The following is a 111,751-nucleotide window of genomic DNA, read 5'->3' as shown; positions in this document are numbered from 1 at the left end:
AAAACTCGGAAGTTACATCCTGACCCATGACTGGGACGGTGAATTGAAGGGCCTCAAGTCCTGGCCCAAGGAGGATCGGCCTCCGGCTGCGCTCGTATTCTGGAGCTTCCGGATCATGGTCGGCTTGGGCTTCGCGATGGTGCTGATTGGCTTCTGGAGCCTGATACACCGTCGCTGGGGCGGCGGCTTGGCCAATGCGCGGCTGCTGCTGCGGGCGAGCGTCCTAATGGGGCCGGCCGGTTTCGTGGCCATCCTCGCGGGCTGGATCACGACGGAAGTCGGGCGTCAGCCTTTCACCATTTATGGGTTGCTGCGTACGGCTGAGTCGGTTTCACCGCTGGAAGCGCCAGCGCTGCTGGGATCCTTGCTGTTGTTCTTCGTGGTTTATACGACGGTGTTCGGAGCCGGCATTTACTACGTCCTGAAAGTCATGGCCAAAGGGCCGAGCCGCGAGAGCGAAGACGAGATGCAGGTGCCGACACGGGCGGCAGGTATCATGCCAGGGGCGTGGCAGGCCTCTAAATCACACGGTCACCCGGGCCAAGGGTGAGGGAGGAAGCAAGATGGAAGTCGATCTCGCATTCATCTGGGCCGGACTGATTGCTTTTGCCGTTCTGGCCTACGTGATCCTGGATGGGTTTGATCTAGGCGTTGGTATTTTGTTTCCCTTCATCAAGGGCGAGGGCAGCCGAGACCTGATGATGAACAGTGTGGCGCCGGTGTGGGACGGGAATGAAACTTGGCTGGTACTGGGCGGCGGCGGGTTGCTGGCTGTTTTTCCCTTGGCCTACTCCGTGATTCTTCCTGCGCTCTACGCCCCGATCATTGCAATGCTGGCGGGGTTGATTTTCCGGGGCGTCGCGTTCGAGTTTCGCTGGCGTGCCTCAAAAAGCCGTTGGCTGTGGGATGCGGCCTTCTTCGGGGGCTCACTGTTGGCAACGCTCGCACAAGGCGTTGCCTTGGGCGCTCTGGTGCAGGGAATCGAGATCGAGGGCCGTGCTTATGCAGGGGGTTGGTGGGATTGGCTGACACCCTTCAGTATCTTGACTGGCATAGCGCTTGTGGTCGGTTACATCCTCTTGGGTTCAACTTGGCTGGTCATGAAAACCGAGGGCTTCGTTCGTTCTACAGCGCGGCGCTATGCCTATTGGTCGGCGTATGGAACGCTGGGCTTGATCGGGGCGGTCAGTCTTTGGACGCCATTCCTGAATCCGACTTATCTCGATCGCTGGTTCAGCGGACCCACGACGGCCTTCACGGTTATCGTGCCGTCTTTGGTCCTGGCTTCCGCATTCTTCCTTTTCCGTGGGCTACGCGAGGGCCAGGACGCCTTACCGTTCCTCTCGGCGCTTGCCTTTTTCATTCTATGCTTTGCGGGCATAGGGATTAGCTTCTATCCCTACATGGTGCCGCCAAGCCTGACGATCTGGCAGGCTGCGGCGCCTGACGACAGCCTGAGTTTCCTGCTGGTGGGATCGGTCGTGCTCTTGCCATTGATTCTGCTCTACAGCGGCTACAGTTACTGGGTCTTCCGCGGCAAAGTCGATCCGTCGGAAGGTTACCATTGAGGGGCACCAAATCCAGCTTGGTGAAGAAGCTGCTGTGGTTTGCCGCCTACTGGATTATCGGGGTGCTTGCGGTTGGTGCACTCGCCTATGGACTGCGCGCCGTCATCAACGCCTGAAATAATATCCTGACATCGTAAACAGTTAGGGTTTTTGCGCCATGAGGGCGCTATAGGCACCATAAGTCGTGACCAGGAAGGGCACGCAAAAGGTCAGGCAAAGCTTGATCCAGTCGATGGGCTGTGTGGTGAACAGACTGTCGCCCTGGTTGATAACATTCAGAAGCGATCCGACAATGAATGTGACGATCAGGGAGCGTCGCAGGATGGCGCCTGTGAGAACCTGTCCGAGAATTGATTTTGGTCTGTTCGGCATAGCGTTTTCTTGCCTAGCTTTCCTAGATCATGCCAAAACAAACGAAAGATCGGCAAGAATCAAGCGCCACAAAAGACGCTTGCATGCTGGGGGGCATAACAGTGGTGCAATCCGAATCAAGCAAGGTCGTGGCTAATAGCCAGCCCATTTGCGGGTGGAGCGAATATCTCATCGGTCACCACAGAGACGGCCTGTTGGTCGTCATTCTGCTCTGTCTGATCGCCTATGGCTTCGTCATGTTCAACATGACCCTGGCGGGAGATGACTGGTCCGCCGTCTGGAAAGAAGGCAACCAGTACGATGTCGTCGTGTCGCTCGGACGATGGCTGCAACGCTACATCTGGATGGTGTTCGCCGACAAACTCTTCGCGCCGGCCTTCACGTTGAGTTTTATGGTCGCATTGTGGCTGGTGGGCGGGTTGTTGGCGCTGCGTTTTCTGGTGGTGGATGATCGCTTCGCGGGGTTTGCTTTCCTGGGTTTGTTCGTCTTGACGCCTTTTTGGGCCGAGATGGTCAATTTCAAGAACAATCATCCCAACGCGGGCCTTGCAACCTTGCTGGCATTGGCGAGCGGTCTGCTCGCCTGGCGGATGGTGCAAGGTCAACCCCTAGGCCTGCTGAAAGCCCTGTCCCTGGGCCTAGCGTCAAGTTTATGCCTGGCGCTTTCGGCCTCCGGGTACCAGGCGATGGCGCCAATGGCGCCAATGATTTTTCTCCTTGGCTGGATGCGTGCGTTGCTGCGCAACGGTTTCGACGAGGTCGCACCAACTATCTTCGTCAAACGTTTGGCCCTTATGGTCGTGATCTTCGGGTGCGGGATATTCCTCTACGGTCTGTCCGTCTACGTGACGCAGACGGCCTACGGTCTCGGACAAATGGCCAAGGGCTATGCACTATCCGGGTCTTTGGTGAGTTCGACGGGCGAATTGCAAATGACCCTGGCGCGCTTCCTGGCCTATTTCGAGCAGTTTTTGTTCTTGCCACAACACTTAGTCCCCCAGTTCGCCAAGTGGCTCTTTCTCGGCCTGCTGGCGGTCTATCCCTTGGCGCTCATCCATCGCGGTTCGAAACAGAAACCGTTGAATGCGGTCTGGTACATCGGGGTCGGATTATTATTGGCCTGCGGATTTTTGGTTCTGCCTTGGCTGCTGGGGATCATGCGTACGCCCAACAGCTACCGCTACAACGGGATCGTGTCCTTAGCGCTGGCTTATGCGGGCTTCGCCTTGCTTGCGCTGGAAGGTGCGCCACGGCTGCTGACCGGGGGGCTGATTGGGGGGTTGATGAAGGGCCTTGCTCTGACGCTCATACTGATCTTCGTGTTTCAGCACAATGCGGCGAGTTTCGTCACCTACAACCTGAACCGCCGGGACTGGTCGATCGCCACGCGCATGATAGAGCGGATCGAAGCCATGAGCGACTTGGAGGCGGTTACGGAAAACGGTGCCAAACCCCTGATTGTTTACCCTGTCGGGCGCCTTCCGACTGCGAGTGAACGACCCTATGCAATGCCCGCCCACGCGGGACCCATGGACAGTAGCATCGTTGAATGCGGTGTTTTGAATTGCCACCCCACTCGCCTGTACAATCTGCTGCAACTCAGTGCATCCAACACGATCCGCTTTGACCGGCCTACCGGTCGGCTGCGAGACAAGGAAGTGCGCCGACTGTTCCGAGACCCTCTCTCGGCCATGCAACCCTGGCCACACCCGACCAGCATCAAGCTGTTACCGGAAGGAATACTGATCGTCCTGCTGGGGGACGATGGCCCTTAAAGCGCTGCGGCCTCACGGTCCGTCAATCGCAGGCAGCTTGTGACCCAGTCACGATCCAGGTAACAACCTTCCAGGTTACGGCGGCCGGCATTCGCGTCGTAGGCTTCCCGACCGTGCAGGACGCGGACATTGTCGAAGATCACCATCTCGCCGGGTGCCAGCCTCGGGCGCAGTTGATAGCGGCGATCCCGGATCAGGCTCCAGAGCTTTGCATAGGCACGGTACCAGGCCGCCATGCTCTCCACCGGTGCACAAGTTTGATTGCGCAGCCAGTTGTTGAAGCGTAAGCGCCGTATTCTTCCCTGGCGGTCCAGTTCGACGACCGGCGCTAGATGGCGCAGATCACAGGTTTCATCCTGGAAGCGAAACTCGACAGGAACTTCGGAGAGCAATGTGAAGGCTTCCGGGTCCTGGAGCCTCAGGGCCTCGGTTACGGTCATGGCGTTGACGAAAATGGAACGACCGCCGCCCGTGCTATTCTCGATGCAGAAAAGCGCCTGAAAATCCGGCGGGCAGGCCCAGTTAACCAGATCCGCGTGCGGTTCCAGGCCCAAGGACGTGTAAGCGCTTGAATTGGGCTTTGGCTTCGAAAACACCTCGAACAGCGTGCCGAAGTTGGTCTCCTTGGGGTTTTGAACACGGTTGACGATTTCGAATAGTCGTCCCGATTCCGCCGGGGCTTCCGTAACGATGGCTATGCCGGTCTCCAGCAAACCCTTTAGCCAACGGGCAAGCCCTTCCGAACCCATCATCACCTCGGCGAAAGGAAACCTTGGTATCTCCATGTCGGCAGCCCACTCGACCGGTGGCTGGTCGCGTTCGGCCAAGGCCCAGGCATCGTAAGCCTTGGCCCGGAGCCAGCCAGCATCGAAGCTTGAGGTGTGTCCGTCGGCAAAGGTCGCTTCGAGGTGCCCGCCGGGCAGGATCGTCGCGGCCCTCAAGCTTGGCTGTTCAGCGTCCAGAAGCAAAAAGGTCCGCTCCTGGGTCGCGGGGTGGCGGCAGGTAGCGCAGGCGCAGTTATCGCGCAGCCAGACAGCGTGGAACTGGCTTTCCCGGTGGTCATCCCACAGCGCTTTGACGGCATCGTCGGTGGCCTCAAGGCCAACTAGCCTCGAAACCAATGGATAGGGCGCGGGGTCGGCCATGTCCGGGCGCGGAGCGTTGCGCGCTTGGAGGCTCGAACCGGCTTGGCTTGCTGGGGCGATCATCGTTTCCGAGGTCCTTGTGGGTTGGGGCGCAAAGCTAGCCATGAAGATGCGGTGCTTGGCCTGGCGCAAGCAAATGACTAATCTTTGGCCTAAGAATAAGTTAAACTAAGGCTAGGCTTTGTCATGAGTATTACCTTACCCCCCTTGATCTGGTTACGGGCCTTCGACGCGGCCGCGCGCAATGGCAGCTTTGTCGGTGCGGCGCAGGAGCTGGGCGTGACACCTTCTGCAGTCAGTCAACAGGTGCGCTTGCTTGAGGAGCGCTTGGGACGGCCGCTTTTCAAGCGGCTGCCGCGCGGTATCAATCTGACCGAGGCGGGCGAGGCCTATAGGCCGGTCGTCCAGCAGGCCTTCGAGAGCTTGCTACGCGGTACGGACGCGCTCTTCGGTCGGCGGGAAAAAGAGGGCGTGCAGTTGCGCGCTACGGCGTCTTTTCAAGCCCACTGGTTGCTGCCAAGGATTACGAGTTTCTTGGATCGGCATCCGGCCGTGCCGCTCCGCATTCTGACCACCTTATGGGCCTCTGACTTTGATCAGGCCGCTATCGATCTTGAGATTCGCTATGGCGACGGCCGATGGCCCGGTAACGAGGTGTTTCGCCTCACCGAGGACTATCTTGAGCCTTTTGCGAACCCGGCTTTGGCAATGGCGGCCAAAGAACGGGACAAAGGCGAATGGCTATCCCAGCAACGGCTCATTGAAGTTATCGGATACCGGGAGGGTTGGCAGGAGTGGTCGGCAGCCCAATCCAAGATTGAGCTCTCTTCGGCGAATGCGGCGCCGGCTGTATTGGAAGTCGATACCGTGGCTACCGCTTTCGCATTGTGCGAGGCGGGGCAGGGTGTTGCTCTGCTACGGCGCTGGATGGCCGCGGCGGCCGTCCAGTCCGGCCGCCTGGAAGCTTTGGGCATTGGAAAGGCAATCCTGGCCAGCGATTCCTTTTATCTGCTTGTTCCTCAAGGTCGGCGACTCTCGGCTTCGGCGCGGATACTGCGCGATTGGATCCTGGAGGAGACCGCCGGGCATGCGTAGTCGCATCAGTATGGTGAAAATTCTTGCATCGACAGAAATTTTCATGAAAAAATCTAAAAAAATTTCATGTGGCAGGGAGCCGCGCTTTGGACAAAGCGACCTTCGAGGCGGAAAAGGGTGGCGTCGGCGCGGATTTGCGCGCCTTGCGGCGGGCCCGCGGCCTCACGCTCCAGGATATTGCCTCAAAGCTAGGGCGCTCGGTTGGCTGGGTTAGCCAGGTCGAACGGGGCTTGTCGGAACCTTCGATCGCCGACCTCCGGCACATTGCGGCCCTTTTTGGACTACCGCTCGGTTTCTTTTTCCAGAACGACGCGGCGCCGCAGGAAGAACGCGGTTACATCGTGCGCGCCCAGTCGCGCCGTGTTCTGGGCGACCGCAAGGATGGGTTGCTAGAGGAATTGCTGTCGCCTGACCTGGGGGGCAGCTTCGAGATTTTCCGGAGCGTGTTCGAACCTGGATCCGCATTGCCGGAACCGGCGCTGCGTCCCACCGAGGAAGCCGGCTATTTGGTTGCTGGCCGGCTCGATTTGTGGATCGGCGAACGCTCATTCCACCTCAATCCCGGCGACAGTTTCCGATTCAAGGGGGAAACGCATCGCTGGGCAAATCCCCATGATGAACCGGCGGTGGTGATCTGGGTGATCGCTCCGCCGGTGTACTGATCAAAGAAGAGGAAAAAGCGACCATGGCCCAACTTCCATCCCATGCCCGTGTCGTGATCATCGGTGGCGGTGTCGTTGGCTGCTCCAGCCTATACCACATAGCCAAGATGGGTTGGAGTGACTGCGTGCTGCTGGAGAAGAACGAGTTGACCTCCGGTTCGACCTGGCACGCTGCCGGCAACTGTCCAAGCTTCTCCGGTTCCTGGTCTATCATGAAGATGCAGCGCTATTCGACCGCGCTCTACACCCGTCTCGCCGACGAGGTGGACTATCCGATGAACTACCACAATACAGGTTCGATCCGGCTGGCCCACAGCAAGGACCGCATGGAGGAGTTTCAACACGTGGTCGGCATGGCGCGCCACCAGGGCATCGACTTCGATATGATGACGACCGAAGAGATGCGCGCCGCCCACCCTTTTCTTGAAACCCACGATATTCTCGGTGGCGTCTGGGATCCCACCGATGGCGATATCGACCCGGCCCAGCTTACCCAGGCCTTTGCTAAGGGCGCGCGCGATCTGGGTGCCAAGATTATCCGCTTTGCGCCGGTTACGGATGTGCGCCGCCTCGCTTCGGGCGAGTGGGAAGTGATCACGGCGCAGGGCAGCATTCGCTGCGAGAAGGTTGTGAACGCAGCAGGTTACAGGGCCGCAGAGGTCGGTCGTTTCTTTGGGCGCGACGTTCCCAGCGTCGCGATGGCGCATCAGTATCTTGTCACAGAGTCGGTGCCGGAACTGGCTGCGCTCAATGGGAAAGTGCCATTGCTGCGCGATCCCGATATTTCCTATTACCTGCGTCAGGAACGCGACGGCTTGATCCTGGGTCCCTACGAGTGGCAAGCGACGCCGCATTGGGTCAACGAGAACGATCCGATGCCCGAGGATTTTTCCTTCCAGCTTTATCCGGACGACTTGGAGCGATTGGAATTCTATATCGAGGATGCCTGCCGCCGCGTGCCGATCCTGGGCAAGGCAGGCATACAGAAAGTCATCAACGGCCCGATACCTTACACACCGGACGGCAATCCGCTGGTCGGACCCATGCCCGGCGTGCCCAACGCCTTCGAAGCTTGCGTCTTCTCCTTTGGCATCACTCAGGGCGGTGGCGCGGGCAAGGTCCTGGCGGAGTGGGTCGTCGAGGGCGAGACCGAATGGGATATGTGGTCGATCGACCCAAGACGGTTCACCGGCTACGTTACCAAAGAATATACCCGCGCCAAGGCCGTAGAGCTTTATCAACGTGAATATGCCATCGGTTATCCCAACGAGGAACGGCCCGCGGGACGCCCCGCCAAGACCTCACCCCTCTATGAAACGCTCCGGGCCAAGGGTGCCGTCTTCGGTGCGCGGGCCGGATGGGAACGCGCCTGCTGGTTCCCGAGAGCCGGTAAGGACGAAGCCGAAAACCAACTCTCCTTTCACCGGACTAATTGGTTCGATGCCGTCGGCGAGGAATGCAAGGCCGTGCAGGAGGCGGTTGGCATTCTCGATCTCCCTGGCTTTGCACGCTTCGAGGTTTCCGGCGACGGTGCCGCCGCTTGGCTGGAAGATCTGATCACCGGCGCGTTGCCCAAACCCGGGCGGATCGGGCTGGTCTACTTTGCAACCAAATCCGGTCGCATCCTGACCGAAATGACGGTAACGCGTTTTGCCGAGGATCACTTCTGGCTGATGACGGCGTCAGGGGCTGAATGGCATGACCGGGACTGGCTGCTGGCGCACTTGCCGGCTGATTCCGGTATCAAGATCGATAACGTGACGGCGGCTTGGGGCACTCTGGTTTTGACGGGTCCCAAGAGCCGCGCCGTGCTGACCCAGGTTTGCGAGAACGACCTTTCCAGCGAGAACTTCCCTTGGTTAAGCCACCAGCCGATCGTGATCGGGATGGCTCGTGGGCGCGCGATCCGGGTCAGTTACGCCGGCGAGTTGGGCTGGGAAATTCACCTGCCGAACGAGTACATGGTCGGCGTTTACCAAGCGCTCTGGACGGCAGGTGAGGCCGAAGGCATCCGTGACTTTGGCATCTATGCTCTGAACGCAATGCGATTGGAGAAGTGTTACCGATCCTGGAAGGAAGACCTTTCCACGGACTTCTCTCCGCTGGCGGGTGCGCTGGACCGTTTCGTCAAGCTCGACAAGGCAGCGTTCGTCGGGCGCGACGCCCTGCTCCAGGAAAAGCAGAAGGGGCCAAGCGAGCGTTTCGTGCCGCTGATCGTCGATGCTGGGACTGCGGATGCGCCCTATCTGGCGACGATCTGGAAGGATGGCGAGCGGGTCGGGCTCGTTACTTCGGGCGGCTACGGGCACCGTATCGGCAAGTCGATTGCGCTTTCCTATGTGCGCCGTGATTTGGCGGTCGAAGGCACCGCCCTGGAAGTCGATATTTTTGGCGAGCGTTTTTCAGCCGTGGTCGGGAGCGAACCGCTCTACGACCCGAGCAATAGTCGATTGAAGAGTTAGGAGAGATTTCGAATGAACGATTTTCCCGGGTCAGCGCGAGCGGTCATTATCGGTGGCGGCGTGATTGGCTGTTCCGTTGCCTATCACCTGGCCAAGCTCGGTTGGCGGGACGTCATACTGTTGGAACGCAAACAACTCACCAGTGGGACCACCTGGCACGCGGCGGGGCTGATCGGGCAGCTTCGCGCATCCTACAACATGACCCAGCTAGCCAAGTATACCGCCGAATTGTATGCCACCTTGGAAGAGGAAACAGAGGTTGCGACCGGGCTTCGCCAGCGCGGCTCGCTAGCCCTGGCTTTGAGCGATGATCGTTTCGAGGAGCTAAAGCGCGGCGCATCAATGGCGGCGACCTTTGGTTTGCGGGCGGACGTCCTGTCACCGGAGCAATGTCTTGAAAAGCACCCATACATAAATCTCGATGGGGTGAAGGGCGGTGTCTTCCTGCCGACCGACGGGCAGGGCGATCCGGCCAACATCGCGCTGGCACTGGCCAAGGGTGCGCGCAACCGGGGGGTCAGGATTTTCGAGAATACCAAAGTGACCGCCATCCACCAGGAGGCCGGGCGCGTTACCGGCGTTTCGACCGACAAGGGCGAGGTCCGTGCTGAGTATGTCGTGAACTGCGCCGGCATGTGGGGCCGCGAAGTTGGCCGCATGGCGGGGGTGAATGTGCCGTTGCAGGCGTGCGAGCACTTCTACATCGTCACCGAACCGGTGCCCGGCCTGCCATCGACATTGCCGGTTCTGCGGGTCCCGGACGAATGCGCCTATTACAAAGAAGACGCGGGCAAGATTTTGCTGGGTGCGTTCGAGCCTGTCTCAAAGCCTTGGGCGCTGGACGGCATCCCCGAAGATTTCTGCTTCGATCAGCTGCCCGAGGATTTCGAACACTTCGAGCCGATTCTCGAAAAGGCGGTGAACCGCTTTCCGGTTCTGGAATCGACCGGTATCCATACGTTCTTCAATGGCCCGGAAAGTTTCACGCCGGATGACCGCTATCTGTTGGGCGAAGCGCCGGAGTTGAATAATTTCTTCGTGGCGGCGGGGTTCAATTCCATCGGGATTCAATCGGCGGGCGGCGCGGGAAAAGCACTGGCCGAGTGGATGAATGCAGGCGAACCTCCCTTTGACCTCTGGGATGTCGATATCCGCCGAATGCAGCCCTTCCAGGGCAACAGGCGGTATCTCAAGGAGCGGGTCACGGAGACGCTGGGGTTGCTTTATGCCGATCACTATCCTTACCGCCAGTATGCCTCTGCGCGGGGCGTGCGCACCTCGCCCTTGCATGAGCGTTTAGCTGCGCGCGGCGCCTGTTTCGGCGAAGCAAGCGGCTGGGAGCGGGCCAACTGGTTCCTGCCGCCCGACGAGATCGAGAAGGGCCGCAAAGCCGAATACACTTACAGCTGGAAACGGCAAAACTGGTTTGCTTATGCCGCAGAGGAGCACAAGGCCGTCCGCAGCGCAGTTGGGCTGTTCGATATGTCTTCCTTTGGCAAGATACGGGTCGAAGGCCGCGACGCAGAGGCGGTTTTGCAGCGTCTTTCCGGCAACGACGTAGCGGTTGAGCCCGGCGGCATCGTTTATACGCAGTGGCTCAACCGGCATGGCGGTATTGAGGCGGACGTGACCATTACGCGCCTGGATGAAACCAGCTTCCTAGTGGTCACGCCGGGCGCGACATTGCAGCGCGATATGGCTTGGTTGAAGCGCAATATCCCGGACGAGGCGCATTGCGTGGCGGTCGATGTTACGGCGGGGGAGGCGGTAATCTGCGTTATGGGTCCCAAGGCCAGGGACTTGTTGCAACCCCTGACACCGCAATCCCTTTCCAACGAAGATTTCCCATTTGGGACCATGCAGCAGATCGAGATCGGGCTCGGGATCGCACGCGCTCACCGAATTTCCTATGTCGGTGAGTTGGGGTGGGAGCTTTACGTCTCCAGTGAGATGGCCGGTCATGTGTTCGACAGCATAGCTCAGGCAGGGCCGTCGCAAGGACTTCGGCTCTGCGGTCTCCATGTGCTGGACTCCTGCCGTATCGAAAAGGCTTTCCGTCACTTCGGCCACGACATAACCGACGAGGATCATGTGCTGGAAGCGGGCCTGGGATTCGCGGTCAAAACAGACAAGCCGACGTCCTGCTTCGGCGACTTCCTAGGGCGTGAGGCGGTGCTTGCGAAAAAGCAGACAGGGGTTGGCCGCCGGATGCTGCAGTTCAAGCTAACCGACCCCGAGCCCTTGCTATTCCATAACGAGCCGATCCTGCGTGACGGCAAGATCGTAGGCCGCTTGACCTCCGGCAACTATGGGCACTGGCTGGGTGGGGCCATCGGGCTGGGCTATGTGCCTTGTGTGGAGGGCGAAAGTGCAGCCGATCAACTGGCCTCGCACTACGAGATCGAGGTCGCCGGCGTTCGGTACCCGGCTGAAGCCTCGCTCAAACCACTCTACGATCCCAAGGCGGATCGTACCCGACTATGAACAGGAAGCATTGAAAACCTCAGCAAGAAGGAAATCGGGCCATGACGGAAGAAACAGCAGTCCGCGAAGGCCGAAGGAAAGGTGGTCGAGAGGCCCGGAGGGCGGCACGCGCTGCACCTCTTCCCGACGATTTGAAGCCGATCCGAGCCGGGCTCGAAGGCGGTGTGTATCGCCCGCTGTCCGATGACCAGGTACGGCGCGTCCATGAGGCGGCCCTGGATGCGTTGGAGCAGATCGGTCTAGCCGATGCAATTCCCTCTTGTATCGAGTACTGCACCGCCGCGGGTGCGATTCTGGGTGACGACGGGCGGTTGAGATTTCCCAGAGCCATGGTTGAGGACATGGTTGCGAAGGCATGGCGCAATAGACCGCTGTACGGTCGCGACCCGCTGTACGACCTCCATCCGCAGGGCAAGAAAGTGCATTTCGGAACCGCAGGTGCGGCGACGATGATGGTGGATGTCGAGCAGCGTATCTACCGCAACGCCACGGTTCAGGACCTTTATGATGCCGCGCGGTTGGTCCAGCAGCTGGACAACATCCACTTCTTTCAGCGCCCGCTCACGCCCTGCGACGTGAATACCCTGGAAGAGCTGGACATCAACACGCTTTATGCCTCCATCGCCGGAACCACCAAGCACGTCGGTTGCAGCTTCACGCTGGGCGAGAACATGCCCAAGGTGTTCGACCTTCTGCATGCGGTTGCCGGCGGCGAAGCGGCTTGGAGAGACCGGCCTTTCGTATCCAACTCGAACTGCTTTGTCGTTCCGCCGATGAAGTTTGCCGAGGATGCTTGCCGCGTTCTCGAAGCTTGTGTTCACGGCGGCATGCCCGTTCTGTTGCTGTCGGCAGGCCAAGCGGGTGCGACGGCGCCGCCTGCCCTGGCCGGCGCGGTAATGCAGGCCACCGCGGAAGTCCTGGCTGGCATTTGCTACGTCAATGCGATTCAGCCCGGGGCTCCGGCGATTTTCGGAACCTGGCCTTTCGTATCCGACTTGCGAACTGGCGCGATGTCCGGTGGCTCGGGCGAGCAGGCATTATTGTCAGCCGCCTGTGCGCAGATGGCGCAGTTCTATGATTTGCCGGGCGGGGCGGCGGCGGGCATGGCCGATTCGAAGCTTCCCGACCTTCAGGCGGGCTATGAAAAGGCGATCTCGAACGTGATGGCCGGGCTGGCCGGGCTCAATATGGTTTATGAGTCGGCGGGCATGCACGCATCGCTTCTCGGTTTCTGCCTGGAGAGTTTGTTGTTGGATAATGACATGCTGGGACAGTGCCTGCGTTGCGTGCGTGGAATCGAGGTGACCGAGGATTCCCTGTCGCTTGAAGTGATGCGGCAGGTCTGCACCGAAGGGCCGGGTCATTACCTGGGGCATTCCTCGACGCTGGAGTTGATGCAGCGAGATTACGTCTATCCGGAGCTCGGCGATCGCACCAGCCCCAAGGAATGGGTGGAGAAAGGTCGTCCCGACGTGGTCGAGACCGCGACTGCAGTCAAGAAGGAGCGCCTTGCCAGCTTTTTCCCGCGGCATGTCTCCAGCGAACTGGATAAAGAGTTACGCCAGCGCTTGCCAATCCTATTGGCTCGGCAGGGGATGGGTTTGGACTAGCGGAGTGTTTTCTTCATGTGAACGCAGACGCCCCCCGTGATGGTGTCCTCGCGTCTGACCTATTTTTGCCTTGCCAGCGAGGATCACCATCGTGCTGTTTTGCTATCCCAGTGCCGCCGACTTTGGCACTGAGATACCTCAGTGATCGGAGATCGGCGCGTCGCTGAACAGGCGCTCTTTCATCTCGCTGTCGAAGGTCTCGTTGTTCCGCCGAATCCATTCCAGCACCATCATCGCGTGCTCGATTTCTTCGTTAGCATTGTGGATCAGGATGGCCTTGAGCTCCGGATCATCGCAGGCATCGGCACGTTGCTGATACCAATCGACCGCCTCCAACTCCTCCATCAGGGAGACGATGGCACGGTGCATGTTGATGGTTTTCTTGCTGAGCTTCTCAATCGGCTCGTGAAGGCCTTCACTGGACATTTAGTAATCCTCTCCAAATCTTCCTCAAAGGGTGTCACAACAAAAGCTATCAAATAGATTTGCTGGTTCAAGGGGTATGGTGATTACCGAGAATGGAAGGCCGGCAAATTTCTGGGGCCTATAGTTTCGTAAGGACAGTGCGATAGGGTTGAGGGCATGACATCTTCCAACAGCAAAGCGCGGCTTTGGATCAAGATTACGCTGCCGGGCGGTGGTCAGCTTGGCCCCGGCAAGATTGCGCTATTGAAGGCGCTCGATGAGCATTTCTCGATTGCCGCGGCAGCCCGCGCGCTGAATATGTCTTATAGCCGTGCCTGGCGGCTGGTCGACGAGTTGAACAGTTGCTTCGCGTTTTTGGTCGTGGAAACGCATGTGGGCGGAAAGCAGCGCGGCGGCGCGCGCCTGACGACGGAAGGGCATGACCTCGTTCGTCGGTTCGAAAGTCTTGTGGCTGCCGCCCAGGCGGCGACGGCAGAAGAGCTAAACGCCTTTGGCTCCGCCTCGACGCTGGCTGGAAAGAAGGAATAAAAGAAGTGGAAAAGGCCCTTCATTGGACCGAAAGGTTATTCCATGCCGCCGTTGGTGAGGAGGATGCGCGGCTCTGCAAGGATATTAGCGAGGCGGCCTGCCACGACCAGCCGCGTAGTTTCGTTATCCAGACGGCGGCCATGGGCCTCAGCAAAATCGGCGACGGCCTTGCCGATTCCAAGGTGGTGTTACCCTGGTTGCTCGGCGCGCTGGGTGCTCCGGCCTTTTTCGTAGGGCTTCTGGTGCCGATCCGCGAGTCTCTGTCTCTCTTGCCGCAGTTGCTGGTCGGCGGGTTGATTCGCAGCTTTCCACGGCGCAAGCACTTTTGGGCCTTTGCCAGTGCCGTGGAAGGTCTCTGCATCCTCGCCATGGCAATGGCCGGCATGGCGGGGCTTGAGGGTTTTTCCGCCGGTGTCGCAGTCATTGCTTTGCTTGCGGTCTTCAGCCTGGCGCGTGGCGTCGCGTCCGTTGCAGCCAAGGACGTGCTCGGCAAGACGGTGGCTAAGGCGAAACGAGGCCGCTTGTCGGGCTATGCAGAGTCCATCGCCGGTGCGGTCACGGGACTGGTGGGCATCTATTTGACGCTCGTGCCTGAGGTTCAACGCAGCGATGGCCTGCTGTTCGCTATTATTGCCGCCGCCGGGGTTTCTTGGCTGTTGGGGGCGGTCACCTTCTTGACGCTGGACGAAGAGGAGGGCGCTACCGAAGGTGGGCGCGACTTGAAGTCGGTGTTGACGGGACAGATCGATCTGTTGTTTGCGGATGCCGAGTTGCGGCGCTTCCTGTGGGCGCGCTCGCTCCTTTTGAGTACTGCGTTTGCAGGCCCAATATATGTCGCTTTCGCGCAGCAGGGTACTGACGGATCGCTCGCCACTCTTGGATTGCTAGTCGTTGCGACCGGCCTTGCGGGAACTCTCAGTTCGGCGGTTTGGGGCGGCTTATCCGATCGATCAAGCCGCCGAACCATGACCTATGCAGCCGTCGGTGCCGGGCTTCTTGGCGCGGTCGTTCTAGCCATCCACGCTGCCTTGCCGCAGGTTCTGGGCAGCCTCTGGCTTCATGGCGCGGTACTGTTTGTGCTCGGCGTGTCGCATTCCGGTGTCAGGATCGGTCGCAAGACACAGTTGATCGATATGACGACCGCCGAAACCCGGGCCCAGTATGTTGCTCTCAGCAACAGCCTTATCGGCGTGGTCCTGCTTGGCAGCGGCGTTGTGATCGGGCTGGTAATGTCTTGGAGTCTCTTGATGGCGCTCGCGATTTTAACCCTGGGAGCCTTTGCGGCAGCATTCGCCTGCTGGAGGCTTGAAGAAGCTCAGCAGGACTGAATGCACCGCATTTGTTGCTGTTTACCACGTGCCGGTGTTGGGCATTGAAGTCCAGGGTTCGCGCAGTTCCAGCGCTTCACCGGCCTGCAACAGTTCAATGGAGATGCCATCAGGTGAGCGAATGAAAGCCATGCGACCGTCGCGGGGCGGGCGATTGATGGTAACGCCGCTATCCATCAGTTTCTGGCAGGTGGCATAGATATCATCGATCTCGTAGGCCAAGTGGCCGAAGTTGCGGCCGCCGTCGTAAGCCTCGGGGTCCCAGTTGTAGGTCAGTTCCACGACCGGGGCGGAATGGGCTTTTGCATTTTCCTTATCGTGGGAAGCGGCAAGGAACACCAGCGTGAAACGTCCCTTGTCGTTGTCGTAGCGCCGAACTTCGGTCATGCCGAGTTTAGTGCAATAAAAGTCGAGCGACTTTTCGAGGTCGGTCACGCGGACCATGGTGTGCAGATACCTCATCGTTTGGATAATTCCTTCTCGTCGATGCCGGAATGGCGGTTGCTTCAAGCTAAAGTGGCGAGTGCTATTGAGTTTGGCAACCGGGTATCCGGCAATTGGGTGGAAGGGGGCTGGCATCCGGCGCCGGGAGGCGATAGCCTCCCGATATCATGAAACAAAAACCTGACCCCAACGGATTCTACCAGCTTTGGCCTACCTTGCTTTTGCGTCGGGAAATTCCCCAAGCGGAGATGGCGAATAAGGTGCTCGCTGCGGAAATCGAGAGTCTGGAAAGCGCACGCAAGGATCTGACGACGGATTACTTGGCGGAGAACTTCCTCGATCGCGACCACCCGGCGATTGGCTGGCTGCGCGAGTGCATAAACAAGAGCGCCATCGACTATCTGCGCCAAGCGGGAATCGACTACCGAGTGGACTGGGCGATGCAGGGTTGGGCAAACGTGAACCGCTTCGGGGATTATCACGATCTCCACAATCACCCGCATGCATGGTTGAGCGGCACCTACTATGTTGCGATCCCAGAGAAGTACGAAGATCTGCCGGGGCGCAAGGACCGCCGGCCCGGTGCCATTTCATTCTATGATCCGAGACCGCAAGCGAACATGACGGCAATCCGAAACGATCCGCAGATCGAGGCCGAATTCACGGTCCAGCCAAAAGCCGGAACGATCATGATTTGGCCCGCTTTCCTGCATCATTTCGTACACCCGAACCTGTCTCGTGAGCAGCGAATTTCTGTGTCGTTCAACCTCGTGTTGAAATGGTCGGACAGCTATTTGCCCACACAAAATTGACCGGCGCGACAGCTTTGGTTGCTTAGAGGGGTCGCTACGTCTTATTCTGTCTGCAATTGCATATTGTGGATTGAGTGGAGCATTCTATGAGGCCACTGAGAAAATTTTGGATCGGCGTTGCCTTGGCGCTGCCGCTTCTCGCGGCTCATCTTGCCTCGGCGCAAGGTCATCCTTGTGATCGGCGTGATGAGGGCTTGACGCTGATCGGATGGGTCGCTGGCAACAGCTATGACAGCTACCTTTGGCCGCAGGTAAGGCAGTATGCCGGTGTAACCGGGCACGATTACTTGAGCCTTGCTTCAGCGGGTTGCAGCGGTGGCGATCAGGAAGCCGAGGCGAAAGCAAGCTACAGACTTTATCAGAAAGCTTTTGCAAGCGGTCGGGCAGATCCATTCGATCAGGCGGAATCGCTCAGCCGTTTGCGCCAAGCGCAGGATATAACCCAGGAGTTGCGGCAGATGAACCGGTAATCACCGGATCCTTGCCGGCATCCCAATCGGGGGCCGATTGCCACGACTTCTCATCGGCTTCAACATGCGTAAGAACAGGGAGAAAGCGACATGCGTTTATTCTTTGCGGTTCTGGGCCTGGCTGCCCTGTTGCCTTTAGGGGCCGCGGATGCGCAGGTGGGACAAGTCCTCCAGTGCAACGAGGAAACCACCGGCGGTATCGAGTTCAAGGACGGCTCCAGTTCAGTTCTGCCGTTTCAGGGCGATGGCTTTGCGATGGAGTTTATTTCCGAGGTGGAGATGGTCATGACCCATCCCAAGCGCCCCGGCTCTCAAACGCTTGGCAAGCAGGAAAGCTTTGTTTGCGCCAAACCCTACAAGGATCTGCAGCCAATGCTTTATGTCTGCACCTTGGGCGCTGAAATGGTCGCATACGATAGTATGAAAAAGACCTTCACCTGGGGTTACCTCTTTTCAGAGAACATTTCGACATACGGCGCGCCAAACAGCTTTGTCGCCGTCGGCCGTTGCAGCGCTTCCTAAGTTACTCGGCGTTTCAACGAGAGGGCGTGGTCAGCAACAGGCAGTCCTGACCACGCTCGCGGAGTGCCAGACAGAGCGTTTGTGCACGATCACGACTGTCGAAAGCGCCGACCTTCACACGATAGAGGGTTGGAGCGGCGGTACGACGAACCACCTCGATAAAGACAGGGGCCTCCTGGAACAGATCGCTGTAGCGCCAGATGAGTTGCTCTTTGCGCAACTCCGCATCGTTGCGATCTCCGGTCGCCAGGAGTTGCAGCCTATATTGGCCGGATCGCCGCCCGGGTAACGGAAGCGATACTGTCTGGAAGGTCGCTGTGGAGGTCTGGGGCGCCGCGGGTTTTGCAAGCGGTAGAGATACCGACGACCCCGGCCCTGGTCCTGGTACGGCGGAGGTCTGGGGTGATGGGTCGCCCGAATCGCTTTTGGGGTCGGCGAGGCGCAGTGAGCTTCTCTCTGATAAATGGGGATCGGGGTTCGGGCTGAAGGCTTCCTCCGGCGCGGCATCGTCGGGGGATTGCCGGGTCAAGGGAACGGCATCCGGCAGAAAGTCTGAACTGATCCGTGAAGGCGCCGTACTACTGCCCGTCGGTTCGGAGCCAGCCAACCCCGGCGACGTACTTTCCGATTCAACATTTTCGCCAGCGCCCGGAAGCGCTTGCTGTGTGGTTGGTGTCGATTGCTGAGGTTCCGGGACTTGGTCTTGTGGGGCTTCCAAAGCGGCGGTCTCCGGAACGTCGATGGGAGCGGAGTCGGTTGTGCCATCGCTGTTCGTTGACGACGAAACCGCTGGGATTGGCGCGGTCGGGGCCGCAGGCGGAACGATCCGCTCGATAATCTGGCGAGAAGCAGGGTCGAAAGGTATCACTAGCGTTTCGGCCGAAAAACGGGAGTTTTTCGTACCTGCAAATCCTTTTTTGCTCGTCGTGTTTTCCGGGATTTCAACGGTCGGGGACGGTTCCGCTGTCTCTGTTTCCGGAGTTTCTGTCACCGCCGGATGCTGGGGGGACGGCGCTGTGATAAATGGCGTAGTCGCGGTCAGGTTATCGTCGCTCTGAGCGTCCTCGCCTGGGAGGCTGGTAGGCAGTTCAGTGGAGGTCTCAGCAACGGGCTCCACGGGAGAGAGATTTTCCGGTGCCAGAATGGCAATTTGCGGACCGTCGCGGTTGAGATTCAGGAGAAACAGGAAAATCAGAACAACCGAAATCGCTGTTACCACTGCGGAAAGGACTAAAAGCCGCAAAGTGCGCCGACTGGTTATCGACTCGCGTCCATCAGGCTGCGTACGCAAATCAAGAAGGGCATCGGGCAGGGTGTCATCGAAGCGCTTGTTCTTCAGGACCATGCCGTCTGCGGGAAGCGGCCGGCCGTCTGCGCCACCGGGTCTGAATCTGCCGGAACCAATGGTTCCCGCGGCCGTTGGTCTGGGGCTAAAGCGTGCGGTCGGCGCATCGATCGGCGGCAAGCGGTCGCGTTCGTCCAGATCGTCCCGGCGCCGGTCATCAGGTTCGCTCGACGCCAGTTCAGGCGGCCCGTCAAGCGTATCCGTGTGACCGCGTAGCGCTATATCCCATGCGTCCAAATCCGAATCTTCGTCGTCCCAAACTTCGGAATCCGGATCGTCGGAATCCTGGCTGCTTAACATGTCAGAACGCGGGCCATCGGGGTGGCGGCTGTCGGGACGAAAATCCTCATCAACGTTGAAAATGGTGTTATGCCGGGCAGAGGCCGATTCATCGGCGTGGGCCTGCGGCTCCGGCGCAAAAATATCGCCGGTTTCCGTGATGTCAAAATCGTGTTCGGCCGGTGATGCCTGCCCGGCGGGCGGCTCATTCCAGGATTCCGGCACCCAGTTTGCCGAAGTCCACTGCTCTTCGGCCGGATCGTCGCGGACCCAATCGACCAAGTCCGGTTCATCCAATGAAGAACCGGGTTCCGTCTTGGATGAAATGCTTTGGGATGGTTCAAGCTGCGTGTCCGAGGCGTCCGGTAAGGGGGTGCCTTGCGGGATCGGTGCGCTCAAAAATCTACGGCCAAGGGGGGTCAGCTTACAGATACCCAAAGCCGCAACACCGGGCGTCCAGGGCTCTACCAATCCATACTCAAGAGAAACCTGAATCAACGCCTTGGGAATGCGCTCCCCGTTTGCGTCGTACAGCGGCAGCTTTCCGCCAGGCTGCTTCTCGCCCGCCTGCAACCAATCCAGCAATCGTGCTGAAAGATCATCATGTTGCGCTGGTTCATCGGTCATCAATTAGCCGCCCGGCCTTCCTGGTTCGGAGGTATGTGTAAATTATTCTGCATTTTAATACAAAAGCTGCGAGTCGTTCTGCCTGTGGATGATGGGAATTGGGGGGATAAACGGAAAATAGATCTCCAGATCACGTATTTCACAAGATCGTGTGGCGCGGTGGACGGGTCCGTGGTTACAGTGGTTATCTAACTAGAGCTACAAAAGCGGAGAGGATCAAAAACACTTGTTTGGGGCAGATGGGGCTGCACTGCAAAACGCAGGTGGCGACGCAATTCTTTCGGTCAGCGGCCTGCAGAAAGCCTTTGGTGGCGTGCAAGCGCTTTCCGGTATGGATTTAGAGGTGCGACGCGGCACAGTGACGGGTTTGATCGGCCCCAATGGGGCTGGCAAGTCAACGCTGTTCAACTGCATGTCGGGCGTAATCCCGCCGGATTCCGGCGAGGTCCATGCGTTCGGGCGGAACATCACCGGATGGCCATCGCATCGTTTAGCGCCCTTGGGAGTCGTTCGCACCTTCCAGCTGAGCCGGGAACTCGGCCGTTTAACCTGCCTGGAAAATCTAATGCTGGCGCCCCTCGCGCAGCTCGGCGAGCGTTTGCTCCCCATTTTTCTGCAACCGGGTGCAGTGGCGCGGGAGGAAAGGGCGCTTTATGCAAAGGCGTGTGAGGTTCTTGAGTTTGCGCGCCTTGCGGACCTCCGCGACGAGTATGCGGAGAACCTCTCGGGTGGTCAGAAGAAGCTCTTGGAACTTGCGCGGGCCTTGATGCTGGATTGCGAGCTGATCCTGCTGGACGAACCCGGAGCGGGAGTAAACCCGGCACTGATGAAAACCCTGGAGGAGATCATCATCACCCTTAACCGGGACCAGGGCCGGACTTTCCTGATCGTCGAACATGACATGGATATCATCGCCCGCCTATGCGACCCGGTCATCGTCATGACCGAAGGGCGCAAGCTGACCGAGGGCCCCTTTGACCTGGTGCGCCGAGATCCAACGGTGATCGAAGCTTATCTTGGGGGAGTGGCATGACCGGGCCTCTGTTGGCGGTAGAGGGGCTCTGCGCCGGCTATGGAAAAGGCGACATCATCAAGGATGTCACTTTCGAGCTATCGGCCGGGAGCATCACAACAATTATCGGGCCGAATGGCGCGGGGAAATCGACGCTGATTAAGACGCTGGCAGGTGTTGTACGTCCTCGCATCGGAAGTGTACGCGTCGATGGTGATGATCTGACGGGGATGGTTGCGAACAGAATGGCCGCGCACGGCGTCGCTTATGTGCCGCAGGAGGCTAACGTCTTTCGTACCCTCACAGTGCAAGAAAACCTGGAGATGGGTGCATGGACTGCGACGGATACGCGTCACGAACGAATGGAGCACGTCTTTGAGCTATTCCCGGTGTTGCAGGAGCGATCTGCCGTACGTGCGGGCAATCTCTCCGGCGGACAGCGGCAAATGGCGGCCTTCGGCATGGCTATGATGGTCGCGCCAAGACTCTTGCTTCTGGATGAGCCTTCCGCGGGGCTCAGTCCGAAGATGGTTGGCCAGATGTTTGAAACGGTCCGGCGTGTCAACGAGACCGGCGTAGGTGTGCTGATGGTCGAACAAAATGCAATCCAGGGTCTTGGTATTGCCGATCGCGGCATCGTCATGGCCGCCGGCGAAATCAAGCTGAACCTTCCGGCAAGCGAGTTGCTGGACAATGCCGAGGTGGGAGAACTCTACCTCGGCACCCGGCAATAGAGGGGGCGGGCCGATGGGGCAGGTTTTGATCAACGCGTTGGTGAATGCCGCATTGATAGGTCCGCCGGCGGTGGCCTTCAGCATGCTTTTTGGCATCTTGCGGTTTCCAAACTTCGCGATCGGCGGATATATCACCGTCGGCGCGTTCGCGGTTTTCGCCTTCAATGTGACACTGGGCTTACCGCTCGTGCTGGCGACTTTGCTGGGTATGGCGGTGACCGGAGCATTGGTGTGGTTGAGCGATGAGATCGTGTTCAAGCCGATGCGCGAGCATTCGCCGATTACCCTGTTGATCGTCTCCATTGCGCTGACATTAATTCTGGAACAGGGCGTGCGGTTATTCTGGGGTGCGGATGTGCGCGGATTCGACCTGCCGCTTACGCGTCCGATGAAATTCGCGGGGATGCGCATCACCGTCGAACAGGTTTGGATCATCGGTCTGGCTTTGGCTGTAGCTAGTCTGACCCACGCAATCCTTCGCTACACGCGTATAGGCAAAGCCATGCGGGCGACATCCGATAACTTCATGCTCGCGCAGGTGCGCGGCATCAACACCGGCCGCGTCATCGCTTTCACCTGGCTGTATTGCGGCGCGCTTTTCGGGTTGACCGGCACTCTGGGGGGACTCGATCTGGTGATCGAGCCTCTATTGGGCTGGAACCTTACAATTCCGATCTTTGCGGCAGCGATCCTCGGCGGCATCGGCTCTGCCTACGGCGCGATGCTGGGAGCGTTGTTGGTAGGAATTGCCGAAGAACTGACCGTTCTGGTTCTGCCCAGTACCTACAAGGTCGGTGTCGGTTTTATCATCATTGCATTGCTCTTGCTGTTGCGGCCTCAGGGGCTGTTCGGCGAGGCGCAGATCAAGAAATGAGGGAGAGGCAGCCGTCATGACCTTCTACTTCGTTTCCATCGCCACCTATGTCGGTTTCTTTATGATCATGGCCCTTGCTCTGAACCTGCAGTGGGGCATGACCGGCATGGTGAATTTCGGTGTCGCCGGATTCTACGCCATCGGCGCTTACACCAGCGGGCTTCTTAGCGTGAAGGCAGGGTGGCCGGTTGAATGGGCCATGCTTGCAGCGCCCGTCATGGGCTTGATCTGGGGCGCGGCCGTCGCGCTGTTGTCGATCCGACTGCGCGAGGATTTCCTGGCGATTGTAACGCTGGGGTTTGGCGAGATCGTCCGCTTGTTCGTTCTCAACGAGGATTGGCTGACGGAGGGACCGCGCGGCCTGCGTATCGATGCCCGCCCGTTGGGCGGAATGCTTGATCGTGACCAATACGCTTATTTCTACCTCGCTCTGGTTGCCGTCACCGTACTGATCATATTCCTGATTAGCGAACGCATCCGCCGCAGCCCTTATGGACGGGTCCTGCGCGCCATTCGCGAGGATGATGTGGTTGCCGGGGTCTTGGGAAAGGTAGTGCTGCGATACCGGATCCAGGTATTCGCCCTGGGTGGCGCCTTTATGGGGCTGGGCGGGGCGCTTTATGCCCACTACGTCCAGAACATCAGCCCGGATGTATTCATGCCCATGGTCGCTATTTTCATATGGATGTCGGTGATCGTTGGTGGGGCCGGTAACAACAAGGGGCTGCTGATCGGCGCGGGCGTGGTCATGGCCCTGCTTGAGGGCACGCGATTTCTCGGCGATTTCATGATCTGGTTGGACGCGGAGAAGCTATCAGCGCTGCGAATCATTCTGATCGGCGTTCTGTTGATTGTCGTACTCCGCTTGCGCCCCCGCGGTCTCATGCCAGAGGAGAAATTTCGATATAACCCTTGAAAAAACTGTAATTAACAAAAAAATAAACATGACATAGTGTGAAAATCCTAGCGACACGAGAACGAGGAAACCGGTGGGCTACCCGCCAGGAAATGGGGACAGAGGAGAACGAAAATGAACAAGCTGATCACGCGCCGCAGGGCGCTTCAAGGAACGGCGGCGGCCTTTGCCGCAACGGCAATTGCGCCAAAGTTGGTCCTTGGCGCGGACCCAATAAATGTCGGAAGCCTGACACCCAATACCGGTGGCGGCGGCCCCTTCGGCCCTAATATCGCGGCGGCGCACCGCCGGGTGGTTGAAGAGGTGAATGCAGCGGGCGGGGTCTTGGGGCGCGAGGTGCAGCTGACCCAGGAGAATTCGGAGACGAACCCTGAAACCGCGGTCCGGGCGGCCGACAAGCTGATCAACGTCAACCAGGTTATCGGAATTCTGGGAACGTGGTCGTCTTCGGTGACACTGGGCATCATGCCGAAGTGCCAGGAAGCTGGTGTAATTCAGATGTGCACGTCGTCCTCGGCAGACATTCCGGCCAAGGACGAGAAGGGTCTGGTGTTCAATTTCCAGGCGCTTTCGCCGGTCTGGGGCGATGCCATTGCCGACCTGGCGCTGCGGCGCGGCTTCAAGACCTTTTCCCTAATGGCGCTGAACAACGACTTCACCGGGTCGATGATCGATGCCTTCGCCGCCAAGGTAAAGGCGAAGGGCGCCCAGGTAATCAACGAGCCTTTCTTCTACAACGGTGGGCAATCGTCTTACCGTACGGAGGTGGAGCAATTGATCGCCGGCGATCCGGAAGCCGTCTTCATCCCTGCCTACGTCACCGACTTTACGGCGGTCTATAAGGAAATCTTCCGTTCCGGGTACGAGGGTCAGGTGATCTCCGTGTCGATTGCGACGGGCGACAAGTTCAAGGAGGCCGTGGGCGAGGCCGCCAACGGCCTGTTGCATGGTGTGCCGGTTCCCCCTATCGGCAGCAAGGCCTATGCGATGTACCTTCAGGAAGCGGGCCTGGAAGATACCGGCGAAGTGCAACACCCATTCGGCACCGCCGGGCGCGACCAGATGTCATCGTTGCTGTTGGCCGTCGAAAAGGCCGGTTCCACGGATACGGCAAAGGTCGCCAAGGCAATCTGGGAGGTAACGACCGGGCCCGGCAAGAAGGAAGTCTTCAGCGTTCTGGAAGGCTTGGAGGCCATTCGCGCCGGTGAAGAGATTAACTATTCCGGTGCCAGCTCGTCGGTCGAGTTCGACAACGAGGGCATGGTGCTGGGTAGGGACTTCCAGCTTACCGAGGTTCAGGACGGCAAGGATGTCGTCGTGGAGCGTTTGGAGTTTAAAGGCTGAGATATCGGCGATCGGGTTGGGGGCGGTGACTTGTTCGCCGCCGCCGCCGTCGCCATAGTAATATGAAGGTTTGCATCAAGGAGAGTTGAGATCATGGCGAGGGTACGCGATATTGAAATTCATGAGGTTCCCGAGGACGTTCGCGGAATCTACAAGCGCTTCTCGGAGGAGTATGGCCCCTTCCTCAATCAAGTGAAGGTGTTTGCGCACCGGGCTCCGGTCCTCAAGCACATTCAGGGTCTGCTGCTCGACCTTAAGGATGAGCAGATCCTCGACAAGCGATACCTGGAGATTGCGCTGGTGGTGGTCTCCAAAATCAACGAGTGCACCTACTGCGTGGCCCACCATGCCCCCCGGCTTGTCGAGCAGGGTCTGGGCGCTGAGACGGTCGCGAACATCTTGGAGCCGGACTGCCCCGGGTTGAATGACGTCGATCGTCTGGTACGTGACTTTGCGGTTCAGGTGACCGAAAAGCCCCAGTACATGCGCGATGTGATCTTCGATGAGATGAAGAAGCATTTCACCGAAGAGCAGATCGTCGAATTGACGGTGAGGACCGCGCTCTGCGGCTTCTTTAACCGGGTGAACGACGCGCTGCAGATCGGCATGGAAGAAGGTGTAATCGAGGATTACCTGTCGCATGGTTCCTCGACGGAAGCCCTGCCGCAGCACGACGCGGCGGAGTAAGCGCCGGAAAGCCCGGCCAGGAGGCAGCAATGTACGGTTGGCGTGGACGGATCGGCTTGATGGTGCCGACCGGTAACACGGTCATGGAGCCAGAGTTCGCGAGACTGGCGCCGGAGGGCGTCTCGGTTCATGCCAACCGCGTTTACCTCAAGGAAGTTTCACCCGAGGCGCTTTTGGGAATGGAGACCGACGCCGCCCGTTCGGCGGAGCAACTTACCCAGTGCCGACTGGACGTGATGTGCTTTGGCTGCACCTCCGGCAGTTTCGTCGGCGGCGTGGGTTATGACGCCCGCCTGATAGACATCATCGAAAACGCCAGTGGTCTACCATCGACGACCACCTCGACCGCAGTGCTCAGGGCGCTGCGTCTTTTGGGGATTAGCAGGGTTGCCTTGGCTACGCCCTATACGGACGAAGTGACCGAGATCGAGAAACGCTGGCTCGAGGATAACGGGATCGAAGTCACGGCTTGGCAGGGGGGTGGCTTGGTCCAGACGGCCGACATTCAGGAATGCGCACCGGAAGTTTCCTATCGCCGTGCCAGGGCGGTCGACAATGATCGCGCTGAGGCGGTTTTCATCTCCTGTACCGGATTTCGCACGATCGAGAACCTTGCGAAACTGGAGGCGGATCTGGGGAAGCCGGTCATCTCCTCCAATCAGGCGAGTTTCGCCGAATGCCTGCGCCTGATGGGCGTGGGCCAGGTGCAGCCCGGGTTTGGCAGCTTGTTCGAGCGGGTATTCGCCGAAAGGAGTGACCGCGGCGGCGAAACCCCGTCAAAACAGGGAATCGCCGCCCAGTAACTTCCGCTTCCCTTAGCTGGCGAATTTCCGCTTCGCTTCGATCCGGCGACGATGAAGCACCGGCTCGGTGTAGCCGTTTGGCTGCGCCGTTCCCTTGAAGACGAGATCACAGGCTGCCTGAAAGGCGACGCTGCCGGCGAAGTCCTTGGCCATCGGCCGGTAGCTCGGGTCGCCCGCGTTCTGACTGTCGACGACGGCAGCCATGCGCCGTAGGGTTTCCATCACCTGATCCTCGCTGCAGATTCCGTGGTGCAGCCAGTTGGCGATGTGCTGGCTGGAAATTCGTAGCGTCGCACGGTCCTCCATCAGGCCCACATTGTTGATGTCGGGAACCTTCGAACAGCCAACGCCGGCATCGACCCAACGCACCACGTACCCCAGGATTCCCTGGGCGTTGTTGTCCAACTCCTGTTGTATCTCTTCGCTCGACCAGTTTGGGCGGTCGGCCAGGGGGATGGTGAGGATGTCGGCCAGTTTGGCCCGTTGACGTGATTTCAGCTTCTCCTGGCGTTCGGCAACGGAAACCTCGTGGTAATGGAGCGCATGGAGCGTGGCCGCCGTGGGCGACGGGACCCAGGCGGTGTTGGCGCCGGCTTTCGGGTGGCCGATCTTCTGAACCAGCATGTCAGCCATACGATCCGGCATGGCCCACATGCCCTTGCCGATCTGTGCGCGGCCCTGCAGGCCGCAGGCCAGACCGATATCCACATTCCAGTCCTCATAGGCCGAAATCCAGGCCGCTGATTTCATGTCGCCCTTTCGGATGACGGGACCGGCTTCCATCGACGTGTGGATTTCGTCGCCCGTCCGGTCGAGGAACCCGGTATTGATGAAGACGACGCGGGTTTTCGCGGCGCGGATGCACTCCTTGAGGTTGACGGTTGTGCGCCGTTCCTCGTCCATGATGCCCATCTTTAATGTCGACGGCGCCATGCCGAGCGCCTGTTCGACGCGTCCGAACAGTTCGTTGGCGAAGGCGACTTCCTCGGGGCCGTGCATCTTCGGCTTTACGATGTAAACCGAACCGGCGCGGCTGTTGGCGCGACGCTCTCTGATATCATGCAAGGCGATTAGAGACGTCATCATGCTGTCCAGGATGCCTTCCGGGATCTCATTGCCGTCCTTGTCAAATATAGCGCCGATGGTCATCAGATGCCCCACGTTGCGAACCAGCATCAGGCTTCGGCCAGGCAGCCGCAGTTCGCCGCCGCTAGCGGACTTGTACAGCCGGTCTTCGTTCAGGCGCCGCTCGATGGTCTTGCCGTTCTTCTCCAGGGTTTCCGTCAGGTCGCCCTTCATCAGCCCTAGCCAGTTGCGGTAAACCGCCACCTTGTCCGCCGCATCGACGGCTGCGATCGAATCCTCGCAGTCCATGATCGTGGTGAGGGCCGATTCCATGATCAGGTCCGCAACGCCCGCCGGGTCGGTCTTGCCGATAAAATGCGAGCGGTCGATAACCATTTCCACGTGCAGACCGTGATTAACCAGCAAGATAGCGGTCGGTGCGTCGGCCTCGCCGCGGAATCCGGCGAACTGGTTCGGGTCCTTGAGGCCGCTGCTGGCGCCTCCGGCAAGACTGACTGTCAGCTTGCCGTCAGTGATGCGGTAAGCAGTGGCGTCTTTGTGCGATCCGTTGGCCAGCGGCATGCGATGGTCCAAGAAATCACGCGCGAATGCAATAACCTTTTGGCCGCGCTTCGGATTGAACGCGCTGCCGCGCACCGCGCCATCAGTGTCGGGGATAGCGTCCGTGCCGTATAGCGCATCGTAGAGACTGCCCCAGCGGGCGTTGGCCGCATTGAGTGCGTAGCGGGCGTTCATCACCGGTACGACGAGCTGCGGCCCGGCAATCTTGGCAATCTCATCATCCACGTTGTCGGTCTCTACCGAGAAGTTATCGCCTTCAGGCAGCAGGTAGCCGATTTCCGAGAGAAAAGCCTTGTAGGCCTCGGCATCGTGGGGCTGGCCTTTGCGCTCCCGGTGCCATTGGTCGATGGCGGCTTGCAAGCTGTCACGCTTGTTCAAAAGTTCACGATTGCGAGGCGCGAGATCATGGACAATCCCATCCAGCGCGCTCCAGAAGGCGGCTTGTTCCACGCCTGTGCCCGGAAGAGCTTCCTGGTTGATGAAGTGGTAGAGTTCGTTGTCGACCTGTAAATCGCCGACGGGGAGGCGTTCGACCATAGAAGGGTCACTCCTGCTAACTAGAGAAAAACATCGGGTGTTCGTTTTTGTTTGCGGCAGAATTTAGTGTTTTATGCGCGAATTGAAAGCGGGAATGCTGTTGCTCGTCTCACCAAACCCATTAGGCGTTTGCCTTGAAAGCGCTTCTTTGGCACAAGAATAGAAGGGTTGGGAGCGTCAAGTCGAGCAGTGCAGCAGGTACGGCGCTGACCGGAATAAGGCGGCGAGGGAAGGAAGCTTCGTGCGAGGAACTGCGCTGATTACCGGGATCACGGGCCAGGATGGAGCCTATCTGGCCGCACACCTTCTGGGCTGTGGGTACAAGGTTTTCGGCACGCACCGGCGCACCAGTTCCACGAATTTCTGGCGTTTGAAGGAACTTGGGATCGACTGCCATCCGAATCTCAGCCTTGTCGAGCACGATGTTACCGACCCCGGGTCCAGCATCCGTTTGATCGAGCGCAGCGAACCCGATGAGGTCTATAACCTTGCCGCCCAGAGCTTTGTGGCGGTTTCCTTCGACCAACCCATTACGACGGCGCAGATCAACGCCTTGGGCGCACTTCATTTGCTGGAGGCGATTCGCAGCGTCAATCCGGGTATCCGCTTTTATCAGGCTTCATCCTCGGAACTGTTTGGCAAGGTGCAGGAAGTTCCTCAAAGTGAAACGACGCCATTCCATCCCCGCAGCCCTTATGCGGTATCTAAGCTTTTTGCCCATTGGGCCACGGTCAACTATCGCGAGTCCTACGGCTTGTTTGCGGCAAGCGGTATCCTTTTCAACCACGAGTCGCCATTGCGCGGCGAAGAGTTCGTCACGCGCAAAATCACGCAAGGCTTGGCACGTATTCGGCTGGGCCAGCAGGAATGCCTGGAGTTGGGCAACCTTGATGCGAAACGCGATTGGGGCTTTGCGGGAGAGTTTGTCGAGGGGATGCGCCTGATGCTCACTGCCGCCGAGCCGGACAGCTTTGTGTTGGCGACCGGGCGTTCGGAGACGGTCCGCAATTTCGTACGTCTGGCGAGCGAGGCGTTAGGAATGTCCCTGGAGTTTCGCGGTAGCGGATTGCAGGAAGTCGGTATCGACACCGCCACGGGCAATCGTGTCGTGCGCGTGGCCGAGAAGTTTTACCGCCCGGCGGAGGTCGATCTCTTGATCGGCGATCCTTCAAAGGCCAAGCGGGTTCTTGGGTGGGAGGCCAAAACGCCGTTAGAGGAATTGGCCCGAATGATGGTGACTCGCGATCTGGAGCGCTGCCAGGGGCGCACACAGTAATGTCACCGATCTTTCCGGTCATTCTGAGCGGCGGTGCGGGTACGCGCTTGTGGCCGCAGTCGCGTCAGGCCTACCCAAAGCAGTTCCTTTCGCTGACGTCCGGGCAAACCCTGTTGCAGCAAACCGCGGAGCGTTTGTTTGCGGTCGCGTCTACACCACCGCTTGTGATTTGCAATGAGGTGCATCGCTTCATCGTTGCCGAGCAGCTTCGGACGCTGCCGGCGGGGTCTGCAGAGATAATTCTGGAACCGGTTGGTCGAAACACTGCGCCGGCGATCACCCTGGCTGCCTTGGCGGCTACAAAGGATGGCGCCGACCCGATTGTGGTCATTTCACCGGCCGATCATGTGGTGATGAATTCGCAGGCCTTTGAAGTGGTAACCGGCCAGGCGGTTAGCCTGGCGGAAGACGGCTTTGTTGTTACTTTCGGGGTAACTCCTGATCGCCCTGAAACCGGCTATGGTTACATCAAGCCCGGTGAGCAGATTAATGGGAGCCCAGGTCATCGCATCGCCCATTTTGTGGAAAAGCCGAACGCGGACCGGGCTGCCGTCATGCTGTCCCAAGGCGGGTTTCTGTGGAACAGCGGTCTGTTCGTTTTCAAGGCTTCGGTCTTACTTTCAGAACTCGAGCACCTGGCGCCCGAGATACTGGCCGCCTGCCGACTTGCTTTGGACGGCGCCGAGCGCGACCTCGATTTTTTGCGGCTGGCCTCCGAGCCTTTCACGGCCTGTCCTGCCGGCTCCTTCGATGTCCTAGTGATGGAACAAACAGGCAAGGGAGCGGTGGTCGAACTTGATGCGGGCTGGACCGACATAGGTTCGTGGGATGCACTCTGGCAATTGCTGGACAAGGATGCGGACGGGAATGCCGGGCGGGGCGACGTGATTGCGTTGGAAAGCAAAAATTCCCTGGTTTGGTCGGAGAAAAGCCTGCTGGCAGTCTTCGGCGTCGAGAACCTGATAGTCGTCGAATCAGATGATTCAATTCTGGTCGCCGACCGTGGGCGGGCGCAGGAAATTCGCAAGGTCGTGGCCAGACTGGATGCCGAGGGCAGCACGCGGCATCAGGTTCATCGGCGGGTCTATCGCCCTTGGGGTAGTTTTGATGCTCTGGATTCCGGAGAGCGATTTCAGGTTAAGAGCATTGTCATCAAGCCAGGGCAGGGAACCTCGATGCAGTTGCACCATCACAGGGCCGAGCACTGGATCGTTGTGCGGGGCTGCGCCAAGGTGACCTGCGAGGATCGAGAGATTATCCTGGAGGAGAACCAATCGACCTATATTCCACGCGGTGCGAAACACCGGCTGGAGAATCCGGGAAAGGGCGACCTGGAGTTGATCGAAGTTCAAAGTGGCAGCTATCTGGGTGAAGACGACATCGTTCGATTCGATGATGTCTATGGGCGCGAGTAGGTTCCGGTTCCTCGCCAGATGGTACAATGATTGCTTGCACTTTGATCAGGCGGGCAGAACGCGTCAGTGTTCTCCGCCCATCCAGTCTTCGTCCTTGATGACAGCCGTGACACGCAGGCTACCATAAGCAACAAGTCCGATCAGGATGGCGACGGGCGTGCCGATTAAGGCATACCAATACCCTTTTAGGAGTAGCAGCAGAATGGTCCCCGCCGTCAAACAAGCTGCCAACAGGCAGGCATAGGGGTGGGACCCGGCAAAGGATTCTTTCTTCTGTAATGCCTGCGGCATTCGCTTGATGCTCCGTATGTTCGCTGTTGCCGCCTTGGTGCGACCTGTTGATCTTTGCCGACTAAAGTAAAAAAAACTTTAATTCTAGGCGATTACCGCAGATCGGATCGTACTGCGTCATAATTTTACGTGCACCGGCGGGAGAATCCGGTAGAAACCTGCTATAGACTACGACAGGAGGTGCTTTGTCATGCTGCAAAAATTGTTGGAGAACAATAAGATTTGGGCCGCTCGCAAAATCGAGCGCGATCCGGATTTCTTTCGCCGCCTGTCCCGACAACAAACCCCCAGGTTCCTATGGATCGGATGCAGTGACAGCCGCGTACCTGCCAACGAGATTGTGGGCATGGACCCAGGTGAGATTTTTGTTCACCGCAATGTCGCCAACCAAGTGCACCCGGTTGACCTCAATTGCAGCTCCGTCTTGCAGTTCGCCATTCACGGCTTGAAAACCAGCGAGATTATTCTTTGTGGCCACTACGGCTGCTCCGGGGTGCGCGCGGCCCTGGAGGGGAATGCGACCGGTTTGTCGGAACATTGGTTGGCGCCGATCCAATCAATCATCGACAGCAACAAAAGCGACCTGGATTCCTGTCAGGGAGAGGAAGAGCGGCGCGACCGGCTTTGTGAATTGAATGTCGCCCAGCAAGTGCTCAATCTAGCCGAATCGCCGGTTATCAGGGCAGCCTGGCGCGCTGGGCAGAAGGTGAACATTCATGGTTGGATCTATGGTCTGAAGGACGGGTTGATTCGCGACCTGGATATCAGCCTCTTCGGACCGAACCGCTAGGCGGCTTGCGATCTTCGCCGCGCAGGACAGAAGGCGCGTTATCAAATCTTGTGCGAAAGGCGCGGGAGAATGCGGAGCGATCCTCGAATCCGCAGGCTGCGGCGACATCCGTCATGGGTAGGTCGGTTTGCAAAAGCAGGCGGCGAGCGGCGTTGAGTCTGATCCACTGGTAGAAGCGGGCAGGCGAGGTCCCCATGACCCGATGAAAATCGCGCTGCAATGTCCGTTCGCTGACGCCGATGCGGGATGCCAGCTTCATCAACGACAATGGTTGTTCCAGATTTTGCTCCATCAGGTCGATGGCGGCTGCCAAATGCGGCTCGGCCCATTTCAGACGGCCCAGCGATAGCATGCGTTGCGCGTCGCGCGGCGACGACTCCTGCTCGTAGATGAAGGTGCTTGCGACTTCCAATGCCAGGGCAAAGCCCTGTTGTTGGCGAAGCAGATGGATTGCGAAATCCAAGGTAGGAATAGCGCCGCTTGTGGAGGCTCTGTTGCGGTCGACCACATAACGGTCACCGACTGTCGCGACCCGTGGAAACTCGGTTGCGAAATGGTCCAGATCCTCCCAGTGAGCCGTTGCGCGGTACCCGTCTAGCAGACCGGCGCGCGCCAGAACGAAGACACCTGATTCCATGCCGCCGATAGGCAGGCCGCTGGCCGCGACGCGACGAAGGTCACGCAGGACCGCTGGCTTGCAGAACTTATCCACCTCATAGCTTGAAACCACGAACAATTGATCCAGTTCCAGGCGCTCGCCAAGGCTCGCGTCGACGGCGATTTCAAAGCCACTTGTGCTCCTTACCGGCTTGCCATCCGTGGAGATCAGACAGGTCTCGTATAGCGCCCGGCCTGCCTGCCTGTTGGCTGCGCGCAATGGATCCATGATTCCCGCCAGTGTCATGTGCGAGAATGACGGCACCAGCAATAGGCCCACACGCTGGCGCTGGTCGGCGGCAAGCGGTCGGAAGAAATGCGTATGTGGCGGTTTTAGCATTAATCTTGTCCGAATCTGCAACACAAGCTTCTTCATCTCAGGTTTTGATTGCGGCCACAAGCGCCTCGTCCAGCAAGCCTGCAGGAAAATGGCAAGGCAGACCTACGAAGGGAGAAAGTGATGAACCGGGAAGTTTTCATAACCTGCGCGGTCACCGGCGCCGGAGATACGGTCGGCAAGAGTGACAAGGTGCCTGTGACACCCAAGGAAATCGCCGACAGTGCAATCGAGGCAGCCAAGGCGGGCGCCGCCATAGTGCACATTCATGTGCGCGATCCGGAGACCGGGCGTGGGTCTCGTGATCCGAAGCTCTTCAAGGAAGTCGTGGATCGCATCCGCTCCAGCGACGTCGATGTTGTGTTGAATCTGACGGCAGGCATGGGCGGCGACTTGGTTTTCGGCGAGGGCGAGCAACCTCTGCCGCTGGATGAAAGCGGCACCGATATCGCTGGACCGTTGGAGCGCTTGGCTCATGTGGAGCAGCTATTGCCGGAGATCTGTACGCTGGATTGCGGATCCATGAATTTTGCCGCGGGTGGCAATTACATCATGTGCAATCCGCCCGCCGCCTTGAATGCCATGGCGCGCCGGGTCCAAGAGCTGGGCGTGCGGCCGGAACTCGAGGTTTTTGATTTCGGCCACTTGGTCATGGTCCATGACATGATCAAGGACGGCGTGCTCGACGACCCCATCATGGTTCAACTCTGCATGGGTATTCCTTACGGCGCGCCGGACGATCCAGGGACGTTGATGGCACTGGTTAATCGCCTGCCGAGGGATGCGGTTTTCTCGGCCTTTTCCATCGGCCGCAATCAACTTCCTTACGTTGCCATGGCGATGTTGGCCGGTGGCAATGTTCGGGTTGGATTGGAGGACAACATTTATCTCGATCGAGGCGTGTTGGCGACCAACGCACAGCTTGTCGAGCGTGCGGTTCATATCCTTGACGGCATGAACGTCAAGCTTCTCGGGCCGGACGCCGTGCGCGAGAAACTCAAGCTCAAGAAACGCGGGTAAGGGAAGGAACCGAGATCATGTCAGTGATTGGCAAGGCAGCCCTCCTTGGCGGCGGCGTTATCGGCGGCGGCTGGGCGGCGCGTCTGCTGTTGAACGGGATCGATGTTGTTCTCTTCGATCCGGACCCACAGGCCGCACGCAAAATGGGCGAAGTCATGACGAACGCACGACGCGCCTTCGCCGACCTGATTCCGGAAGGGCGGCCCAGCGAGGGTCGTCTGACGATCACCGCCGATCTCGCCGAGGCGGTCAGCGGTGCCACCTTCATTCAGGAGTCCGCACCGGAGCGCCTTGAATTGAAGCAGAACCTCTTTGCCGAGGTGGATGCTCTCGCGCCGGAGGATGCGTTGATCTGTTCATCCACCTCCGGCCTCTTGCCGACGGAACTGCAGGCAAAGATGAAGCGCCCTGAGCGACTGCTGGTCGCGCATCCGTTCAATCCGGTTTACCTCTTGCCGTTGGTTGAGCTTGTCGGCGGTGAAAAGACCGCACCGGAAGCGATCGAGCGCGCCAAGACCCTCTATGTGTCTCTGGGGATGAAACCGCTGCATGTACGGCGTGAGATCGAGGCCTTTATCGCTGACCGCTTGATGGAGGCGCTGTGGCGTGAGGCCCTGTGGTTGGTCAAGGACGGCATAGCCTCTGCCGAGGAGATCGATGACGCCATCCGGTATGGATGCGGCCTGCGCTGGGCGCAGATGGGTACCTTCCAAGTCTTCAATATCGCGGGCGGCGAGGCTGGCATGCGCCATTTCATGGCGCAGTTCGGACCGGCCCTGAAATGGCCCTGGACAAAGTTGATGGACGTGCCTGAGATGACGGAGGAGCTTATCGAACGCATCGCCGAGCAAACCGACGCGCAAGCCGGCGGTCGATCCTTTCGAGAACTCGAGCGCATCCGCGACGAAAATTTGGTGGCGATCATGCAGGCACTGGAGCCCAAGGACTGGGGCGCGGGCGCGGTTCTAAAGCAGTACCGGGCGCAGCTTCGTGGCGACAAGACATAACGATCCGGGGGTTAAGACGATGCGCAAGGTCATCATCACGGCAGGCGCCGGTGGCATCGGGAAGGTTTTGGCTGAAAGCTTCCTGGGCGAGGGTGATTCGGTGGCGGTCTGCGACGCTTCGCCGGAGACCTTGACGCGCTTCAAAGCCGATCATCCGGACGTCCCTGCTTATCGGGCGGACGTTACGGATGAACCTCAGGTCACGGCCTTCATGGCCCAGGCGCAGGAGACGCTGGGCGGGGTCGACATTCTGGTCAACACCGCCGGTATCGCCGGACCGACCGGTCCTCTTGAAGAGCTATCGCTAGTGGATTGGCGTGCCTGTCTTGCGGTGACTTTGGACGGCAGTTTCCTTTGCAGTCGCGCGGTCATTCCGGCGATGAAGGCGCAGGGCAGCGGTTTGATCGTAAACTTCTCCTCGACGGCCGGGCTCTTTGGTTTTGCGCGGCGCAGCCCCTACGCCACGGCTAAATGGGGCGTGATCGGCCTGACCAAGACCATGGCCAGCGAACTGGGCCCGCATGGAATTCGGGTTAATGCCATCTGCCCCGGTTCGGTTGAAGGAGAACGTATGGTCCGCGTGATCGCCGCCGAGGCAAAGGCGACTGGCGACAGCGAAGAGACGGTGCGCGCCCGCTACACCAAGGACTCGTCGCTGCGGCGGTTCATTCGCCCGGAGGAGGTGGCTGGTATGGTGTTGTATCTGGCATCGCCCCTGGGTAGCGCTGTGTCGGGGCAAGCCCTGGCGGTGGACGGTAACACGGAATCCAAGTAGTCCCCATCGGGGCGGGAAGGAGCCAAGCGATGCATTTCGGTTTGACCCAGGAACAGGAGATGGTGGTCGACACCGTTCGCAGCTTCGTCGAGAAAGAGCTTTATCCTCTGGAAGCGGAGGTGGAGCGCAGCGGCATCTGCGCACCGGAGATCGGCCGTGAGATCCAGCGCAAGGTGATGGAGATGGGGTTCTATGCGCCCAACATCCCGGAGGCCTACGGCGGCGGCGGGTTGGATCATCTGACTTTTGCCTTGCTTGAGCGTGAGTTGGGCCGCGCCTCCATGGCGCTTTCGGTTTGGTGGGGCCGCCCGTCGAACATCCTGTGCGCCTGCAACGACGAACAACGCGAGCGCTATTTATTACCCAGCGTGCGCGGCGAAAGGATCGACGCGCTGGCGATGACCGAGCCGGACGCGGGGTCCGATGTACGCGGCATGAAATGCTTTGCGCGGGCCGACGGCGATGACTTCGTAATCAACGGAACCAAACATTTTATCAGCCACGCGGATATCGCTGATTTCGTGATCGTTTTCGTGGCGACCGGCGAGGAGGAAACCGCACGCGGCCCGAAAAAGAAAATCACCTGCTTCCTGGTCGACCGAGGTACGCCGGGCTTCGAAATCCGCAAGGGATACAACTCGGTCTCGCATCGGGGCTATCACAACAGCATTCTCTCGTTCGATGATTGCCGGCTTCCTTCCAGTCAAATTCTTGGTGAACTGGACGGCGGCTTTGCCGTCATGAACTCGTGGCTCTATGCGACGCGGATCACTGTTGCCGCGATGTCGGTCGGGCGGGCGCGGCGATGTTTCGATATGGCGGTCGATTGGGCTGCCGAGCGCAAGCAGTTCGGCCAGCCAATCGGCAAGTTCCAGGGCGTGTCCTTCAAGTTGGCCGACATGGTTACGTCGATCGATGCGGCGGACTGGTTGACACTGGCTGCCGCCTGGCGGCTGGACCAGGGGCTGGATGCCAATCGCGAGATTGCTCAGGCCAAGGTCTTTGCATCGGAAACCTTGGCGAAAGTGACCGATGAGACGCTACAGATTTTCGGCGGCATGGGCTTGATGGATGAACTGCCCATCGAGCGCTTCTGGCGGGACGCCAGGGTCGAGCGTATCTGGGACGGCACCAGCGAGATTCAACGCCATATCATTAGCCGGGAATTGCTGCGGCCCAAGGGGGCTTGAGGAGTCGCCATGGACGAACGGCCCGCTGGTACTAAGTTGAGCGGTTTTCAACGCCTTTTGCACCCTCGCTCCATTGCCGTGATTGGCGGACGTGAAGCCGCCGAAGTCATACGTCAGTGCCGCCGCATGGGCTATAGCGGACTGATTTATCCGGTGCATCCACGCCACGAGAAAGTCGAGGGTGTGCCTTGCTTCAGAACTTTGGCCGATCTGCCTGAAGTTCCCGATGCTGCCTTCGTGGCGGTCAGGCGGGAGCTTTCCATCGAGGTGGTGCGTGAACTGGCCGCCATGGGCGCAGGGGGAGCCATCTGCTACGCCTCCGGATTTCGCGAAACCGGCGGGGCGGGCGAAGACCTTCAGGCCGCACTGATCGAGGCGTCCGGCGACATGCCGATCCTGGGCCCCAACTGCTATGGCCTGATTAACTACCTGGAGGGGGCTTTACTCTGGCCTGATCAGCATGGCGGCCAGCGCCGGGAGCGGGGCGTGGCCATTCTGACTCAAAGCGGCAACATGGCCATCAACTTGACCATGAACCAGCGCGGCCTGCCGATAGCCTTCCTCGTCGCCATGGGCAATCAGGCAAAGGTTGGTTTGGCGGCGATGGCTGATGCCCTGCTGGAGGACCCCCGCGTCAGCGCCATCGGCCTGCATATAGAAGGACTGGGTGATGCCGCCGCTTTCGTGACGCTTGCCGCAAAAGCACGTGCCAGGGGAGTGCCCCTGGTTGCGCTGAAAGTAGGGCGCTCGGAGGCGGCCGCGGCGCTGACCTTCAGCCATACGGCTTCGCTGGCGGGGGCTGATGCCGTCGCTGACGCCTTTCTTCGCCGTTTGGGTATCGGCCGTGTCCACAACGTGCCGGCGTTCCTGGAAACCTTGAAGCTGTTGCATCAAGGCGGTCCCTTGACGGGCCGCGATCTCGCTTCGATGAGTTGTTCGGGAGGCGAGGCTTCGCTCATTGCCGATGCCATTGATAGCCGCAAATTGCGGTTTCGAAGCTTAGACCCGGCGCAGCGCCAACGGGTCAAAGATACCTTGAGCGATCTGGTGCACGTCTCCAATCCGCTGGATTACCACACCTTCATCTGGGCCGATGAGACGCGCATGACCGAAACCTTTGCAGCCATGCTGGGCTGCGGTTTCGATCTCAGTTTCTTGATCCTGGACTTTCCGCGGGCCGATCGTTGCGAGACCCACGATTGGGATATCACGCTAAGAGCATTGGAGGCTGCATCGCGACGGACGGGCGGGCGTTGCGCTGTTGTCGCCTCCCTTCCCGAAAATTTGCCGGAAGCCAGGGCCGAGGATATCTTGGCTCGCGGGATGATCCCCTTCGGGGGTATCGAGGAGGCCCTGACCGCCGCCGAGGTCGCCGCTGCCATCGGCGATGCTTGGCGTCGGGATTGGCCTGAACCTGTTACCATCCCGCCTCTGACGAAAGGTGAGGCCGTGTCCATGAGCGAATGGGCGGCCAAGCAGCGCCTGCGAGCAGCCGGGCTCCCTCTACCGCGAGGCGGTCTTGCGGCGAACGCCGCCGAAGCCATGGTGATTGCTGAGGCGCTGGGTTTTCCGGTGGTGTTGAAGGCGGTGGGCGAGGGGTTGGCGCACAAGAGCGAACTAGGGGCGGTGCGTTTGGGCCTGGCGGATGCCGATAGCGTGGCCCACGCGGCCGAGGAGTTGCTGCCCATGGGCAGTGGACTGTTGGTAGAGGAAATGATCGGCGACGGCTTGGCCGAAGTCATTGTTGGCTGCCAGCGCGATCCTGTGATTGGTCCTTATTTGCTGTTGGGGTCCGGCGGTGTTCTGGTGGAGTTGATCGCGGATTCGGTGCTGCTGCCCCTGCCTGCCAGCCGGGCCGAGATTGAGGAGGGCCTGTCTCGCTTGAAGGTGGCGCAGCTATTGGCGGGTTATCGCGGCAAGCCTCCGGGGGACCGGGCGGCGCTGATCGCTGCTGTTGAGGCGATCCAGCGGTTTGCCTTGTCCGAGGCGGGACGCTTGATCGAACTGGACGTCAATCCCGTCATCGTCCGGCCGCACGGCAAGGGCGTGGTCGCGGTGGATGCATTCATGCGGATTGTGAAGGGAGAAAAGAATGGGTAAGGAAGCCATCAAGGTGGAACGCCGGGGCGCGGTGTTCGAGGTTACTTTGGACCGGCCAAAGGCCAACGCCATCGACAACGAGACCAGCCGTGCCATGGGGGATATCTTTGCTGGGTTTCGCGATGACCCGTCACTGCATGTCGCCATCGTAACGGGCGGCACCGGGCGTTTCTTCAGTGCAGGCTGGGATCTGAAGGCAGCGGCCGAGGGCGTGCGGCCCGACAGCGATTATGGGGTTGGAGGCTTTGGCGGGCTGCAGGAGCTGCCAGGCCTCAACAAACCGGTTATCGCCGCGGTCAACGGCATGGCGGTCGGTGGCGGCTTCGAGCTGGCCTTGTCCTGCGATATTATCCTGGCGTCCGATCAGGCCCGTTTTGCGCTGCCGGAGATTAAGGCTGGAACCTTGGCCGATGCAGCGACCGTTAAACTTCCCAAACGCATGCCCTACCACGTGGCCATGGAATTGCTCTTGGTGGGCCGTTGGATGGAGGTCGAGGAAGCCAAGCACTGGGGCGTGGTGAACGAAATTGTACCGCATGACCAACTGATGCCGCGCGCAAGAGAAGTCGCCGATTTACTGGCCGCGGGGCCGCAGCTTGTTTTTGCGGCCATCAAGGAGGTGGCCCGCACGGCGGAGAATCGCACCTTCCAGGAGACCATGGACTTGATAAACGGCGGTAAGCTTGCCACCGTCCAGAGGCTCTACAACAGTGCTGATCAGTTGGAGGGCGCCAAGGCCTTCGCTGCCAAGCGGGGGCCCGAATGGAAGGGGCAATAGAGCTGGCGTCTTTGTGGGTAGGCCGGTAAGGGAGAGGCAGGAGCATGAAAGCGGCTTTTTACGATAGCCAGGGTTCGGCAGCCAGCGTATTGACGGTCGCTGAACTTGAGACGCCGAAGCCCAGGGATGGCGAGGTTCTGGTGCGCCTTAGGGCCTCCGGCGTCAATCCTTCCGACGTTAAGCTGCGCTCGGGGGCGCGACCCGGCGGTATGCCTTTTCCGCGCATAGTGCCGCATAGCGACGGCGCCGGCGTCATAGAGGCGGTCGGGCGCGGCGTCGATGGCGCCAGGATCGGACAACGGGTGTGGATTTGGAACGGCCAGTGGCAGCGCCCCTTCGGCACGGCGGCCGAGTATATCGCGCTGCCTGCGATCCAGGCTGTTCCGCTGCCGGACAATACAGCGTTCGAGGCGGGCGCCTGCTTCGGCATTCCTGCCTTGACCGCCCAACGTACGGTGTTTGCCGATGGGCCGGTTGAAGGTCAAACGGTATTGGTCACGGGTGGCGCGGGCAGCGTGGCGCGCTATGCCATACAAATGGCCAAGCTGGGTGGTGCCCAGGTCATCACGACGGTCAGCGGACCGGAGAAGGCGGCTCACGCCCGCAGCGCCGGGGCCGACCATATCCTCAACTACCGGGACGAGGACGTCGCCACCGCCGTCATGGATATCACCAATGGTCGCGGCGTGGAGCGCATCGTCGAGTTGGAGTTCGGGGCGAACCTGGAGACGACGGCAAAGGTCATCGCTCCCAACGGTGTGATCGCGGCCTATGGCTCGGCCGCCAATATGAACCCGACCTTCCCCTTCGCCGACTTCCTGTTCAAGGACGTGACCTTGCGGATCGTGCTTGTCTACCGCCTGACACCAGCCGCCCGCCGCCAGGGGATCGAGGACCTGACCCGATGGTTGTTGGACGGTCGCTTGACCCACGCGGTCGCACGTACCTTCACGTTGGATGATTGCGCTAAAGCCCACGAATTGGTCGAGAGTGCCGGCAAGCTCGGCAGCGTCGTCGTGACGCTTTAGATCGTTAGACAGCGCCTTTGAGCTGTAGCACGCGCAGGCGGCTCTCAACGTCTTCCTTGTTGATGTAAGCACCAGCCAGCCGGCGTTTGCCCTGGTAGGCCTTGCGGCCGTGCAGCGTGCGCCAATTGTCGAAAATCAACATGCGGCCGGGGGCCAGGCGCTCGATCATCTGGAAAGCCGGGTCGTTGGCTAGGCGATGGAACAGGCGGAGCCCTTCGTAAAAGGCTTCCAGTCGCTCCCGGTCCGGCAGGAAAGCGGCACGGTCGTGATTGTTATAGCTGACTTGGATTAACGCGCCGTCCGAATCGTGGCGCAGCACCGGTCTTTTAGCCAGCAAATGGACGCCGCGTTCGTGATCCAGATACTGGCCTGGCACGGCGATTTCGCCGAGGACCCGATAGAGGTCGGGCGCGCGCTCCTGGATTTCCCGGGCGACGCGGAAGCCATCGACCAGCAGGCTTTCGCCGCCGGTCCCCTCAAATGCGAGGCAATGGAACATCTGATAGCCGGGACCGTCGAAGCTGTAGGTGCCGTCCGTGTGCGGCCCGATCTCCAGGGTCGTGTACGCTGTGTCCTTGTGCTCCATATTGGCGGTAAAATCCCAAAAGCCGCCAAAAATCGTTTCCCGAATGTAGGAGATGCGACGGGCCACGGCCTGAGTTGCCTCGGGCGTTGGATCGAGACCTTCCACGAACAGAAAGCCGCGCCGGTCCAGCTTGGTCAGCGCCTCGGCCAACAGGTCATCGTCGGATAAAAAGCCTTCCGCCGGTACTTCACCAAGGCCTTCTTCGGCAAGCGTCGCGGCGTCCCAAAGGGTCTTTGCCACGGGATCGGTCGGTTCTTTGCCATCGGCCAGACGCCGCAACAGGTCCGCATCGTACCGACTGCTGTGGCGCTCCGGCGACCAAGTTAGGATCAAGGCCCGCCCATTGTCCGCCACCTGCGGATCCTGGGGCGTCAGATCGTCCGGTAGCGAGAAAGTATCCACTAACCGCTGATGCGTTTCCGGATGCAGGCAATCTGGGCAGCCACAATGGTCGCGTAACCAGAGGGCCGGGAAGGCGGTCGTATGACCGTCGCTCCAGGTGACATTGCAGAGGGACGCATCTAGTGCTGCTGAACGGATAAGGCTTCCCATGTCGGGCTCCTCACGGGATAGTGACGCGCTGATTGATATCCTTGTTGTACGAATGTACAATAAATAAAGCAAGAGGAATAGGGGCTCTGGTGCAAAGACAACCGAAATACAGCCGCGATTTGCCGGAAGAACGTCGCCGCAAGTTGATCGAGGCAACTGCGAGATGCCTTGCGGAGTTGGGCGTGGCGGGCACGTCGGTGCGAGAAATCTCGCTGCGTGCGGAGGTTTCTCCCGGCCTCGTCAATCATCATTTCGCGGGCAAGGAAGACCTGATAGCGCAGACCTACTGGCAGATTGGAGAAACTGTCGACAGGACACTGGGCGCCGCGTTGGTCGCCGCAGGCCCGGACCCGGACGCGCGTCTGACGGCTTTCGTGAAGGCGAGTTTCGAACCGCCCATTCTGGACAGCGACCTGTTGGCGGTCTGGATCGGTTTTTGGAGCCTCGTCAGGACGGATACGCGGGTTTTCGGTATGCATCGGGAGGTTTATGCAGCTTATCGCGAGCGGCTGGAGGGGCTGCTCGGCGCGGCGGCGGAAAAGCGCGGCGTTACACTCGACACCCGGCTGACGGCGATCAGTCTTTCTGCAATGCTCGACGGCCTTTGGCTGGAATGGTGTCTTGACCCCGAGGTGTTTTCCGCCGACGAAGGCTGCCAGACGGTGCTTAATTGGATCGGGCGGCTGTGGGCGTTCCCCGATACGGGAAACCGTTCAGGCTAACTTTCCAGTATAGCGGGCCAACCGTGCCACGGCATCATCGATGGTATCGGTATCGACCGACAGGCTGACCCGAAGGTGACCTTTGCCCATGTCGCCAAACCCTTCTCCTGGCATCAGGGCCAAACCTTCGGCATCCAAAAGGCCCCAGGCGAATTCTTTCGCTGAAACACCGGTTTGGCGAACGTCGAGCATCACGAACATGCCAGCCGCAGGCCGTTGAAAGGACAATCTGGGAATCTTCGCCACCTGATCGCAAAACCGGTCCCGGCGCACCCTATAGAGGTCGCGTATCCACACGGCGGTATCAGCGCTGCTTTCGATGGCCTCTAGCGCGCCGTCCTGGGCAAAGGGCGGTTGGCCGAAGAACATGCAGCTTGAAAGCTGAATCATGTGTTCGATCAGGTCTGCCGGACCCGCGCCCCAGCCAATACGCCAACCGGGCATGGCGTGGGATTTGGAAAGCGAACCCAGAACCAACGTGCGGTCCGACATGCCGGGCAAAGTTGCAATCGACCGGTGCTCACCCTCGTAGACCATCGCCGCGTAAACCTCGTCGCTTATGATCCAGAGGTCATGATCACGCGCGAGTTGAGCGATGGCATCAAGGCTTTCCGCGTCGATCAGCGCGCCGGTTGGGTTGTGGGGCGACGTCAGAACGATCCCGCGAACACTGTTGTCGATCGCGTGCGCAACATCCTGTGGATCCAACCGCCACGCGTTCTCAGGGTGTAGTGGGACGCGCCGCACCTCGGCGCCGCTCGCCCGGAGCGTTGCTTCATAAGTGGCGTACATCGGGTCAGGAACGATGATGCTGTCACCCGCTTGGAACAGGCAGCGCGCGCCCGTGTAAAGTGCCGACTGTGCGCCCGGCAGAACAACGACATTTTCCTGTGACAGGCGTTGGCCATTCAACTTGGACTGCCACCGTGCGACAGCATCGCGCAAGGGTAACTCGCCGCCCGCACGGGTATAGTGGTGGCGACCGGACCGAAGCGCTGCCACGGTTGCCTCGATCGCTGCCGTCGGAGCGTCGAAGTCGTGATCGCCAATCGTCAAACGCAAAATGTCCTGCCCGGCCGCGAAGCGCTGTGAGGCTACAAAATGAATCTCCCAGGCACGCGCGCCCTCGCCGGATATCTGTTCAACGACGGACGAGAATCGGCTTTGGTCCGTACCTTGCCGGGCGCTCTTTGCAAGTGACATGGTCTACCGTTTTCTTGTTGTACGAATGATCAAGAAGTTTAATCTAACGACTGCTTGGGAAAAAAGCTCGCGCGATTTTCGCGAACTTACTCCATGATTAGGGCAACTGTGGAGCTGAATTTCGCCACAAGCGATTGTGTTCAGTCTTACCATCGAAAAGAGACAACGATAGGGAGATGAAGTAATGAAAGTTACAGGATTCATATCAGCGAGTCTGTTTGCAGCAGGGCTTGTTTTGATACCAATTGTGGCTTTTGCCGGCGCTACGCTGGACCGGGTAATGGCCGAAAAGCAACTTGTCATGTCTTCCGATCCGGCCTATCCGCCGCAATCTTTCCTGAACGATAATAACGAAATGGATGGCTTTGACGTCGACGTGGGCCGCGAGATCGCAAAGCGGTTGGGCGTGGAGCTGAAGATCATCACGCCTTCTTGGGAGGTGATTACCGCTGGAAACTGGCAGGGCCGCTGGGACATGTCGGTCGGCTCAATGACGCCAACGACCCAGCGCGCCGAGGTGCTCGACTTCCCTGCAATCTACTACTACGTACCGGCGGCATTCGCCGTGCATAAAGACAGCAGCGCGCAATCGCTGGCCGATCTCAATGGCAAGACGATCGGTGTATGCGGCGGTTGTACCTACGAGGCTTATTTGAACAAGAACCTGGTTATTGATGCCGTCGGCACACCAGAGTTCACCTATGATGTAGATGCTGGAGAAATCCGGTCGTATGAGACCGATACCAATGCCTTCGACGATCTCCGTCTTGGTGACGGCACTCGTTTGGACGCAGTGATGTCGGCTCTGCCGACGATCATGGAGGCCATCAAGAACAACTATCCCCTGCGGGTCGTCGGTGAACCGGGCTTCTACGAGCCGTTGGCCGTCGCGACCGATAAAGGCGACGACGAATTCAATGCCAAGATCGCAGAGGCCGTTCAAGCGATGCATGACGATGGCACGTTGGCGGCTCTCTCCGAGAAGTGGTACGGCGTCGACTACACCACCGTAAAGTGACAGGTGGTGTGATCAAGAACCGAACGCAGGGTGCAGCGTCCTTGCCGGGCTATGGAGCTTGGCAAGGCGTTGCCGCCTGCCCAGCGTCGGCGGCCGTTTCATGATGGATTCCGTCTTTACTTTATTCGAAAGGCCGCTGGCGCGCCGTTGGATCGGCTATTGGTTCGGTGTCTTTCTCTTTGCGCTGGTCGATCTCCGCGACACCATGATCGGCGAATTCCTCCGCCCGGCCATTGGCGAGCCGGGCGAAAGCGGTTTATGGGGCCGCTTTGCCTGCGGGCTGGTGGTCACGGCCTTAATCTGGCTCGATGCTATCATTGTCGGTTTGCTGCCAAAGCGCGTGCGCTTACCGCTCGTTTGGGGGCAACTGTTTGTCCTCTTCATGGCTTTTTTCTATTCCTTCGACCTTAGCTACAGTTTTATCGGCAAAAAGGTCGGCTTCCTGATCACGCAGGGCGCCTTCACGACGATCTATATCTCGCTCGTCTCAATCGCCATTGCCTGCGTCATTGCGTTAGTTGCGGCGCTGGCCAAGCTGTCGAAAAATCCAATCGCCTACGGCATATCGTCCTTCTACATCTCCTTTTTTCGCGGCCTGCCGTTACTGATGCAGATCTATCTGATCTATATCGGGCTGCCGCAGATGGGTTTCGTCGTGGATCCCGTGCCGGCGGGAATCGCGGCGCTCTCGCTTTGCTACGGCGCTTACATGGCGGAGATTTTCAGGGCCGGAATCATCGGCGTCGCCCAGGGTCAATACGAGGCTGCCTCGGCGCTGGGGCTGAAGCATGTGGTGATCATGCGTAAGATCGTGCTGCCTCAAGCCATGAAGTTGATAGTGCCGCCGACGGGCAATCAGTTCATCGCCATGCTGAAGGATTCCTCCTTGGTTTCGGTTGTCGGCGTTTGGGAGCTGACGTTTCTTGCCAAAACGCAAGGCCGGGCAGAGTTCAAGCACCTGGAAATGCTCATCACCGCATCGCTCGTATACTGGGCCATGTCGATCTGCTTCGAAATGGTTCAAGCACGAATCGAAGCTCACTACGGTAAGGGCGACCGGCGCTGAGAAGGTTCCGATAGTTCGAAACAAAGAAAGGGCCGATACGCCAGCCAGCGCATCGGCCCTTTGCCGTTGATTAGCTTACCGGCGTTCAGCCATGACCGCCCAGGACCGTTTCAGTGTCACCGCCCAGATGCCGGTCAGGCAGCAGTGCATGCAGCGCCACGCCCACGATAGCGGCAAGCGCCATCGAAGAGATTGTGAACTGATCGCTGATCTGCAAGGTCGCGCCACCAATTCCGATGACCAGAATGACGGATGCAACGAGCAGGTTGCGGCGCTCTCCGAAATCGACCTTGCCCTCGATCAAGGTACGGATACCCGAGGAGGCGATGACGCCGAACAGGGCAATGGAAACGCCGCCCATGACCGCCGTCGGAATCGATCCGAGGAAGGCCGCCACCGTGCCGAGGAAACCCAGGAGAATGGCCAGGACCGCGGCACCGCCGATAACCCAGACGGAATAGACGCGGGTGATTGCCAAAACGCCAATATTCTCGCCGTAAGTGGTGTTTGGAGGACCGCCGATCACGGCCGCTGCCATGGTTGCCAGGCCGTCGCCCAACAGGGTCCGGTGAAGACCCGGTGTCTTGAGATAGTTACGCCCGACGACACGGCTAAGCACGACCGTGTCTCCGATGTGCTCGGCAATGGTGACGAGCGCGACCGGCACCAGGATGGGCAGGACACCCCAGGGAATCCCGCCTTCGCCGAACCCGCCGAGGAAGCTGACGAAGCCGGGAACGCGGAACAAGGGAGCTTCGGCAACCGGCGTGAAATCCACGAGGCCCGCGATCAAGGCCACGATATAGCCAATGCCGATACCCAGAATAATGGGGATGACGCTGAAAAAGCCCTTCAGCACCAGAGAGAAAAACAGAATCGCGCCCAGGGTGACCAAAGCCACGAGAAAATTGGTCAGGTTGTAAGGTCCCCCGGCGATGGTGCCCTGAGCCATGCCCACAGCGATCGACGCCAGCCCTAAGCCAATGACCATGATGATCGGCCCAACGACGACCGGCGGCAGGAGCCGCATCAACCAGCCCACCCCAAATCCGCGCACCAGGGCGGCAACGAGCAGGTAAACGCCACCGGCACAAAACGCACCAAACAGCGCGCCGCTGGTTCCCGCAAGCGCCGCACCAGCGACGATTGGACCGATAAAGGCGAAGGAGGAGCCCAGATAACCCGGCACCTGACCACCGGTGCAAAGGAGATAAATCAAGGTTCCAAGACCACTGCTGACAAGAGCCACCTCAGGCGGCAGCCCGGTTAGAATGGGAACCAAAACGGTTGCGCCGAACATCGCAAAGAGATGCTGCAGGCTCAGAATGGCCCAAAGGCCGCCGGTTGGCCGTTGGCCTACATCGATAGACTGGATATCTGACATGACGGATTACTCCCCTGTATCGGCCGCCCATCGTTTTTGACACCGGGTCACGCTTGGTGCTGGGTCGTAGTTGGTCCAGGCAAGATGAAAAGCAGTCCCCCGGATTGCTCTTCTGACCCAGACTCCCAAAAGCAGGCAGCCTTCAATGACAGGTCTTAATAGAACGCCTTATCGATTCTGAGAAGTAAAAGGAGTCATTGCCGGGCATTCTCGTTGGAATGGGCAGACGCTACGACTCAGACTTGCCACAATAAAGGCTGTGGAGCAGGGTCAGCAGCTGCCGTGCTTCCTCGCTGGCGATAGAGTAATAGATGGCCTTGCCATCGCGCCTAGCCCGCACCAGATTGTCGCTGCGCAGGCGAGCCAGCTGCTGCGAGACTGCTGGCTGACGCATGCCGAGCGTCCGTTCAAGCTCCGTCACCGCTTTTTCGCCTTCGGCCAACAGACAGAGTATCAACAAGCGGTTTTCGTGGCTGACGGCCTTAAGGAATCGACTCGCCATGCGAGCATTGGACCGCATCTGCTCATGCAGGGTCGCGGGTTGATCCTCGGCGCTAATCTCGCGCTTGTTATTGATTGTGATGCTGTCCATAGCCGATGGTTACTAGGTCGCTGACAAATGAGCAAGGGGGCTGGAGGACATGTCTGGTATACTTGACCACTCTTAAGTCATTGCGTAAGCTGAACTTATGGAATTGATGCCGAAACAACGAAGCGGGCTGCGAATTAGCGACCCGGCGCCCTGCGGGCGACCGGGATTTTGCTGTTTGTTTGCCTGGAACCATGCTTCGGAGTTTCAACGTCATGTTGGGTACAGAACCACATGCGGTCGCCGAGACCGCTAACAAACCCAAGCCGGGATTTCCCCCGGCTCTTCGACCTTCAACCTTTTGCTTCTCGTTGCTTGCTCACGCCGACCCGGGTGTGATGCCGCGTGTTTTGGAACTGTTTGCCAAGCGCAATATCGTACCGGACCGCTGGCACAGCGACCGCGCCGGGCCACGCGGGGAGAAACTGACCATTGACCTGCAGGTCCAAGGACTGGAACCTGACAAAGGAGATTATATCGCGCGGTGCCTGCGCCAGATTTGGGGTGTGGAGACGGTGCTGACTGCGGTTAAATCCTGAAAAAATGACCAAGGCGCAGCGACTTGCGGCGCGTGATCGAGGTTGGTGTTCGCCCGCATGGAAATCGTTTTCAATATCGCTGCGCCGGTTTTCGGCCTCGCTTTACTGGGATATATCGCCGCACATTTCGGCTGGTTGAAGGAAGGTGCCGCTCAGACGCTGGCGACATTCGTGTTCAACTTCGCCGCACCCGCGCTTCTGTTTCGCGCCATGGCCCGCTCGCCGCTGCCCGGCGACCTACCCTTCGATTTTCTGGTCGCTTACTACGGAAGCAGTCTGGCGGTGGCGCTGTTGACTTGGTTTGTGGGGAAAGCGGTGTTCCGGCAAGGCGCGATGGAATCCGTCATCGCCGGTATGACCGGTTGCTTCTCAAACTCGGTCATGTTCGGGATTCCGCTGGTGCTGACAGCCTTCGGCGATGCCGCGGCACAGCCTTTCTTCCTGCTTCTGGCGTTCCATGGAATTCTCTATTTCTCGACAGTGACCGTCGCTCTTGAGTTGGTCCGCGCAGGTGGCGGCGGACTTCTGTCCACGCTGATCCAGAGCTTGAAGGGTATTCTTGGAAATCCGCTCATCCTGGCGCTGGTCATCGGTATTTTCTGGGGCGAGACGGGCTGGGGGCTGCCTGCCGCCGCCGACCGTTTCCTGGACTTGCTTGCGCAGGCGGTGATTCCTTGCGCGCTCTTTAGCACGGGGGCAGCGCTCCGGCAGTATCGCTTGGCCGGTAATCTGATGGACTCGATCACGGTAAGCTTCATCAAATTGATCATCCACCCGTTGATCGTCTGGGTAGCGGCGGCTTGGATCTTTGAGCTACCGCCTCTTTGGACCGCTGTCGCGGTCTTGCTGGCAGCCATGCCGACCGGCGTGAACGCCTATATCTTTGCCGAGCGCTACGGCGCATGGCATCGCCGTGCCGGCAGCGTCGTGTTGCTGACCAGCATGGCTGCTATCATAACCGTCACACTGGTTTTGCTGTTACTTGGCAAGCCGACGTGAGTATCCTTTGCCGTAACAGGGGCCGACGCATTTCACATGTCTTTCCTCCACCACATTCAGATCTGTAACAGATGGCCCGCCGAGCGGTTTTTGCCGCTTTGCATCGCCGGTCAGCGGTTTGGCTGGGTGACACAGGCTTTTGCGGCTGTCCTGGAAGGATTCGGACCACCCTTTGCCTTGACGCAGGGCGCTGTTGTTTTTGGTGCGGAGCTACCAACGGCGGTTGAGCGTACGAAGGCTTTCGATGAATCCTTGGACGCCTTGGTTGAAAAAGCGGGTGCGCAGGCCGGGCACAACTTCCGCCGTCGCGGGGAACTCTATCCCGTTGTCCGCCGCTGGGGAGACGCGCCCGTGATGTTAATGGATCGCGGGGCCGTGGCTTCTTTTGGTATTCGCTCGTTCGGCGTCCACTTGAACGGTTTCGTGCGGGACAAATCGGGGCTATCCCTTTGGGTTGGCAAGCGGGCTCTGGATAAGGCCGTGGCGCCCGGCAAGCTTGATCACTTGGTCGCCGGAGGTCAGCCCTTCGACCTATCGTTGCGGGAAAACCTGATCAAGGAAGCCGGGGAAGAGGCCTCCTTGAGCCCGGAGGTTGCGGGTCGGGCCAAACCTGTAGGCGCGCTGAATTACCTTACCTATTGGGAGAACCAGATTCGCGACGATGTGCTTTTTGTCTACGACCTGGAATTGTCGGCGGGCATGGAGCCGCACCCGCGCGACGGCGAGATGCAGTACTTTGAGCTCTGGCCATTGGCGAAAGTTATGCGTTGTGTGGAGGAAACCGACGCCTTCAAATTCAACGTCAACTTGGTTCTGATCGACTTCTTCATCCGGCACGGTGCGCTTGATCCGGAGCGGCCTGACTACCTGGACATTCTGAGTGGGCTGCACAGCCCTCTCGACTAGCGCCCAATCTTTGCCTCGCGTTCAATGGCTCGCCAGCCGATGTCGCGGCGGCAGAAGCCTTCGGTCCAATCAATGCGATCGACCGCATCATAAGCGCGCTTTTGCGCCGCGCCGATACTGGAACCCAATGCGGTGACATTCAGCACTCGCCCGCCGTTCGCGAGGACTGCGCCATTGGTCCCGGCTTTGGTGCCCGCATGGAAAACCACTAGATCGGGGTCATCCTGAAGCGCATCGAGCCCGGATATGACGCTGCCTTTCTCATAACCGCCGGGATAGCCTTTTGCGGCCATGACCACAGTCAAGGCTGCGTTGTCGTGCCATCGCAGATCGACGTTTCGCAGTAGGCCGTCGCTACAGGCCATCAAGGCGGGAAGCAAGTCGCTTTTCAGGCGCAGCATCAACACCTGGCATTCCGGATCACCGAATCGAACGTTGTATTCCACCAGCTTCGGTCCTTCGTCCGTCAGCATCAGGCCCGCATAGAGCACACCCTTGTAAGGGCAGCCGCGGGCTTTCATGCCGTCAATCGTGGGGCGAATAATCTCGCGCATCACTTGGTCGGCGAGGGCCGGCGTCAGGGCCGGTGCTGGGGAGTAGGCCCCCATGCCGCCGGTGTTGGGCCCTTCGTCGCCATCGAACGCGCGCTTGTGGTCCTGGGCGGAGGCAAGTGGTAGTGCCGCTTCACCGTCCACAAGGACAAAGAAGCTGACCTCCTCACCTTCCATGAACGCCTCGATCACGACTTCTGCGCCCGCTTTACCGAAGGCCTCCTCGCTGAGGATGGCACGGGTTGCGGTTTCGGCTTCTTCGAGTGTTTGGGCAACGACAACGCCCTTACCGGCCGCCAATCCGTCGGCCTTGATCACGATCGGCGCCCCCTGCGCGCGCACAAAGGCCAGAGCTTCCTCAAGATCGCTGAAACGGCCGTACTTTGCCGTGGGTATCCCGAATTCACGGCAGATATCCTTCATGAAGCCCTTGGACCCCTCGAGTTGCGCCGCAGCCGCGCTGGGTCCAAAGGACTTGATGCCTGCGGCTTTCAGGCTATCGGTCAGGCCTTTGCACAAGGCAACCTCCGGGCCAACCACGACGAAATCGACCTTGCGGTCGCGGGCAAGCGCAGTCAGGGCTTCCACGTCCTCGGCGTCGACGGGAACGCATTCGGCATGGCGAGCAATACCTGCATTGCCGGGCGCGCAGATCAACTCCTGCACCAGTGGCGAGTTTTCCAGCGCCCAGCAAAGTGCATGTTCGCGTCCACCGCCGCCGACGACCAGAATTCTCATTGCTTGCTTCCTCGCTCTTACGTTTCGTATCTCATTGTCTCGCGACTGGCATCCGCTGCGCCGCTCTTGTAGCATGGCTGCGAAACCATGAGTGACTTATCCGACCAGGCGTCTCCTTTGTCCAGTAACCTCCCGGAATTTTCCGTATCGGAGTTGTCCCAGGCCGTAAAAAAGGTCGTCGAGGGCACCTTTGAGCATGTCCGCGTCCGTGGCGAGATTTCACGCCCGAGCTTTCCGGCTTCCGGGCATTGCTATTTTCGCCTGAAAGACGAGAACGCGGTGCTGGATGCCGTTTGTTGGCGCGGCGTTCTTGGGCGCTTGTCCGTACGTCCGGAGGATGGTTTGGAGGTCGTGGCGACGGGCCGCATGACCACCTATCCCGGCAAGTCCTCCTATCAGTTGGTCATAGATCAAATCGAGGTGGCCGGTGAAGGCGCGCTTTTAAAGCTGCTGGAAGAGCGCAAGCGCAAACTCGCCGCCGAAGGGCTTTTCGCCGAGGAGCGCAAGCGACGGCTGCCTTATTTGCCCAATGTAATCGGCGTCGTTACCTCGCCCAGTGGTGCCGTCATTCGCGATATTCTCCACCGATTGCATGACCGCTTTCCCAGCCATGTCCTGGTCTGGCCGGTTCCGGTTCAGGGGGAAACGGCGGCGCCTTTGATTGCCGCGGCGATCGAGGGTTTCAACAAGCTGCGGCCCGGCGGCGCGCTGCCACGGCCCGATTTGCTGATTGTGGCCCGGGGCGGCGGGTCCCTGGAGGACCTCTGGGCCTTCAACGAGGAAATCGTTGTGCGGGCCGCCGCCGAGTCGGCGATCCCGTTGATCGCTGCGGTTGGGCATGAAACCGACACCACGCTGATCGACCATGCGGCCGACCGGCGGGCGCCAACACCGACGGCGGCTGCGGAGATGGCGGTACCGGTGCGCAGCGACCTGATCGAGCAGGTGGCTGCCCTGGAGTCCCGGATGCTGGCGGCCGGGAGCCGCGGGTTGCGCCAAAGGCGGGAATTCCTGGATGGCCTGGGGCGTGGCTTGGTGCACCCGGGCCGGATGTTGGAGGAGCGCAGCCAGCGGCTCGATGATATGGGCGAGCGCCTGGGCCGCGCCCTGCTTGGTTCCCTGGAACGCCGTGCCGGCGTTTTGCGGGAATGGAGCGCACGCCTACCGCATCCCCGCCAGCAATTGAGCCAGGCGGCGCGCGAGGTTGCGGACTGGCACAAGCGCCTGGCCCGCTTGCAGTATAGGCTGACGGAACCGCATGAGCGCGCGCTTGCGCAGCTCGATCCAGGACGGCGGATCAACCGAGCCTGGAGTCTGCGCGTTCAGGATACCAGGCAAAAGCTCGACAGTTTCGGGCGGTTACTTGAGAGCTACTCCTATCGCAACGTACTGCAGCGTGGCTTCGCGGTGCTGCGCGCCGGGGGTAAGGTCGTGACCGATGCGGCAAGTGTTGGCAGCGGCATGGCATTGGACATAGAAATGCGCGACGGGCGTTTGCAAGCCATGACGGTCGGTAGCGGCAGCGGTGGAACGCCGGACAAGACGCCGACCAAGAGTAGCCGGAAGAAGCCGAGGAACGAAGACGATCAGGGAACCTTGCTATGAAGCTCACCAGCTTGCTGATCGGGTTTGGTTTGCTGGCGTCCGCGGCCCTGGCACAGGCCCTGGAGCCGCCGATCCTTGAGGGCGACGCCACCCAGGGCGGTTTGATACGGGGCCGGACCGCACCGGGCAACGAGGTGTTTCTCGATGACCGCAAACTCAGGGTTTCTTCGGACGGACGATTTGTATTCGGTTTTCATCGGGACGCCCCTGGTCAGGCTATTCTAACGCTGCGTGAACCGGGCGGCGCTGGATTGATGGTACCTATCACGGTTGCTCAGCGCACCTACGACATACAACGCATCGACGGTCTCCCCAACAACATGGTGACACCGCCACAGGACCTACTGGATCGGTTGGAGCGCGAGCGCGCCGAGGTCTATGAGGCGCGTAGCCGGGATCGGGATCTGCCCTTCGCGCTGGGTGATTTCATTTGGCCTGCCACGGGGCCCATCAGCGGCGTCTACGGCTCGCAGCGGATTCTCAACGGCCAACCAAAGCAGCCACACTACGGCGTCGATGTCGCGCGGCCGGAAGGCACGCCGGTGGTGGCGCCCGCCGGAGGTGTCGTGACCTTGGCGGTAACCGATCACTACTATACCGGCGGTACAATCATCATCGATCACGGTTTTGGTCTGACCTCGGCTTTTTTGCACCTGAGCGAGGTCGTGGTCGAAAAGGGGCAGGAAGTCTCTCAAGGTGATCTGATCGGCCGCATCGGGGCAACCGGACGTGTCACCGGTGCGCATCTGGATTGGCGGATGAACTGGTTCGAGGAGCGGGTCGACCCGATGCTCGTCGTCGGGCCCATGCCACAGCAGTAAGTGGCCTGAGGTTCGACGAGGGATCTGCGTTAAAGCCCGGCTTGAGCATATACCTCTTCGCTCCAACGTCGATGCAACCAGAACCAGTTTTCGGGCCGGCGTCGGATTTCCGTACCCAGTCGTTGATTGATCTCTCCCACCAATCGGGCGATTTCCTGATGCCGGTCGACGGTCTGCTCGCTCCAGATCAAGTCGGATAGGGTCATTATGAAATGCGCCCCTCGCTTGCGTTCCATGGTGGCAACGACCAGCGGGCAGTCAAACCGCAATGCCAGTTGTGCGGCGGCTGTCGGCGTTTGCGCGGGGTGCCCCAGGAAATCGGCGGTGATGCCGCGATTCATCCGCTGGTCTACCAGCATGGTGAGGCAGAAATTCCGTTCCAGATAAGCAATCAGGCTGCGCGCGCCTTGGTGTCCTTTCCCGACTCGCTCGCCGCCACCGACCTTGCGGAAATGCTCGAGCGCATCGCGGATCATCGGGTTGTTGGGGTCGCGTACCACAGTGGCGGTTCGGACAAGTTCCCGCGCGCCGCGAACGTGCATGGCTTCGAAGTTGGCGAAATGCCCGGAAACGACAATCGCCGGTCGTCCGCTTTTGACGTGATCCGTAACGGGGCCGCTGTTGCGTAATTCAAGGCGTCCGCTTCGCGGGTCCGTAATCTCTGCAAGATGCGGGTATTCAGCTCCGAGACGACCAAGATTGTCCCACACCGCGCGCGTGATGCGCCGACGCTCGCTGTCCGGCATGTCGGGAAAGACCAGCCGCAGATTGCGGGCGGCGCGCTCACTGGCGTTGCTGTAGGGACCGAGTGTGCGTCCTAGGAACCCTCCTAGGGCAGAGGCGACATCGAGCGGCAAGAGGCGCATCAACCCCATCGAAAGCCGGAAAGCGGTTACCTCTAAGGCATGCTGCAACAGACGCAAGGCTCCCCGTCGTCCGGACACAGGCGACTTCGAGAGTTTTGACCCCGTCGGATTTACTTTTGTTGGCGTCATTGCCCGTCCAGAATTCTGTCGAGGAGCGCGTCGATCTCAGCCTCTTGCTGCCAGATGAAAGCGGCCGGAACCGCCAGTACCCTCTCGGCTAGTTCCGGGTCGAGGCGTTGCCGGTCTTTTTCGGTGGTAACCGCCAATGCGTCAAGGTCAGCGGCCTTGGACAGGATCAGTGCAAGGTCGGCCGCCCGGTAGGGATGATGATCTGGAAAAGCGACGGCGCTTACCAATTCGGCCCCAATCCGGCGAAGCCCATCGAAGAATTTTTTAGGTCGACCGATTCCGGCGAAAGCGATGACCCTCAGACCCTTGAGATCAAGCGGCTTGTTCAAGGTTCGAATCGCAGCCTTGAAAAGTGGGAGTGAGGTGCCGCTCAGTTCATCCGGCAGACCGCCGCTGTCTCCGACCAGGATAACAGCATCACAGCGGGCAAGGGCGGCGCCAGGTGCCTCGCGTAAAGGTCCAGCGGGGAACAAGCGGCCGTTTCCCAGCCCATAATCGGCGTCGATGACCAGAAGTGACGCAGTTTTCTTGAGACCTGGATTTTGGAAGCCGTCGTCCATGACGATGATATCAGCTTCCTGTTGCCTTGCGAGTAGCGCGCCGGCCACCCGGTCGCCCGAGACGATGGTGGGCGCGTGGCTCGCCAGGAGCCGCGCCTCGTCGCCGACTTGCCGCCAATCATGCCGCGCAGGATCGACGAGCAATGGACCGGATCGCTTGCCGCCGTAACCGCGCGTCAATGCGAAAGGCTTCAAGCCGCGTGCTTGCAGCCTGACCAGGAGGTCGATAGCGAGCGGGGTCTTCCCCGCGCCGCCGACCTCCAGGTTCCCGATGCAAATAACCGGTAAGCCACAGTCGATTGGTTCTGTCCTTCTCCAGCGAGAGGTGGCGATGGCGCCGTATGCCCAGGCAACGGGCAGCAACGCGCTGGAGATCGCACCCCTGGACTGCCAAAACCGTGGTGCACGCAGGGACATCAGGCCTCCGGCTGTGAAGGGGTTGCCTGCGCCAGTGGTCTGAGCAATGGCTCCAATTCAGTGAGAAGGCGACCAAGCACTTTTGCCTCCTCCCTGGCCAGAGCGCTGGCTGCATCGGCCATCTTGGCGCTTTCACTTTCGTCCTGCAGCAGCACTTTCAAGCGCGCGCTTAGCTCGCCAGCGTCGCGAACCTCAAGCGCGCCGCCGCAGGCGTCGAGAGCCCTGGCAATCATTGCGAAGTTCCAGCAGTTCGGACCATGGAGCAGGGCGGAGTCCAGTCGGGCGGGCTCGAGCATGTTCTGCCCACCTCTGGGGATCAAGCTGCCGCCGACGAATACAATCCGGCAGAGGCGATAGAAAAGGCCCAGTTCGCCAATGGTATCTGCGAGATAAATGGCAGTTTCAGTTGTCGGAACCTCGCCACGACTGCGTCGTGCCACCGCCAAGTTCTGGCGGTCGAGCGCTTCGGCGATACTGTCGGCGCGCGACGGGTGTCGCGGCACAATGATCGTCATAAGCCTGGGGAGGTCCCGCAGCAGCGCCTGGTGCACTTGAGCCACTATCTCCTCCTCACCCTGGTGGGTCGAGGCGGCAAGCCAGATGGGTCGATCGCCGATGGCGGCTTTCAATCCTGCCAGTTCAGCCGGGTCGAAGGGCAGCGGGTCGGCCGCGTACTTTACATTGCCGACGACCTTGACGCGTGCTGCGCCAAGTGACTTCAGACGGTCGCCTTGGGCCTCGTCTTGGGCCAGACAAAGTTGAAAACCCTCGAGTACTGGTCGCAACGCCCCCGGCAGAAGTCGCCACAACCTCGCAGAGCGCTCCGAAACACGGGCATTCAACATCATCATCGGCATGCCTGCATGGCGACATTCGATGAGGATATTCGGCCAAAGGTCCGATTCGATCCAAAGCGCGGCGTCAGGCCGCCAATGCACAAGAAAGTTCCGCACCCACGGCAAGCGGTCGATAGGTGCGTACTGATGTATGACTTCCGCAGGCAAACGGTCGGCCATGATGCGGGCCGAACTGACGGTGCCGGTGGTCATGATCATCCCCAGATTGGGATACAACGCACGGATCGAACGGATCAGCGTCAGGACGGATTGCGCTTCGCCGATGCTCACGGCATGAAGCCAAAGAAGCGGTCCCGCAGGGCGCGGTAAACCCGGCTTCCCCTTGCGTTCGGAGAATCGCAAGGGATCTTCGCGACCCCTGGCAAGGCGCCGGCGAAGGATGCCGCGGATAATGGGCGCGCCGAGTTCAGTCAGAATGCGGTAAAGCGACGTCCAGTCCATCAGCGCGGGTCAACTCCTTGAGAAGGGGGCGCCGGGTCATGGCCGAGCGCGGCATCCGCTTCTGCGGTCAGCATGTTCAAGTTTGTTTCCAAATCAAGACGATATCTCTCAAGGTCTGCGTCGCTCGCGTTTCGCGGCACCTCGATCGGCGCCCCCCAGGCAATATAGGCTCGTGCAAAGGGCAGCGGTAACAAGAAGCGGTCCCACGAGGTGAAACGATGGCCGAAGCGGGCGCTGGCCGACAGAGGTACGATGGGTGCGCCGGTAAGCTGTGCCAGCTTGATGGCGCCGATCTTGGCTTGCTGGATCGGCCCTCTTGGGCCATCGGGCGTAATTGCGACGATCCGCCCTTTGCCGCCGACTGCCTGCAATAGTGCCCGCAGACCCTTGACACCGTCCCGGTTGCTCGATCCGTAATGCGGTTTGCACCCGAGGCGCGCCAGGGCGCGCGATAGCAGCAGGCCATCGCGGTGCGGCGATACCAGAAAATCAACAGCTTCCGGCGGAACTTGTCTCTGTCCAACGAGGGAGAGCAGGCGCCCATGCCAGAAACACCCGATTACGGGTCCCGGCCTAGTCAGAACTTTACGGGTTTCCTCAGGCACATGCTCTTCGCTTCGCAGGGAGGCTCGCAGCAAGCGCACGAGCATTCCGGCGCACCAGCCTGCCGCGGTTTGCATTTGCCGATTGTCGAGCAAGACCTTCATGAGCGATCACTGTTCCCGCTCGCTTCGGCGAACTGTGCTCGGTAGAGCTGTGCATAGCTTCCGCCTTTCGCGAGCAGCGCCTCGTGATGACCGCGCTCCACGACCCGGCCGGCGTCCAGCACGACGATTTGGTCGGCGCCGATGACGGTTGAAAGACGATGGGCGATCACCAGGGTTGTGCGGCCTTTCATCAAACTCTCAAGCGCTTCCTGCACGGCACGTTCGGTTTCGCTATCCAAAGCCGAGGTCGCTTCGTCCAACAACAGGATCGGTGCGTTCTTCAATAACGCGCGGGCGATGGCAATCCGTTGCCTTTGACCGCCCGACAGCTTGGCCCCGCGTGGGCCGATCAACGTATCGTAACCATCGGGCAAGGCTTCAATGAAATCCGTGGCGCCCGCCGCTGCCGCCGCCGCTGTGATCTGTTCGGGGGTGGCGTCGGGACTGCCGTAGGCAATGTTCATGCCGACGGTGTCGTCAAACAGCACGATCTCTTGACTGACCAGGGCGATGTTCTTGCGTAGGGAGGCAAGCTGAACGTCTCGAATGTTCTGTCCGTCGATCAGAACCTGCCCGGAATCGGGATCGTAGAACCTCGGTATTAGGTTGAGGATCGTTGATTTCCCGGCCCCCGAGGATCCGACAAGTGCGACGCGCGAGCCCCCTGGTATCTCAAGAGACAGATCGGTCAGAGCCGATTGGCCGGGGTGGTATCCGAAGCTTACATCCCGGAAGGCGATGGCGCCCTGATCCAACCGCAGCGGCTTGGCCTCATTGCGGTCGCGGATTTCCGGCTGGCGGTCGAGGATATCGAAAATACGTTCCGCCGCGGCGAGCCCCTCCTGCAGCTTGGAGTTCAGCCGGGCAAGGCGCTTGACCGGCTCGTAGGCCAGCAGCAGGGCAAATATGAAGGCAAAAAAGCTACCAGGCGTGCGGTCGCCGTCGATGACCGTATAGCCGCCGTAGAGTAAGACCGCGACGATGGCCAGACCGCCCAGCATCTCCATGATCGGATGCAACAGGTTTCGCGTCTGCTCGGCCTTGAGATTGAGGCGGTAGACCTCGTCGATGGCGGCACCGGCACGGGCCTCCTCGTAGCGTTCCATGCCGTAAGCCTTGACGTGCCGGATGCCTTGGAAGGTTTCGTCCAACAGACTGGAAAGACGACCCACTTCGGTTTGCGACCGCCTGGAAACCTTCCGCATCCGCCTGCCGATCCGCACGATAGGGAAGATCGCCAAGGGGAAAGCGAAAAAAGCGATACTGGCGAGAAGCCAGTCCTCGTAAAACATGACGGCGACCAAGGCAGCAGCGGTCAGAAGGTCCTTGCCGACGCCGGTGACCGATTGCGTGACGGCCGTGCGCAACAAGGTCACATCATTGATGAATCGCGAGATCAGGCTGCCCGGCGCGGTTTCGTTGTAAAACGCCAGATCCGCGCCGACCAAGCGGCCATAAAGCTGCTTTTGCAGGGCCGCGACAATGCTCAGGCCAACCTTGTTCATCAAGACCGCTTCGCCATAGCTGGCCAAACCTTTGATGGCAAAGACGGCCAGCGTGAACCCCGCAATTGGAAGCAGCAGATCCGAGTCCTGGTGTAGGAAGATTTCGTCAACAATGGGTTTGATGAGCTGCGTGAAAGCAGCGGTAGTAACGGCGACCAATCCCATGCAAACGAAACCGACAGCCAGACGCCCGATCTGGTCATGCAGATAGCCGCGCAGCAGCCGTGCAATCAAACGTTTGCTATGTTCCGGTCGCGCCCCCCGCAGTCTACCTTGGGGACACGCCGCACTATCCGATTGTTCTGTCACTCGCAACCCCGCGCCAAGCTCCCCTCAGCAAGGCGGACAATAACACGGGCTCGGGTGATTCCCTAGGCCGTGGCTTGGGGTTTCAGATTACTGATGAATTGTTCGGTGCAGGTCTGCCAGGAGAAGTCTTTGGCGTGGTTGAGGCAGTCATCTTTCGAAACATCGAGCGCTTTGATGCAGGCAGTGCGCAAGTCCTCATCCAGTATTCCGGCAGGGCTGTCCCCGACGACATCCAATGGGCCGGGTACCGGATAAGCGGCGATCGGCAGACCGCACGCGAGCGCTTCGAGGAGAACTAAGCCGAAAGTATCGGTTCGACTGGGAAAAACAAACACATCGCCGAGCGCATAGTGGCGGGCAAGGTCCTCGCCCTCCTTAGCGCCGAGGAAATGAGCTCCGGGAAAACGTCGCTCAAGAGTCGCCCGGTGAGGGCCGTCGCCGATGACAACCTTGCTGCCGGGGAGGTCAAGGCGGAGGAAGGCCTCCAAATTCTTTTCCACCGAGACACGGCCCACCGAGAGAAAGACGGGCCTTGGAAATTCGATATCAGGTGGCGGAAGCGGCCGGAAAAGCGAGCTGTCGACGCCGCGAGTCCAGGGCTGAACCCGTGTGAAACCGCGCTCGGTCAGCTCCTGTCTCAGGCTTGCGGTAGCGACCATGGTTCCGACGCCGCTGTTGTGAAACCTGCGTACGAAGCCGTAGACCCAGTCGAGCGGTACAGGAAGGCGCTCGGCGAAATATTCTGGAAACCGCGTGTGATATGAGGTGGTGAAAGGTAGCTTGTTTCTCAGACAGTAGCGCCGTGCCGCCAAGCCCAAAGGCCCCTCGGTCGCGATATGAATCGCCTCCGGCGCGAACCGGGCAATATGACGTCCGACCTGGCGGCGAGGGAAGATCGCAAGCCGTATCTCCGGGTAAGTAGGACAAGGTAAGGTTCTGAACTGGCCTGGATGTATTACCTCCACATCGTGCCCCAGTTCCAGCAACTCCTTTTGCAGGCGCTGTAATGTTCGGACGACGCCATTGATCTGCGGATACCAGGCATCGCTGATAATGAGGAGGCGCATCAGGCGGCAAGCTCCGTGTCGTGGTCCGGTGGTGACGGATCGACCCGACGTTCAAGCATCGAAAAGTTACGCTGTTCGGCCCAGGCTATGATCTCCAAGCGACCATCATGGTGTTCCACAAGTGCCGTGCAGCTTTCGACCCAGTCTCCATCGTTGATGTAGAGGATATCACCGATAGTCCGCATCTCAGCCTTGTGGATGTGGCCGCAAACAACGCCATCGACGCCGCGCCTCCGCGCTTCTTGCGCGACGGCACGCTCGAAGCTATCGACGAACTTCACGGCGTTTTTTACCTTGTTCTTCAGATAAGCCGACAGCGACCAATATCCGAGGCCCAGTTTCCGGCGTGCGAAGTTGAACCAGGTGTTGACGGTCAGGGCCAGCGTGTATGCGCTGTCACCCAGTAGCGCCAACCAGCGCGCGTAGCGTACCACACCGTCGAAGGCATCGCCGTGCATTACGAGTAGGCGCTTGCCGTCGGCGGTGGTGTGGATCATGTCCTGCGCCACGACGACTCCGCCAAAATGGACACCGATATACTGTCGCAGCGCCTCGTCGTGATTGCCCGGCACATACACGAGCTTTGCCCCTTTTCGTGCCTTGCGGAGTAACTTCTGCACCACATCGTTATGGCTTTGCGGCCAGTACCAAGAGCGTTTCAGCCGCCAGCCATCGATGATATCGCCGACTAGATAAATAATTTCCGCATCATTGTGCTTCAGGAAGTCGAGCAGATATTCCGCTTGGCAACCACGCGTGCCGAGGTGAATATCAGAAAGGAAAATGGTGCGATATTGACGTGACTTGGTCGGATTGTCAGGTTCGCTGCGGGTTGCAACCATGCCTCTTTCGGACCCTTTCCTCTTGTTCAGTCGGGTGGCCATGCCCTTCCTGCCGCTTATCAGGAAAGTATTGTCATACGTCAATTTTATTGAGCTGAAATCGAGGAAACTTCACCCCGTTGACTTTGAAATGAAACAGAAATGACATGAAGGATTTATTAGTAATCAGCAGGTTTTTTAAAGGAATCTATATTGTCGAAAAGCTTCAAGGCGAGCACTACTCGTGTCCTGCCCGTTATCTACAATCCCTCTGCCGGCCAGCGCCACGGTCGGCGACTTTCGTCAGTCCTCGCCGCACTTGAACAGCTTGGTTGGCGGGTCGAACTGCGAACGACTGCAGGCCCTGGGGATGCAGAACGCCTGGCGCTCGAAGCGCTTGCCAGCGGTGTCGTTCGCCTTGCGGTCGCCGGTGGTGACGGCACAGTGCATGAGGTGGTGAACGGTCTGGCGGCATCAGGCATAACCAACGCCGGGCCGCAGATAGGTATCATTCCGCTTGGAACGGCAAACGTTCTGGCGGCTGAAATCGGTCTGCCGCGAACCGCCGCCGGTATCGCCGCTTGTCTTGTGGAAGGTGGCATTCGCGAGGTGCGTTTGGGCGAGGTTCGTTTTGGGAACAGCGGACAGCGTTATTTTATTCTGATGGCGGGCGTAGGGTTCGATGCCGAGGTTGTAGCGCGGGTTTCCAGCGATTTGAAGCGCAGGTTGGGAAAGGGTGCCTATGTGTGGGAATCGCTGCGGCTTGCTTTTCGATATGCTTACCCAGCTTTCTCCGTTGTCCGTGACGGGAAGGTGGAAACGGCACATGCCATCATCGCGGCTCGGTCTTCAAGATACGGCGGTCATTATTTGCTCACCCCCGCAGCGGGTCTCTCGGCACCGAAACTTCAAGCGTGCCTCTTTACCCGCCGTGGCCCCATGGCGGTGCTAAGCTATGGGGCGGCTTTGTTGGCGGGAAAGCTATTCCGGCGCAGCGATCTCAAGGTCATCGCGTTCGATGAATTACGTGTAACCAGCCCGATCGGTCAACCAGTACAGGCTGACGGCGACAGTATCGGCATGACACCGGTCAGCGTCAGCCTTTCAGAGCACAGAGTGCGCCTTACGGTGCCGGCCTGACGGTGACGCCAAGGTCACGCGCCGCCGCCGGCAACCGTTGCTCCGTCGATCCGTAGCGTTGGGGTATTGGCTCCATAGCGAAACACGAGATCGTCGGCGGGAGTCAGCTTCGCAAACATGTCCTTCAGGTTACCGGCAACCGTGGCTTCGCTGACCGGGTAGGCAATCTCACCGTTTTCAATCCAAAAGCCGGCTGCGCCTCGGCTGTAATCGCCGGTCACGCCGTTGACGCCCGTTCCCATCATCTCGGTGACGTAGAAACCCTGCTTTATCTCACCGATCAAACTGTCGCGGGTAATCTTGCCGGGCGCCAAATAGAGGTTTGTGGAGGAGGGGTGTGGCGGCCCTCCAGTCCCGCGCGAAGCGTGGCCGCTGCTTTCAAGGCCCAGTTGCCGTGCGGTGGAAAGGTCGAGCAACCAGGTCGTCAGGCGACCGTTCTCGATGAGGTTATGCTTGCGATTGGCTAGCCCTTCGGCGTCGAAAGGCTTGGACGCAAGGCCGCGCGGGCGGTGCGGGTCATCAATGATGTTGATCCCATCGGCGAAAACCATCTCGCCAAGCTTGTCCTTGAGAAAGGAGGTGCCGCGGGCGATTGCCGCGCCGTTGATGGCGCCCGCGAAATGGCGCAACAGGCTGTTGCCGACCCGTGGATCGAATACCACCGGGTAGCGACCGGTTTTAGGGCGTCGTGCGCCCAGACGCCGCACTGCCTGCTCGCCGGCCTCGCGCCCAACCTCGGCAGGGTCGCGCAGGTCGCCGCCGTAAACGGCCTGACTGAAAGCATAGTCGCGCTCCATCGATACACCTTCGCCTGCCAGGACCGACACGCCGTAGGAATGGGAGGAACGCTCGTAGGCTCCGGAAAAGCCGTTGGAACCGGCGAGAACGACGAAACTTTGTCCCCATCCGGCTTCCGCGCCCTCGGAGTTCGTGACGCCCTTGACCGCGCGGGCCGCTTCCTCCGCGGCGCGTGCCAGCTCGATCAGCCGTTCAGGCGCCGGCTCCTGGGGATCGAGGGAATCGATATCAGGGCGCTGGGTGACCAGCTGCGCCGGTTCAGCTAAACCGCAATAGGGGTCGTCGGGCACCACCTTGGCCATCGCAACCGCGCGTTCCACAAGTTGATCGAGCGTTGCCGAGTCGAAGTCGTTTGACGAAACGACCGCCTGTTTTTTGCCAATCAGAACGCGCAATCCCAGGTCCTGTTCCTCGGAACGCTCCAGCTTTTCAACCTCACCCAGTCGCTGGGCGTGAGACAGGCTGGTCGATTGGGCGAGCAGGGCATCTACCTGCTCCGCGCCGGCTTTCTTGGCCTTGGCAATAACGCTGTCAAGCAACGCCAGTGCGTCGTCTTTGCTGATCGGCATAATTCATCCCTAAGATTATGTACCTCAGGGATATAGCGGCCCGGGCCCGTCAGTGAAAGGGGGCTTTCTATTCTCTGCCGGTCAGGGCCGTCGCATCGGCCTCGCCAAGGTCCCACCAGAGGCCCGCCATGATGCCCAACGCCTCACGCAGGACCGGTGCAAGTACGTGCTCGTTTGGCGCGTGCTGGGAGCAGGCTGCATAGGAATGCGGAACCCAGACGGTGGGCAATCCCAGAGCCTCCATGAAACAGTCGTTGGGAATTGAGCCGCCAAGGTTTGGCAATACCGCCGGGGGCCGCCCGGTCGTCGACCTCAGCGAGGATGCCGCCCAACGCATCAGGGGATGATCCGGGTCCATGCGGGTAGCGGGCATCACGGTTTCGGGGGCGGCCTCGACTTTCACACGCTCGAAACCCTCCCGGTTCAGGTGCCGCTCTATCGCGGGCAGTGCGCCCCGCCAATCGCAGTCCGCGACAAAACGGAGTTGGCAGGCCGCCGATGCCTTGCCGGGTATTGCATTGACGGGGTGGTGCGGCGTTCCGGTTTCGTAAGCCAAGACCTCCAGGGCGTTATAGGCAATGACGCGCTCAATCGGGGTAGTCCCCGGTTCGCCCCAATTGGTATCCGGCTCCAAGCCACCCTCGACTCCGGGAAGCGGCAGGCCCCAGAGGGCTCCACGGATCGCTTCGCCAGGCTCGATACGCAGCTCCGGAACGCGAATCTCACCCTGGGGGCCGATCAAACTGGCGATCGCGTTGGCAAGGATGGTGCCGGGATTGGCCAGCAGACCGCCCCAGTTGCCGCTATGGTGCGCGCCTTCGCGCAGATCGCAGTGCAGGAAGAAGTTAAGGGCGCCGCGCGAGCCGCCGAAGAGGGTTGGCAGGTCCGGGCGCACGCGCGGGCCATCGGACGCTATGAAGATGTCGGAAGCCAACCGATCGGCTTCGGCTTCGCAAAAGGCCCTGAGCCCGGGCGAACCAACCTCCTCGCCGGATTCCAGCAAGACTTTGACGTTGAAGCCGAGATGGCCGCCGCGCAATGCGAGCACGGCCTTCAGTGCTGCCAGATTGAGGCTGTGCTGTGCCTTGTTGTCCGCGGTGCCACGACCATACAGCCGCTCACCCTCGCAGGTCAGTGTCCAGGGGTCACGCCCGCCCGCCCATCGTCCTTCCATGCCCCGCACGGTATCGCAGTGCCCATAGGTCAGCACCGTCGGCAGCGCCGGATCCTCGATCCGTTCGGCGGTCAAAAAAGGAACCTCAGCCATCGCCGGGTTCTCGTGTATGCGCCAGGTAAATCCCATCGCCTCCAGGTAAGGACCCATCTCCTCGCGCACATAGGCCGCCAAGGCCCAACGCTTGTCTTCCTCCTGGCTGGTCGAGGGAATGGCGATACGCTTGGCGAGCAGGGCTGTGAACTCTCCACTGTCGAAGAGCCGATGGCTTGCGTCGATGGCATCTTTGCGCGTCACTTTGAATGCCCTTTACTTGACTGAATTGCGGGCTTATTTCCAGATGGGTTTTCCGGACCCGGGTAGGCCCAGGTCGTCCCACATGGCCGATACCCGGTCGACCACGTCGTCGTCCATACGGATGACATGACCCCATTCGCGTTTGGTTTCCGGGTACCATTTGTCGGTGGCGTCCAGGCCGATCTTCGAGCCGAGGCCGCTTTCCGGGCTGGCGAAATCCAGGTAGTCGATGGGTGTGTGCTCCAGCATCGTGATGTCGCGGGCAGGGTCCATCTTCGTGGAGACCGCCCACCAGACGTCCTTCCAGTCGCGTGCGTTTACCGTATCGTCCACCACGATGACCCACTTCGTGTACATGAACTGGCGTAGGTAGGACCAAGCGCCCATCATCACCCGCTTGGCATGGCCGGGATAGGCCTTCTTCATCGAAATGACGGCGATACGGTATGAGCAGCCTTCCGGCGGCAACCAGAAATCCGTGATCTCCGGGAATTGCTGTTGGAGCAGAGGTATGAAGACCTCGTTCAAGGCCTCACCCAGCACGCTGGGTTCATCCGGCGGTCGACCGGTGTAGGTCGAGAGGTAGATGGGTTTCTCACGCCGGGTGACGGCGGTAATGGTGAAGACCGGGAAGGGCTCGACCGAGTTGTAGTAGCCCGTGTGGTCGCCGTAAGGACCCTCGTCGCCGTAGTCCTCCAGGCTGACGTAACCCTCCAGCACGATCTCCGCAGTCGCCGGAACCTTCAGGGGTACCGTCTTGCAATCGACGAGTTCAACCCGCTTGCCGCGTAGCAGACCGGCAAATTGATACTCCGACAAGGTGTCGGGAACCGGCGTGACCGCAGCCAGAATAGTGCCGGGATCGGCGCCCAGGACAACGGCGGCCGGTAGCGGCTCTCGTTTACCACTGGCCTTCCAGCGGGCGTGGTGCTGCGCGCCGCCGCGATGTTTAAGCCAGCGCATCAGGGTTTTGTTCCGGCCCAGCTTCTGCATGCGATAGATTCCGAGGTTGAAATCGTCTTCCTTGCGCTTGCCGGGACCTTTCGTGACGACGAGCGGCCAGGTGATGAGCGGTGCTGGTTCGCCCGGCCAACAGGTCTGGATCGGCAGGTCGTCCAGGTTGACGTCGTCACCTTCAAGCACGACCTCCTGCACGGGACCCTTGGCAACTGTCTTGGGGCGCATGGCCATAATGGTTTTCAAAAGGGGCAGCTTGCTCAAGGCATCGCGCAGGCCGCCGGGCGGTTCCGGCTGGCGAAGAAAAGCCAGGGTTTCGCCCACCTCTCGCAACTGCTGCGGTTCGCGGTCCATGCCCCAGGCGACTCGCTCGACCGTGCCGAACAAATTTACCAGGACCGGCATGTCGTAGGTGCCGCCATCGGGCCGTTGCACGTTCTCGAAAAGCACAGCCGGGCCTTGCTCTTCCAGCAGGCGCGTTTGTATCTCGGTCATCTCCAGTATGGGAGACACGGGATGGGAAACCCGGCGCAGCTTGTCGGCAGCTTCCAGGCGGGCGATGAAATCTCTCAAGGACTCGTATGGCATGGCGGACTCAATCTAGCGCAGAAGCGGCGCGGCGCCAGTCCCGTCTGCCGGACCGGGTCAGTTTTTCCCCCCTGCTGCGGGCTCCGCTGCTTGCGCCGATTGAGCTTCGACCCGGAGCGTCGCGCCTTCCGCCGCGATAACCCGAACGACGGTGCCAAGCGGCAGGTCCGGCCCCAGCACCTTCCAGCGGCTGTCGTCCAGGCGCACCATGCCCACACCGTTGACGATCGGCTGATCCAATGTCGCAGTGCGCCCAACGTACTGATTTGCGCGGCGATTGAGACTGGGTTGGTCGCTGTCTTCGCCGCTGCCGCGGACGAAGCGCCACCAGATTAAGACCGACACGACCGAGAAGAGTCCGAAAAGCAGCAGCTGCAGCTCCCAGCTCATGTTCGGGGCAAGCAGCAGGACAAGCCCGACAGCACCAGCCGCCAAGCCCAGCCAAATGAAAATGAAGCCAGGGGCGAAAATCTCGATGCCACCCAGGACAAGCGCCAGCACCCACCAGTGCCAGAATTCGATACTACTCAGGAATTCCATTGACCGCTCCCCGCCTCAATCTTTGGATGCCCAGGGGCTTTTGCCTTCTGGGTCGCGGCCCAAAGCCTCCTTGGTGATTTCGGCAATGCCGCCCAACGCACCGATGATGTTGGAGGCTTCGACAGGCAACATGAAAACCTTCTGGTTGGGCGAATCGGCAAATTTGCCGAAGGCCTCCAGATAGCGCTGACCGAGGAAGTAGTTGATGGCCTGAGCATTGCCGCCGGCGATGGCTTGCGACACGACCTCGGTCGCCTTGGCTTCGGCTTGGGCTTCGCGCTCACGCGCCTCGGCGTCGCGATAGGCCGCTTCCCGGCGACCCTCGGCGGCCAGGATCGCCGCTTGTTTCTCACCTTCGGCACGAAGGATCGCCGACTGACGCTTCCCTTCCGCCTCAAGAATCTCCGCACGTTTCTCGCGTTCGGCCTTCATCTGCCTGGCCATGGCCGTAACAAGGTCGACCGGCGGCGAGATGTCCTTGATCTCGATTCGTGTGACCTTGATGCCCCACGGCGCGGTCGCCTCATCGACGATCGCCAGCAATCGAGCATTGATTTGGTCGCGTTCCGATAGAAGCTCATCCAGATCCATCGAACCCATGACGGTACGAATATTGGTCATGGATAAGTTCAGAATCGCCCGCTCGAGATCGTTCACCTCATAAGCGGCCTTCGGCGCGTCGATGATTTGGAAAAAGACCACGCCATCCACGCCAACAACCGCGTTGTCACGGGAAATGACGTCCTGGGAAGGCACGTCGAGAACGGTCTCGCGCATGCTCATACGTGACCCAATCCGGTCAACAAAGGGGACGATAAGGGCCAAGCCGGGTCTTAGGGTGTTCGTGTACCGACCGAAGCGTTCGACGGTGAACTCCATTCCCTGCGGGACGGCCTTCACGCCCATGAACACGATGATGACGGCGAGCGCCACAAAGGCAATTACGAAAAGTGCAAAACCAGTCAAAGGTATCTCTCCTCTCTCACGCGGATAGAGCGGTCTTGGCGACCGCAGAGTCCGCTTGACGGCGGTTATATGCCGCATTATTCCCTGCCAGGAATTAGGGTATCTAAAGGCCGGATTTGCAAACAAAACCGTCGGATTGGGGGCAACCTCTCCGAGGATAGCTTAGTAGATTGATACGGTGGGGAAGATATCAAAAGGTAAAAAATCCTTTTCGTTGCGGCTCTTACGTGGTCAAATTAAGATACTCATGCAGACCTTTGGCGTAACGAAGCCGAAGAGGCAAAGGCGACGATGCAGAAGTACTGGGTTGTAGGCGGCGAATACAAGGACACGCGCTTCGACTGCGCGATAGCGGGCGGCGAAGACTGGGCGGGACCCTTCGAGACGTACGAAGAAGCAGAAAAAGAATGGGCCCGGCTGGCTTGGATGACGGTCGATGACTGTCACAAACGCTATCGGATCGAGCGCATGGATCCTGAAGTGCCGCCGCGTTGCACGGATTGATCGGGCGGCCGGCGGAACCACACCTGGCGGTTTTATCCCGAAAGATCGACGGCCGATGGCCGCAACAGGAAGGCCTGCCCGTTCCCCGCTCTTTCGCTCGATCTGTCGCCCGATCTTTCGTATGAGCCGTTGATATCATGCCCTGGAAACTCCCGGAGTTGGATGCAGACCTTTTGGCGCTGGCCAAAGGATACCCCTATGAAGCACCGACGGAATCCTACCTTTATCGCGATGGGCGTACCTTTCCGATAAGCCAGGCCGATTTTGTCGGGCGGACGCCGGTGATCGGTCACGGCTCCAACCGAGCGCCGTCGCAGCTGCGACGGAAGTACGGAAACCTGTCAGGCCGTCAATCCGAAATTCCGGTAACGCTGGCATGGTTGCACGGTTACGACATCGTCTATTCGGCCCACGTGACGCGCTACGGCGCGATTGCCTCAACCCTCTGTCCGGCTCCTGGCTGTCGGGTCGTGGTCGCCATCAATTGGCTCGATTCCGAACAATTGGCTTTCATGCACCGGACCGAGGGCTTCTATAGCTACGGCAGCCTGCGCGGTGTCGATTTACGACAGTTTGACGGGCAGGGGCCGGCCTTGTCGGAAGCCTTTGTATATCGTGGAGATCACGGCTGCCTGTTAAAGGACGGGGCTCCTGTGGGATTGGCGGCGTCATGGGGCGAAAACCGGCCACATAGAAAAATGAGCCAGGCCGAGGCTTTGGCTCTGGTTCACGCGCGTCATGGTTTTGTCGATGATCTCGATGGCCACATTCTAGCGACCATTCGTGATGAGCAGGCGAGGCTCAAAATTTTGGAAGCGCTGGGGGCAGAGGCGTTGCACCAGGACTGGCCGCACTTCCATCTGACCTCCCTCTAAGCACCGCCGCCGATCAAGGATCGATCATGTTTCTGTTGAGGAGTGTTTGGACGAAGGTCCATTCGTCCAGGCCGGGGGTGATGGCCGGGTGATAGAGGAGCTTGAGGGCGGCCAGGGCTTTGGCCTGTTCCTCCGGGGTTACGGGGCCCTCTTTAAAGAAGAATGCCTCGGTCGGGTGCAGCCCCAGCGTCACCATCAGCGCGCGAAAGAGGCAGTGTTCCACCGTCGGCTCCCCCAGACGATGGAAGATGCCGATGCGGCCTCGATGCACCCGGTATCTCTGAGCGGGCGACATAGCGCCCTTTCCGGTCCAGGCCCGCTCCGTAAAGTAGAAATCCGGATAGGCGCCGCAGCCCTGGGCGATCATGCGTTTGCCGATCTCGCCATCGGGCCTCCAGACGCCAACGCGATGTTTTGGCTTCCACTGCTTCAAGGCGGAATAGACGCTGATCTCCGCATTTGTTTCGGGGTTTCCGGGCGGTGTGGCGTCTCCAAGGGCCAAGTAAGCTTCGGGCAGCGCTGGCACCGCTTCGCGGATGCGGTTGTAGAAATTCAGCACATCGAGGTCCGCATCGCTATCGCTACTCGCGTCCCAAATCCCCACCGGCCGTCGATCGAATCGCCGGGTGACGAGGCCAATGCGCTCCGGGTAGTAGAGGGTGATGTCGTCTTCAAAGCCCTTGGGAAAGAAGAAGCGCTTGAGATCGCTGCGGGTCAGGCGGGGCAGCGTCTGCGCCCCGCCTGCCACGGTAGAAGTCTCCGTCACTCCGAAAACCTCGGGCCCCAAGATTGGCGGCCAGGACGCGACCGGGGCCGGATCGATCTCGTCGGGCGGCAGGTAGCTTCCATAACCATCGTCGGTGAGATGGTACCAGATGATGAGGAGTTTCCCGAAGCCATCGGTGGCAAGCATGCCTGCTAGAAGCCCGGCAAGGGATGATCTGATCAGCGCCCGTTTATGTTTCTTCAGGTAGGCCCGCAGCTTCTTCGGGTAGCGTCGCCATTTCATCATGCGGCAAGCCTAGCCGCCCGTGAGGTTGCCGCCTAGGTGGTATTCTGTATCATTTTTTCTCGTATACAAAATGGCGATGCGCTTTATTCCAGGACCGTGCGAATACCTTGCTCGACAGCCTCCTCGGCGAAGGCTTCAACGGCACCCCGAACCCCCTCCTTCACGCCCCGGGCGATGATCTCCGACTGCTGGAATATTTCCGAACCTTGATTCTAAGGTTCGTCCGAAGGCGACGGCGTCATAAACTGGCAGCCCTCGGAATCAACCCGGGATTCTGAGGGAGAGTTGGACTAGGACGGGCAGCCGCGACCGGCTCATCTGTCTTCAGCGTTGCGGGAAAGCCGGGAATCCATCCACAGTCGGTAGAGCAAGAGCGCTGCGGGAAGGAAAAAGAAGTAGAATATGGCCGCATGGACCAGGCTAAAAACTGCAAACAAAACTAAGTCCAACTGGCAATAGAATCCCGATATGGGGTTATCGCCCGGGATGGAGAGGTCGTAGGGTTCTCCGTAGTAGACGATTGTGCACATGTCCGCCACCAACTCGCCATTCGTTGCGTAGAACAAGAACAAGGTGAAGGCGCAACCGAGAAGGTAGCAAAAAATGAACCCCCCTCCGAAGAGGTAGGCCCGGTCCACCGGCTTTCGCCAGATCATTCGCGCCCGCCCGTCACAAGCATTCGAAAGTCAGGGCCCGAAAATCAGGGGGTTCAATATCAGGGGCTGTCAGGTTCGAGCTCGCTTCGAGCCCAAGGTTTTTCTTCATAAATCCTCCGCACACGCGCACCAAACGCGCTGACCTCTTCTTTCGCCATAGAGTTCCATAAAGTAGCAACTTTTGCAACCTACGCGTCAGGAACGCGAGCGGCAATACCCTTCAACAGTTGCGCGCCAGCGCGGATATTGGCTTCGGGATCGCTGGCCTTTGAAGGGTCGCCGTCAAAGTATTTTGACCACTTCTTCGGGTTGATGTTCATTGGGAGAATCGTTTTTGATCGCCCAACGGCCTCCCCAAGAAGTCCGTACCAACCACGCGCATTCTCGGTATAGATGATTGCGGTAAGAAGGGTGGGGTCAACTCCCACCTCTTTCGCGATCTTTCCGATGGTCAACCCATGTCGGTTCACAGCATCAATTCCCAAACATAACCACAAGAAAAGTGTATTAACTTGTCACATCAACAACCACCCGCCCGAAAGCAGGGCAGAGAGGACGGGTCGACAGTGTTGCTGCGGGGAGGGTTAGAGGTCTGGCCAGCGCGGGTCGTCGCGCAACAGGGCATAGAGCAGGTGGTCGTGCCAGGAGCCGTTGATCCTCAGGTAGGCGCGGGCGCAGCCTTCGCGTTGAAAGCCCAGTTTTTCGAGTAGGCCGCTGCTGGCTCGGTTCTCCGGCAGGCAAGCCGCCTCGATGCGATGCAGGCCGCAGTGATCGAAGGCGAAGTCACTGGCGGCACGCAACCCCTCGGTCATGTAGCCCCGGCGGGCATGGCGCGCGCCGATCCAGTAGCCGAGATTCACCGATTGCGCGACGCCGCGCTGAAGGTGGCGCAACGTAACGCCGCCGAGCAAGGCGTCGTCGTCACGCCGAAACAGGAAAAAGGCATAACCCAGGTCATGCTTTGCTTCGGAGTTGCTATGCCGCAAGCGCTGCCGGAAGGCGCTGCGCGATAGGGCATCGCGAGCCCAGGTCGGCTCCCAGGGTGCCAGAAAGTCGCGGCTCTCGGCCCTGAGCGCCGTCCAGGCCTGATAATCCCGCGCCCTTGGCGCCCTGAGGTAGACACGGCCGTAACCCAGTTTTAGGCCCAGGGCATCTTTGCGGAAGAAACCAAGGCTCATGGGCTTGCGGTCCCTTAGGCGACGAGGCGCGACCTCAGGCTGTCGAAGCTTTCGAGCTTGGACAGCGGGCCGATGCTGGCAAGGGTGGGCGGTAGACCTGCCAGACGGGCGGCGAGGCGCTTGATTTGTGCCGCATCGACTGCGGCAAGCTTGGCTTCGATCTCCTCGATGGTGAGTACGCGACCGAATGCCAATAGTTGCTTGGCCTGGTTCTCGCAGCGGCTGGCAGAACTCTCCAGCCCCATGAGTATTGAGGCGCGAAGCTGAGCCCTGGCGCGATCCACCTCCTCTTCACTCAAGGTGACGGAGACTTCGGAGAGCTGATCGCAGATGACAGGCAGCAGTGCTGCTGTTTCTTCCTCGCCGGTGCCGGCATAGATGCCGAAAAGCCCCTTGTCGCTATAGGCCGAATGGAAGGCAAAGATCGAATAAACAAGGCCGCGCTTCTCACGCACCTCCTGAAACAGTCGTGACGACATCCCGCCACCCAGCAGTGTCGCCAAAAGATTGACGGCGTAATAATCGTCATCCAGCCGCGAGAGGCCCGGAAAACCCAATACCAGGTGGGCTTGCTCCAGGCTCTTGTTTTCCCTGAACTCGCCGCCGAGATAGCTGGCGTTATCCAAGGGCTCCGTGGCGCCAACCTGCGGCAACGAGTCGAAAGCGGTTGCCACGCGCTCTACGAAGTCATCGTGTGTCAGCTGGCCCGCCGCGCTGACGACCATGTTGCCGGCGTGATAGTGCTGTTGCATGTAGCCCCGCAGGTCATCGGCGGTGACGGCGCGAATGACCTCCGGGCGGCCTAGAACCGGGCGGCCCAGCGGCTGATTCGGAAAAGCGGTTTCCTGGAAATGATCGAAGATGATGTCGTCGGGCGTGTCGGCGGCCTGACCCAGCTCCTGCAGGATCACGCCGCGTTCGCGCTCCAGTTCCTCTCCGACGAAAGTGGAGTGCTGCAGGATGTCTGCAAGCATATCGAGTGCAAGCGGCATGTCGGCGGCCAGTACCTGGGCATGATAGGCGGTCGATTCCCGGCTGGTATAGGCGTTGAGGCTGCCGCCCACGTCTTCGATCTCGCGGGCGATATCAAAGGCGCTGCGCCGCTCGGTGCCCTTGAAGGCCATATGCTCGAGCATGTGGGCGATACCGTTCAACCTTGCGGGTTCCTGGCGCGTGCCGACGTTGACCCAAACACCCATGGCGACGCTGGCGACATCGGGGCGGGCGTCGGAAACCACCGTGAGCCCATTATCCAACCGCGTGACTTCAACCTTTTGCATTTATGCTTTGTACCTAAATTGTGGGCGCGCCTTGCTGCGCGACTTTATCGCCGTCGTCGATGAGTCCCTCCAGGTGGGCCAGATCCGCAGGAACATCAAGAGCATATTCGGGCCGATCCAGAAGATCGGCAAGGCGGGTTGGTAGGGCAGGGCGCAGTCCCGTGGCTTTCTCCACCGCATCCGGGAACTTCGCCGGATGGGCTGTCGCCAGGGCAACGAGTGGGCAAACTGATCCTTTCGCCGTCGAGCGCGCCGCCGCGATTGCGATGGCGCTGTGCGGGTCTGTCAGTTCGCCGTCCCGGGTGTGGCGACGAGCGATTTCCGCGAGCGTTTCCTCGTCGTCGAAGCGGACGCCCTGGAACAACGCGGTCGCCTGCGCCAGAGAGGCCGGGTCCAGCGTAAAACGGCCTTCCTCTCGGAATTGGCGCATTGTTGCGGTAACGGCCGCGCCATCGCGTCCCAGTAAATCAAACAGCAAACGCTCAAAGTTGCTGGACACCTGAATGTCCATCGAGGGTGAATAGCTGGGCGAAACGCCCTCCATGGCCATGGTGCCGCTGTCCAGGAAGCGGGTGAGGATATCGTTGTGGTTCGAGCCCACTACCAGTCGCTCGATCGGCAGCCCCATCTGGCGCGCAGCATAGCCTGCGTAGACGTTGCCGAAGTTGCCGGTTGGAACCGCGAAGGCGACGGGGCGGTGCGGCGCGCCCAAAGCGAGGCCAGCCCAGAAATAGTAAACGATCTGCGCCATCACACGAGCCCAGTTGATCGAATTGACGGCAGCCAGATTGTGGCGGTCGCGAAAGGCCTGATCATTGAACATGGCCTTCACCAAGTCCTGGCAATCGTCGAAGGTGCCCGCCACCGCCAAGTTATGGATGTTGGCGGCGTCCACCGTCGTCATTTGGCGGCGCTGAACCTCGCTGACCCGACCTTTTGGGTGCAGCATGTAGAGCGTTGCGCGCGCTTTGCCCATAACCGCTTCAATGGCGGCCGACCCGGTATCGCCGGAGGTCGCACCCACGATGGTCACACGCTGGTCCCGGGCTTCCAGCACCACCTCGAACAACTGGCCCAGAAGCTGCAAGGCCACATCCTTGAAGGCCAGGGTCGGCCCATGGAAAAGCTCTAGGAGCCAGAGATTGCCTTCTAACTGGCGCAAGGGGGTGACGGCCGGATGGCCAAAGCCGGCATAGGCGGCCTCAATCAGCTGCGGCAGCTTGTTCAGTGCCGCACTGCCGGTCATGAAGGGCGCTATAATCTCGACGGCCAGGTCGCAGTAACTCATGCCGGACATACGGACGAGGTCTTCTTGGCTGAATGTCGGCCAGCTTTCGGGTATGTAAAGGCCACCGTCGCGCGCCAGACCGCTCAACAGTACGTCGTCGAATTCCAAGGTCGGGGCGGTGCCCCGGGTCGAAATATAACGCAAAGGTCGATCCACTCCTTGAGAGTGCGGAAAATTAGGCTCCAGGCCGGCGCATACCTTAAAGGTGCGCCATGAGGCCGACAACAGAGGAATCCGCAGTCATCCCAACTGTGCTCACAGCGATTACCAGGGCTGTCTAGGCTGCTTTAAACATCTTCCAGATAGCGCTGACGCAGGTGGAATTTGAAGGCGTCAGGGTCGAGCGGGCGCCCAGTGGCCTCGGCCAAAAGTTCGTCGGCGCTCAACAACGAGCCGCGGCCGTGTACTTTGCGCCGCAGCCAGTCGAGCAACAGGGTGAAGTCGCCGCGACCAAGCGCCTCCGGAATGTCGGGATGTTCCGCGACGGCAGTCTGGAACAACTGCGCTGCGGTCATCGCGCCAAGCGTATAGGTCGGGAAGTAACCGTATGCGCCATCGTACCAATGGATATCCTGCAGCACGCCAACGCGGTCCTCGGGTGGTCTGACTCCCAGCAACTCTTCCATGCCGTCGGTCCAGGCACCGGGCAGATCGTCCAGCGACAAATCGCCGCCGATCAGGGCGCGCTCAAGACGATAGCGAAGAATCACGTGGGCGGGATAGGTCACCTCGTCGGCATCGACCCGTATGAAACCCCTTTCGACACGGCGGTAATGCTTCACCAGGTTATCGATGTTCCAGGCCGGCCCCTTGCCGCCCAGACACTCCATGGCCAACGGCCGCATGAATGAAACAAAGCTGCGGCTACGGCAGGCTTGCATCTCCATCAAGAGAGATTGGCTTTCGTGAAGCGCCATGCCGCGGGCCTCGCCGACGGGTTGGCGACGCCACTTGGAAGGCAGTCCACGCTCATATAGCGCGTGCCCGGTTTCATGCAGCACGCCCATCATGGCGCTGAGGAAGTTGTCTTCGTCATAGCGGGTCGTAATTCTCACATCCTCCGGGACGCCGCCGCAGAATGGGTGCAAGGAGACATCAAGTCGTCCATGCGCGAAGTCGAAGCCGACCGCTTGCATCAATTTGCGGGCGAGCGCTTGCTGATTGGCGGTGGGGAAGGGGCCTTCCAGGGGCAACGGCGCGTCGGCGGCAGCCTGTTTATCCAGCACCTCATTGAGGAACGGCGGCAGGAAATCCGCCAGATCGGCAAAAACCGGATCGATGCGATTGGCCCGATTACCCGGATCGAACTGATCCAACAAGGCATCGTAAGGACTGAGACCCAAGGCCTCCGCTTTGATGGCTGCTACCTCACGGACGATGCTCAGCAGTGTTTGCATGGCGGGTTTGACCAATGAGAAATCCGACTTCGCGCGGGCCTCGCGCCAAATCATCTCACAGCGTCTTGCAGCCTTGGTTTCTTCTTCCACCAAGCGCGACGGTACGGCGTTGGCATGCAGCCAGCGTCGCTTCATCTCTCGCAGATTGGCCCGTTGCCAAAGGTCCAGATAACCGGACTCTTCCGCCTCTGTCCGCTCAAGACCCTCACCGAGGCCGGGGTCGGTCAGAAGTTCGTGGATCGTGACATTGAGCGCAGACAGTTGTTCGCTGCGCGCCTCGGAGCCACCGTCGGGCATCAAGGTGGCGGCGTCCCAGTGCAACATTCCTGCAGCCTCGCCAAGGGCCGCGATTCTGCCAAAACGGGATTCCAGATCCAGGTAAAGGGGTGTTTGCTCGGTCATGACTTTCCATTGTCCTTGGCGTCGTCGGGTTCCTTGGGCCTTATGCCTCGCAGGAAATAGATCACCACAAGCCCCAAGGCCAGCGTGAACCAGGTGATGGCGTAAACCAGATGGTTATTGGTTAGCGCGACCTCGACGCCAACCGGTATCGGCAGGTCGCTCTCGCTGTCGCTGGAACGCACCGCGACAAGGTAGAAGCCCTGAACGAGGGGCGCTTCCTTGACGTTTGCCGCCATGGCACGCGTGTCGTAATAGAACCAGTTGTTGCCTGCGGCATCATTATCCGGACGGAATTGACTGCTGCCGGTCCAGCCGTCGCGCCGCACGATGCCTTCGATGCGGATGGTGTCCGTGGGCAGGCTGAAGGTCCGATCATCGGGCAAAGCCTGACTCTGCGGCACCCACCCGCGATTGACAATAATTGCGCGGCCATCGGGCAAAAGGAATGGCAGGGCGATGTGCAGGCCCTGCACGCCCTGGTGGCTTCGGCCGGGAAATCGAAACTCGGGCTGGGTCGCAAAGCGGCCGGTAACCGCAATCCGGCGAAATTCGAGCGCCGGTGTGAGCGCGGCGGTATCAGGCAATCCGATCAGCGCGTCGGCCGACTGGCGGGCCTGAAGGTCAGCGATCAGCGCCTCCTTCCATGCGAGACGCTGAAGTTGCCAGAAGCCGAGTGCAATGAGAGCTGAAAACAAAAGGACACTGAAAACAGTCAGCCACAGCCCAGGATGAAACCGTGGCTTGTGATGCGCGTCAGTCATAGCTCTGTGTACCGGAATCGCTTGCCTTGTTTCGAAACTGGATTGCTATCGTAAAGGCCTTCAGCGGGCGCAGTAACAGCAGTGCGCCGCCCAACACCAAGGCAGCGCCAATAATGGCATGCACCCAGATCGCCGGTTGGTAGAGGACTTCCACTGCGATCACGATGGGAACTACCGAAAAGCCGAGAATGAAGATGAGGAAGATTGCCGGGCCATCGCCGGAATCGGCGCCGCGGTAATCCAACCCGCAAAGGCTGCATCGGTCCCGCAAGGATAAAAAGCCCTGGTACAGCGGCCCCTTTCCACAGCGTGGACAACGACAACGCAGGCCCGCCGTGAAGGGCGAGACCTGCGTTGTGTTTCCGTTCGCGTCATCGGTCATAGCGGCGCCCCATGTAACGTTGAGGGGCTGCGTCAGGTTGGATCAAGCCGGTGCGGCCCACCAGTAGACGAAGATGAACAGGAACAGCCAGACCACGTCCACGAAGTGCCAGTACCAAGCTGCGGCCTCGAAGCCAAAGTGATGGTCCGGCTTGAAATGACCGGAAAGGCCGCGGAAGAAACAGACGATCAGGAAGATCGTGCCGATCAACACATGCGCGCCGTGGAACCCCGTCGCCAAATAGAATGTGGACGCGTAGATGCCATCGCTAAAGCCAAAGGTGGCATGCCCGTATTCATAGGCCTGCAGGCCGCTGAAGGTGATGCCGAGCAGGATGGTAATGCCCAGACCCTGCATGAACTGATCGCGATGACCTTCCCGCATGGCATGGTGCGCCCAGGTGATGCTGCAACCGGAAAGGAGCAGTATCAGCGTGTTGAGGAAAGGAATGTCGAAGGGATCAAACCCTTCGATGCCAACAGGCGGCCAGACGCCGCCGGTCGCTTCGAGCCGCGAATACTGCTGCGCCTCGCCGACAAAGAGGCTGGCGTCGAAGAACGCCCAGAAAAAGGCGGAAAAGAACATAACCTCGGAGGCGATGAACAGAATCATGCCGTAGCGCAGGCCGATTTGAACCACCGGCGTATGGTGACCCTTGTGTTCACCCTCGCTTACAACGTCGCGCCACCATCCGAACATGGTGATTAGCACCAGCACAATGCCCACCGGCAAAAGCCAGCCAAGGATATCGTGCATGAAAAGCACCATACCGGTGGCCAAGACACCTCCGGAAAAGGCGCCAATGATCGGCCACGGGCTAGGATCCACCAGATGGTACGGGTGGTTCTGATGATGACCGGCTTCGCTCATCCGTCGTCCCCCAATAAATTCCGGGTCACTACCTTGTCCCGGGGTTTAGTTGACTTCAAGGGCGATAGCGGCGTCTGAAACGCCGTCGCCCCGGTGTGAAAGCTGCTGCGTCTCTTCCTGCCGTTCCAGATCGTCGGGATCACGGAAGAAGGTGTAGGACAGCGTAATGGTCTGGACGTCGTCCAGATTCGGATCCTCGGCAATGGCCGGATCAACGAAGAAATTGACGCCCATATCGACCTTCTCGCCTGCCGCCAAGGTCTGTTCGTCGAAACAGAAACAGTGAATCTTGGTGAAATACATACCGGCCTTCAGCGGCGTCACGTTGAAGGTCGCGCGCCCGGTGATCGGGGTCTTGGCCAGATTCTCGGCCTCGTAGTACACCAAACCCTGTTCGCCGACTTGCAGCGATACTTCCTTCGTCTTCGGCTTGAAGCGCCAGGGCAGCGCCGGATCGACGTTGGCACTGAAGCGCACCGCGATCTTTCTGGCGATCGGCGCATCGGGGAGGGTCTCTGCGACTTGTGTCGTACCGCCGATTCCCGTCACCTGACAGAAAATGCGGTAAAGCGGCACGGATGCAAAGGCCAGGCCGACCATACCCAACACAACGCCGCTGAGCACCATTGCCAAACGAATGTTGCCGCCCTTGCTCTTGTCTTTCAGGCTCATACCCATGTGCTCAGCTTCCTCCCATGCGGACGATCGCGACCACATAGATCAACAGAATGAACGCCAGCAAGGCTGCCAGCATCGCCCGATTTTTTCCGCGCTGGCGGCGATGAACGTCGCTGTCCCCGGGTTTGCGGTTGGCTTCTTGCGCGTTCATCGCACGACTACCAATTCAGCCAATTGCTGTTCGCGCTATCGACGATCAGCAATGCAAAGAGTACGAAGAGATAGAGAATGGAGTAGGCGAACATCTGCTTGGGAGCCCGTTCACCTTCTTCTCGAAGGACACGCAGACAAAGTCCAACGAAGCCAAGTCCCATGACCGCAGCAACGGCACCATATAGATAACCGGCAGTGCCCAGCAACGTGGGCAGGATCGACAGCGGCAGCAAAAGCACCGTGTAGAGCAGCATCTGGCGCTTTGTCGCCGCGGCGCCGGCGACCACCGGCAACATGGGAATACCAGCCTTCTGATAATCGCCTGCCCGATAGAGCGAAAGCGCCCAGAAATGCGGTGGCGTCCACATGAAGATCAACGAGAAAAGCACGATGGATTCCAAGCTGACGCTGCCTGTTACCGCTGCCCAGCCAATCATGGGTGGGAAGGCGCCGGCCGCGCCGCCGATCACGATGTTCTGCGGCGTGCGACGCTTAAGCCAAATCGTATAGACGAAGACGTAAAAGAGATTCGCAATCGCCAGCAGGGCGGCAGCGGCCCAGTTCACCGCCAAACCCATCAGCATGACCGCGAAGATCGATAGTGTGATGCCGAAAGCCAATGCGTCGTCGGGCGCGACTAGCCCTTGGGGGATGGGGCGCCCTTGCGTACGTTTCATAACGGCGTCTATGTCGCGGTCGTACCACATGTTGATGGCACCGGCGGCTCCTGCGCCCACCGCGATGCAAAGCACCGCCACTGCGGCAAGCACGGGGTGCAGGCTGCCGGGTGCCACCAGAAGCCCGGCAAAGCCCGTAAAGACAACCAACGACATGACACGAGGCTTCAGCAGGGCGATGAAATCGCCAACTGCTGCCTGCCGCTGGCTGACGTCCTCCGAAGGGAGGCCCCCAGCCTTAGCCATGTCGATGCTCGTTTCGCTCACGTTAAAGCTCCTCGCTCCACATCACTACTTGATGCGGGGCAGATCTTCAAAAGTGTGGAACGGCGGCGGTGAGGACACGGTCCACTCCAGCGTCGTTGCCCCTTCGCCCCAATAGTTGTCGCCAACCTTGCGGCCGGCCAACAGCGTCTTCGCCGCGATCACCACGAAGAACAACGTTGAAGCAAAAGCGATGTAGGTTCCGTAAGACGCGATTGCGTGCCAGCCGGAGTAGGCGTCCGGATAGTCGACGTAGCGCCGTGGCATACCCTGCATACCCAGGAAGTGCATCGGGAAGAAGGCCAGGTTGACGCCTATGAAGGAGGTCCAGAAATGCAGTTTACCTGCCCACTCCGGATACTGACGGCCGCTCATCTTGCCGACCCAGTAATAGAACCCCGCGAAGATGGCGAAGACGGCACCCAGGCTTAGCACATAGTGGAAGTGCGCAACCACGTAGTAGGTGTCATGCAAAGACGCATCGATGCCGGCGTTCGCCAGAACCACGCCTGTCACACCACCGACGGTGAAGAGGAAAATGAAACCGATGGCCCAGAGCATGGGCGTATCGAACTTGAGTGAACCGCCCCACATGGTCGCGATCCAACTGAAGATCTTAACACCGGTCGGCACCGCGATGATCATTGTCGCCAGAGTGAAGTAAGCCTTGGTGTCCACATCCAGGCCGACGGTGAACATGTGGTGAGCCCAAACGATGAATCCGACCACGCCGATCGAGACCATGGCATAAGCCATTCCGAGGTAACCGAAGATTGGCTTGCGGCTGAAGGTCGACACGATGTGGCTGATGATGCCAAAGGCCGGCAGGATCATGATGTAGACTTCCGGGTGTCCGAAGAACCAGAAAAGGTGTTGGAACAGGATCGGGTCACCGCCGCCCGCCGGGTCGAAGAAATGAGTGCCGAAGTTACGATCGGTCAGCAACATGGTGATGGCACCGCCCAACACCGGCACGGCGAGCAGCAGCAAGAACGCGGTCACCAGCATCGACCAGACGAACAAGGGCATCTTGTGCAGCGTCATGCCCGGTGCACGCATGTTAAAGATGGTCGTGATGAAGTTGATGGCGCCCAGAATGGAACTGGCACCTGCCAAGTGAAGGGCAAAGATTGCCATATCCACGCTGGGTCCTGGGTGCCCCAGAGGGCCGGAAAGCGGCGGATAGATGGTCCAACCCGTGCCGGCGCCCTGGCCGACGAACGCCGAGCCAAGAAGCAGCAGGAAGGCGGGGACCAGCAACCAGAAGGAGATGTTGTTCATACGCGGGAAGGCCATGTCCGGCGCCCCGATCATCAAGGGCACGAACCAGTTTCCGAACCCGCCAATGAGGGCCGGCATCACCACGAAGAAGATCATGATCAGGCCATGTGCCGTAATCAGGACATTCCAGAAATTGCCCGGATCGTCGGAGAAGACATTCATGATCTGGATGCCCGGCTCCTGAAGCTCCATGCGCATCAGCACCGAGAAGGCTGCGCCGATTAGGCCGGCAACAATCGCGAAAAGCAGATAGAGCGTTCCGATGTCTTTGTGGTTCGTCGAAAAGAGCCAGCGCGCCACGAAGCCGGGCTTGTGGTCGTGATGTTCATGCCCGTGATCGGCTTGCCCGTGGGTTGCAGCTTTGCCTTCAGCCATGATCTTTCTCTACCTCCTGAACGTATTACTGCGCGCGAGCCGAAGCGTCGGCCAGCAGCGTATCGCTATTTCTCTCGACCGGAAGGGCATCGCTGCCGTCGGCAAATTCCACCTTGGCCTGTTCAACCCAAGCTGCGAACTCGGCCTTCGTCACGGCCTTGATCGCGATGGGCATGAAGGAGTGGCCGGTTCCGCAAATCTCGGAGCACTGGCCGTAGAAGGTCGTACCAGCGTATTCAGGCTCGATACGAAGCCAAGTCTCGTTCATGCGGCCCGGAACGGCGTCCTTCTTGATACCGAAGGCGGGGACCGCAAAGCTGTGCAACACGTCGCTTGCCGTAATGAGGATACGAACGGTCGTATCGACAGGCAGAACCACGACATTGTCGGTTTCCAACAGGCGCTTCTGGCCAGGTTTAAGATCCGCTTCCGGAATCATGGTGGCATCGAAGGTGAAGTCGCCATGATCAGGATAGTCGTAGCTCCAATACCACTGACGGCCGGTGGCCTTGATGGTCATTTCTGCGTTTTCGACTTGTTCGGAATAGTAGAGCAGCCGAAAGGAAGGAACGGCGATGACAACCAGGATCAACACAGGAACGACGGTCCAGATGACTTCGATCAGCGTGTGGTGGGTCGTGCGCGATGGATTTGCATTCCGCTTTTCGGAGAACCGCCACATCACGTAGCCCAGAAGAACCATGACGAATATCGTGATCGCCGTGATCACGACCATCAGCAGATCATGAAAATCCTGGACGCGCTCCATGACGGGCGTCGCAGCGGGCTGGAAATCCATATGCCACTGCTGTGGCTCTGCCGCCAGCGCTTGACCGGAGAGTCCGAAATCTCCGAAACCTAATCCTGCGAGCCCTAATACAGCCGCGACCAAACCAAAGAGAACGCCGAAGCGCGTCCGCATAGTCATACCTTCCAGCCTTTCCTTCTCAAAGCCTGAAGAGCAGCGCCCGACAACAGGCAGGCGACGCCCATAAATTCCGCCGGAAATTGCGCCGGGATGCAACCCCTCAGCCGGTGTCCGTAACCGGAGCCCCGCCCGGTACTCACCCGGCACCCCCGATGCGTGGCGGACCCTACAGCAACTCGCCGCGCCGGACAAGAAGGCGCGCGCAGCTTTTAAGAGGGTCGCTGGCGCGCTATTCCCGGCCGCCAAAGAAGCGTCGACGCTGTCTCTGGAATCCAGTTAGAAATATGCATGTTTCGACCGGAATTCCGCTGGCGCGACCTTCTGTCGCAAAATCTGTCGCGGTAAGAATCGACGGTTCAGGAGCCCTTGGCCACCATGCGACGAATTCGCCTTACGATGACCCAGGTAAGCCCGGCCACCACCGGAACCGCTATGCCTTGAGTAATCTCTACAGGCAAAGGTACGCCGGCCTCTTTCAAACCTTTGGCGACATAAGCGATAAGGCCGACGCCGTAGTAGGTGACGGCTGCGATAGACAGGCCCTCGACGGTCTCCTGCAAGCGTAGCTGCATCTGCGCGCGCCGGTCCATGGAACGCAGGAGATCCCGGTTTTGTGCTTCGAGTTGTATGTCAACACGGGTCCGCAACATCTGCCCGGCGCGTGCGATACGCTTGGACAGCACGTCCAGGCGCTCCGACACGGACATGCAGGTTCGCATCGCCGGCGCCAGACGCCGATCCATGAACTCCCCAAACTGCTGGTACCCCTCCAAACGGCTTTCGCGTAGCTCTGAAATGCGCCGCTCGACCAGCGCATAGTAAGCCTTGGCTGCCCCGAACCGATAGCTGGTGGCCATGGCCACGCGCTCAAGTTCGGCTGTGAGCCGTGTCAACTCGCGCAGCAGACGACGCTCGTCCTCCAAGTCCTGCAGGTCGGCCATCGATTCCATGATATGCGACAGACCAACCCCGATGCGGTCAAGCTGCTGGCTGGCTTCCTTTGCGATCGGGAAGGCAAGCAGCGCCATGGTGCGATAGGTTTCGATTTCCACAAGACGCTGAAGCAGGCGCCCGGCCCGTCTTGGTTCCAGCCCGCGATCTCGCACAAGCAGGTGCCCGAAACCATCACCATTGATCCAGAAATCCATCCAGGCCATGGCCGCGCCGCTGGCCACGACCGCACCGGCAAAGGATTCCGAACCGAAGTAACGGGCCAGGGCCTCGCCGTTTCGCTCCGGCTCTCCATCAGACTCGAGCGCGGCGTGGATGCCGACCATCAGTTGGCCTGGAATGCCTTCCAGCCAATCGTGTGGCACCGCTTGCAATACCGGATCGCTAAAGGGGTCTTGGCCCACCGGTTCCTGACGGAAGAATGTGTAGGTCGAGAATTCGGTATGACGCTCCCACTTCAGGCGGAAAGGCCCAAAGTCGGCCATGAAATGGTTCTGATCGGATTGCGGCCCGGGGAGCTTGTAGCGCTTGCAAAGGGCGTTGAGGTGCTCGCGGTCCGCATCGGCGCCGTCGCCGCCGGTAAGAAGCGCCAGATGACTAAGGCGTTCCGGTGCGCTCAATCGCGCATAGGGGCGGGCATGGACCTCAGCGGTCAGATTCTGTCTTTCCGGATGGTCGTTCAGTCCATATCGCTTCGTCGGCATGCGCTTTTCCTGCTCGCTGGCGTCCGTGTGGGGTTTCTTCCTTCCCCTTCCTTTCCATATAAAGGATGTTGAAGTCGCTTACGACCAAAGATCGGAGAGCCGGACACCATGAGTCATATCGCCGCAACGGACGACCTGTTTTTTACCCGTGCCGGATTGGACCGCAGTCGGCTGGAGCGGATTGTGGAAGAGTCCCTCCGGGGCGGTGACGATGGTGAGTTGTTTTTGGAGTATCGGCAGTCGGAGAGCCTTTCCTTCGACGATGGTCGTCTGAAAAACGCCAGTTTCGATACACTCCAGGGATTCGGTTTGCGTTCGATTGTCGGAGAGGCTGCGGGGTTTGCCCATGCCAGCGAGTTGTCCGAGGCCGCGATTCAGCGCGCTGCCGAAACCGTCAAGGCGGTCCAAAGCGGCCACAGCGGTCAATGGGCGGCCGGACCACAAGGTACGAACCGCTTGCTTTACAGCGACGCCAACCCTTTGGAGGCGGTATCCTTCGACACCAAGGTTCGTTTGATGGGCGAGATCGACGCCTATGCCCGTGCCAAGGATAGCCGGGTCAAGCAGGTCAGCGTCTCATTGGCGGGCGAGTGGCAGGCGGTGCAGATTATGCGGGTTGGCGGCGAGCGCATGGCCGATATCCGACCCCTGGTCAGGCTTAATGTCTCGCTTGTGGTGGGTGACGGCGACCGTATGGAAAGCGGCAGTCATGGGACCGGCGGGCGTATAGCCTACGAAAGCTTGATTGAGGCGGCGAACTGGAAGGCCGGGGTGGACGAAGCGCTGCGCCAGGCGTTGGTTAATCTTGAATCCGTCGATGCACCGGCGGGCGAAATGCCGGTGGTGTTGGGAGCCGGATGGCCTGGAATCCTGCTGCACGAGGCGATCGGTCATGGCCTGGAAGGCGACTTCAATCGAAAGAAAACGTCTGCTTTTGCCGGCTTGATGGGCGAGCGGGTCGCGGCGCCCGGCGTAACCGTGGTCGACGATGGCACGATTCCTGACCGCCGCGGGTCGCTTACCATCGACGATGAGGGAACACCCAGTCAAAAGACGGTTCTGATCGAGGATGGTCGCCTCGTCGGATACATGCAGGACCGTCAAAACGCGCGGCTGATGGGGATGGAGGCGACCGGCAACGGCCGTCGTCAGAGCTATGCGCACATTCCCATGCCGCGTATGACCAACACCTACATGCTGGGCGGTGACCGGGATCCGGCCGAGATCATCGCTTCGGTGGACAAAGGCCTCTATGCGGTTAATTTTGGCGGCGGCCAGGTCGATATCACCTCGGGCAAGTTCGTCTTTTCCTGCACCGAGGCTTACAAAATCGAAGGCGGCAAGATCGGCGCGCCGGTTAAAGGTGCGACTTTGATCGGCAATGGGCCTGACGTGCTCACGCGCGTGGAGATGGTCGGTAACGATATGAAGCTGGACCCGGGGATCGGAACCTGCGGCAAGGACGGGCAGGGCGTGCCGGTCGGTGTCGGGCAGCCAACGATGCTGATCGGAGGCTTGACGGTTGGTGGCACGGCGGCTTGATCTGAAGTATGAATTGCAATGAAAAAGCACAACATGGCGGTTGGATATGACAGTAAAACGTGTATGGCGTGGCTGGACGACGCCGGAGAATGCACCGCACTACGAGGCACTTCTGAAGAGTGAGGTTTTCCCGGGCATAGAAGCCAAGAAGATACCTGGTTATCTGGCGATCGAACTGTTGCGTCGCCCGGTCGGTGACGAGGTTGAGTTCATGACCGTCATGACCTTCGAAAGTCTGGACAACGTCATCGCTTTTCAGGGAGAAGATTACGAGCGGGCTTATGTGCCCGACGCCGCACAGAAGGTCTTGAACCGCTGGGACCAAACCTCGGCGCATTTCGAGATTCTGGAAAAACGAAACTATGGCTGATCTGCGGCTTGGCTCGTGGTGATGCGACTGTCCGAGGTGAACACGACGTGCCCTGGCTGATCATGAGTGACGACGATCCCGCTGCCACCCACAAGCGAGCCGACAAGGACTTGATGGCCTTGCATATGGCTTATGAGGAAGCGCACAAGGATATCATACTGGCGGCGGGTAGCCTGCGAAACGACGACGGATCAACACCCGATGGCGGTTTGCTTCTGCTCGATGTCGAGACGCGCGCAGAGGCTGAAGCCTATTATCGCAAGGATCCTCTGACCCAGGCAGGCGTCAGGGGTCGGATCACGATTAGGCGTTGGCACCGCTCAATCCTGGACGGCAAGATTCACTGGTAGCCAACGGCGCTAGGGCCACTTCACCTCGGGTGGGAGCGACATCAAGATGGCTTCAGTGTTTCCGCCGGTCATAAGCCCGAATTTCGTACCTCGATCATAGAGCAGGTTGAACTCGACGTAGCGCCCGCGCCGGATCAGTTGATGTTCGCGTTGCTCCGGGGTCCAGGGTCGGCCGTAATGCCTTTCTACAAGCCTCGGATAGATATCAAGGAATGTGCGTCCGACATCTTGGGTGAAAGCGAATCCGGCGTTCCACTGTTCCTCCGAGTCGGCTTCCAGATAGTCGTAGAAGATGCCACCGATGCCGCGAGGCTCGTTGCGGTGCTTCAAATGGAAATACTCGTCGCACCAAGCCTTGAAGCGGGCGTGGTAATCTTCACCATGCCGGTCGCACGCGCCTTTGAGCGCCGCATGGAAATCGTCGCTGTCCCTTTGGTCCGGCACCATCGGCGTCAGGTCAGCGCCGCCGCCGAACCAAGCCTTGGTGGTGACGATATGCCGCGTGTTCATATGGACCGCCGGAACCATCGGATTTTGCGGATGGGCAACGAGGCTGATACCGCTGGCCCAGAAACGCGAATCTTCTTCCGCCCCCGGTATTTGCTTGGCGAACTCGGGAGAGAATGTGCCTTCAACCGTCGAGACGTTGACGCCAACCTTCTCGAAAACCCGGCCGCGCATGACCGCCATCACGCCGCCGCCGCCCTCGGGACGTTCCCAGGTCTGACGCTTAAAACGGCCGGCCGTCTGGCAAGTTGCAAGAGTTGCGGTTTCCGCAGGTATGCTGTCCTCCAATGCTTCGAAACATGCGCAGATCGAATCCCTGAGTGATTCGAACCAATGTCGGGCCACCTGTTTACGCCCCCTGATCTCGCCAGTGCTTTCAGTCGCGCCAGTCATTGTGAATCCTCGTTTTCTGTCGTCTGCTCTGTTACAGCAAAGCCGTTCGTCTGACGCAAGGCCTCTCCCAGCACCATGGCGCCGGCGATCGCGACGTTTATTGATCTGCGTCCAGCCTGCATAGGGATGACCAAACGCGCATCGGCCGCTGCGTGGATTTCCTGAGGCACACCGGCGCTCTCGCGTCCCAACATGACATGGTCGTCTGGGTGGAATCGGAAATCGCAGTAGGCAGTGTTCCCGGTGGTGGTCAGCAGTATCAATCGCCCGCTGCGGCTGTTGTTGTAGGTTTCCCAATCCAGGTGTCGCTGTACCGAGGCCAGATCGAGGTAATCCATGCCGGCACGCTTGAGTGAACGGTCGGTCAGCAAGAATCCGCAAGGCTCGATGATGTTCATCGGTACGCCGAGACAAGCGGCCAGGCGCAGCAGGGTTCCCGTGTTCTGAGGTATATCGGGTTGATAGAGTGTCAGTTCGATGCTCATGAGTCTTTCCGTGCCGTTTCGGCCGTTTGTATCCGCGTGCTTTTATCCGGTTCACCGGCGCTGCGCCAATATGCCATGATGCCAAAGCTATTGCTGTCGCCTTAGGTGAGATCATCGTCGAACGCTTGCGATCTGGCTTTGCGTTCAGGCATTTTTTCCTCTATATGCCTGCCTCGACGCGAAGGTTCTCGCCTGGGGTTGTTTCCCGGGCTCGTTCCGGGGTCCGTGACTGTACCGCGAATGCCGGTTCCGAGATATCTGACTGCAGGTTTTCTCGGGGTATTGTGCGGCGGCGTGTCGCAGTTGGGACAGCGTCGGGGAATTGGTTGGAAGCACGGGGGCGGCCCCCCGTGATTATTTACTTGGTTTTTCGCCTGCAATGGGCGGAAGGCCGGGGGCTGGATGACCGCGTGGGCGGAGGCAGTCGTTCCAGGGGAGCTTTTGGTAAACCCCAGGGAACTTCCTGGAACTGTCTATGAGGGGCTAGTCCTGGACCTAGTCTCGGGGGTAGTCTTTGGCCTCGCTATAGGCACGCGGGTCGATGGAAGGATGAAGCATGGCTGATACGGCAGACAGCGGACACAAGGAAGGCGGCACGCGCCGCGACTTCCTGTTTCTCGCAACCGGTGCGGTCGGTGCGGTTGGAACGGCTTCGGTCGTTTGGCCGCTGATCGACTCGATGAACCCCTCACGCGATGTGCTCGCATTGGCTTCGACGGATGTCGATCTGTCGCCAATCGAGGTTGGCCAGCGGGTGACCGTCACCTGGCGCGGCAAACCGGTCTTCATCGACCGCCGTCCGGAGGATGCGATCGAGCAGGCGCGCAAGGTCGATGTCGCGGAGCTTCGCGATCCGCAGTCGGATGAAGAGCGTGTGCAAAAGCCTGAATGGCTGATCCTGGTTGGTGTTTGCACCCACTTGGGCTGTGTGCCGCTCGGACAGGGAAGCGGCGACAACCGCGGCGAATGGGGTGGTTGGTTCTGCCCCTGCCATGGCTCTCACTACGACACTTCAGGCCGTATCCGGAAGGGACCGGCGCCCCGTAATCTCGAGGTGCCTACCTACAGTTTCCTGGATGACGCCACTGTGCGGATCGGCTGAGGAGGAAAGACCCAATGTCCGACGGGAATATGAACCGCGTTGTGAAATGGATCGACTATCGCCTGCCGATCTTCAGCTTTATGAACCATGAGCTGCACGAATATCCGACGCCCAGGAACCTGAACTATTGGTGGAACTTCGGCTCGCTGGCGGGTATCGCGCTGGTCATCATGATTGTGACCGGCATCGTCCTGGCGATGCAGTACACCCCGCATGTGGACTACGCGTTCCAATCGGTTGAGCGGATCATGCGCGATGTCAATTACGGCTGGCTCATTCGCTACATCCATATGAACGGCGCCAGCTTCTTCTTCATCGTTGTCTATATCCATATTTTCAGAGGGCTCTACTTCGGTTCCTACAAGGCGCCGCGAGAGATTCTCTGGATGCTGGGCGTGATCATCCTTCTGCTGATGATGGCGACCGCATTCATGGGGTACGTTCTGCCCTGGGGCCAGATGTCCTTCTGGGGCGCCACGGTCATCACCAATCTCTTCTCGGCGATCCCGTTCGTCGGCGAGTCGATCGTGACGTGGTTGTGGGGCGGTTTCTCGGTGGATAATGCGACGTTGAACCGTTTCTTTTCGCTTCACTATCTGCTGCCCTTCATCATCGTTGGTGTCGTGGTTCTGCACTTGATCGCGCTGCACCGCTTCGGTTCCAACAACCCACTGGGGATCGATACCAAGGGGCCGCAGGACAGCATTCCCTTCCACCCCTATTACACGGTGAAGGACCTGTTCGGGTTGGGCGTGTTCCTTATTTTCTTCGCGGGCTTCATCTTTTTCGCCCCGAACTACATGGGGCACCCGGATAACTATATTCCGGCCAATCCACTGGTCACCCCGCCGCACATCGTGCCGGAGTGGTACTTCCTGCCCTTCTATGCGATCTTGCGCGCCGTGCCCGATATCGGTCTGTTCGGCTTCACTCTGATCGAGGCGAAGCTTGCCGGTGTGCTGGCCATGTTCGGCTCGATAGCGCTGCTTTTCGTGCTCCCCTGGCTGGATAACAGCCCGGTGCGCAGCGGAAAGTTCCGGCCTATCTTCCGGCAGTTTTTCTGGATCCTGCTGATTGACTGCATCGCGCTCGGGTTCGCGGGCGCCAATCCGCCGGACGGCATCTGGCTGATTATCGGCCGCGTTGCGACGGCTTACTACTTCCTGCACTTCCTGGTCATTCTGCCGTTGCTGGGCCGCTTCGAACGCCCCCGGCCGCTGCCATCCTCGATCAGTGAGCCGGTGCTAAAAGGAGGCAGCGCTGCTGCCGGTGCGACCGCAAAGCCGATGGAGAAGGCGTAACCATGAAAAAGCTCGTTTCAAAAGCAATCGCCCTTTCGGTTCTGGTTCTCACCGGTTTCGCAACGCCGTCAACAGCAGTACAGGCGGCCGAAGTCGAGACCCCACTGCCGGAAACCCACTTTAGCTTCGATGGTATTTTCGGTACCTGGGACAAGGCTGAACTACAGCGTGGTTTCCAGGTGTACAACGAGGTTTGCGCAGCTTGCCATTCGCTCAAGCTCCTGTCGTTCCGCAACCTCGAGCAGATCGGTTTTTCCGAGGAAGAGGTCAAGGCGATCGCGGAGCAATACACCGTGTTCAATGGCCCCAACGCCTTTGGCGAGGTCGAAGAGGTAACGGCTAAGCCATCGGACCGCATTCGCGGTAAGGGCGTCTATGAAACGGCACCAGACCTGTCCTTGATGTCCAAGGCACGCGCTGGCGGCGCTGAGTACGTTAACGCCCTAATGATCGGCTACCACGAAGCGCCCGCTGACGAGGAGCCTGCTCCCGGTACATACTACAACATCTATTTTCCGGGTAAACAGATCGCCATGCCGCAGCCGTTGTTCGGCGACGATGTGAGCTATGCCGACGGCACGGAAACCACCGTAGAGCAGCTTTCCAAGGACGTGTCTGCCTTTCTCGCCTGGGCGGCGGAGCCGCACATGGAAGCGCGAAAGCGCATGGGCGTGAAGGTGCTGCTGTTCTTGATCGTCTTCACCGGCATGCTTTATGCGGTTAAGCGGAAAATCTGGGCAGACCTGCACTAGGTAGTGGCCGACATAACGACCGGAAAAGGGATGCAACTTGTCAGTTGCATCCCTTTTTTTGCGCCTAGTTCATCATCATGCCCATGTTCATGGACCCTATAACCGCCATGAACAGTGCGCCGAGAATGGTCACGATGATCATTGCCGGAATGGAGGCGAGCACACCTTTAACCATCAAGGCCACCATAGAAAGAAAAGGTATCTGAATATCGGTAACGACTACTTGCTGCTTCTCGCTCATTTTTTTCTCCCGTTAAGCGTGAAAAATATTTTGCAAATGTTAGTGTAGCCTTACCGCCGATGTAGTGGATAGGCTAAGGTTCACGTCAAATGAGCCAGTGCTGGTTTCAATAGTCGATGGACCTTGTGCTGGGCGGATAAACCTGCCGAATTCGGCAAGCGAAAAGAGAACGGAAACCTATGCCAAAGGCCCGTGCGCAGAACGATCAAGTCGAACCGGTCATCGGGGTTATCGGCGGTAGCGGCGTATATGAAATCGAGGGGCTGACTCATAAAGCCTGGAAGCGAATCGAGAGTCCCTTTGGCGACCCGTCCGACGCGTTGCTCTTTGGTCGACTCAAGGGGAAACGCGTGGTTTTCCTGCCGCGTCACGGTCGCGGGCATAGAATACCGCCCAGCCAGCTTAACTATCGCGCCAACATAGATGCTTTGAAGCGGGCCGGTGTTACTGAAATTCTGTCGCTTTCGGCTGTCGGATCGTTGCGCGAGGAACTGGCGCCTGGTGATTTTGTTCTGGTGGATCAGTTTATCGACCGTACTTTCGCACGCGAGAAATCCTTCTTCGATACAGGGCTCGTGGCTCATGTCTCTATGGCTAATCCGGTTTGTGGGCGCTTGGGTCATTGCCTGCAGCAGGCCGGCGATACGCTCGGTCTGACGATGCACCAAGGTGGAACGTACCTTGCGATGGAGGGGCCACAGTTCTCGACCCGGGCCGAATCGGAGCTTTACCGGAGCTGGAATTGCTCGGTGATCGGCATGACGAACATGCCCGAGGCCAAGTTGGCGCGCGAAGCGGAGCTCTGCTATGCGACCATAGCTATGGTCACGGACTATGATTGCTGGCACCCAGAGCATGAGCATGTCACGGTTGACGGCGTGATCGCCACGATGCTGCAGAATGCCAGCAAGGCGCGGCACTTGATCGAAACCGTGATCCCCTTGTTGGCGGAAAAGCGCGCACTTTGCCCGCAAGGTTGTCAGCGCGCCCTGGACCATGCGGTGGTGACACAGCCGCCGGAGTGGGCGCCGGAAGTGGTATCGCGTCTGGACGCGGTTGCTGGACGGGTGTTGAGGGGCGAAGCCTGATGAAGGTCGCTGGCCGACAGTACCGTACGATCTGGCTGGAAGACGACGGTTGGTCGGTCGGAATCATCGACCAGACCCTGCTGCCTCATTCATTTGAGGTATGTCGCCTGACGACCGTTGAGGACGCTGCCCGGGCGATCGCCACCATGCAGGTGCGCGGTGCGCCTCTTATCGGCGCCACGGCGGCCTATGGCCTTTGCCTAGCACTTCGCGCCGATCCCAGCGGTAGCAGTCTTGAACGCGCGGGGCAGCAGTTGATCGCCACGCGCCCGACAGCGGTCAATCTCCGTTGGGCGGTGGCCTACATGATCGAAGCGCTGCGCGATCCGAAAGTAACGTCATTGGGCGACGGCGAACGTGTCGCGGCTGCCTATGACCTCGCGGCAAAGCTTTGCGATGAAGACGTGGCGATCAACCAGGCGATCGGAACCAACGGAATGCGTTTGATCGAGATGGCCCGGTCAGCGAAAAGTGATAACGCCCAACCGGTGCAAATTCTCACCCACTGCAATGCCGGATGGTTGGCCACGGTCGATTGCGGGACGGCGTTGGCGCCGATCTATCAGGCCCACGATGCGGGCATCGCGGTGCATGTCTGGGTCGATGAAACCCGGCCGCGCAATCAGGGTTTTAGCCTGACCGCCTGGGAGCTTCAGCAGCATGGCGTGCCCTTTACGGTGATTACGGACAATGCGGGCGGCTTGCTGATGCAGCGCGGCGCGGTCGATCTTTGCATCACCGGCACCGATCGAACCACGGCTGGCGGCGACGTCTGTAACAAGATCGGGACCTACCTCAAGGCACTCGCGGCACATGATAACGGGATACCGTTTTATGTGGCGCTGCCCAGCCCAACGATCGACTGGACGCTGCATGATGGCGGGGCCATTCCCATCGAGGAACGCGATCCCGGCGAGGTCACCCATGTCAGTGGGCGTGACGAAGCCGGGCAACTGCGACGGGTTGCGCTGGTATCTGAGGGCAGCCCGGCAGCCAACCACGCATTCGACATTACGCCTGCGCGCCTGGTAACGGCGTTGGTGACCGAGCGAGGTGTGTGTGCAGCCTCGCGGGAGGGGTTGCTCGGGCTTTTCCCCGAGCGGCGCGACGACGTGCAGGAGGCTTGAGTCGTGGACGATAAAGCTGGGATGAATGAAGCGCAGGATCAGGTCAGGCTTTCGCTGGTCGAGGCGGCAATCCGACTTGAAGACGCCGGGCTCAACAGAGGCAGCACCGGTAATATCGGAACTCGGTTTGGAGATGAGATTTTAGTCACACCCTCCGGCGTAGCGGTCCGTGATCTTACGCCTGAATCAATGGTGCTCTTGGGGTGGGACGGCGGCAAGATCGACGAGGATCAGCCCGAACAACCGACCAGCGAATGGCGCTTCCACCGGGATATCCTGGCAACGCGCGCCGAGTTTGGCGCGGTCGTGCATTGCCACGCACCACACACCACGGCGCTAGCCTGCTTGGGCCGTGATTTGCCCGCATTTCATTACATGGTGGCGGTCGCGGGCGGCATTGATATCCGCTGCACGCCGTATGCGTTGTTCGGCTCTCAGGAGCTTTCCGATCTCGTTCTGGAGGCCCTTGAGGGCCGTAAAGCCTGTCTGATGGCGAACCACGGCATGATCGCCTGTGATACGACCCTTGAGCGAGCAATCGCCCTGGCGATTGAGGTTGAGGCGCTGGCCGGAATTTACCTCGCCGCCCTGCAGGTCGGCACGCCGAATATCTTATCGGCTGACGAAATGGCGGAAGTTCTAGCTAAGTTCCGAGATAGCGGTTACGGACGCCAGGCCCGCTAAGTCGTGGGGTGCCACCCGGCCTAGGCCACTAGGGCTCAACAAAACCCAGCGCCGTTCCGAAGAGATCCTGGCTTGCGACCTGCAGCATCCGGCCCTCGCGGCGGTGCGGTAGCCCGCTGGCTTCCAAACACCGCCCGGCGGTATCGAGTGATTCGACCCCCAGCACATAGGCGGCCAAGTGCGGTTCGTCGGTTTCTTTAGCGCCGGCGTCACTCGGAAAACGGGCCGAGAAACCGGCGGGCGTCAGAACAGTGATCTTTCCTCGGCTTGTCTGCACGGTCAGTCGGTCCGCCTGTGCGGCAACCCTGTCGTGCCCTTGCAAACCGGAGAAAAGGTCGACCAGCGCGCGAGGATCAGCCGCGACCATGACGACCTCTTCCACCGTGCGGCTGCTGTTGGCGTGCTTTTGGTAGTCGGGTTTCCAGAAGTACTGCGGGGCGTGCTGCTGACAGGTGAAGAAAACGGCGTCTGGCATGCGCGGGTCCGTCACGAAAGCGAGCGAGAAGCCGACAGTTACCTCTTCGCCGCTCGGCTGTTTGGCTTTGCGTTGAAAATCGAACGTCGGGTAGGTTCTCAGGCCCGCATTTCCGAACTCAGCCTGATCGCGTCCGGCATCCTTGCTTTCGAAGACCAACATGGAAAAGCCTTCTCGCTTCTCCAGGAAGGCGCGATTGTAGTCGGCGAAGGAGAAATGACCAGCTGCGGCTGCCGTAATCAGTTCCGGTCGAGTGACCGATAGGATCTCCAAAAACGACCCCTGCAACTGAACCAAGGAATTGCCGGTACCAAAGGGGTGCTCGGCGCGGGGCGTCATGGTGAAGCCCAGGGATTGATAGCGCTCACGCGCCTTCGCTAAGTCGCGCGCGCAAAGCACGAGATGGTCTATACCTCTATCGATCATTCGCCGTTTACCTCTTCGACCAGGGATATTTTGTGTGCGTCGAGTTTGTCGCGGTAGAACGCAACCAGTGATGCGAGCGGCTCCATGCCGGGAATGGGAACCGGGTAATTCCAGGCCGCATCTTTGATCGTTGCGTTTTCGAGCCGCAGATCGAAGTAGCGGGCATCGCCCTTGTGAGGGCAATGGGTCCTGGTATCGCTGGGGATCAAAAGCCCGTCGGGAATATCCGATATTGGCAGGTATAGAACGGGTTGGTAGCCATCTTCGTGCAGTAACACCGCTTTGTCGCTCAAAGCCAATGGGCGCGCAGCGACTTTCAGGGTCACGCGTTTATTCAAGGGACGAAGTGATACTCTCTTCTGGGGCATGTGATCGGCCCTGTTGGCTTAGTGTAGGTGTCGGCGCAAAAACTCGAGACTCCGCTCGAAAGCCAGGTCGGCGCTCGCCTGATGGTAACTTGCGCGCTGATCGCAGTTGAAGCCGTGACCCGCTGGGTAAAGATGCAACGGCACTTTCGGGACCGCCTCGGCTATTTTGCCGACGCTCTCCAAAGGGATAGCCTGGTCGGTTTCGCCGAAATGCAACATCAGCGGCGCGTGCGGTTTGCGATCCAGCAGATTGGCGATCCCGCCGCCGTAATAGGCGACGGCGGCGGCAATGGGCAACTCGGAGGCCGCCAGCCAAGCCAAATCTCCACCCCAGCAATAGCCGACGACCGCGACTTTATGGGTCTCGCTGATCAAACGCGCGACCGCGGCGCCCGTATCGAGCATTGCTTGCTCGTAGCCGACCTCTGCTTTGAGGGATCGCCCACGCGCAACACCCTCCGGGTCGTAGCCCAGTTCGACGCGGGGTTCGATTCTATCGAAATAGGCCGGTGCCAATGCCGTATAGCCTGCGGCTGCAAAGCGGTCCGTGACGCTGCGTATGTGACTGTTGACGCCAAAAATTTCCTGCACCACCACGATGGCACCGAGGCTCTCTTGTGGCGGCGTGCTGCGATAGGCCTCGAATCCGTGCCCATCGGCCGCGGTCAAGTGTACCCATTCACCCATCGTTTCGACCTCTCGCTTTATCTTCTACTGCCAGCGGACGCAGTCTTGCACAAAGTGGTCTTACCTGTCTTGCCCGCAGGTGCATAAAACGACGTAGGTTACAGAGGTTTAACGGAAAAAAGGGCCGTAGCAAGCCACGACCCTCTTAGTTCCACACCAGATAATAGGTGAAGGCGCTTCAGCAGTGGTTACTTCTTGGATTTGCTGGTGCCTTTCGATGCGGGCTGGCCCGCAGACATTTCCTGAAGGGTCGCACCCAACTCGTCGAGGTTCGCGGCGATGCGCTGGTTGATCTTCTCTGCTGCTTCGCTGGTCGACTTGCTGTTGATTTCACTAAGCTCGCGCAGATTGGCGAGCATCTTCTCGTAGCTCTGCTTGACCATTTCAATCTGCAGGGCGGCGCGTTTCTCCGGAGCACCTTGCTCAGCAAGCGCACTGACGGCCTCAACGGCCTCCTCGAGCGACCGACGAATGATCTCGGCCTGGCGCTGTCCGGCGGCCTGCAGGCCTTCGAAACAGATGCGGTTGGCTTCGGCGATCGTCTCGAGATTCTTACGATGAATTTCGGTCCAGGCATTGGCATTGAACCCTGCACCCTGGAAGGAAGCGGCAATTTTCTGTGGGTCCATGAAGTCGCTGAAGTCGGTGTTGAAGAAGGGGTTGTTGCTGCTGGTCATGACTGTCTCCTGTAACGCTTACCGGAAAAGGTTTCCAATTGGCCCGCGACGCAACATCACCGCTGCGCGGCGTGACGATTATGTTGCACTGCAACAAATCTAACCCCTATATGAGGCAAAAAATCGCAAACGTCAAGTATTTCTGCGGAAAACAGCAATCTCGCAAGTGCGTAATAATACTTATGTGCCGACCGCTTGTGTTTCGCCTTGTCGCTGCGGCCCGCGGCATCGCCGGGCCCAGCCATCCAGTCGCAAAAGCTGGCGGTCCAGCGTTGCCATTGTCGCCGCCAAATCGTCGCTGTCATCCTTGAGCCAGGTTCTAAGCGTCACCAAGTAGGCGGCCGACAGGCCTTTTATTCGAATGACGCCCCGCAGACCGTGGCTATCCAGACCAGCGGCCTCCAGCATCCAGGCCATAGAGCATGCCAGTCTCGGCAGGCTAGTGGCGAGGCTGAGCGGGTCACGCCTGCAGTCATACAGGATTTCACCCAAGGCGACGCGATAGGGTTGCATGGCGTCGAAGCGGCGCATCAATACATCGAACAAGCGATCACGCGCAGATCCTTGATCCTCACTCAGGCGTCCTTCCGCAAGGACTTGCCGATCAATTCGGCGAATCAGGAGGTTCAGAATAGCCGACTTGCTTGGTGCGATTGCGTGCAGTTCCGCCAAACCGAGACCTGCGGCCTCACCGATTTCCGCCAGTGAGAGATTGCGCCAGCCACGGTCGACAACAAGTTTCATCGTGGCATCGATCAGGCGGTCTTCCGCCGAGCGGTCGTCGCTTTGTGATTTGGCCCGGCTACTTTTGCCCTTTGCCGCCTTCTTTACAGTGGGTTTTTTCGCGGTAGCCATGGTGCTGATAACCTCCAGTCAGGTGGCTCTCTAAGAGTCAGCTAAGTCCGAAGATATCAGGAAACAAGACTTGAGACTGCAATCGTGACCAACAAACTCAGGTTTTCTGCAGGTCGCCGCGCAAACCCTCCGTCATGGAAGCAAGATCGTCGGGCGTTGTTTCAAAGACGCTGTTGGGTGTGCCGGCAGCCGCCCAAATGCGCTCAAACCGCCAAAGTCCCTCATCCAACAGCGTGATGGAGGGGCTGCTATGGCCGACCGGCGGAACCCCGCCGATGGCAAAGCCGGTCGCTTCACGGACAAACTCGGGGTCGGCACGCCCGACTTTCTCGCCGATCAGTGCCGCAAGTTTCTTCTCATCGACACGGCGGTCGCCGCAGGCAATGGCCAAAACAGCCTTTCCGCTTTGCTTGCCGCGAAAGATCAGGGACTTGGCGATTTGACCGACCGTGCAACCGATTGCCGCGGCGGCCTCTTCGGAGGTCCTGGTACTTTCGGAAAAGCTCGTGACGCGGCAGTCGTAGCCAAGCCCGGTCAAGTGATCCTGGACGCGTTGGGCGCTCGGCTTGAGCGGTTGCTCAGTCATTTTCTGCAAGCTCACGGCTGCGCCGCGTGGCCGCGGCGATCGCGCGCGTCATAAGCGGCTGCAGCCCGTCATCGGCCATCAACACATTCAAGGCTTCAAGAGTAGTGCCGCGTGGGCTGGTCACGTTCCGCCGCAAAGTGGCGGCGTCCTCCGCAGACAGGCGCGCCAGTTCGCCAGCGCCGCTGACGGTCACGCTTGCCAGCTGCATTGCCAGCGCCTCCGGCAGTCCGGCCTCCACTCCCGCTCTGGCCAGGCATTCGATCAGCAGGAAAACGTAGGCTGGACCACCGCCGGAAACGGCGGTTACGGCGTCCAGTAAACCTTCATCCTCCAGTTCGGCGACTTCACCGACGGCCTCGAGCAATTCGCTCGAAATCCGGCGTTGTGCCTCTGTGGCATTGGCGTCGGGTGTGAATACCGTGATACCGCGCCCGACTGCGGCAGGGGTGTTCGGCATGGCTCGGATAACCACAGCGTTCGGCCCCAGCAGTTGCTTCATCGCGGCGATGGTTTTCCCTGCCGCAACAGAGAGGTAACAGCAATCGGGTCGGGCGAATCGCGCGTAGGCTGGCAGAGCCTCGGAGAATTGCTGCGGCTTGGTAGCCAGGAGAATGACGGCAGGCCGAAGGTCTTTGGGCAGACCGCTTTCGTCTGCGCAAACGTTCACGCCTTTGGCCGCCAGCGTCTCACGCATAGCTTGGAAAGGCTCAACGATGAAGACATCTTTCGGCGGCAATCCACGCGCCAGCCAACCATCGAGGAGCGCACCCCCCATCTTGCCGCAGCCAACCAACAGCAACGACCCCGGCAGATTCAATATTTCAGGCATTCTTAAAGTCAGGCCTCTCCTACGGTCTCCATCATGGCCGTTGCCAGGGCATCGGGGACGGAATGGCCCGCCCAGATGACCATCTGCATGGCCGGATAGAAGCGTTCACATTCTAAAATCGCGGTGTCCATCAGGTCTTCCAACTGTTCGACACTGGGACCAGCGGTGCCGCGATAGGGTATCGTATGGCGAAATACCACCTGACCCTCTTCCGCGCCAAGCTCAAAATGACCCATCCAGAGCTGTTCGTTCATGCCGCCGATGAGGGCGTGAACGGCATTGTATCTGACACGCGGTACTTTCAAATCGAAATGGCAGGAGAAATACATGCCGCCCACCTGCTCGTGCCAGACGAACCAAAGATGATAGGCACACCATCGACCGGAAAGTTCGACCGCCAGTTCGCATTCGCTTGACCTGTCGAAAGGCCAGTCGTTTGCGCTCACCAACTCTTCAAGAAGATCGATGGGATTGACGACCGAACTCGGGTGCGGGGCGAGACTTTCCATGATGATTGGAACCCTCCCGTGATCGTTGATGCCAAAGGCCGGCACCTCCCGAGGGCCGCCTCAGCTCCGCGATATATGGAGAAGATTTCGATGCGACCCACAAGATTTAGCGTGCCACGCTGTATTTAGCGGTGCAAGACTGTATTGGCGAAAACTGTGGAAAAATAACGAAAACGGAGGGTTTTAGGGGCTTTCAGCCGGAGTTTTCCTGCTTCCCGACCCCACTTGATCGGACTACGGGGCCTTGGTCTTGGGCTTCGAAGCCCTGCGGGCGGTGCCCGACTTCGCTTTCGCGGTGCTATTGGCCTTTGCCGTTTTTCCCAGCTCGGCTTCCAATTTTGCCAGCCGATCTGCAAGCGCCTCTTGCTCCTCTCGGGCTTTGACGGCCATGGCGCGAACGACCTCGAATTCTTCCCGGGTGACCAAATCCATGTTTGCCAGGATTCGCTCAAACTGCTGGCGCAGCCGTCCCTCGGCTTCTTGGCGTAACCCTCCTGCCACACCCAGGGCACCGGTCGCCACGCGGGCAAGGTCATCAAGCAGTCGATTGCGGGTTTGCATCTTTTGCGGTCTCCATGAAGTTGGCTTAGCGGTGAGCGCCTTGTCGATCTTAGGGTTTTCCGCCCTCGGCGACCAGGAAATGTGTGCGTGTCTCGCCAATCGGGCGTTGGCGATTACGGCTCCAGGCGACGACACGAACACTGGCGACGCGACGGCCGAGTTTGGTGACCTCGCCCGCTGCGAAGATATCCTCGCGCCGGGATGAGCGTAGATAATCGACGGTCACGGTGACGGTTTTGGGTAATAGCGGGCTCTTGAGCTTCCAAAGGAGACTCATCATCGCCGTCGTTTCCAAGAAAGCGCCGATGGCACCGCCGTGCAGGGCGCTCAAGGTTGGGTTCCCGACCAGATCCTCGCGAAAGGGCATACGCAGGCGCATTTCGTCATGGCTGTCGTCGACAACCAAGCCGAGATAGGCGGCGTAGGGAATTGAATCGACAAGCGCCTGCCAGGCATCCTCCGCATAGGCTTTTTCCAAACGATCCAGAAAGGCGGTCGGCATCATCTCAACCCCCTCCACCAGGCAGGTCACTCAGCATGAAACTGCCCATTGCCGCCGCTATGGGTGAGGCTTCCTCACCCGGATGGAAGGCCTCGGCGCGGGCGAATGCTATGCGGCTGGTGATGCGGTAGCAGAGTGCGCGACAGAGCAAGTCCCGCTCGGCAGCGCCGGGCTTCAGGTAGTCGATCCGCAGGTCCAGCGTCGCTACCGGTCTGGGCGGGTCGAGCGCGGCTACTACGCCAAGGCCACAAGCGGTATCGATCAAAGTCGTCACCACGCCGCCGTGCAGCAGGCGCCGATCCGGGTCGGCTAGGAAGATGTCGCGGTAAGGCAGCCGCATCAGCACTTCTTCCCCGGAGAAATGCTCAACGGTGATACCCAAGGCTTGGACATGCGGCACGGCGCTACCAAATACCTGCTGCATGATGGCCTGAAAGGCCTCTGGACCGAATTTATCGCTGATTGCGGTGCTCATGGCGTTTGCTTACCCCAAGCGTACCCTGGGCACAACTGAAGCCGACATTCGGTCGAGCGCTTCCCTTGCCCCCTTCAGGGAGGGGGGACTATAAGGGCGGCGAGTGTCCTGGATGGCGGCCGCCAGGTCGTTGAAGCAAGAGAAAGCCGATTGCTCATGATGTTTGCCTTAGCCTTCCCGCAGATAGATCCCATTGCCATCGAGATCGGACCTATCGCGATCCGTTGGTACGCCTTGGCCTACATCGCCGGGCTGATCCTTGGTTGGCGCGTGTGTTTGCGCATGACCAAGCTCTCCCCCAGCAAGGCGCTGACAACGCAGGTCTTCGACGATTTTGTGTTCTGGGCGACTCTGGGTGTGCTGCTGGGTGGCCGTCTCGGCTACGTATTGTTCTACAATCCCATTTTCTTTTTTGAGAACCCAGGGAAGATCTTCATGGTCTGGCAGGGGGGAATGTCTTTCCACGGCGGTATGCTCGGCGTGGTTATGGCAATTATCCTGTTTGCCTGGAAACGCGGCCTGCCGCTCTTTGCGCTTTCCGACCTGATCGCTTTCGTAGCGCCTATCGGCCTTTTCTTCGGCCGGATTGCGAACTTCATCAACGGCGAGCTGTACGGACGTCCGACCGATGTTGCCTGGGGGGTCGTTTTTCCTGGCGGCGGACCGCTGCCCCGCCATCCAAGCCAGCTCTACGAAGCCGGTATGGAAGGTCTGATTCTTTTCATCCTTCTGCTGCTATTGGTCCGGAGCGGATCGCTCGCCAAGCCCGGCGTCATTTCAGGCATCTTTCTCGCGGGTTATGGCCTGGGCCGCTTGATTGCCGAGTTCTTCCGTGAGCCCGATGCGCATATCGGTTTCCTGGTCGGGGGGCTGACGATGGGGCAAATCCTATCCTTGCCGATGCTGGTTTGCGGCCTGGGGTTGGCGGTTTGGAGCCTACGTCAACAGCGCGCGTCGGCGCCGACGAGTGCGCATGAGCGGTAAGCGCAATCACAACCTAACTTATCGGCTCAAGCGGCGGATTGCCCTGGAGGGACCGATAAGCCTGGCCGATTACATGGCCGCCGTGCTGACCGATCCCAGTGGCGGCTATTACATGACCGACGATCCCTTCGGCGTATCCGGGGATTTCATTACGGCGCCCGAGGTCAGCCAAATGTTTGGCGAGATGGTTGGGCTCTGGTGCGCCGATCTGTGGCAACGCGTGCTAGACGGGCCCAAGCGTTTCATCCTGGCGGAAGTTGGACCGGGACGCGGCACGCTGATGTCCGATCTGTTGCGGGCGGCGTCGGTGTTGCCGGGGTTGGCCGAAGCCGCTGAAGTTCACCTTGTCGAAGTCAGTCCGGCGCTCCGCAAGGCGCAAAAGAAAACCCTGAAGAACTGGGATGTAACCTGGCATGGCGAGCTTTCCTCGCTCCCGGAAGATGCGCCGCTCGTGATCATCGGAAACGAGTTTCTCGATGCATTGCCGGTGCGGCATTACGAGAAGTGCGAGGATGGCTGGCGTGAACGGTTGATCGGGCTGGATGATAGCGGCGAAAGGTTCGTTTTTCTTCTCGGTCCGTTGAGCCCATCGGCGCCCGCGTTCATTCCTCCGGCGCTTCATGACGCGCCCTTGGGTGTGCTGGCGGAGGTTTCACCGATTGCAGTGTCGCTTGTTCGCAGCTTGGCGCAGCGTCTGGTCCTGCAAGGCGGCGCGGCCCTCTTCATCGATTACGGCCGCCAGCATCCGTCATACGGCGCGACGCTCCAAGCGGTGCGCGGGCATCGCCCGCACGATCCTCTTGTGGAGCCGGGCAGCGCCGATCTCACGGCGCATGTGGATTTCGCCAGCCTTATCGATGCCGCCGAAACCGCGGGTGCTGCTGCCTTTGGCCCAGTAACGCAAGGCGCATTCCTGCAGGCCATGGGCTTGGAGATTCGGGCTGAGGCCCTGCGTCGTCACGCCGATGAGCGGCAACGGCAGGATATCGATTCCGCCTTGACCCGCCTCATGAGTCCTGAGGAGATGGGTGAGCTATTCAAGGTGCTTGCTATAACGCAGGCCGGACACGCAGCACCGGCACCCTTTGCGTCCTAGCTCAGGGAGCAGCGTGTGGTCGACAGCGGGCTGGCGTTTGGTGTAAAGCCGTGAAGGGTATTGCAAGCGCTTGTTGAGAGAGGACGGCGACGATGCTGACGATGGGCAAACTGAACGATCTGCCTGGTGTTCGCCACGCTTTCTTTGGACGCGAAGGCGGTGTCAGCGAAGGCCTTTATGATTCGCTCAACTGCGGCTATGGCTCAGGCGATGCCGCGGACAATGTGTTCGAAAATCGGCGCCGTGCCATGGCGGCGCTGGACCTAAAGCCGGAAAACCTTGTGACGGCCTATCAGACGCATTCCGCCGATGCCATCGCAGTAGATGCACCTTGGTCACGCGACGCCGCGCCGCGCTGCGATGCGATGGTTACGAAGAAGCGTGGGATCGCCCTGGGAATTCTAACCGCCGACTGTGCACCGGTCGTCATGGTCGATCCCGAGGCGCAGGTGGTGGGTGCCGCACACGCCGGATGGCGCGGTGCCTTTGCCGGTATCTTGGAGGCAACCCTGGAAGCCATGACGCGATTGGGTGCCCGGCGTGAAGCCATTGCGGCCGCTATCGGTCCTTGCATAGCCCAACGATCCTATGAGGTGGGACCGGAGTTCCCGGAGCCTTTCCTGACCCAGGAAAATGCCAATATCGATTTCTTTTGCCCGGCGCGTCGCAGCGGGCATTTTCTGTTCGATCTAAAGGGATACGCGGCGCGACGCCTCTGCAAGGCGGGATTGCGGCGAATCGAAGTTTGCCCCGCCGACACTTTCGCTGAGTCCGACCGATTCTTCAGTTATCGCCGCGCCTGCAAAGCGGGCGAGAAGGATTACGGTCGCGGTCTTTCGGTTATTCTGCTGGAGCCCTGAAAATGCACCTGCACTTTAGTGAAGAAGAGCTTGCGGGTCGGCGTGCCCGAGCCATCGAAGCCATGTCTGACGAAGGTCTCCACGGCCTGCTGATCTTCCGTCAGGAAACCATGTTCTACCTGACCGGTTACGACACCTTCGGGTATGTCTTTTTCCAATGCCTCTATCTGGGCGCGGACGGCCGTATGGTTCTGCTGACGCGGGCGCCCGATTTGCGGCAGGCCCAGCAAACATCGATCATAAAGGATGTGCGTGTCTGGGTTGATGTCCCTGACGCGCGTCCGGCTGAGGCGTTGAAGGGAATCCTTCAGGAGCTTGGCCTTTCGGGTAAAACCCTGGGTGTTGAATACGAGGCCTATGGCCTGACCGCGCGTAACGGAAAGCGGCTTGAGGCTGCGCTGGACGGCTTTTGCAAACTGGTCGACGCGTCGGATCTGGTGAACCGGCAGAGGGTCGTGAAAAGCGCACGCGAGATCGACTATGTACGACGTGCCGGCGAGCTTGCCGATGCGGCCGTGGAAGCGGCGATTCCCCTTATACGGCCCGGCGGTGACGAAAGCGATATCCTGGCAGCCATGCAGGGCGAGGTCTTCCGTGGAGGCGGCGATTACCCGGGCAACGAGTTCATTATCGGATCGGCCGAGCAGGCCTTGCTGTGCCGTTACTATTCCGGCCGGCGCGTGCTTTCTCAACAGGACCAACTGACCCTCGAATGGGCGGGTGCCTATCGTCACTATCACGCCGCGATGATGCATACGGCGGTTGTTGGGAAGGTGCCGGCGCGCCAGCGCGAAATGCATGCCGTGGCGCGCGATGCCCTGCTGGCCGTCGAGGCGAAGCTGGTGCCGGGCAACACCGTCGGCGAAGCATTCGACGCCCATGCCGCTGTGCTGGACAAGGCAGGTTTCCAAGCGCACCGCATGAACGCTTGCGGATATTCCCTGGGCACCACCTTCAGTCCGAACTGGATGGACTGGCCAATGCTTTATCACGGCAATCCGGTGGTTTTGCGGGCGGGCATGGTGTTTTTTGTTCACATCATCATCTTCGACGACGATGCAGGGCTGGCGATGACGCTGGGCAGAACCTCGTTGATCGGCGATGCTGGACCTCAATCGCTGTCGCATCGTCCGCTAGACTTGATCGTCGGCGGCTGAACAGACGCCTTGGGAGGCTGCAGGCATGCCTCATCTGATTTTCTTTTGCGGTTTGCTGCTGCTCGGCGGACTGGCGACCTGCGTTCTCCTATGATGCCGAGATTTTTTCCTGTGGTTCTGGTCTTGAGCCTTGCCCTGCTGCAAGCATGCGGTCCGCTACCCAAGCCGTTCCAACCGCAGATAAAGCAAGAGGACCAGGCCTTGATCGGCCCACCGGTCAGCCCGACGATCGTCGTGCGACCGGTTGCCAACCTGCCACCCGAGGTTGCCATCCAAACGCGTGATGTCCTGGCTGCGATTCTGATCGATCAGGGCCTGACGGTCGACACCGGAGCCGGCAACATCGAAAGCCGTATCGTCGAAGGTCGTTTTCGCGGCAATGCAATCGTTTGGAAGGTTTCTGACGCGCAAATCGGTCCGTTACGGGCAGAACCGCAGATGATGGACGGCAGAGGTGCCGATTTGATCGCGGGCGATCCCGACGTGGTGGATTCTATAGCCCAGCAGGCAGCGCATCTGCTGATGCCGATCATTGCCCCGGTGCAAACGGGTGGCGGATTACCCGGCCGCCCGGGCGGCCGTCTGGTGGTCGCGCCGATAGCGCGGGCTCCCGGCAACGCGGGCGAACTGTTGCCCTTGGCCTTGACCGTTGCGCTCCAGCAGGCGTCTCTTCCGGTGGCGTCGGTCGAGGATATGCGGCCCGACGATCTGAAGGTTGTCGGTACCGTGCGGTTGGGCACGCCATCGGCGGGCCTTCAGCAGGTCGTCGTTACCTGGGACGTACAAGACCCACAAGGGCGGTCTTTGGGCAAGATCGAGCAAGGCGATCAGGTTCGGGCCGGCAGCCTGGATGGGCCCTGGACGCAAGTGGCGCCGCTCATCGCGGAAGCCGCAGTGGCGGGCTTGGTCGACCTACTTTATCAGATTCCGTCGGGACAGTGAGGCACCGTGCGGTACGGTCGCCCGGCTCGGCAAGGACCGCCTTTCCAGGTAACATATGACAGAACGTTTACAGGGCCGGGGTAGGTTGCTAAAGTCCGCCGCGCTCGACCGGCGTGCCACTCATTGGGTGACCTTATTGGGGCGGGCGGTACAGGCGGGGATTTCAGCAAGAGAGAGGCATTCGGCGGCGGCATGAGCGATGGCAGCAGCGCGGCAACCCGACCCTACAAGATTCTGACGGGTAATTCGAACCGGCCTTTGGCAGAGGCAATTTCGGCCTATTTGAACCTTCCGCTGACCAAGGCCAGTGTGAAGCGCTTTTCCGACCAGGAGGTTTTCGTTGAAATCAACGAGAATGTTCGTGGCGAGGACGTGTTCTTCGTACAGTCGACCTGCCACCCGGCAAACGACAACCTGATGGAATTGCTGGTAGCACTGGACGCGCTCAAGCGCGGATCGGCTCGGCGCATCACGGCGGTGTTGCCTTACTACGGCTACGCCAGGCAGGACCGAAAATCGGGCCCCAGAACGCCGATCTCAGCGAAACTCGTTGCGAACCTGATCACCAGCGCCGGGGCACATCGCGTGCTGACACTCGATCTTCATGCCGGTCAGATTCAGGGTTTTTTCGACATTCCTACTGACAACCTCTACGCCGCTCCGGTCTTTACCAAAGACATCACCGACAATTACGGAACCGACAATCTGATGATCGTTTCACCAGACGTCGGCGGCGTCGTCCGCGCGCGCGATATTGCAAGACGTCTTGACGTAGAGCTTGCAATCATCGATAAGCGCCGCGAACGGGCCGGGGTGTCCGAGGTCATGAACATCATCGGCGACGTAAAAGGACGCCGTTGCCTGCTGGTGGACGATATTGTCGATTCCGCCGGGACACTGTGCAACGCGGCCGTGGCGCTGATGGAGGCCGGTGCAGAATCCGTTTCCGCCTATGTTACCCACGGGGTGCTGTCCGGCGGTGCGGTTGCACGTGTTTCCTCCTCTCCGATGAAGGAGTTGGTGACGACCGACAGCATCCAGGCGACCGAGGCCGTGCGCTTGGCGCACAATGTTCGTCAGATCACCATCGCTCCGTTGTTGGGTGATGCGATCGATCGGATCAGCCACGAACGCTCGGTCTCCAGTCTGTTTCGTTGAAAAGAGGCAGCCTCCGGGCGCCTCGTGAAGAAATTTCGCCGCCCATGGTGGGCGGCAACCGCTTGTAGCACCCCTGGAGGCTACTCGCGGCTATGGAGCGGGATTGGTGCTGCGGCGCGTTAGTGTGCCGGCCATCCCGGGTCAGGTGACCGAAAAGGAGTATCGGCTATGTCCGATGAGGTCATTCTGAACGCGGAAGTTAGAGAACGGGTCGGAAAGGGGGCCGCCCGTGCAACCCGCCGCGAAGGTAAGGTACCCGCCGTGATTTACGGTGGTAAGCAGGCTCCCCTGAGCATCTCGCTGGAGGAGAAGGAGATTACCCGGCAGATTCACAAGCCGGGCTTCTTCTCGCATCTGATCACTGTCAAGGTGGGCAAGGACAAGCACACCGTACTGGCGCGTGACTTGCAGTTGCATCCTCTGAAGGACAGCCCGACGCACCTCGATTTCCTGCGCGTCGCGAAGGACGCGAAAATCGAAGTCGCCGTTCCGGTGGTCTTCATCAACGAGGAAAAGAGTCCGGGTCTGACCCGTGGCGGCATGCTCAACATCGTGCGCCATGAAGTCGAATTGCTTTGTACGGCGAATGCGATCCCCGAGGAGCTGGAAGGCGATCTGACCGGTCTCGACATCGGCGATTCCCTGCACATCTCCGCCTTCGCGTTGCCGGAAGGCGTAACGCCGACCATTACCGACCGCGACTTCACGGTTGCCACCATCGCGGCGCCTAGCGCCGTGAAGGCGGAGGCCGCCGAAGCAGCCGAAGCGGCCGAGGCCGAAGCTGAGGATGCCGAGGACGAGGTCGAGGGCGATGAGGACGGCGAGGACGAGAGCGAGGAGTAAGCATCCTTTCGGGGATGACCTCGCGGTCTTGACCGCAAGCGTTGAGCGGGCTCGCCAAGGGATCACTGGACCCCCTGGCGGGCCCGTCTTGCGCTTTTAGGGAGATTGGGCGTCATGAAGCTTCTCGTGGGCCTCGGCAACCCCGGACCGCGATACGCTGGAAACCGTCATAACATCGGTTTCATGGCGCTGGAGGAGATTGCGCGCAGTGTCGCTGCAGGGCCGTGGCGCAAGCGTTTTCAGGCCCGCACTGCCGACGCGATGGTCGGGGGCGAGAAGGTGCTCCTGATCTGTCCCGAGACCTTCATGAATAACAGCGGCCAGTCGGTCGGCGAGGCGCTGCGCTTCTTCAAACTGGAGCCTGCCGATGTGATCGTCTTTTACGACGAACTCGACCTGCGGCCGGGCAAGGTAAAGGTTAAGCGCGGCGGCGGTGCGGCGGGCCATAACGGTATCCGCTCCTTGATCGCCCATATCGGAGACGACTTCTGGCGCGTCCGGCTGGGCATTGGGCATCCGGGCGTTAAGGAAATGGTGCTGGGTTGGGTTCTGGGGGACTTCTCCAAGGCCGATCACGATTGGCTGCAGCCCTTTCTGGAGGCTGTGGCCGGAGAAGCCGGGTTTCTGGTCAAGGGAGACGAGGGGAGCTATATGAGCCGCGTCGCGCACCTGACCACGCCGCCCAAGAGCAAGGAAGCAGCCCCCACTAAGGGCGGACAAGAAAGCAAGGACGACTGAATCATGGGTTTCAATTGCGGTATCGTGGGTTTGCCGAATGTCGGCAAGTCGACTCTTTTCAATGCGTTGACCCAGACGGCGCAGGCCGAGGCGGCGAATTACCCCTTCTGCACCATCGAGCCCAATACCGGTCGCGTGGGCGTGCCGGACGAGCGGTTGGACATCATCGCCGCTATCGCCAAGCCCCAGAAGGTCATCCCGACCGCGCTGGAATTCGTGGACATCGCCGGGCTGGTGCGCGGTGCCTCGAAGGGCGAGGGGCTGGGCAACCAATTTCTGGCCAATATCCGCGAGGTCGACGCCATCGTCCACGTGTTGCGGTGCTTCGAGGGTGAGGTGACCCATGTTGACGGCACGGTTGATCCGGTCCGCGACGCAGAAACGGTCGAAACAGAGCTGATGCTGGCCGATCTGGAAAGCCTGGAGCGCCAGCATGCCGCCGCCGTCAAGAAGGCGCGTGGCGCGGATAAGGAGGCCAAGGAACGCATCGCTGTCATGGAACCGCTGCTCGCGGCGCTTCAAGATGGCCGCCCGGCTTCGTCGGTGTCCTTTTCTGCAACGGAGGCGCTGGTCGCCAAGCAACTCAATTTATTGACGGCCAAGCCGATCCTTTATGTTGCCAACGTCGAAGAAGAGAACGCCGCTACCGGCAATGACCACGCCCGGCGCGTCGCCGAGATGGCCGTCGCCAAGGGGGCTGCTTGTGTGGTGATCTCCGCCGCTATCGAGGCCGAGGTCGCGATGCTGGAGGAAGCCGAGGAGAAGGCCGCTTTCCTGGCCGAGTTGGGTTTGACGGAAACCGGGCTTGCGCGGGTTATCCGGGCGGGATACGGCCTCTTGGGCCTCATCACCTTCTTCACCGTTGGGCCCAAGGAAGTGCGGGCCTGGACGGTGCGCAAGGGCGCGAAGGCCCCCGAAGCTGCCGGGGCCATCCACAGCGATTTCGAACGCGGCTTCATCCGCGCCGAGACCATTGCCTACAGCGACTTTGTCGCCTGCAAGGGCGAGGCCGGCGCCCGCGACGCCGGTAAACTGCGCATGGAAGGCAAGGAGTACGTCGCCCTGGATGGCGACATCTTCCACTTCCGCTTCAACGTGTAACTCCCTAACGCCGCTGTTCGGACCCTCCCCGTATCGGTAGGGATCGCTCACTCCATTTTGGCGATTGCCAGCGCGCGCCGCCAGCGAATGGCGTTCGCTTGCTTGATGAAACAATAATAATTGACAATATAAATATATTACGCTATTTATATGGTTAATCATACAAGAAGATTGGCGATAAACCACAAAGAGGGTGCCGATCTTC

General features: G+C 59.7%; 114 protein-coding genes (1 of these 114 cut by a window edge). 59 read left to right on the top strand and 55 right to left on the bottom strand.

Going from position 1 to position 111,751, the window contains the following annotated elements:
* Together FHR98_RS15295 and cydB are read left to right on the top strand one after the other, a co-directional pair.
* On the top strand, nucleotides 1–550 hold the final stretch of the coding sequence (locus tag FHR98_RS15295) for a cytochrome ubiquinol oxidase subunit I (RefSeq protein ID WP_246377914.1). Its footprint begins 881 nt before the window's first position; 550 of the gene's 1,431 nt are visible here — the last part of the coding sequence; its start codon lies beyond the left edge, outside the window; it ends in the stop codon at nucleotides 548–550.
* A 13-nt stretch (nucleotides 551–563) separates the two neighbouring features.
* The gene (gene cydB, locus FHR98_RS15290) at nucleotides 564–1,568 is read left to right on the top strand and encodes a cytochrome d ubiquinol oxidase subunit II (RefSeq protein ID WP_183417600.1); all 1,005 of its coding nucleotides are present in this window, start codon (nucleotides 564–566) and stop codon (nucleotides 1,566–1,568) included.
* Between the two features lie 141 nt (nucleotides 1,569–1,709).
* Here cydB and nrtS read toward each other — a convergent pair whose 3' ends face one another.
* Nucleotides 1,710–1,940, bottom strand: coding sequence for a nitrate/nitrite transporter NrtS (gene nrtS, locus FHR98_RS15280; protein WP_183417599.1), 231 nt, complete (start codon nucleotides 1,938–1,940; stop codon nucleotides 1,710–1,712).
* Nucleotides 1,941–2,044: 104 nt separating this feature from the next.
* On the opposite strand from nrtS, the gene FHR98_RS15275 reads away from it, so the two are divergent.
* On the top strand, nucleotides 2,045–3,715 hold the full coding sequence (locus tag FHR98_RS15275) for a glucosyltransferase domain-containing protein (RefSeq protein WP_183417598.1): 1,671 nt from the start codon (nucleotides 2,045–2,047) through the stop codon (nucleotides 3,713–3,715).
* Here FHR98_RS15275 and FHR98_RS15270 read toward each other — a convergent pair.
* On the bottom strand, nucleotides 3,712–4,923 hold the full coding sequence (locus FHR98_RS15270) for a TauD/TfdA family dioxygenase (RefSeq protein WP_183417597.1): 1,212 nt from the start codon (nucleotides 4,921–4,923) through the stop codon (nucleotides 3,712–3,714). The genes FHR98_RS15275 and FHR98_RS15270 overlap by 4 nt on opposite strands.
* A 123-nt stretch (nucleotides 4,924–5,046) precedes the next feature.
* On the opposite strand from FHR98_RS15270, the gene FHR98_RS15265 reads away from it, so the two are divergent.
* The 5 genes from FHR98_RS15265 (at nucleotide 5,047) to FHR98_RS15245 (ending at nucleotide 13,173) form a co-directional block, all read left to right on the top strand.
* Nucleotides 5,047–5,955 carry a LysR substrate-binding domain-containing protein gene (locus FHR98_RS15265; protein WP_183417596.1) on the top strand — a complete coding sequence of 303 codons (909 nt, stop codon included), beginning with the start codon at nucleotides 5,047–5,049 and terminating at the stop codon, nucleotides 5,953–5,955.
* A gap of 86 nt (nucleotides 5,956–6,041) precedes the next feature.
* Entirely contained in the window at nucleotides 6,042–6,617 is a 576-nt protein-coding gene (locus FHR98_RS15260; RefSeq protein ID WP_183417595.1) for a helix-turn-helix domain-containing protein, read from the top strand.
* Nucleotides 6,618–6,640: 23 nt separating this feature from the next.
* Nucleotides 6,641–9,079, top strand: coding sequence for a GcvT family protein (locus tag FHR98_RS15255; RefSeq protein WP_183417594.1), 2,439 nt, complete (start codon nucleotides 6,641–6,643; stop codon nucleotides 9,077–9,079).
* Between the two features lie 12 nt (nucleotides 9,080–9,091).
* Complete coding sequence (locus FHR98_RS15250; protein ID WP_183417593.1) at nucleotides 9,092–11,563, top strand: GcvT family protein; 2,472 nt, start codon at nucleotides 9,092–9,094, stop codon at nucleotides 11,561–11,563.
* A gap of 41 nt (nucleotides 11,564–11,604) precedes the next feature.
* On the top strand, nucleotides 11,605–13,173 hold the full coding sequence (locus FHR98_RS15245; protein WP_183417592.1) for a trimethylamine methyltransferase family protein: 1,569 nt from the start codon (nucleotides 11,605–11,607) through the stop codon (nucleotides 13,171–13,173).
* Between the two features lie 138 nt (nucleotides 13,174–13,311).
* Here FHR98_RS15245 and FHR98_RS15240 read toward each other — a convergent pair whose 3' ends face one another.
* On the bottom strand, nucleotides 13,312–13,599 hold the full coding sequence (locus FHR98_RS15240) for an encapsulin-associated ferritin-like protein (protein WP_183417591.1): 288 nt from the start codon (nucleotides 13,597–13,599) through the stop codon (nucleotides 13,312–13,314).
* Between the two features lie 156 nt (nucleotides 13,600–13,755).
* On the opposite strand from FHR98_RS15240, the gene FHR98_RS15235 reads away from it, so the two are divergent.
* Both FHR98_RS15235 and FHR98_RS15230 read left to right on the top strand, forming a co-directional pair.
* Complete coding sequence (locus tag FHR98_RS15235; protein WP_183417590.1) at nucleotides 13,756–14,127, top strand: winged helix-turn-helix domain-containing protein; 372 nt, start codon at nucleotides 13,756–13,758, stop codon at nucleotides 14,125–14,127.
* Between the two features lie 5 nt (nucleotides 14,128–14,132).
* Nucleotides 14,133–15,455 carry an MFS transporter gene (locus tag FHR98_RS15230; protein ID WP_183417589.1) on the top strand — a complete coding sequence of 441 codons (1,323 nt, stop codon included), beginning with the start codon at nucleotides 14,133–14,135 and terminating at the stop codon, nucleotides 15,453–15,455.
* 21 nt (nucleotides 15,456–15,476) lie between these two features.
* Here FHR98_RS15230 and gloA read toward each other — a convergent pair whose 3' ends face one another.
* Entirely contained in the window at nucleotides 15,477–15,917 is a 441-nt protein-coding gene (gloA, locus tag FHR98_RS15225) for a lactoylglutathione lyase (protein ID WP_183417588.1), read from the bottom strand.
* A gap of 149 nt (nucleotides 15,918–16,066) precedes the next feature.
* Here gloA and FHR98_RS15220 point away from each other — a divergent pair, with 149 nt between their 5' ends.
* From FHR98_RS15220 to FHR98_RS15210, 3 genes are all read left to right on the top strand, one after another.
* Entirely contained in the window at nucleotides 16,067–16,711 is a 645-nt protein-coding gene (locus tag FHR98_RS15220; RefSeq protein WP_183417587.1) for a 2OG-Fe(II) oxygenase family protein, read from the top strand.
* A gap of 86 nt (nucleotides 16,712–16,797) precedes the next feature.
* Nucleotides 16,798–17,181 carry a hypothetical protein gene (locus FHR98_RS15215; RefSeq protein ID WP_183417586.1) on the top strand — a complete coding sequence of 128 codons (384 nt, stop codon included), beginning with the start codon at nucleotides 16,798–16,800 and terminating at the stop codon, nucleotides 17,179–17,181.
* 90 nt (nucleotides 17,182–17,271) lie between these two features.
* A complete protein-coding gene (locus FHR98_RS15210; protein ID WP_183417585.1) occupies nucleotides 17,272–17,703 on the top strand; it encodes a hypothetical protein in 432 nt (143 codons plus the stop codon).
* 13 nt (nucleotides 17,704–17,716) lie between these two features.
* Here the strand turns inward: FHR98_RS15210 and FHR98_RS15205 are convergent, their stop codons facing one another.
* A complete protein-coding gene (locus FHR98_RS15205) occupies nucleotides 17,717–19,954 on the bottom strand; it encodes an SPOR domain-containing protein (RefSeq protein WP_183417584.1) in 2,238 nt (745 codons plus the stop codon).
* 226 nt (nucleotides 19,955–20,180) lie between these two features.
* Between FHR98_RS15205 and FHR98_RS15200 the strand changes: the two genes are divergently transcribed.
* The 7 genes from FHR98_RS15200 to FHR98_RS15170 all read left to right on the top strand — a co-directional run bounded on the left by FHR98_RS15200 (nucleotide 20,181) and on the right by FHR98_RS15170 (nucleotide 26,324).
* Nucleotides 20,181–20,987 (top strand): ABC transporter ATP-binding protein, encoded by an 807-nt coding sequence (locus tag FHR98_RS15200; protein ID WP_246377913.1) that lies wholly within the window; start codon nucleotides 20,181–20,183, stop codon nucleotides 20,985–20,987.
* Entirely contained in the window at nucleotides 20,984–21,700 is a 717-nt protein-coding gene (locus FHR98_RS15195; RefSeq protein WP_183417583.1) for an ABC transporter ATP-binding protein, read from the top strand. Before FHR98_RS15200 ends, FHR98_RS15195 begins: the two co-directional genes overlap by 4 nt.
* A 13-nt stretch (nucleotides 21,701–21,713) precedes the next feature.
* Nucleotides 21,714–22,574 (top strand): branched-chain amino acid ABC transporter permease, encoded by an 861-nt coding sequence (locus FHR98_RS15190; protein WP_183417582.1) that lies wholly within the window; start codon nucleotides 21,714–21,716, stop codon nucleotides 22,572–22,574.
* A 16-nt stretch (nucleotides 22,575–22,590) separates the two neighbouring features.
* A complete protein-coding gene (locus FHR98_RS15185; RefSeq protein ID WP_183417581.1) occupies nucleotides 22,591–23,490 on the top strand; it encodes a branched-chain amino acid ABC transporter permease in 900 nt (299 codons plus the stop codon).
* A gap of 114 nt (nucleotides 23,491–23,604) precedes the next feature.
* Nucleotides 23,605–24,834: an ABC transporter substrate-binding protein gene (locus FHR98_RS15180; RefSeq protein ID WP_183417580.1), complete on the top strand. Its 1,230-nt coding sequence runs from the start codon at nucleotides 23,605–23,607 to the stop codon at nucleotides 24,832–24,834.
* Nucleotides 24,835–24,927: 93 nt separating this feature from the next.
* Nucleotides 24,928–25,521 (top strand): carboxymuconolactone decarboxylase family protein, encoded by a 594-nt coding sequence (locus FHR98_RS15175; RefSeq protein WP_183417579.1) that lies wholly within the window; start codon nucleotides 24,928–24,930, stop codon nucleotides 25,519–25,521.
* A gap of 29 nt (nucleotides 25,522–25,550) precedes the next feature.
* The gene (locus tag FHR98_RS15170; RefSeq protein ID WP_183417578.1) at nucleotides 25,551–26,324 is read left to right on the top strand and encodes a maleate cis-trans isomerase family protein; all 774 of its coding nucleotides are present in this window, start codon (nucleotides 25,551–25,553) and stop codon (nucleotides 26,322–26,324) included.
* Between the two features lie 12 nt (nucleotides 26,325–26,336).
* Here FHR98_RS15170 and FHR98_RS15165 read toward each other — a convergent pair whose 3' ends face one another.
* Nucleotides 26,337–28,508 carry a malate synthase G gene (locus FHR98_RS15165; protein WP_183417577.1) on the bottom strand — a complete coding sequence of 724 codons (2,172 nt, stop codon included), beginning with the start codon at nucleotides 28,506–28,508 and terminating at the stop codon, nucleotides 26,337–26,339.
* Between the two features lie 241 nt (nucleotides 28,509–28,749).
* Here FHR98_RS15165 and gmd point away from each other — a divergent pair, with 241 nt between their 5' ends.
* Both gmd and FHR98_RS15155 read left to right on the top strand, forming a co-directional pair.
* Nucleotides 28,750–29,784, top strand: coding sequence for a GDP-mannose 4,6-dehydratase (gene gmd, locus FHR98_RS15160; protein ID WP_183417576.1), 1,035 nt, complete (start codon nucleotides 28,750–28,752; stop codon nucleotides 29,782–29,784).
* Nucleotides 29,784–31,199, top strand: a complete 1,416-nt coding sequence (locus tag FHR98_RS15155; protein ID WP_183417575.1) for a mannose-1-phosphate guanylyltransferase/mannose-6-phosphate isomerase — start codon at nucleotides 29,784–29,786, stop codon at nucleotides 31,197–31,199. Before gmd ends, FHR98_RS15155 begins: the two co-directional genes overlap by 1 nt.
* A gap of 63 nt (nucleotides 31,200–31,262) precedes the next feature.
* Here FHR98_RS15155 and FHR98_RS15150 read toward each other — a convergent pair whose 3' ends face one another.
* Nucleotides 31,263–31,490: a hypothetical protein gene (locus FHR98_RS15150; protein ID WP_183417574.1), complete on the bottom strand. Its 228-nt coding sequence runs from the start codon at nucleotides 31,488–31,490 to the stop codon at nucleotides 31,263–31,265.
* A 190-nt stretch (nucleotides 31,491–31,680) separates the two neighbouring features.
* Between FHR98_RS15150 and FHR98_RS15145 the strand changes: the two genes are divergently transcribed.
* Nucleotides 31,681–32,280: a carbonic anhydrase gene (locus FHR98_RS15145; RefSeq protein ID WP_183417573.1), complete on the top strand. Its 600-nt coding sequence runs from the start codon at nucleotides 31,681–31,683 to the stop codon at nucleotides 32,278–32,280.
* Here the strand turns inward: FHR98_RS15145 and FHR98_RS15140 are convergent.
* The gene (locus FHR98_RS15140) at nucleotides 32,255–33,277 is read right to left on the bottom strand and encodes a GlxA family transcriptional regulator (RefSeq protein WP_183417572.1); all 1,023 of its coding nucleotides are present in this window, start codon (nucleotides 33,275–33,277) and stop codon (nucleotides 32,255–32,257) included. The two genes, FHR98_RS15145 and FHR98_RS15140, sit on opposite strands and share 26 nt — an antisense overlap.
* 120 nt (nucleotides 33,278–33,397) lie before the next feature.
* Between FHR98_RS15140 and FHR98_RS15135 the strand changes: the two genes are divergently transcribed.
* Genes FHR98_RS15135 through FHR98_RS15105 form a run of 7 tightly spaced genes read left to right on the top strand, consistent with a single transcriptional unit; the run spans nucleotide 33,398 to nucleotide 41,172 of the window.
* Complete coding sequence (locus FHR98_RS15135; protein ID WP_183417571.1) at nucleotides 33,398–34,294, top strand: beta-keto acid cleavage family enzyme; 897 nt, start codon at nucleotides 33,398–33,400, stop codon at nucleotides 34,292–34,294.
* Nucleotides 34,295–34,311: 17 nt separating this feature from the next.
* Nucleotides 34,312–35,301: a 3-hydroxyacyl-CoA dehydrogenase NAD-binding domain-containing protein gene (locus FHR98_RS15130; protein ID WP_183417570.1), complete on the top strand. Its 990-nt coding sequence runs from the start codon at nucleotides 34,312–34,314 to the stop codon at nucleotides 35,299–35,301.
* Complete coding sequence (locus tag FHR98_RS15125) at nucleotides 35,285–36,076, top strand: SDR family oxidoreductase (protein WP_322091271.1); 792 nt, start codon at nucleotides 35,285–35,287, stop codon at nucleotides 36,074–36,076. The genes FHR98_RS15130 and FHR98_RS15125 overlap by 17 nt, the downstream gene beginning before the upstream one ends.
* Nucleotides 36,077–36,105: 29 nt before the next feature.
* Complete coding sequence (locus FHR98_RS15120; RefSeq protein ID WP_183417569.1) at nucleotides 36,106–37,266, top strand: acyl-CoA dehydrogenase family protein; 1,161 nt, start codon at nucleotides 36,106–36,108, stop codon at nucleotides 37,264–37,266.
* Nucleotides 37,267–37,275: 9 nt separating this feature from the next.
* The gene (locus FHR98_RS15115) at nucleotides 37,276–39,366 is read left to right on the top strand and encodes an acetate--CoA ligase family protein (RefSeq protein WP_183417568.1); all 2,091 of its coding nucleotides are present in this window, start codon (nucleotides 37,276–37,278) and stop codon (nucleotides 39,364–39,366) included.
* Entirely contained in the window at nucleotides 39,359–40,144 is a 786-nt protein-coding gene (locus tag FHR98_RS15110; RefSeq protein WP_183417567.1) for a carnitinyl-CoA dehydratase, read from the top strand. The genes FHR98_RS15115 and FHR98_RS15110 overlap by 8 nt, the downstream gene beginning before the upstream one ends.
* 44 nt (nucleotides 40,145–40,188) lie before the next feature.
* Entirely contained in the window at nucleotides 40,189–41,172 is a 984-nt protein-coding gene (locus FHR98_RS15105; protein ID WP_183417566.1) for an NADPH:quinone reductase, read from the top strand.
* Between the two features lie 4 nt (nucleotides 41,173–41,176).
* Here FHR98_RS15105 and FHR98_RS15100 read toward each other — a convergent pair whose 3' ends face one another.
* The gene (locus tag FHR98_RS15100) at nucleotides 41,177–42,310 is read right to left on the bottom strand and encodes a trimethyllysine dioxygenase (protein ID WP_183417565.1); all 1,134 of its coding nucleotides are present in this window, start codon (nucleotides 42,308–42,310) and stop codon (nucleotides 41,177–41,179) included.
* Nucleotides 42,311–42,399: 89 nt separating this feature from the next.
* Between FHR98_RS15100 and FHR98_RS15095 the strand changes: the two genes are divergently transcribed.
* On the top strand, nucleotides 42,400–43,032 hold the full coding sequence (locus tag FHR98_RS15095; RefSeq protein ID WP_183417564.1) for a TetR/AcrR family transcriptional regulator: 633 nt from the start codon (nucleotides 42,400–42,402) through the stop codon (nucleotides 43,030–43,032).
* Here the strand turns inward: FHR98_RS15095 and FHR98_RS15090 are convergent.
* Nucleotides 43,024–44,235, bottom strand: a complete 1,212-nt coding sequence (locus FHR98_RS15090; protein ID WP_183417563.1) for a pyridoxal phosphate-dependent aminotransferase — start codon at nucleotides 44,233–44,235, stop codon at nucleotides 43,024–43,026. The genes FHR98_RS15095 and FHR98_RS15090 overlap by 9 nt on opposite strands.
* Nucleotides 44,236–44,419: 184 nt before the next feature.
* On the opposite strand from FHR98_RS15090, the gene FHR98_RS15085 reads away from it, so the two are divergent.
* Complete coding sequence (locus FHR98_RS15085; protein WP_183417562.1) at nucleotides 44,420–45,253, top strand: ABC transporter substrate-binding protein; 834 nt, start codon at nucleotides 44,420–44,422, stop codon at nucleotides 45,251–45,253.
* Nucleotides 45,254–45,311: 58 nt separating this feature from the next.
* Nucleotides 45,312–46,319, top strand: a complete 1,008-nt coding sequence (locus tag FHR98_RS15080; RefSeq protein ID WP_246377911.1) for an amino acid ABC transporter permease — start codon at nucleotides 45,312–45,314, stop codon at nucleotides 46,317–46,319.
* Nucleotides 46,320–46,404: 85 nt separating this feature from the next.
* On the opposite strand, the gene FHR98_RS15075 is transcribed toward FHR98_RS15080, so the two are convergent.
* Together FHR98_RS15075 and FHR98_RS15070 are read right to left on the bottom strand one after the other, a co-directional pair.
* The gene (locus FHR98_RS15075) at nucleotides 46,405–47,703 is read right to left on the bottom strand and encodes a solute carrier family 23 protein (protein WP_183417561.1); all 1,299 of its coding nucleotides are present in this window, start codon (nucleotides 47,701–47,703) and stop codon (nucleotides 46,405–46,407) included.
* A gap of 229 nt (nucleotides 47,704–47,932) precedes the next feature.
* On the bottom strand, nucleotides 47,933–48,295 hold the full coding sequence (locus tag FHR98_RS15070; protein ID WP_221205925.1) for an ArsR/SmtB family transcription factor: 363 nt from the start codon (nucleotides 48,293–48,295) through the stop codon (nucleotides 47,933–47,935).
* Between the two features lie 212 nt (nucleotides 48,296–48,507).
* Between FHR98_RS15070 and FHR98_RS15065 the strand changes: the two genes are divergently transcribed.
* From FHR98_RS15065 to FHR98_RS15055, 3 genes are read left to right on the top strand one after another with little or no spacing between them, the layout of a single operon-like run.
* Entirely contained in the window at nucleotides 48,508–48,831 is a 324-nt protein-coding gene (locus tag FHR98_RS15065; protein ID WP_183417560.1) for an ACT-like domain-containing protein, read from the top strand.
* Nucleotides 48,832–48,888: 57 nt separating this feature from the next.
* Entirely contained in the window at nucleotides 48,889–49,830 is a 942-nt protein-coding gene (locus tag FHR98_RS15060) for an AEC family transporter (protein WP_183417559.1), read from the top strand.
* A gap of 36 nt (nucleotides 49,831–49,866) precedes the next feature.
* Complete coding sequence (locus FHR98_RS15055) at nucleotides 49,867–50,736, top strand: NUDIX hydrolase (RefSeq protein ID WP_183417558.1); 870 nt, start codon at nucleotides 49,867–49,869, stop codon at nucleotides 50,734–50,736.
* Here the strand turns inward: FHR98_RS15055 and purD are convergent.
* Nucleotides 50,733–52,025 (bottom strand): phosphoribosylamine--glycine ligase, encoded by a 1,293-nt coding sequence (gene purD / locus FHR98_RS15050; RefSeq protein ID WP_183417557.1) that lies wholly within the window; start codon nucleotides 52,023–52,025, stop codon nucleotides 50,733–50,735. The two genes, FHR98_RS15055 and purD, sit on opposite strands and share 4 nt — an antisense overlap.
* A gap of 87 nt (nucleotides 52,026–52,112) precedes the next feature.
* Between purD and xseA the strand changes: the two genes are divergently transcribed.
* Together xseA and FHR98_RS15040 are read left to right on the top strand one after the other, a co-directional pair.
* A complete protein-coding gene (gene xseA / locus FHR98_RS15045; RefSeq protein WP_183417556.1) occupies nucleotides 52,113–53,630 on the top strand; it encodes an exodeoxyribonuclease VII large subunit in 1,518 nt (505 codons plus the stop codon).
* Nucleotides 53,627–54,451, top strand: a complete 825-nt coding sequence (locus FHR98_RS15040; RefSeq protein ID WP_183417555.1) for a M23 family metallopeptidase — start codon at nucleotides 53,627–53,629, stop codon at nucleotides 54,449–54,451. The genes xseA and FHR98_RS15040 overlap by 4 nt, the downstream gene beginning before the upstream one ends.
* A gap of 29 nt (nucleotides 54,452–54,480) precedes the next feature.
* Here FHR98_RS15040 and FHR98_RS15035 read toward each other — a convergent pair whose 3' ends face one another.
* The 7 genes from FHR98_RS15035 to FHR98_RS15005 form a co-directional block, all read right to left on the bottom strand.
* Complete coding sequence (locus tag FHR98_RS15035; protein ID WP_183417554.1) at nucleotides 54,481–55,446, bottom strand: lysophospholipid acyltransferase family protein; 966 nt, start codon at nucleotides 55,444–55,446, stop codon at nucleotides 54,481–54,483.
* A complete protein-coding gene (gene lpxK / locus FHR98_RS15030) occupies nucleotides 55,443–56,423 on the bottom strand; it encodes a tetraacyldisaccharide 4'-kinase (protein ID WP_183417553.1) in 981 nt (326 codons plus the stop codon). Before lpxK ends, FHR98_RS15035 begins: the two co-directional genes overlap by 4 nt.
* Nucleotides 56,423–57,721, bottom strand: coding sequence for a 3-deoxy-D-manno-octulosonic acid transferase (locus tag FHR98_RS15025; RefSeq protein WP_183417552.1), 1,299 nt, complete (start codon nucleotides 57,719–57,721; stop codon nucleotides 56,423–56,425). The genes lpxK and FHR98_RS15025 overlap by 1 nt, the downstream gene beginning before the upstream one ends.
* A complete protein-coding gene (locus tag FHR98_RS15020) occupies nucleotides 57,721–58,428 on the bottom strand; it encodes a lysophospholipid acyltransferase family protein (protein WP_183417551.1) in 708 nt (235 codons plus the stop codon). Before FHR98_RS15020 ends, FHR98_RS15025 begins: the two co-directional genes overlap by 1 nt.
* Nucleotides 58,425–60,242 carry an ABC transporter ATP-binding protein gene (locus FHR98_RS15015; protein ID WP_221205924.1) on the bottom strand — a complete coding sequence of 606 codons (1,818 nt, stop codon included), beginning with the start codon at nucleotides 60,240–60,242 and terminating at the stop codon, nucleotides 58,425–58,427. The genes FHR98_RS15020 and FHR98_RS15015 overlap by 4 nt, the downstream gene beginning before the upstream one ends.
* A gap of 62 nt (nucleotides 60,243–60,304) precedes the next feature.
* Nucleotides 60,305–61,309, bottom strand: a complete 1,005-nt coding sequence (locus FHR98_RS15010) for a glycosyltransferase family 4 protein (protein ID WP_183417550.1) — start codon at nucleotides 61,307–61,309, stop codon at nucleotides 60,305–60,307.
* Entirely contained in the window at nucleotides 61,309–62,151 is an 843-nt protein-coding gene (locus FHR98_RS15005; protein WP_183417641.1) for a UDP-2,3-diacylglucosamine diphosphatase, read from the bottom strand. The genes FHR98_RS15010 and FHR98_RS15005 overlap by 1 nt, the downstream gene beginning before the upstream one ends.
* A 192-nt stretch (nucleotides 62,152–62,343) precedes the next feature.
* Here FHR98_RS15005 and FHR98_RS15000 point away from each other — a divergent pair, with 192 nt between their 5' ends.
* On the top strand, nucleotides 62,344–63,270 hold the full coding sequence (locus FHR98_RS15000; protein WP_183417549.1) for a diacylglycerol/lipid kinase family protein: 927 nt from the start codon (nucleotides 62,344–62,346) through the stop codon (nucleotides 63,268–63,270).
* A gap of 14 nt (nucleotides 63,271–63,284) precedes the next feature.
* On the opposite strand, the gene FHR98_RS14995 is transcribed toward FHR98_RS15000, so the two are convergent.
* The 5 genes from FHR98_RS14995 to FHR98_RS14975 all read right to left on the bottom strand — a co-directional run bounded on the left by FHR98_RS14995 (nucleotide 63,285) and on the right by FHR98_RS14975 (nucleotide 69,159).
* Nucleotides 63,285–64,637 (bottom strand): TldD/PmbA family protein, encoded by a 1,353-nt coding sequence (locus tag FHR98_RS14995; RefSeq protein ID WP_183417548.1) that lies wholly within the window; start codon nucleotides 64,635–64,637, stop codon nucleotides 63,285–63,287.
* Nucleotides 64,638–64,704: 67 nt separating this feature from the next.
* Nucleotides 64,705–66,108 (bottom strand): M20 family metallopeptidase, encoded by a 1,404-nt coding sequence (locus tag FHR98_RS14990; protein ID WP_183417547.1) that lies wholly within the window; start codon nucleotides 66,106–66,108, stop codon nucleotides 64,705–64,707.
* Between the two features lie 33 nt (nucleotides 66,109–66,141).
* Complete coding sequence (locus FHR98_RS14985; RefSeq protein WP_183417546.1) at nucleotides 66,142–67,653, bottom strand: UbiD family decarboxylase; 1,512 nt, start codon at nucleotides 67,651–67,653, stop codon at nucleotides 66,142–66,144.
* A 57-nt stretch (nucleotides 67,654–67,710) separates the two neighbouring features.
* Entirely contained in the window at nucleotides 67,711–68,193 is a 483-nt protein-coding gene (locus tag FHR98_RS14980; RefSeq protein ID WP_183417545.1) for an NfeD family protein, read from the bottom strand.
* Between the two features lie 15 nt (nucleotides 68,194–68,208).
* The gene (locus FHR98_RS14975; RefSeq protein ID WP_246377909.1) at nucleotides 68,209–69,159 is read right to left on the bottom strand and encodes an SPFH domain-containing protein; all 951 of its coding nucleotides are present in this window, start codon (nucleotides 69,157–69,159) and stop codon (nucleotides 68,209–68,211) included.
* Nucleotides 69,160–69,450: 291 nt separating this feature from the next.
* On the opposite strand from FHR98_RS14975, the gene FHR98_RS14970 reads away from it, so the two are divergent.
* Together FHR98_RS14970 and FHR98_RS14965 are read left to right on the top strand one after the other, a co-directional pair.
* Complete coding sequence (locus FHR98_RS14970) at nucleotides 69,451–69,663, top strand: DUF4170 domain-containing protein (RefSeq protein ID WP_183417543.1); 213 nt, start codon at nucleotides 69,451–69,453, stop codon at nucleotides 69,661–69,663.
* A gap of 137 nt (nucleotides 69,664–69,800) precedes the next feature.
* A complete protein-coding gene (locus FHR98_RS14965; RefSeq protein WP_183417542.1) occupies nucleotides 69,801–70,538 on the top strand; it encodes a hypothetical protein in 738 nt (245 codons plus the stop codon).
* Nucleotides 70,539–70,551: 13 nt separating this feature from the next.
* Here the strand turns inward: FHR98_RS14965 and FHR98_RS14960 are convergent, their stop codons facing one another.
* The 16 genes from FHR98_RS14960 to FHR98_RS14885 form a co-directional block, all read right to left on the bottom strand.
* Nucleotides 70,552–71,550: a hypothetical protein gene (locus FHR98_RS14960; RefSeq protein ID WP_183417541.1), complete on the bottom strand. Its 999-nt coding sequence runs from the start codon at nucleotides 71,548–71,550 to the stop codon at nucleotides 70,552–70,554.
* 314 nt (nucleotides 71,551–71,864) lie between these two features.
* A complete protein-coding gene (locus FHR98_RS14955; RefSeq protein ID WP_183417540.1) occupies nucleotides 71,865–72,206 on the bottom strand; it encodes a hypothetical protein in 342 nt (113 codons plus the stop codon).
* Nucleotides 72,207–72,394: 188 nt separating this feature from the next.
* Entirely contained in the window at nucleotides 72,395–72,676 is a 282-nt protein-coding gene (locus tag FHR98_RS14950) for a lysozyme family protein (protein ID WP_183417539.1), read from the bottom strand.
* 114 nt (nucleotides 72,677–72,790) lie between these two features.
* Nucleotides 72,791–73,384 carry a GNAT family N-acetyltransferase gene (locus FHR98_RS14945; RefSeq protein ID WP_183417538.1) on the bottom strand — a complete coding sequence of 198 codons (594 nt, stop codon included), beginning with the start codon at nucleotides 73,382–73,384 and terminating at the stop codon, nucleotides 72,791–72,793.
* 14 nt (nucleotides 73,385–73,398) lie between these two features.
* Nucleotides 73,399–74,664 carry a M16 family metallopeptidase gene (locus FHR98_RS14940; protein ID WP_183417537.1) on the bottom strand — a complete coding sequence of 422 codons (1,266 nt, stop codon included), beginning with the start codon at nucleotides 74,662–74,664 and terminating at the stop codon, nucleotides 73,399–73,401.
* Between the two features lie 13 nt (nucleotides 74,665–74,677).
* Nucleotides 74,678–76,096, bottom strand: coding sequence for a threonine synthase (thrC, locus tag FHR98_RS14935; RefSeq protein WP_183417536.1), 1,419 nt, complete (start codon nucleotides 76,094–76,096; stop codon nucleotides 74,678–74,680).
* A 143-nt stretch (nucleotides 76,097–76,239) separates the two neighbouring features.
* A complete protein-coding gene (locus FHR98_RS14930) occupies nucleotides 76,240–77,751 on the bottom strand; it encodes a carboxypeptidase M32 (protein WP_183417535.1) in 1,512 nt (503 codons plus the stop codon).
* Nucleotides 77,748–78,512: an SURF1 family protein gene (locus FHR98_RS14925; RefSeq protein WP_183417534.1), complete on the bottom strand. Its 765-nt coding sequence runs from the start codon at nucleotides 78,510–78,512 to the stop codon at nucleotides 77,748–77,750. The genes FHR98_RS14930 and FHR98_RS14925 overlap by 4 nt, the downstream gene beginning before the upstream one ends.
* A complete protein-coding gene (locus FHR98_RS14920; RefSeq protein WP_183417533.1) occupies nucleotides 78,505–78,894 on the bottom strand; it encodes a DUF983 domain-containing protein in 390 nt (129 codons plus the stop codon). Before FHR98_RS14920 ends, FHR98_RS14925 begins: the two co-directional genes overlap by 8 nt.
* Nucleotides 78,895–78,936: 42 nt before the next feature.
* Complete coding sequence (locus FHR98_RS14915; RefSeq protein ID WP_183417532.1) at nucleotides 78,937–79,764, bottom strand: cytochrome c oxidase subunit 3; 828 nt, start codon at nucleotides 79,762–79,764, stop codon at nucleotides 78,937–78,939.
* 45 nt (nucleotides 79,765–79,809) lie between these two features.
* Nucleotides 79,810–80,442 carry a cytochrome c oxidase assembly protein gene (locus tag FHR98_RS14910; RefSeq protein ID WP_246377907.1) on the bottom strand — a complete coding sequence of 211 codons (633 nt, stop codon included), beginning with the start codon at nucleotides 80,440–80,442 and terminating at the stop codon, nucleotides 79,810–79,812.
* Between the two features lie 4 nt (nucleotides 80,443–80,446).
* Nucleotides 80,447–80,593 (bottom strand): cytochrome c oxidase system small membrane protein, encoded by a 147-nt coding sequence (locus tag FHR98_RS14905; RefSeq protein ID WP_183417530.1) that lies wholly within the window; start codon nucleotides 80,591–80,593, stop codon nucleotides 80,447–80,449.
* 7 nt (nucleotides 80,594–80,600) lie between these two features.
* Nucleotides 80,601–81,518 (bottom strand): heme o synthase, encoded by a 918-nt coding sequence (locus FHR98_RS14900; protein WP_183417640.1) that lies wholly within the window; start codon nucleotides 81,516–81,518, stop codon nucleotides 80,601–80,603.
* Between the two features lie 45 nt (nucleotides 81,519–81,563).
* On the bottom strand, nucleotides 81,564–83,192 hold the full coding sequence (gene ctaD / locus FHR98_RS14895) for a cytochrome c oxidase subunit I (protein WP_183417529.1): 1,629 nt from the start codon (nucleotides 83,190–83,192) through the stop codon (nucleotides 81,564–81,566).
* A gap of 25 nt (nucleotides 83,193–83,217) precedes the next feature.
* Entirely contained in the window at nucleotides 83,218–84,120 is a 903-nt protein-coding gene (gene coxB, locus FHR98_RS14890) for a cytochrome c oxidase subunit II (protein ID WP_183417528.1), read from the bottom strand.
* Between the two features lie 356 nt (nucleotides 84,121–84,476).
* Nucleotides 84,477–85,775 (bottom strand): DUF3422 family protein, encoded by a 1,299-nt coding sequence (locus FHR98_RS14885; RefSeq protein WP_183417527.1) that lies wholly within the window; start codon nucleotides 85,773–85,775, stop codon nucleotides 84,477–84,479.
* A 108-nt stretch (nucleotides 85,776–85,883) separates the two neighbouring features.
* Between FHR98_RS14885 and tldD the strand changes: the two genes are divergently transcribed.
* From tldD to FHR98_RS14870, 3 genes are read left to right on the top strand one after another with little or no spacing between them, the layout of a single operon-like run.
* Nucleotides 85,884–87,317 carry a metalloprotease TldD gene (tldD, locus tag FHR98_RS14880; RefSeq protein ID WP_183417526.1) on the top strand — a complete coding sequence of 478 codons (1,434 nt, stop codon included), beginning with the start codon at nucleotides 85,884–85,886 and terminating at the stop codon, nucleotides 87,315–87,317.
* Nucleotides 87,318–87,363: 46 nt separating this feature from the next.
* Entirely contained in the window at nucleotides 87,364–87,687 is a 324-nt protein-coding gene (locus FHR98_RS16700; RefSeq protein WP_183417525.1) for a putative antibiotic biosynthesis monooxygenase, read from the top strand.
* Nucleotides 87,688–87,734: 47 nt separating this feature from the next.
* Entirely contained in the window at nucleotides 87,735–88,037 is a 303-nt protein-coding gene (locus tag FHR98_RS14870; RefSeq protein ID WP_183417524.1) for a YciI family protein, read from the top strand.
* Between the two features lie 9 nt (nucleotides 88,038–88,046).
* On the opposite strand, the gene hemF is transcribed toward FHR98_RS14870, so the two are convergent.
* A complete protein-coding gene (gene hemF / locus FHR98_RS14865) occupies nucleotides 88,047–88,937 on the bottom strand; it encodes an oxygen-dependent coproporphyrinogen oxidase (protein WP_183417523.1) in 891 nt (296 codons plus the stop codon).
* Nucleotides 88,934–89,416, bottom strand: coding sequence for a tRNA (cytidine(34)-2'-O)-methyltransferase (locus FHR98_RS14860; RefSeq protein WP_183417639.1), 483 nt, complete (start codon nucleotides 89,414–89,416; stop codon nucleotides 88,934–88,936). The genes hemF and FHR98_RS14860 overlap by 4 nt, the downstream gene beginning before the upstream one ends.
* Before the next feature lie 562 nt (nucleotides 89,417–89,978).
* Here FHR98_RS14860 and petA point away from each other — a divergent pair.
* The 3 genes from petA to FHR98_RS14845 are packed head-to-tail and all read left to right on the top strand — an operon-like array spanning nucleotide 89,979 to nucleotide 92,577.
* Nucleotides 89,979–90,524, top strand: coding sequence for a ubiquinol-cytochrome c reductase iron-sulfur subunit (gene petA, locus FHR98_RS14855; protein WP_183417522.1), 546 nt, complete (start codon nucleotides 89,979–89,981; stop codon nucleotides 90,522–90,524).
* A 14-nt stretch (nucleotides 90,525–90,538) separates the two neighbouring features.
* The gene (locus FHR98_RS14850; RefSeq protein ID WP_183417521.1) at nucleotides 90,539–91,825 is read left to right on the top strand and encodes a cytochrome b; all 1,287 of its coding nucleotides are present in this window, start codon (nucleotides 90,539–90,541) and stop codon (nucleotides 91,823–91,825) included.
* 2 nt (nucleotides 91,826–91,827) lie between these two features.
* Entirely contained in the window at nucleotides 91,828–92,577 is a 750-nt protein-coding gene (locus tag FHR98_RS14845) for a cytochrome c1 (RefSeq protein WP_183417520.1), read from the top strand.
* A gap of 64 nt (nucleotides 92,578–92,641) precedes the next feature.
* Here the strand turns inward: FHR98_RS14845 and FHR98_RS14840 are convergent, their stop codons facing one another.
* Nucleotides 92,642–92,818, bottom strand: coding sequence for a hypothetical protein (locus tag FHR98_RS14840; protein WP_183417519.1), 177 nt, complete (start codon nucleotides 92,816–92,818; stop codon nucleotides 92,642–92,644).
* Nucleotides 92,819–92,997: 179 nt separating this feature from the next.
* On the opposite strand from FHR98_RS14840, the gene FHR98_RS14835 reads away from it, so the two are divergent.
* Genes FHR98_RS14835 through FHR98_RS14825 form a run of 3 tightly spaced genes read left to right on the top strand, consistent with a single transcriptional unit; the run spans nucleotide 92,998 to nucleotide 95,717 of the window.
* Nucleotides 92,998–93,906 carry an S-methyl-5'-thioadenosine phosphorylase gene (locus tag FHR98_RS14835; protein WP_183417518.1) on the top strand — a complete coding sequence of 303 codons (909 nt, stop codon included), beginning with the start codon at nucleotides 92,998–93,000 and terminating at the stop codon, nucleotides 93,904–93,906.
* Complete coding sequence (mtnA, locus tag FHR98_RS14830) at nucleotides 93,906–95,033, top strand: S-methyl-5-thioribose-1-phosphate isomerase (RefSeq protein WP_183417517.1); 1,128 nt, start codon at nucleotides 93,906–93,908, stop codon at nucleotides 95,031–95,033. Before FHR98_RS14835 ends, mtnA begins: the two co-directional genes overlap by 1 nt.
* Nucleotides 95,034–95,036: 3 nt before the next feature.
* Nucleotides 95,037–95,717: a class II aldolase/adducin family protein gene (locus FHR98_RS14825; RefSeq protein WP_322091270.1), complete on the top strand. Its 681-nt coding sequence runs from the start codon at nucleotides 95,037–95,039 to the stop codon at nucleotides 95,715–95,717.
* A gap of 28 nt (nucleotides 95,718–95,745) precedes the next feature.
* Here FHR98_RS14825 and FHR98_RS14820 read toward each other — a convergent pair whose 3' ends face one another.
* The 11 genes from FHR98_RS14820 to FHR98_RS14770 all read right to left on the bottom strand — a co-directional run bounded on the left by FHR98_RS14820 (nucleotide 95,746) and on the right by FHR98_RS14770 (nucleotide 102,667).
* Complete coding sequence (locus tag FHR98_RS14820; RefSeq protein ID WP_183417516.1) at nucleotides 95,746–96,618, bottom strand: VOC family protein; 873 nt, start codon at nucleotides 96,616–96,618, stop codon at nucleotides 95,746–95,748.
* Nucleotides 96,615–96,986 (bottom strand): DUF427 domain-containing protein, encoded by a 372-nt coding sequence (locus FHR98_RS14815; RefSeq protein ID WP_183417515.1) that lies wholly within the window; start codon nucleotides 96,984–96,986, stop codon nucleotides 96,615–96,617. Before FHR98_RS14815 ends, FHR98_RS14820 begins: the two co-directional genes overlap by 4 nt.
* 18 nt (nucleotides 96,987–97,004) lie before the next feature.
* Nucleotides 97,005–97,673, bottom strand: coding sequence for a dienelactone hydrolase family protein (locus FHR98_RS14810; protein ID WP_183417514.1), 669 nt, complete (start codon nucleotides 97,671–97,673; stop codon nucleotides 97,005–97,007).
* 188 nt (nucleotides 97,674–97,861) lie between these two features.
* Nucleotides 97,862–98,350 (bottom strand): phasin family protein, encoded by a 489-nt coding sequence (locus FHR98_RS14805; RefSeq protein WP_183417513.1) that lies wholly within the window; start codon nucleotides 98,348–98,350, stop codon nucleotides 97,862–97,864.
* 180 nt (nucleotides 98,351–98,530) lie between these two features.
* Nucleotides 98,531–99,205 (bottom strand): TetR family transcriptional regulator, encoded by a 675-nt coding sequence (locus tag FHR98_RS14800; protein WP_183417512.1) that lies wholly within the window; start codon nucleotides 99,203–99,205, stop codon nucleotides 98,531–98,533.
* A gap of 97 nt (nucleotides 99,206–99,302) precedes the next feature.
* Nucleotides 99,303–99,791 (bottom strand): YbaK/EbsC family protein, encoded by a 489-nt coding sequence (locus tag FHR98_RS14795; protein WP_183417511.1) that lies wholly within the window; start codon nucleotides 99,789–99,791, stop codon nucleotides 99,303–99,305.
* Nucleotides 99,784–100,620 (bottom strand): pyrroline-5-carboxylate reductase, encoded by an 837-nt coding sequence (gene proC / locus FHR98_RS14790; RefSeq protein WP_183417510.1) that lies wholly within the window; start codon nucleotides 100,618–100,620, stop codon nucleotides 99,784–99,786. Before proC ends, FHR98_RS14795 begins: the two co-directional genes overlap by 8 nt.
* 8 nt (nucleotides 100,621–100,628) lie before the next feature.
* Nucleotides 100,629–101,129 carry a type III secretion system chaperone family protein gene (locus tag FHR98_RS14785; RefSeq protein WP_183417509.1) on the bottom strand — a complete coding sequence of 167 codons (501 nt, stop codon included), beginning with the start codon at nucleotides 101,127–101,129 and terminating at the stop codon, nucleotides 100,629–100,631.
* Between the two features lie 234 nt (nucleotides 101,130–101,363).
* The gene (locus tag FHR98_RS14780; RefSeq protein WP_183417508.1) at nucleotides 101,364–101,690 is read right to left on the bottom strand and encodes an accessory factor UbiK family protein; all 327 of its coding nucleotides are present in this window, start codon (nucleotides 101,688–101,690) and stop codon (nucleotides 101,364–101,366) included.
* Between the two features lie 49 nt (nucleotides 101,691–101,739).
* Entirely contained in the window at nucleotides 101,740–102,195 is a 456-nt protein-coding gene (locus FHR98_RS14775; RefSeq protein ID WP_246377905.1) for a PaaI family thioesterase, read from the bottom strand.
* A 1-nt stretch (nucleotide 102,196) separates the two neighbouring features.
* A complete protein-coding gene (locus FHR98_RS14770) occupies nucleotides 102,197–102,667 on the bottom strand; it encodes a PaaI family thioesterase (protein ID WP_183417507.1) in 471 nt (156 codons plus the stop codon).
* A gap of 156 nt (nucleotides 102,668–102,823) precedes the next feature.
* Between FHR98_RS14770 and lgt the strand changes: the two genes are divergently transcribed.
* The 9 genes from lgt (at nucleotide 102,824) to ychF (ending at nucleotide 111,546) form a co-directional block, all read left to right on the top strand.
* On the top strand, nucleotides 102,824–103,651 hold the full coding sequence (lgt, locus tag FHR98_RS14765; protein ID WP_183417506.1) for a prolipoprotein diacylglyceryl transferase: 828 nt from the start codon (nucleotides 102,824–102,826) through the stop codon (nucleotides 103,649–103,651).
* Nucleotides 103,641–104,747: a class I SAM-dependent methyltransferase gene (locus FHR98_RS14760; protein ID WP_183417505.1), complete on the top strand. Its 1,107-nt coding sequence runs from the start codon at nucleotides 103,641–103,643 to the stop codon at nucleotides 104,745–104,747. Before lgt ends, FHR98_RS14760 begins: the two co-directional genes overlap by 11 nt.
* 92 nt (nucleotides 104,748–104,839) lie before the next feature.
* On the top strand, nucleotides 104,840–105,607 hold the full coding sequence (gene pgeF, locus FHR98_RS14755) for a peptidoglycan editing factor PgeF (RefSeq protein ID WP_183417504.1): 768 nt from the start codon (nucleotides 104,840–104,842) through the stop codon (nucleotides 105,605–105,607).
* 2 nt (nucleotides 105,608–105,609) lie between these two features.
* A complete protein-coding gene (locus tag FHR98_RS14750) occupies nucleotides 105,610–106,764 on the top strand; it encodes a M24 family metallopeptidase (RefSeq protein WP_183417503.1) in 1,155 nt (384 codons plus the stop codon).
* Nucleotides 106,765–106,854: 90 nt separating this feature from the next.
* On the top strand, nucleotides 106,855–107,706 hold the full coding sequence (locus FHR98_RS14745; RefSeq protein ID WP_183417502.1) for a hypothetical protein: 852 nt from the start codon (nucleotides 106,855–106,857) through the stop codon (nucleotides 107,704–107,706).
* A gap of 192 nt (nucleotides 107,707–107,898) precedes the next feature.
* Complete coding sequence (locus FHR98_RS14740) at nucleotides 107,899–108,864, top strand: ribose-phosphate pyrophosphokinase (protein ID WP_183417636.1); 966 nt, start codon at nucleotides 107,899–107,901, stop codon at nucleotides 108,862–108,864.
* Nucleotides 108,865–109,032: 168 nt separating this feature from the next.
* Entirely contained in the window at nucleotides 109,033–109,707 is a 675-nt protein-coding gene (locus FHR98_RS14735) for a 50S ribosomal protein L25/general stress protein Ctc (protein ID WP_183417501.1), read from the top strand.
* Between the two features lie 114 nt (nucleotides 109,708–109,821).
* On the top strand, nucleotides 109,822–110,445 hold the full coding sequence (pth, locus tag FHR98_RS14730) for an aminoacyl-tRNA hydrolase (protein ID WP_183417500.1): 624 nt from the start codon (nucleotides 109,822–109,824) through the stop codon (nucleotides 110,443–110,445).
* A 3-nt stretch (nucleotides 110,446–110,448) separates the two neighbouring features.
* Nucleotides 110,449–111,546: a redox-regulated ATPase YchF gene (gene ychF, locus FHR98_RS14725; protein WP_183417499.1), complete on the top strand. Its 1,098-nt coding sequence runs from the start codon at nucleotides 110,449–110,451 to the stop codon at nucleotides 111,544–111,546.
* The last annotated feature ends 205 nt before the right edge of the window (nucleotides 111,547–111,751 follow it).

Source organism: Limibacillus halophilus (assembly GCF_014191775.1).
GTDB classification, from domain to species: domain Bacteria; phylum Pseudomonadota; class Alphaproteobacteria; order Kiloniellales; family CECT-8803; genus Limibacillus; species Limibacillus halophilus.
Note: the sequence above shows the minus strand (reverse complement) of the source record. Positions and strands in the feature narration are given on the sequence as shown.

Coding starts and splice junctions, on each gene's coding strand:
- cydB (WP_183417600.1), top strand. CDS start 564: ATGGAAGTCGATCTCGCATTCATCTGGGCCGGACTGATTGCTTTTGCC.
- nrtS (WP_183417599.1), bottom strand. CDS start 1,940: ATGCCGAACAGACCAAAATCAATTCTCGGACAGGTTCTCACAGGCGCC.
- FHR98_RS15270 (WP_183417597.1), bottom strand. CDS start 4,923: ATGATCGCCCCAGCAAGCCAAGCCGGTTCGAGCCTCCAAGCGCGCAAC.
- FHR98_RS15265 (WP_183417596.1), top strand. CDS start 5,047: ATGAGTATTACCTTACCCCCCTTGATCTGGTTACGGGCCTTCGACGCG.
- FHR98_RS15255 (WP_183417594.1), top strand. CDS start 6,641: ATGGCCCAACTTCCATCCCATGCCCGTGTCGTGATCATCGGTGGCGGT.
- FHR98_RS15250 (WP_183417593.1), top strand. CDS start 9,092: ATGAACGATTTTCCCGGGTCAGCGCGAGCGGTCATTATCGGTGGCGGC.
- FHR98_RS15245 (WP_183417592.1), top strand. CDS start 11,605: ATGACGGAAGAAACAGCAGTCCGCGAAGGCCGAAGGAAAGGTGGTCGA.
- FHR98_RS15240 (WP_183417591.1), bottom strand. CDS start 13,599: ATGTCCAGTGAAGGCCTTCACGAGCCGATTGAGAAGCTCAGCAAGAAA.
- FHR98_RS15235 (WP_183417590.1), top strand. CDS start 13,756: ATGACATCTTCCAACAGCAAAGCGCGGCTTTGGATCAAGATTACGCTG.
- gloA (WP_183417588.1), bottom strand. CDS start 15,917: ATGAGGTATCTGCACACCATGGTCCGCGTGACCGACCTCGAAAAGTCG.
- FHR98_RS15220 (WP_183417587.1), top strand. CDS start 16,067: ATGAAACAAAAACCTGACCCCAACGGATTCTACCAGCTTTGGCCTACC.
- FHR98_RS15215 (WP_183417586.1), top strand. CDS start 16,798: ATGAGGCCACTGAGAAAATTTTGGATCGGCGTTGCCTTGGCGCTGCCG.
- FHR98_RS15210 (WP_183417585.1), top strand. CDS start 17,272: ATGCGTTTATTCTTTGCGGTTCTGGGCCTGGCTGCCCTGTTGCCTTTA.
- FHR98_RS15205 (WP_183417584.1), bottom strand. CDS start 19,954: ATGACCGATGAACCAGCGCAACATGATGATCTTTCAGCACGATTGCTG.
- FHR98_RS15195 (WP_183417583.1), top strand. CDS start 20,984: ATGACCGGGCCTCTGTTGGCGGTAGAGGGGCTCTGCGCCGGCTATGGA.
- FHR98_RS15190 (WP_183417582.1), top strand. CDS start 21,714: ATGGGGCAGGTTTTGATCAACGCGTTGGTGAATGCCGCATTGATAGGT.
- FHR98_RS15185 (WP_183417581.1), top strand. CDS start 22,591: ATGACCTTCTACTTCGTTTCCATCGCCACCTATGTCGGTTTCTTTATG.
- FHR98_RS15180 (WP_183417580.1), top strand. CDS start 23,605: ATGAACAAGCTGATCACGCGCCGCAGGGCGCTTCAAGGAACGGCGGCG.
- FHR98_RS15175 (WP_183417579.1), top strand. CDS start 24,928: ATGGCGAGGGTACGCGATATTGAAATTCATGAGGTTCCCGAGGACGTT.
- FHR98_RS15170 (WP_183417578.1), top strand. CDS start 25,551: ATGTACGGTTGGCGTGGACGGATCGGCTTGATGGTGCCGACCGGTAAC.
- FHR98_RS15165 (WP_183417577.1), bottom strand. CDS start 28,508: ATGGTCGAACGCCTCCCCGTCGGCGATTTACAGGTCGACAACGAACTC.
- FHR98_RS15155 (WP_183417575.1), top strand. CDS start 29,784: ATGTCACCGATCTTTCCGGTCATTCTGAGCGGCGGTGCGGGTACGCGC.
- FHR98_RS15150 (WP_183417574.1), bottom strand. CDS start 31,490: ATGCCGCAGGCATTACAGAAGAAAGAATCCTTTGCCGGGTCCCACCCC.
- FHR98_RS15145 (WP_183417573.1), top strand. CDS start 31,681: ATGCTGCAAAAATTGTTGGAGAACAATAAGATTTGGGCCGCTCGCAAA.
- FHR98_RS15140 (WP_183417572.1), bottom strand. CDS start 33,277: ATGCTAAAACCGCCACATACGCATTTCTTCCGACCGCTTGCCGCCGAC.
- FHR98_RS15135 (WP_183417571.1), top strand. CDS start 33,398: ATGAACCGGGAAGTTTTCATAACCTGCGCGGTCACCGGCGCCGGAGAT.
- FHR98_RS15130 (WP_183417570.1), top strand. CDS start 34,312: ATGTCAGTGATTGGCAAGGCAGCCCTCCTTGGCGGCGGCGTTATCGGC.
- FHR98_RS15120 (WP_183417569.1), top strand. CDS start 36,106: ATGCATTTCGGTTTGACCCAGGAACAGGAGATGGTGGTCGACACCGTT.
- FHR98_RS15115 (WP_183417568.1), top strand. CDS start 37,276: ATGGACGAACGGCCCGCTGGTACTAAGTTGAGCGGTTTTCAACGCCTT.
- FHR98_RS15110 (WP_183417567.1), top strand. CDS start 39,359: ATGGGTAAGGAAGCCATCAAGGTGGAACGCCGGGGCGCGGTGTTCGAG.
- FHR98_RS15105 (WP_183417566.1), top strand. CDS start 40,189: ATGAAAGCGGCTTTTTACGATAGCCAGGGTTCGGCAGCCAGCGTATTG.
- FHR98_RS15100 (WP_183417565.1), bottom strand. CDS start 42,310: ATGGGAAGCCTTATCCGTTCAGCAGCACTAGATGCGTCCCTCTGCAAT.
- FHR98_RS15090 (WP_183417563.1), bottom strand. CDS start 44,235: ATGTCACTTGCAAAGAGCGCCCGGCAAGGTACGGACCAAAGCCGATTC.
- FHR98_RS15085 (WP_183417562.1), top strand. CDS start 44,420: ATGAAAGTTACAGGATTCATATCAGCGAGTCTGTTTGCAGCAGGGCTT.
- FHR98_RS15075 (WP_183417561.1), bottom strand. CDS start 47,703: ATGTCAGATATCCAGTCTATCGATGTAGGCCAACGGCCAACCGGCGGC.
- FHR98_RS15070 (WP_221205925.1), bottom strand. CDS start 48,295: ATGGACAGCATCACAATCAATAACAAGCGCGAGATTAGCGCCGAGGAT.
- FHR98_RS15065 (WP_183417560.1), top strand. CDS start 48,508: ATGTTGGGTACAGAACCACATGCGGTCGCCGAGACCGCTAACAAACCC.
- FHR98_RS15060 (WP_183417559.1), top strand. CDS start 48,889: ATGGAAATCGTTTTCAATATCGCTGCGCCGGTTTTCGGCCTCGCTTTA.
- FHR98_RS15055 (WP_183417558.1), top strand. CDS start 49,867: ATGTCTTTCCTCCACCACATTCAGATCTGTAACAGATGGCCCGCCGAG.
- purD (WP_183417557.1), bottom strand. CDS start 52,025: ATGAGAATTCTGGTCGTCGGCGGCGGTGGACGCGAACATGCACTTTGC.
- xseA (WP_183417556.1), top strand. CDS start 52,113: ATGAGTGACTTATCCGACCAGGCGTCTCCTTTGTCCAGTAACCTCCCG.
- FHR98_RS15040 (WP_183417555.1), top strand. CDS start 53,627: ATGAAGCTCACCAGCTTGCTGATCGGGTTTGGTTTGCTGGCGTCCGCG.
- FHR98_RS15035 (WP_183417554.1), bottom strand. CDS start 55,446: ATGACGCCAACAAAAGTAAATCCGACGGGGTCAAAACTCTCGAAGTCG.
- lpxK (WP_183417553.1), bottom strand. CDS start 56,423: ATGTCCCTGCGTGCACCACGGTTTTGGCAGTCCAGGGGTGCGATCTCC.
- FHR98_RS15025 (WP_183417552.1), bottom strand. CDS start 57,721: ATGGACTGGACGTCGCTTTACCGCATTCTGACTGAACTCGGCGCGCCC.
- FHR98_RS15020 (WP_183417551.1), bottom strand. CDS start 58,428: ATGAAGGTCTTGCTCGACAATCGGCAAATGCAAACCGCGGCAGGCTGG.
- FHR98_RS15010 (WP_183417550.1), bottom strand. CDS start 61,309: ATGCGCCTCCTCATTATCAGCGATGCCTGGTATCCGCAGATCAATGGC.
- FHR98_RS15005 (WP_183417641.1), bottom strand. CDS start 62,151: ATGGTTGCAACCCGCAGCGAACCTGACAATCCGACCAAGTCACGTCAA.
- FHR98_RS14995 (WP_183417548.1), bottom strand. CDS start 64,637: ATGCCGATCAGCAAAGACGACGCACTGGCGTTGCTTGACAGCGTTATT.
- FHR98_RS14985 (WP_183417546.1), bottom strand. CDS start 67,653: ATGCCATACGAGTCCTTGAGAGATTTCATCGCCCGCCTGGAAGCTGCC.
- FHR98_RS14980 (WP_183417545.1), bottom strand. CDS start 68,193: ATGGAATTCCTGAGTAGTATCGAATTCTGGCACTGGTGGGTGCTGGCG.
- FHR98_RS14970 (WP_183417543.1), top strand. CDS start 69,451: ATGCAGAAGTACTGGGTTGTAGGCGGCGAATACAAGGACACGCGCTTC.
- FHR98_RS14965 (WP_183417542.1), top strand. CDS start 69,801: ATGCCCTGGAAACTCCCGGAGTTGGATGCAGACCTTTTGGCGCTGGCC.
- FHR98_RS14960 (WP_183417541.1), bottom strand. CDS start 71,550: ATGATGAAATGGCGACGCTACCCGAAGAAGCTGCGGGCCTACCTGAAG.
- FHR98_RS14955 (WP_183417540.1), bottom strand. CDS start 72,206: ATGATCTGGCGAAAGCCGGTGGACCGGGCCTACCTCTTCGGAGGGGGG.
- FHR98_RS14945 (WP_183417538.1), bottom strand. CDS start 73,384: ATGAGCCTTGGTTTCTTCCGCAAAGATGCCCTGGGCCTAAAACTGGGT.
- FHR98_RS14940 (WP_183417537.1), bottom strand. CDS start 74,664: ATGCAAAAGGTTGAAGTCACGCGGTTGGATAATGGGCTCACGGTGGTT.
- FHR98_RS14930 (WP_183417535.1), bottom strand. CDS start 77,751: ATGACCGAGCAAACACCCCTTTACCTGGATCTGGAATCCCGTTTTGGC.
- FHR98_RS14925 (WP_183417534.1), bottom strand. CDS start 78,512: ATGACTGACGCGCATCACAAGCCACGGTTTCATCCTGGGCTGTGGCTG.
- FHR98_RS14920 (WP_183417533.1), bottom strand. CDS start 78,894: ATGACCGATGACGCGAACGGAAACACAACGCAGGTCTCGCCCTTCACG.
- FHR98_RS14915 (WP_183417532.1), bottom strand. CDS start 79,764: ATGAGCGAAGCCGGTCATCATCAGAACCACCCGTACCATCTGGTGGAT.
- FHR98_RS14910 (WP_246377907.1), bottom strand. CDS start 80,442: ATGGGTATGAGCCTGAAAGACAAGAGCAAGGGCGGCAACATTCGTTTG.
- FHR98_RS14905 (WP_183417530.1), bottom strand. CDS start 80,593: ATGAACGCGCAAGAAGCCAACCGCAAACCCGGGGACAGCGACGTTCAT.
- FHR98_RS14900 (WP_183417640.1), bottom strand. CDS start 81,518: ATGGCTAAGGCTGGGGGCCTCCCTTCGGAGGACGTCAGCCAGCGGCAG.
- ctaD (WP_183417529.1), bottom strand. CDS start 83,192: ATGGCTGAAGGCAAAGCTGCAACCCACGGGCAAGCCGATCACGGGCAT.
- coxB (WP_183417528.1), bottom strand. CDS start 84,120: ATGACTATGCGGACGCGCTTCGGCGTTCTCTTTGGTTTGGTCGCGGCT.
- FHR98_RS14885 (WP_183417527.1), bottom strand. CDS start 85,775: ATGCCGACGAAGCGATATGGACTGAACGACCATCCGGAAAGACAGAAT.
- tldD (WP_183417526.1), top strand. CDS start 85,884: ATGAGTCATATCGCCGCAACGGACGACCTGTTTTTTACCCGTGCCGGA.
- FHR98_RS16700 (WP_183417525.1), top strand. CDS start 87,364: ATGACAGTAAAACGTGTATGGCGTGGCTGGACGACGCCGGAGAATGCA.
- hemF (WP_183417523.1), bottom strand. CDS start 88,937: ATGACTGGCGCGACTGAAAGCACTGGCGAGATCAGGGGGCGTAAACAG.
- petA (WP_183417522.1), top strand. CDS start 89,979: ATGGCTGATACGGCAGACAGCGGACACAAGGAAGGCGGCACGCGCCGC.
- FHR98_RS14850 (WP_183417521.1), top strand. CDS start 90,539: ATGTCCGACGGGAATATGAACCGCGTTGTGAAATGGATCGACTATCGC.
- FHR98_RS14845 (WP_183417520.1), top strand. CDS start 91,828: ATGAAAAAGCTCGTTTCAAAAGCAATCGCCCTTTCGGTTCTGGTTCTC.
- FHR98_RS14840 (WP_183417519.1), bottom strand. CDS start 92,818: ATGAGCGAGAAGCAGCAAGTAGTCGTTACCGATATTCAGATACCTTTT.
- FHR98_RS14835 (WP_183417518.1), top strand. CDS start 92,998: ATGCCAAAGGCCCGTGCGCAGAACGATCAAGTCGAACCGGTCATCGGG.
- mtnA (WP_183417517.1), top strand. CDS start 93,906: ATGAAGGTCGCTGGCCGACAGTACCGTACGATCTGGCTGGAAGACGAC.
- FHR98_RS14820 (WP_183417516.1), bottom strand. CDS start 96,618: ATGATCGATAGAGGTATAGACCATCTCGTGCTTTGCGCGCGCGACTTA.
- FHR98_RS14815 (WP_183417515.1), bottom strand. CDS start 96,986: ATGCCCCAGAAGAGAGTATCACTTCGTCCCTTGAATAAACGCGTGACC.
- FHR98_RS14810 (WP_183417514.1), bottom strand. CDS start 97,673: ATGGGTGAATGGGTACACTTGACCGCGGCCGATGGGCACGGATTCGAG.
- FHR98_RS14805 (WP_183417513.1), bottom strand. CDS start 98,350: ATGACCAGCAGCAACAACCCCTTCTTCAACACCGACTTCAGCGACTTC.
- FHR98_RS14800 (WP_183417512.1), bottom strand. CDS start 99,205: ATGGCTACCGCGAAAAAACCCACTGTAAAGAAGGCGGCAAAGGGCAAA.
- FHR98_RS14795 (WP_183417511.1), bottom strand. CDS start 99,791: ATGACTGAGCAACCGCTCAAGCCGAGCGCCCAACGCGTCCAGGATCAC.
- proC (WP_183417510.1), bottom strand. CDS start 100,620: ATGCCTGAAATATTGAATCTGCCGGGGTCGTTGCTGTTGGTTGGCTGC.
- FHR98_RS14785 (WP_183417509.1), bottom strand. CDS start 101,129: ATGGAAAGTCTCGCCCCGCACCCGAGTTCGGTCGTCAATCCCATCGAT.
- FHR98_RS14780 (WP_183417508.1), bottom strand. CDS start 101,690: ATGCAAACCCGCAATCGACTGCTTGATGACCTTGCCCGCGTGGCGACC.
- FHR98_RS14775 (WP_246377905.1), bottom strand. CDS start 102,195: ATGATGCCGACCGCCTTTCTGGATCGTTTGGAAAAAGCCTATGCGGAG.
- FHR98_RS14770 (WP_183417507.1), bottom strand. CDS start 102,667: ATGAGCACCGCAATCAGCGATAAATTCGGTCCAGAGGCCTTTCAGGCC.
- lgt (WP_183417506.1), top strand. CDS start 102,824: ATGATGTTTGCCTTAGCCTTCCCGCAGATAGATCCCATTGCCATCGAG.
- FHR98_RS14760 (WP_183417505.1), top strand. CDS start 103,641: ATGAGCGGTAAGCGCAATCACAACCTAACTTATCGGCTCAAGCGGCGG.
- pgeF (WP_183417504.1), top strand. CDS start 104,840: ATGCTGACGATGGGCAAACTGAACGATCTGCCTGGTGTTCGCCACGCT.
- FHR98_RS14750 (WP_183417503.1), top strand. CDS start 105,610: ATGCACCTGCACTTTAGTGAAGAAGAGCTTGCGGGTCGGCGTGCCCGA.
- FHR98_RS14745 (WP_183417502.1), top strand. CDS start 106,855: ATGATGCCGAGATTTTTTCCTGTGGTTCTGGTCTTGAGCCTTGCCCTG.
- FHR98_RS14740 (WP_183417636.1), top strand. CDS start 107,899: ATGAGCGATGGCAGCAGCGCGGCAACCCGACCCTACAAGATTCTGACG.
- FHR98_RS14735 (WP_183417501.1), top strand. CDS start 109,033: ATGTCCGATGAGGTCATTCTGAACGCGGAAGTTAGAGAACGGGTCGGA.
- pth (WP_183417500.1), top strand. CDS start 109,822: ATGAAGCTTCTCGTGGGCCTCGGCAACCCCGGACCGCGATACGCTGGA.
- ychF (WP_183417499.1), top strand. CDS start 110,449: ATGGGTTTCAATTGCGGTATCGTGGGTTTGCCGAATGTCGGCAAGTCG.